The 115,343-nt window shown below is 36.0% G+C and carries 101 protein-coding genes, 11 pseudogenes, 1 riboswitch and 1 other annotated feature (2 of these 114 running past the window's edge); of the genes and pseudogenes, 27 read left to right on the top strand and 85 right to left on the bottom strand.

Annotated features, from left to right (window positions below):
- Together AC625_RS11240 and AC625_RS11235 are read right to left on the bottom strand one after the other, a co-directional pair.
- Nucleotides 1–742: the beginning of a 2-isopropylmalate synthase gene (locus AC625_RS11240; RefSeq protein ID WP_049681364.1), read on the bottom strand. 962 nt of this gene lie to the left of the window's left edge; only the first 742 of its 1,704 coding nucleotides appear in the window; the start codon lies at nucleotides 740–742; the stop codon falls past the left edge of the window.
- 70 nt (nucleotides 743–812) lie between these two features.
- Nucleotides 813–1,056: a binding site (T-box leader), on the bottom strand.
- 351 nt (nucleotides 1,057–1,407) lie between these two features.
- Nucleotides 1,408–1,911: a DinB family protein gene (locus AC625_RS11235; protein WP_049681363.1), complete on the bottom strand. Its 504-nt coding sequence runs from the start codon at nucleotides 1,909–1,911 to the stop codon at nucleotides 1,408–1,410.
- A gap of 451 nt (nucleotides 1,912–2,362) precedes the next feature.
- Between AC625_RS11235 and AC625_RS25795 the strand changes: the two genes are divergently transcribed.
- Nucleotides 2,363–2,497 carry a YjcZ family sporulation protein gene (locus AC625_RS25795; protein ID WP_082191051.1) on the top strand — a complete coding sequence of 45 codons (135 nt, stop codon included), beginning with the start codon at nucleotides 2,363–2,365 and terminating at the stop codon, nucleotides 2,495–2,497.
- An 88-nt stretch (nucleotides 2,498–2,585) separates the two neighbouring features.
- Nucleotides 2,586–2,828 carry a MepB family protein gene (locus tag AC625_RS11230; RefSeq protein WP_281177227.1) on the top strand — a complete coding sequence of 81 codons (243 nt, stop codon included), beginning with the start codon at nucleotides 2,586–2,588 and terminating at the stop codon, nucleotides 2,826–2,828.
- Nucleotides 2,829–3,139: 311 nt separating this feature from the next.
- Here the strand turns inward: AC625_RS11230 and AC625_RS11225 are convergent, their stop codons facing one another.
- Together AC625_RS11225 and AC625_RS11220 are read right to left on the bottom strand one after the other, a co-directional pair.
- Nucleotides 3,140–3,370, bottom strand: coding sequence for a hypothetical protein (locus AC625_RS11225; RefSeq protein WP_049681362.1), 231 nt, complete (start codon nucleotides 3,368–3,370; stop codon nucleotides 3,140–3,142).
- A 256-nt stretch (nucleotides 3,371–3,626) separates the two neighbouring features.
- The gene (locus AC625_RS11220; RefSeq protein ID WP_049681361.1) at nucleotides 3,627–4,007 is read right to left on the bottom strand and encodes a MerR family transcriptional regulator; all 381 of its coding nucleotides are present in this window, start codon (nucleotides 4,005–4,007) and stop codon (nucleotides 3,627–3,629) included.
- Between the two features lie 141 nt (nucleotides 4,008–4,148).
- Between AC625_RS11220 and AC625_RS11215 the strand changes: the two genes are divergently transcribed.
- The gene (locus AC625_RS11215) at nucleotides 4,149–4,916 is read left to right on the top strand and encodes an SDR family NAD(P)-dependent oxidoreductase (protein ID WP_049681360.1); all 768 of its coding nucleotides are present in this window, start codon (nucleotides 4,149–4,151) and stop codon (nucleotides 4,914–4,916) included.
- A 235-nt stretch (nucleotides 4,917–5,151) separates the two neighbouring features.
- The gene (locus tag AC625_RS28550; RefSeq protein WP_049681359.1) at nucleotides 5,152–5,439 is read left to right on the top strand and encodes a TIGR04104 family putative zinc finger protein; all 288 of its coding nucleotides are present in this window, start codon (nucleotides 5,152–5,154) and stop codon (nucleotides 5,437–5,439) included.
- 251 nt (nucleotides 5,440–5,690) lie between these two features.
- On the opposite strand, the gene AC625_RS11205 is transcribed toward AC625_RS28550, so the two are convergent.
- Nucleotides 5,691–6,248, bottom strand: a complete 558-nt coding sequence (locus AC625_RS11205) for a TetR/AcrR family transcriptional regulator (RefSeq protein ID WP_049681358.1) — start codon at nucleotides 6,246–6,248, stop codon at nucleotides 5,691–5,693.
- Nucleotides 6,249–6,447: 199 nt separating this feature from the next.
- Here AC625_RS11205 and AC625_RS11200 point away from each other — a divergent pair, with 199 nt between their 5' ends.
- The 6 genes and pseudogenes from AC625_RS11200 (at nucleotide 6,448) to AC625_RS11185 (ending at nucleotide 9,708) form a co-directional block, all read left to right on the top strand.
- Nucleotides 6,448–6,918, top strand: a complete 471-nt coding sequence (locus AC625_RS11200) for an anthrone oxygenase family protein (protein WP_049681357.1) — start codon at nucleotides 6,448–6,450, stop codon at nucleotides 6,916–6,918.
- 98 nt (nucleotides 6,919–7,016) lie between these two features.
- Nucleotides 7,017–7,178: a hypothetical protein gene (locus tag AC625_RS26730; protein WP_156187508.1), complete on the top strand. Its 162-nt coding sequence runs from the start codon at nucleotides 7,017–7,019 to the stop codon at nucleotides 7,176–7,178.
- Between the two features lie 350 nt (nucleotides 7,179–7,528).
- Nucleotides 7,529–7,846 (top strand): helix-turn-helix domain-containing protein, encoded by a 318-nt coding sequence (locus AC625_RS25790; protein WP_082191049.1) that lies wholly within the window; start codon nucleotides 7,529–7,531, stop codon nucleotides 7,844–7,846.
- A 65-nt stretch (nucleotides 7,847–7,911) separates the two neighbouring features.
- Nucleotides 7,912–8,259, top strand: coding sequence for an IS3 family transposase (locus AC625_RS25785; protein ID WP_180320091.1), 348 nt, complete (start codon nucleotides 7,912–7,914; stop codon nucleotides 8,257–8,259).
- A gap of 15 nt (nucleotides 8,260–8,274) precedes the next feature.
- A pseudogene (locus AC625_RS25780) lies at nucleotides 8,275–8,652 on the top strand (transposase); the annotation flags it as partial.
- A gap of 414 nt (nucleotides 8,653–9,066) precedes the next feature.
- Nucleotides 9,067–9,708: a hypothetical protein gene (locus AC625_RS11185; RefSeq protein ID WP_049681356.1), complete on the top strand. Its 642-nt coding sequence runs from the start codon at nucleotides 9,067–9,069 to the stop codon at nucleotides 9,706–9,708.
- 376 nt (nucleotides 9,709–10,084) lie between these two features.
- Here the strand turns inward: AC625_RS11185 and AC625_RS11180 are convergent, their stop codons facing one another.
- The 6 genes from AC625_RS11180 to AC625_RS11155 all read right to left on the bottom strand — a co-directional run bounded on the left by AC625_RS11180 (nucleotide 10,085) and on the right by AC625_RS11155 (nucleotide 14,395).
- Nucleotides 10,085–10,846, bottom strand: coding sequence for a sugar phosphate isomerase/epimerase family protein (locus tag AC625_RS11180; protein ID WP_049681355.1), 762 nt, complete (start codon nucleotides 10,844–10,846; stop codon nucleotides 10,085–10,087).
- A gap of 1,047 nt (nucleotides 10,847–11,893) precedes the next feature.
- Nucleotides 11,894–12,481 (bottom strand): hypothetical protein, encoded by a 588-nt coding sequence (locus tag AC625_RS11170; protein ID WP_049681354.1) that lies wholly within the window; start codon nucleotides 12,479–12,481, stop codon nucleotides 11,894–11,896.
- A 178-nt stretch (nucleotides 12,482–12,659) separates the two neighbouring features.
- Nucleotides 12,660–13,274, bottom strand: a complete 615-nt coding sequence (locus AC625_RS11165) for a hypothetical protein (RefSeq protein ID WP_049681353.1) — start codon at nucleotides 13,272–13,274, stop codon at nucleotides 12,660–12,662.
- 96 nt (nucleotides 13,275–13,370) lie between these two features.
- On the bottom strand, nucleotides 13,371–13,502 hold the full coding sequence (locus AC625_RS28190) for a hypothetical protein (protein WP_281177226.1): 132 nt from the start codon (nucleotides 13,500–13,502) through the stop codon (nucleotides 13,371–13,373).
- Nucleotides 13,503–13,507: 5 nt separating this feature from the next.
- Nucleotides 13,508–13,699: a hypothetical protein gene (locus AC625_RS11160; protein WP_049681352.1), complete on the bottom strand. Its 192-nt coding sequence runs from the start codon at nucleotides 13,697–13,699 to the stop codon at nucleotides 13,508–13,510.
- A gap of 366 nt (nucleotides 13,700–14,065) precedes the next feature.
- Nucleotides 14,066–14,395, bottom strand: a complete 330-nt coding sequence (locus AC625_RS11155; protein ID WP_049681351.1) for a hypothetical protein — start codon at nucleotides 14,393–14,395, stop codon at nucleotides 14,066–14,068.
- Between the two features lie 304 nt (nucleotides 14,396–14,699).
- Here AC625_RS11155 and AC625_RS26725 point away from each other — a divergent pair, with 304 nt between their 5' ends.
- Nucleotides 14,700–14,858 (top strand): hypothetical protein, encoded by a 159-nt coding sequence (locus AC625_RS26725; RefSeq protein WP_156187507.1) that lies wholly within the window; start codon nucleotides 14,700–14,702, stop codon nucleotides 14,856–14,858.
- A 627-nt stretch (nucleotides 14,859–15,485) separates the two neighbouring features.
- Here the strand turns inward: AC625_RS26725 and AC625_RS11150 are convergent.
- The 3 genes and pseudogenes from AC625_RS11150 to AC625_RS11140 all read right to left on the bottom strand — a co-directional run.
- Nucleotides 15,486–15,752 (bottom strand): annotated as a pseudogene (locus AC625_RS11150) (IS1634 family transposase); the annotation flags it as partial.
- A 41-nt stretch (nucleotides 15,753–15,793) separates the two neighbouring features.
- A complete protein-coding gene (locus tag AC625_RS11145; RefSeq protein WP_049681349.1) occupies nucleotides 15,794–16,171 on the bottom strand; it encodes a PilZ domain-containing protein in 378 nt (125 codons plus the stop codon).
- A 25-nt stretch (nucleotides 16,172–16,196) separates the two neighbouring features.
- Nucleotides 16,197–16,412: an aspartyl-phosphate phosphatase Spo0E family protein gene (locus AC625_RS11140; protein ID WP_049681348.1), complete on the bottom strand. Its 216-nt coding sequence runs from the start codon at nucleotides 16,410–16,412 to the stop codon at nucleotides 16,197–16,199.
- Between the two features lie 66 nt (nucleotides 16,413–16,478).
- Here AC625_RS11140 and AC625_RS27745 point away from each other — a divergent pair.
- Nucleotides 16,479–16,625, top strand: a pseudogene (locus tag AC625_RS27745) (tyrosine-type recombinase/integrase); the annotation flags it as partial.
- 340 nt (nucleotides 16,626–16,965) lie between these two features.
- Here AC625_RS27745 and AC625_RS11135 read toward each other — a convergent pair.
- From AC625_RS11135 to AC625_RS11095, 10 genes and pseudogenes are all read right to left on the bottom strand, one after another.
- Nucleotides 16,966–18,113, bottom strand: a protein-coding gene (locus AC625_RS11135; protein ID WP_425415443.1) for an IS3 family transposase whose coding sequence is annotated in 2 segments (ribosomal slippage) — nucleotides 16,966–17,867 and nucleotides 17,867–18,113 — 1,149 coding nt in all. Because the reading frame shifts where the segments join, the coding sequence is not laid out codon by codon here.
- 143 nt (nucleotides 18,114–18,256) lie between these two features.
- A pseudogene (locus AC625_RS25770) lies at nucleotides 18,257–18,441 on the bottom strand (malate:quinone oxidoreductase); the annotation flags it as partial.
- A 452-nt stretch (nucleotides 18,442–18,893) separates the two neighbouring features.
- Nucleotides 18,894–19,037 (bottom strand): annotated as a pseudogene (locus AC625_RS25765) (JAB domain-containing protein); the annotation flags it as partial.
- Between the two features lie 690 nt (nucleotides 19,038–19,727).
- On the bottom strand, nucleotides 19,728–20,537 hold the full coding sequence (locus AC625_RS11125) for a DUF4097 family beta strand repeat-containing protein (protein WP_049681346.1): 810 nt from the start codon (nucleotides 20,535–20,537) through the stop codon (nucleotides 19,728–19,730).
- Between the two features lie 3 nt (nucleotides 20,538–20,540).
- Entirely contained in the window at nucleotides 20,541–21,113 is a 573-nt protein-coding gene (locus AC625_RS25115; RefSeq protein ID WP_053178074.1) for a DUF1700 domain-containing protein, read from the bottom strand.
- Nucleotides 21,106–21,423 (bottom strand): PadR family transcriptional regulator, encoded by a 318-nt coding sequence (locus AC625_RS11115; protein WP_049681345.1) that lies wholly within the window; start codon nucleotides 21,421–21,423, stop codon nucleotides 21,106–21,108. Before AC625_RS11115 ends, AC625_RS25115 begins: the two co-directional genes overlap by 8 nt.
- A gap of 1,002 nt (nucleotides 21,424–22,425) precedes the next feature.
- Nucleotides 22,426–22,791, bottom strand: a complete 366-nt coding sequence (locus AC625_RS11110) for a DUF6262 family protein (RefSeq protein ID WP_049681344.1) — start codon at nucleotides 22,789–22,791, stop codon at nucleotides 22,426–22,428.
- A 1-nt stretch (nucleotide 22,792) separates the two neighbouring features.
- Entirely contained in the window at nucleotides 22,793–24,706 is a 1,914-nt protein-coding gene (locus AC625_RS11105) for a tyrosine-type recombinase/integrase (RefSeq protein ID WP_049681343.1), read from the bottom strand.
- A gap of 2 nt (nucleotides 24,707–24,708) precedes the next feature.
- A complete protein-coding gene (locus tag AC625_RS11100) occupies nucleotides 24,709–25,794 on the bottom strand; it encodes a tyrosine-type recombinase/integrase (RefSeq protein WP_049681342.1) in 1,086 nt (361 codons plus the stop codon).
- 113 nt (nucleotides 25,795–25,907) lie between these two features.
- Nucleotides 25,908–26,240: a JAB domain-containing protein gene (locus tag AC625_RS11095; RefSeq protein ID WP_049681341.1), complete on the bottom strand. Its 333-nt coding sequence runs from the start codon at nucleotides 26,238–26,240 to the stop codon at nucleotides 25,908–25,910.
- 1,067 nt (nucleotides 26,241–27,307) lie between these two features.
- Here AC625_RS11095 and AC625_RS11090 point away from each other — a divergent pair.
- Entirely contained in the window at nucleotides 27,308–27,520 is a 213-nt protein-coding gene (locus tag AC625_RS11090; protein WP_049681340.1) for a hypothetical protein, read from the top strand.
- Between the two features lie 453 nt (nucleotides 27,521–27,973).
- On the opposite strand, the gene AC625_RS11085 is transcribed toward AC625_RS11090, so the two are convergent.
- From AC625_RS11085 to AC625_RS11070, 4 genes and pseudogenes are all read right to left on the bottom strand, one after another.
- On the bottom strand, nucleotides 27,974–28,483 hold the full coding sequence (locus AC625_RS11085; RefSeq protein ID WP_245644986.1) for a HEAT repeat domain-containing protein: 510 nt from the start codon (nucleotides 28,481–28,483) through the stop codon (nucleotides 27,974–27,976).
- A gap of 551 nt (nucleotides 28,484–29,034) precedes the next feature.
- A pseudogene (locus tag AC625_RS11080) lies at nucleotides 29,035–29,384 on the bottom strand (cupin domain-containing protein).
- A gap of 264 nt (nucleotides 29,385–29,648) precedes the next feature.
- Nucleotides 29,649–30,530, bottom strand: a complete 882-nt coding sequence (locus AC625_RS11075) for a DMT family transporter (RefSeq protein WP_049681338.1) — start codon at nucleotides 30,528–30,530, stop codon at nucleotides 29,649–29,651.
- Nucleotides 30,517–31,443: a DMT family transporter gene (locus AC625_RS11070; protein ID WP_049681337.1), complete on the bottom strand. Its 927-nt coding sequence runs from the start codon at nucleotides 31,441–31,443 to the stop codon at nucleotides 30,517–30,519. The genes AC625_RS11075 and AC625_RS11070 overlap by 14 nt, the downstream gene beginning before the upstream one ends.
- Nucleotides 31,444–31,559: 116 nt before the next feature.
- On the opposite strand from AC625_RS11070, the gene AC625_RS11065 reads away from it, so the two are divergent.
- Nucleotides 31,560–32,900: an aminotransferase-like domain-containing protein gene (locus AC625_RS11065; RefSeq protein ID WP_049681336.1), complete on the top strand. Its 1,341-nt coding sequence runs from the start codon at nucleotides 31,560–31,562 to the stop codon at nucleotides 32,898–32,900.
- Between the two features lie 294 nt (nucleotides 32,901–33,194).
- Here the strand turns inward: AC625_RS11065 and AC625_RS11060 are convergent, their stop codons facing one another.
- The gene (locus AC625_RS11060; protein ID WP_049681335.1) at nucleotides 33,195–33,959 is read right to left on the bottom strand and encodes a hypothetical protein; all 765 of its coding nucleotides are present in this window, start codon (nucleotides 33,957–33,959) and stop codon (nucleotides 33,195–33,197) included.
- Nucleotides 33,952–34,464 (bottom strand): sigma-70 family RNA polymerase sigma factor, encoded by a 513-nt coding sequence (locus AC625_RS11055; protein ID WP_245644985.1) that lies wholly within the window; start codon nucleotides 34,462–34,464, stop codon nucleotides 33,952–33,954. The genes AC625_RS11060 and AC625_RS11055 overlap by 8 nt, the downstream gene beginning before the upstream one ends.
- Nucleotides 34,465–34,818: 354 nt before the next feature.
- Here AC625_RS11055 and AC625_RS11050 point away from each other — a divergent pair, with 354 nt between their 5' ends.
- A complete protein-coding gene (locus AC625_RS11050) occupies nucleotides 34,819–35,169 on the top strand; it encodes a TraX family protein (protein ID WP_053178072.1) in 351 nt (116 codons plus the stop codon).
- 23 nt (nucleotides 35,170–35,192) lie between these two features.
- On the opposite strand, the pseudogene AC625_RS25760 reads toward AC625_RS11050, so the two are convergent.
- The 19 genes and pseudogenes from AC625_RS25760 to AC625_RS10950 form a co-directional block, all read right to left on the bottom strand.
- Nucleotides 35,193–36,526 (bottom strand): annotated as a pseudogene (locus AC625_RS25760) (IS3 family transposase).
- A gap of 757 nt (nucleotides 36,527–37,283) precedes the next feature.
- Complete coding sequence (locus AC625_RS11035; RefSeq protein WP_049681333.1) at nucleotides 37,284–38,015, bottom strand: GntR family transcriptional regulator; 732 nt, start codon at nucleotides 38,013–38,015, stop codon at nucleotides 37,284–37,286.
- A 321-nt stretch (nucleotides 38,016–38,336) separates the two neighbouring features.
- Nucleotides 38,337–39,735 (bottom strand): annotated as a pseudogene (locus tag AC625_RS28185) (aldehyde dehydrogenase family protein).
- 355 nt (nucleotides 39,736–40,090) lie between these two features.
- Nucleotides 40,091–40,357 (bottom strand): phosphocarrier protein HPr, encoded by a 267-nt coding sequence (locus AC625_RS11025; RefSeq protein ID WP_049681332.1) that lies wholly within the window; start codon nucleotides 40,355–40,357, stop codon nucleotides 40,091–40,093.
- Nucleotides 40,358–40,496: 139 nt separating this feature from the next.
- Entirely contained in the window at nucleotides 40,497–42,380 is a 1,884-nt protein-coding gene (locus tag AC625_RS11020; protein ID WP_049681331.1) for a PTS fructose transporter subunit IIABC, read from the bottom strand.
- A 103-nt stretch (nucleotides 42,381–42,483) separates the two neighbouring features.
- A complete protein-coding gene (locus AC625_RS11015; protein WP_049681330.1) occupies nucleotides 42,484–43,575 on the bottom strand; it encodes a mannitol dehydrogenase family protein in 1,092 nt (363 codons plus the stop codon).
- Nucleotides 43,575–45,236, bottom strand: a complete 1,662-nt coding sequence (locus tag AC625_RS11010) for an alcohol dehydrogenase catalytic domain-containing protein (RefSeq protein WP_049681329.1) — start codon at nucleotides 45,234–45,236, stop codon at nucleotides 43,575–43,577. The genes AC625_RS11015 and AC625_RS11010 overlap by 1 nt, the downstream gene beginning before the upstream one ends.
- Before the next feature lie 23 nt (nucleotides 45,237–45,259).
- The gene (locus AC625_RS11005) at nucleotides 45,260–46,039 is read right to left on the bottom strand and encodes a glucose-6-phosphate isomerase family protein (RefSeq protein ID WP_049681328.1); all 780 of its coding nucleotides are present in this window, start codon (nucleotides 46,037–46,039) and stop codon (nucleotides 45,260–45,262) included.
- 10 nt (nucleotides 46,040–46,049) lie between these two features.
- A complete protein-coding gene (locus AC625_RS26720) occupies nucleotides 46,050–46,214 on the bottom strand; it encodes a hypothetical protein (RefSeq protein WP_156187505.1) in 165 nt (54 codons plus the stop codon).
- A gap of 583 nt (nucleotides 46,215–46,797) precedes the next feature.
- On the bottom strand, nucleotides 46,798–48,072 hold the full coding sequence (locus AC625_RS10995) for a PTS transporter subunit IIC (RefSeq protein WP_049681327.1): 1,275 nt from the start codon (nucleotides 48,070–48,072) through the stop codon (nucleotides 46,798–46,800).
- An 829-nt stretch (nucleotides 48,073–48,901) separates the two neighbouring features.
- Nucleotides 48,902–49,084, bottom strand: coding sequence for an aspartyl-phosphate phosphatase Spo0E family protein (locus tag AC625_RS10990; RefSeq protein WP_049681326.1), 183 nt, complete (start codon nucleotides 49,082–49,084; stop codon nucleotides 48,902–48,904).
- Between the two features lie 697 nt (nucleotides 49,085–49,781).
- Nucleotides 49,782–50,072 carry a PTS sugar transporter subunit IIB gene (locus AC625_RS10985; RefSeq protein WP_218971220.1) on the bottom strand — a complete coding sequence of 97 codons (291 nt, stop codon included), beginning with the start codon at nucleotides 50,070–50,072 and terminating at the stop codon, nucleotides 49,782–49,784.
- A gap of 12 nt (nucleotides 50,073–50,084) precedes the next feature.
- A complete protein-coding gene (locus AC625_RS10980; protein ID WP_049681325.1) occupies nucleotides 50,085–50,546 on the bottom strand; it encodes a PTS sugar transporter subunit IIA in 462 nt (153 codons plus the stop codon).
- A 288-nt stretch (nucleotides 50,547–50,834) separates the two neighbouring features.
- Nucleotides 50,835–52,580, bottom strand: coding sequence for a class I mannose-6-phosphate isomerase (locus AC625_RS10975; RefSeq protein ID WP_049681324.1), 1,746 nt, complete (start codon nucleotides 52,578–52,580; stop codon nucleotides 50,835–50,837).
- Between the two features lie 154 nt (nucleotides 52,581–52,734).
- Nucleotides 52,735–53,679, bottom strand: coding sequence for a mannose-6-phosphate isomerase, class I (manA, locus tag AC625_RS10970; RefSeq protein ID WP_049681323.1), 945 nt, complete (start codon nucleotides 53,677–53,679; stop codon nucleotides 52,735–52,737).
- Between the two features lie 395 nt (nucleotides 53,680–54,074).
- Entirely contained in the window at nucleotides 54,075–55,034 is a 960-nt protein-coding gene (pfkA, locus tag AC625_RS10965; RefSeq protein ID WP_049681322.1) for a 6-phosphofructokinase, read from the bottom strand.
- Nucleotides 55,035–55,193: 159 nt separating this feature from the next.
- On the bottom strand, nucleotides 55,194–56,924 hold the full coding sequence (gene ptsP / locus AC625_RS10960) for a phosphoenolpyruvate--protein phosphotransferase (RefSeq protein ID WP_049683690.1): 1,731 nt from the start codon (nucleotides 56,922–56,924) through the stop codon (nucleotides 55,194–55,196).
- Nucleotides 56,924–57,190: a phosphocarrier protein HPr gene (locus tag AC625_RS10955; protein ID WP_049681321.1), complete on the bottom strand. Its 267-nt coding sequence runs from the start codon at nucleotides 57,188–57,190 to the stop codon at nucleotides 56,924–56,926. The genes ptsP and AC625_RS10955 overlap by 1 nt, the downstream gene beginning before the upstream one ends.
- Before the next feature lie 76 nt (nucleotides 57,191–57,266).
- Nucleotides 57,267–59,330 (bottom strand): BglG family transcription antiterminator, encoded by a 2,064-nt coding sequence (locus AC625_RS10950; protein WP_049681320.1) that lies wholly within the window; start codon nucleotides 59,328–59,330, stop codon nucleotides 57,267–57,269.
- 485 nt (nucleotides 59,331–59,815) lie between these two features.
- Between AC625_RS10950 and AC625_RS10945 the strand changes: the two are divergent.
- The 3 genes and pseudogenes from AC625_RS10945 to AC625_RS10935 form a co-directional block, all read left to right on the top strand.
- Nucleotides 59,816–60,958, top strand: a pseudogene (locus AC625_RS10945) (IS110 family RNA-guided transposase); the annotation flags it as partial.
- A gap of 305 nt (nucleotides 60,959–61,263) precedes the next feature.
- Nucleotides 61,264–61,536: an IS3 family transposase gene (locus AC625_RS27730; RefSeq protein WP_049681319.1), complete on the top strand. Its 273-nt coding sequence runs from the start codon at nucleotides 61,264–61,266 to the stop codon at nucleotides 61,534–61,536.
- 20 nt (nucleotides 61,537–61,556) lie between these two features.
- On the top strand, nucleotides 61,557–62,411 hold the full coding sequence (locus AC625_RS10935) for an IS3 family transposase (RefSeq protein WP_245644983.1): 855 nt from the start codon (nucleotides 61,557–61,559) through the stop codon (nucleotides 62,409–62,411).
- Nucleotides 62,412–62,507: 96 nt separating this feature from the next.
- On the opposite strand, the gene AC625_RS10930 is transcribed toward AC625_RS10935, so the two are convergent.
- The 6 genes and pseudogenes from AC625_RS10930 to AC625_RS10900 form a co-directional block, all read right to left on the bottom strand.
- The gene (locus tag AC625_RS10930; protein ID WP_049681318.1) at nucleotides 62,508–63,017 is read right to left on the bottom strand and encodes a DUF3916 domain-containing protein; all 510 of its coding nucleotides are present in this window, start codon (nucleotides 63,015–63,017) and stop codon (nucleotides 62,508–62,510) included.
- Nucleotides 63,018–63,032: 15 nt separating this feature from the next.
- Nucleotides 63,033–64,070, bottom strand: a pseudogene (locus AC625_RS10925) (IS1595 family transposase).
- Nucleotides 64,071–64,692: 622 nt separating this feature from the next.
- Nucleotides 64,693–65,313, bottom strand: a complete 621-nt coding sequence (locus AC625_RS10915; RefSeq protein ID WP_049681316.1) for an acetate uptake transporter — start codon at nucleotides 65,311–65,313, stop codon at nucleotides 64,693–64,695.
- Between the two features lie 538 nt (nucleotides 65,314–65,851).
- Nucleotides 65,852–67,567: an urease subunit alpha gene (gene ureC, locus AC625_RS10910; protein WP_049681315.1), complete on the bottom strand. Its 1,716-nt coding sequence runs from the start codon at nucleotides 67,565–67,567 to the stop codon at nucleotides 65,852–65,854.
- The gene (gene ureB, locus AC625_RS10905; RefSeq protein WP_049681314.1) at nucleotides 67,567–67,887 is read right to left on the bottom strand and encodes an urease subunit beta; all 321 of its coding nucleotides are present in this window, start codon (nucleotides 67,885–67,887) and stop codon (nucleotides 67,567–67,569) included. The genes ureC and ureB overlap by 1 nt, the downstream gene beginning before the upstream one ends.
- Before the next feature lie 18 nt (nucleotides 67,888–67,905).
- Nucleotides 67,906–68,208, bottom strand: coding sequence for an urease subunit gamma (locus tag AC625_RS10900; RefSeq protein ID WP_049681313.1), 303 nt, complete (start codon nucleotides 68,206–68,208; stop codon nucleotides 67,906–67,908).
- Between the two features lie 627 nt (nucleotides 68,209–68,835).
- Here AC625_RS10900 and AC625_RS10895 point away from each other — a divergent pair.
- Nucleotides 68,836–69,144 carry a PepSY domain-containing protein gene (locus AC625_RS10895; RefSeq protein ID WP_049681312.1) on the top strand — a complete coding sequence of 103 codons (309 nt, stop codon included), beginning with the start codon at nucleotides 68,836–68,838 and terminating at the stop codon, nucleotides 69,142–69,144.
- 1,329 nt (nucleotides 69,145–70,473) lie between these two features.
- Entirely contained in the window at nucleotides 70,474–71,418 is a 945-nt protein-coding gene (locus AC625_RS10890) for an urea transporter (protein ID WP_049681311.1), read from the top strand.
- A 226-nt stretch (nucleotides 71,419–71,644) separates the two neighbouring features.
- On the opposite strand, the gene AC625_RS10885 is transcribed toward AC625_RS10890, so the two are convergent.
- The 6 genes from AC625_RS10885 to AC625_RS10860 all read right to left on the bottom strand — a co-directional run bounded on the left by AC625_RS10885 (nucleotide 71,645) and on the right by AC625_RS10860 (nucleotide 77,692).
- Entirely contained in the window at nucleotides 71,645–72,340 is a 696-nt protein-coding gene (locus tag AC625_RS10885; protein ID WP_049681310.1) for an ABC transporter ATP-binding protein, read from the bottom strand.
- Nucleotides 72,337–73,149 carry an ABC transporter permease gene (locus AC625_RS10880; RefSeq protein ID WP_049683689.1) on the bottom strand — a complete coding sequence of 271 codons (813 nt, stop codon included), beginning with the start codon at nucleotides 73,147–73,149 and terminating at the stop codon, nucleotides 72,337–72,339. The genes AC625_RS10885 and AC625_RS10880 overlap by 4 nt, the downstream gene beginning before the upstream one ends.
- A gap of 289 nt (nucleotides 73,150–73,438) precedes the next feature.
- The gene (locus tag AC625_RS10875) at nucleotides 73,439–73,957 is read right to left on the bottom strand and encodes a nitrous oxide reductase accessory protein NosL (RefSeq protein ID WP_049681309.1); all 519 of its coding nucleotides are present in this window, start codon (nucleotides 73,955–73,957) and stop codon (nucleotides 73,439–73,441) included.
- Complete coding sequence (locus tag AC625_RS10870; protein WP_053178189.1) at nucleotides 73,954–75,228, bottom strand: right-handed parallel beta-helix repeat-containing protein; 1,275 nt, start codon at nucleotides 75,226–75,228, stop codon at nucleotides 73,954–73,956. Before AC625_RS10870 ends, AC625_RS10875 begins: the two co-directional genes overlap by 4 nt.
- Nucleotides 75,229–75,657: 429 nt before the next feature.
- Nucleotides 75,658–76,122 (bottom strand): FixH family protein, encoded by a 465-nt coding sequence (locus AC625_RS10865; protein ID WP_049681308.1) that lies wholly within the window; start codon nucleotides 76,120–76,122, stop codon nucleotides 75,658–75,660.
- A gap of 169 nt (nucleotides 76,123–76,291) precedes the next feature.
- Nucleotides 76,292–77,692 carry a PepSY-associated TM helix domain-containing protein gene (locus tag AC625_RS10860; protein WP_082191044.1) on the bottom strand — a complete coding sequence of 467 codons (1,401 nt, stop codon included), beginning with the start codon at nucleotides 77,690–77,692 and terminating at the stop codon, nucleotides 76,292–76,294.
- A gap of 996 nt (nucleotides 77,693–78,688) precedes the next feature.
- Between AC625_RS10860 and AC625_RS10855 the strand changes: the two genes are divergently transcribed.
- Both AC625_RS10855 and AC625_RS28545 read left to right on the top strand, forming a co-directional pair.
- The gene (locus AC625_RS10855) at nucleotides 78,689–79,018 is read left to right on the top strand and encodes a helix-turn-helix domain-containing protein (RefSeq protein ID WP_049681307.1); all 330 of its coding nucleotides are present in this window, start codon (nucleotides 78,689–78,691) and stop codon (nucleotides 79,016–79,018) included.
- Nucleotides 79,019–79,161: 143 nt separating this feature from the next.
- Nucleotides 79,162–79,440: a TnsD family Tn7-like transposition protein gene (locus tag AC625_RS28545; protein ID WP_049681306.1), complete on the top strand. Its 279-nt coding sequence runs from the start codon at nucleotides 79,162–79,164 to the stop codon at nucleotides 79,438–79,440.
- 480 nt (nucleotides 79,441–79,920) lie between these two features.
- Here AC625_RS28545 and AC625_RS10845 read toward each other — a convergent pair whose 3' ends face one another.
- The 7 genes from AC625_RS10845 to tnpB form a co-directional block, all read right to left on the bottom strand.
- The gene (locus AC625_RS10845; RefSeq protein WP_245644982.1) at nucleotides 79,921–81,297 is read right to left on the bottom strand and encodes a glycosyltransferase family 2 protein; all 1,377 of its coding nucleotides are present in this window, start codon (nucleotides 81,295–81,297) and stop codon (nucleotides 79,921–79,923) included.
- Between the two features lie 75 nt (nucleotides 81,298–81,372).
- Nucleotides 81,373–82,434, bottom strand: a complete 1,062-nt coding sequence (locus tag AC625_RS10840) for a HEAT repeat domain-containing protein (RefSeq protein WP_049681305.1) — start codon at nucleotides 82,432–82,434, stop codon at nucleotides 81,373–81,375.
- Complete coding sequence (locus AC625_RS10835) at nucleotides 82,431–85,571, bottom strand: hypothetical protein (RefSeq protein WP_049681304.1); 3,141 nt, start codon at nucleotides 85,569–85,571, stop codon at nucleotides 82,431–82,433. Before AC625_RS10835 ends, AC625_RS10840 begins: the two co-directional genes overlap by 4 nt.
- A 16-nt stretch (nucleotides 85,572–85,587) precedes the next feature.
- On the bottom strand, nucleotides 85,588–87,795 hold the full coding sequence (locus tag AC625_RS10830; protein ID WP_049681303.1) for a hypothetical protein: 2,208 nt from the start codon (nucleotides 87,793–87,795) through the stop codon (nucleotides 85,588–85,590).
- A 127-nt stretch (nucleotides 87,796–87,922) separates the two neighbouring features.
- Nucleotides 87,923–88,816: a hypothetical protein gene (locus tag AC625_RS10825; RefSeq protein WP_049681302.1), complete on the bottom strand. Its 894-nt coding sequence runs from the start codon at nucleotides 88,814–88,816 to the stop codon at nucleotides 87,923–87,925.
- A 140-nt stretch (nucleotides 88,817–88,956) separates the two neighbouring features.
- Nucleotides 88,957–89,041, bottom strand: a riboswitch (cyclic di-GMP riboswitch).
- 277 nt (nucleotides 89,042–89,318) lie between these two features.
- Complete coding sequence (locus AC625_RS10820; protein ID WP_156187503.1) at nucleotides 89,319–89,549, bottom strand: hypothetical protein; 231 nt, start codon at nucleotides 89,547–89,549, stop codon at nucleotides 89,319–89,321.
- Between the two features lie 249 nt (nucleotides 89,550–89,798).
- The gene (gene tnpB / locus AC625_RS10815; protein ID WP_082191042.1) at nucleotides 89,799–90,245 is read right to left on the bottom strand and encodes an IS66 family insertion sequence element accessory protein TnpB; all 447 of its coding nucleotides are present in this window, start codon (nucleotides 90,243–90,245) and stop codon (nucleotides 89,799–89,801) included.
- Between the two features lie 324 nt (nucleotides 90,246–90,569).
- Here tnpB and AC625_RS28180 point away from each other — a divergent pair, with 324 nt between their 5' ends.
- The gene (locus tag AC625_RS28180; protein WP_281177225.1) at nucleotides 90,570–90,695 is read left to right on the top strand and encodes a hypothetical protein; all 126 of its coding nucleotides are present in this window, start codon (nucleotides 90,570–90,572) and stop codon (nucleotides 90,693–90,695) included.
- A gap of 593 nt (nucleotides 90,696–91,288) precedes the next feature.
- Here AC625_RS28180 and AC625_RS10810 read toward each other — a convergent pair.
- The 7 genes from AC625_RS10810 to AC625_RS10785 form a co-directional block, all read right to left on the bottom strand.
- Nucleotides 91,289–93,070 (bottom strand): ABC transporter ATP-binding protein, encoded by a 1,782-nt coding sequence (locus tag AC625_RS10810; RefSeq protein WP_049683684.1) that lies wholly within the window; start codon nucleotides 93,068–93,070, stop codon nucleotides 91,289–91,291.
- Nucleotides 93,071–93,098: 28 nt separating this feature from the next.
- Nucleotides 93,099–94,841, bottom strand: coding sequence for an ABC transporter ATP-binding protein (locus tag AC625_RS10805; protein WP_049681301.1), 1,743 nt, complete (start codon nucleotides 94,839–94,841; stop codon nucleotides 93,099–93,101).
- 16 nt (nucleotides 94,842–94,857) lie between these two features.
- Nucleotides 94,858–95,319 carry a PadR family transcriptional regulator gene (locus AC625_RS10800; RefSeq protein WP_049681300.1) on the bottom strand — a complete coding sequence of 154 codons (462 nt, stop codon included), beginning with the start codon at nucleotides 95,317–95,319 and terminating at the stop codon, nucleotides 94,858–94,860.
- Between the two features lie 816 nt (nucleotides 95,320–96,135).
- Complete coding sequence (locus AC625_RS27725) at nucleotides 96,136–96,264, bottom strand: tyrosine-type recombinase/integrase (RefSeq protein WP_245645094.1); 129 nt, start codon at nucleotides 96,262–96,264, stop codon at nucleotides 96,136–96,138.
- Nucleotides 96,265–96,978: 714 nt separating this feature from the next.
- Nucleotides 96,979–98,064, bottom strand: coding sequence for a GerAB/ArcD/ProY family transporter (locus tag AC625_RS10795; protein ID WP_082191040.1), 1,086 nt, complete (start codon nucleotides 98,062–98,064; stop codon nucleotides 96,979–96,981).
- 10 nt (nucleotides 98,065–98,074) lie between these two features.
- Nucleotides 98,075–99,244: a Ger(x)C family spore germination protein gene (locus tag AC625_RS10790; protein WP_049681298.1), complete on the bottom strand. Its 1,170-nt coding sequence runs from the start codon at nucleotides 99,242–99,244 to the stop codon at nucleotides 98,075–98,077.
- A 3-nt stretch (nucleotides 99,245–99,247) separates the two neighbouring features.
- A complete protein-coding gene (locus tag AC625_RS10785; RefSeq protein ID WP_049681297.1) occupies nucleotides 99,248–100,822 on the bottom strand; it encodes a spore germination protein in 1,575 nt (524 codons plus the stop codon).
- A gap of 491 nt (nucleotides 100,823–101,313) precedes the next feature.
- Here AC625_RS10785 and AC625_RS10780 point away from each other — a divergent pair, with 491 nt between their 5' ends.
- Together AC625_RS10780 and AC625_RS27720 are read left to right on the top strand one after the other, a co-directional pair.
- Nucleotides 101,314–102,165, top strand: a complete 852-nt coding sequence (locus tag AC625_RS10780) for a protein-glutamine gamma-glutamyltransferase (protein WP_049681296.1) — start codon at nucleotides 101,314–101,316, stop codon at nucleotides 102,163–102,165.
- 555 nt (nucleotides 102,166–102,720) lie between these two features.
- Nucleotides 102,721–103,458: pseudogene (locus AC625_RS27720) on the top strand (IS110 family transposase); the annotation flags it as partial.
- 226 nt (nucleotides 103,459–103,684) lie between these two features.
- On the opposite strand, the gene AC625_RS10770 reads toward AC625_RS27720, so the two are convergent.
- The 8 genes from AC625_RS10770 to AC625_RS10740 form a co-directional block, all read right to left on the bottom strand.
- Complete coding sequence (locus AC625_RS10770) at nucleotides 103,685–104,194, bottom strand: YfiT family bacillithiol transferase (RefSeq protein WP_049681295.1); 510 nt, start codon at nucleotides 104,192–104,194, stop codon at nucleotides 103,685–103,687.
- A 1,026-nt stretch (nucleotides 104,195–105,220) separates the two neighbouring features.
- Nucleotides 105,221–105,892, bottom strand: a complete 672-nt coding sequence (locus tag AC625_RS10765) for an ankyrin repeat domain-containing protein (RefSeq protein ID WP_049681294.1) — start codon at nucleotides 105,890–105,892, stop codon at nucleotides 105,221–105,223.
- Between the two features lie 28 nt (nucleotides 105,893–105,920).
- Complete coding sequence (locus AC625_RS10760; protein WP_049681293.1) at nucleotides 105,921–106,616, bottom strand: response regulator transcription factor; 696 nt, start codon at nucleotides 106,614–106,616, stop codon at nucleotides 105,921–105,923.
- 16 nt (nucleotides 106,617–106,632) lie between these two features.
- Nucleotides 106,633–108,084, bottom strand: a complete 1,452-nt coding sequence (locus tag AC625_RS10755) for a sensor histidine kinase (protein ID WP_049681292.1) — start codon at nucleotides 108,082–108,084, stop codon at nucleotides 106,633–106,635.
- Between the two features lie 70 nt (nucleotides 108,085–108,154).
- Nucleotides 108,155–109,120 carry a DUF4822 domain-containing protein gene (locus tag AC625_RS10750; protein ID WP_049681291.1) on the bottom strand — a complete coding sequence of 322 codons (966 nt, stop codon included), beginning with the start codon at nucleotides 109,118–109,120 and terminating at the stop codon, nucleotides 108,155–108,157.
- A 715-nt stretch (nucleotides 109,121–109,835) separates the two neighbouring features.
- Complete coding sequence (locus AC625_RS10745; RefSeq protein WP_049681290.1) at nucleotides 109,836–110,588, bottom strand: SDR family NAD(P)-dependent oxidoreductase; 753 nt, start codon at nucleotides 110,586–110,588, stop codon at nucleotides 109,836–109,838.
- Nucleotides 110,589–110,636: 48 nt separating this feature from the next.
- Complete coding sequence (locus AC625_RS26690) at nucleotides 110,637–110,795, bottom strand: hypothetical protein (protein ID WP_156187501.1); 159 nt, start codon at nucleotides 110,793–110,795, stop codon at nucleotides 110,637–110,639.
- A 5-nt stretch (nucleotides 110,796–110,800) separates the two neighbouring features.
- Nucleotides 110,801–111,913: an MFS transporter gene (locus AC625_RS10740; RefSeq protein WP_049681289.1), complete on the bottom strand. Its 1,113-nt coding sequence runs from the start codon at nucleotides 111,911–111,913 to the stop codon at nucleotides 110,801–110,803.
- Between the two features lie 480 nt (nucleotides 111,914–112,393).
- On the opposite strand from AC625_RS10740, the gene AC625_RS25100 reads away from it, so the two are divergent.
- A complete protein-coding gene (locus tag AC625_RS25100) occupies nucleotides 112,394–113,863 on the top strand; it encodes a LuxR C-terminal-related transcriptional regulator (RefSeq protein WP_053178064.1) in 1,470 nt (489 codons plus the stop codon).
- Between the two features lie 532 nt (nucleotides 113,864–114,395).
- Here AC625_RS25100 and AC625_RS28350 read toward each other — a convergent pair.
- Both AC625_RS28350 and AC625_RS10730 read right to left on the bottom strand, forming a co-directional pair.
- Nucleotides 114,396–114,584 (bottom strand): GyrI-like domain-containing protein, encoded by a 189-nt coding sequence (locus AC625_RS28350; RefSeq protein ID WP_342670989.1) that lies wholly within the window; start codon nucleotides 114,582–114,584, stop codon nucleotides 114,396–114,398.
- Nucleotides 114,560–115,207 carry a MerR family transcriptional regulator gene (locus tag AC625_RS10730; RefSeq protein WP_342670988.1) on the bottom strand — a complete coding sequence of 216 codons (648 nt, stop codon included), beginning with the start codon at nucleotides 115,205–115,207 and terminating at the stop codon, nucleotides 114,560–114,562. Before AC625_RS10730 ends, AC625_RS28350 begins: the two co-directional genes overlap by 25 nt.
- Nucleotides 115,208–115,285: 78 nt before the next feature.
- Between AC625_RS10730 and AC625_RS26685 the strand changes: the two genes are divergently transcribed.
- Nucleotides 115,286–115,343, top strand: partial view of a hypothetical protein gene (locus AC625_RS26685; RefSeq protein ID WP_049683682.1) — the 5' end (the start) only. The gene runs 104 nt beyond the window's last position; only the first 58 of its 162 coding nucleotides appear in the window; the start codon lies at nucleotides 115,286–115,288; the stop codon falls past the right edge of the window.

Here is a 115,343-nt window from a genome sequence, read left to right as displayed (position 1 = left end):
TGTCATTGTGTGGATGAAGAGATAGGATGACATGATCTCGGTAGCTCAGATGATCACTCATATACTCAATTTGACTTGCGTAAACGTGAGGCATAGACATTTGTACAGTATCTGGCAGGTTGATAATGACCTTGTTATCAGCTGTCGGCTGCCAAATATCAAGTACCTTGTTGCAAATTTCAAGTGCAAACTCCATTTCTGTACCCGTGAAACTTTCTGGAGAATATTGAAATTGGAAATTCCCTTCAGTTTCAGTAGCATATTTCTTAAGCATTTTTGCTCCAGTTACAGCAATATCAATAATTTCTTCCTTTGATTTTCTAAATACTTGCTCACGCTGTGCCAAAGATGTGGAATTGTACAAATGCACCACTGCTTTATTCGCACCCCGTAACGCCTCAAAAGTTTTTTGGATAATATGTTCTCTTGACTGTGTTAAAACTTGAATGGTTACATCATCCGGAATTAGATTTCCCTCAATTAATGTACGTAAAAAAGCAAATTCGGTTTCCGAAGCCGCAGGAAAACCTACTTCGATTTCCTTGAAACCTACTTGTAAAAGCAACTGAAAGTATTCTAGCTTTTCCTCTAGACTCATCGGAACGACCAACGCCTGATTTCCATCGCGAAGATCCACACTACACCAGTTAGGAGCTTCTGTAATATACTCCTTCTCTGCCCATTTCAAGCTTTGCACTGGGGGCATAAAGTAACCTCTAGCATATTTATCGACATTTTTCATCCTGATTCCCACCTTTTCATTTATAATTATTAGATTATTTTAAAATAAAAAAGCCCCGTCTCTATATTTTTATAGAGACGAGGCATTGCTCGCGGTACCACTCTAATTGATTAATCGTAATAAAATTAACCCACTCATTTTCGGTGGCAATCACCACCTATCTTCATAACGGTAGAAAACCGACATCCCCTACTGTTTATGTTCAGGGAGTAGCTCTTGGATGAGTTCAATGGCTATAATTACCGATTCTCACCAACCATCGGCTCTCTGACAAATTTATAAATCCTTTTACTAGTTCCAATCTTTGCTTGTTATTATTTAATTAAATATGATGATATATCGAGAAACTTAAGTTGTCAACGCTTAATTTACTGAAAATAAAGATTACTATGAATTAAATTGACTTCTTTAATGAATAAACCCCTATATTTTAAAACTCTTTTTTTAGTTTTCTGCACCATAGTTTAAGAATGTCTTTTCACATTCCTTATATACCCTAAAGTTGGAGGGTAATCCCAAAAGACATTTTCTTCACCTCGAATATATTTTTCCTGTTATTTTACATTGAAGCAAAATTATATGTTATCGGTACTGAAAAAGGATCTTTAATTTAAAGATCCTTTTAGCTGCTTTTTCAATTAACGCACGACGTTAGCACAATATTATTATAGTGGTGGATTTTCCACACCTAAATGAATCCAATCTTCTTTTGGTGGTCCATAAACCCCAAACGGTTTCAATCCTGCTTGACGCATCAGAACGGTAATTTGACCACGATGATGAACAATATGCTTGATTAGTCCCATTAATATTTGAGCATTTGATTCCTGTCTTCCAAATGCTTCTTGTGTTTGTTCTAAAGATTTGTCCGTCCATTGTTGTTCAATGATTTGGGCTGCGTGAGAACTTACCTCTTTAAAGGTTTCAGTAATTTCCTTTGCTAAATTTGGGACACTTTCTGTATTTTCTACTCCATCAATATTCAGCTCGAAATGAGCTAAATAATCTGGAATACTTGCTGTTAAATGCCACGCAATTCTTCCCAAAGTCCGACCTTCTGGATAAACTTGTTGTTTTAAAGATTCATCTGTCAAACCATTCAAAACGTTTTGAGTTAGCATAGCTTCCCTATTCCATTCTTTAATAAAGTCTGAAATCGTTACATACATATATAATTCCTCCAAAATCCATTCGATGGATTATTTATTGCTGGAGATACATTATAAAACATTTGTTCTTATATCTCAAATTTCCACCTTTACTGCACAGTACTTTCAACGGCTGCTTTGTGCGCATCCGAACCTAAAGCACCCATAGCATCATGCACAATGATAACTATAAAAGACAACCAAGGCCTCCAAATAGGAGATCTTGATTGTCTTTTAGAAGAGGCAATATTTCTTGCGTTTCATTCTATTGAGAAAAACGTATGCTCATTTCCATGTTACGCCCTAATTTAGTGAATGAGCTTATTTTCACTCAAAATAGGTGATTACCTATTAAATAAAAAGTCCTGCATCACATAGACATGCGTATATTTGTGACATTTCATTATTTTCAACATACTATTAAGTAGCCCATGCAAGTAGTAAGTGCCTCCTTTCATACAAAAGGAGATGTTTGTATAGGTCAGGTTGTGTAGATGGCGGTCGTGGATTTGGTGGCGGCTTTGCCTTGTTAATTGTATTGTTTATCCTCTTAATCATTATTGGATGTAGTTGTGGCGGTGGCTATGGTTACGGGGGCTTCTGCTAATAAATAAGTAACAAAAAGGACGGCCGTCATAGGCCGTCCTTCTTTAATTCAATAAGAGGTAGATATTTGACTATTTGTAAATGTATGCTTGGCTGTTACTATATTTCAGGTAAGGCGGGGGCAATTTATTTTTCCTAAAAAAGTGCTTCTTAAATATGGAATCTTGAAAAGTCCCAAGCAAAAAGGGAATATGGCACTTAGAGTTTATCCGAGTTGGGTAACTGAATTGAATACAAATGCTACTAGGACTCAATCATGGCAAGCAGATTATTTTATTGATTTATCAGATGATTTTGAAGTTGAAAAATTAAAGAAATTGTATTTTTTATAATAAACGATATTAAGAAGAACTATTTTTAAATTCGCAATTGAGGGCTTTCTTTAACGATTCGCCTACCGAAATTATCAATCTTTTTTATAAAATGTTCGTGCAGAGAAAAATAATCCCCTACATTCTGATCAATCTTTGTTCAAAATATAGGAGAATCTTTTATGATGAAATCAATGTTTTAAACTAAATTTTAATCGAACTTTATTTCAAACCAACACCTCTTATTTTATTTCAAGAAGGGATAGAGTCAGGAAAATGCAGCTTTACAACGTTAAACTAATTTCAACATTAAAAAGTCGATTCCTGTTGATCTAGAAACGACCCGTTTGAAAAAAATCTGGAAACGAAAGTATTAGCACTAATCCTATAATTCCAGTCGCAAAAAAACAAATCATGCCTGTTCTTTGTAATTTAATATCAACTTCTGCTTTCTTTTCTAATTTACTAATGTAGTTATTCACTAACGCTAAACTAATTAAAGGAATACCTCCTAAAAAAGGTTTATCTACCATAAATAAAACTACAACTAATACAATCACCACAAGTAATATTCTAGTTATTATTGTTTGAATAAAAATCCCTCCTAATATTCTTTCTTTAACTCTTCTGCCCTTTAGTTTAAGTGTATCACTTCACAGTATCAATAGAGTAAACCCTATTGATACAAGGTTTTTGGCCTTAACGTTGTATATCCGCATAATCCTGCTGCTACGACCAAACATATTAGACGTATCTAATATGGCGGTTCTTTTGATTTTATGAGTTTACGTTATTTAACACTTTCATTTTCAGATAATATTATGCTTTTGTAACTCCTTCATCTCTTTTCAGAATCATTTCTTTATATGATGTAATTTTATGTTCTAACATTTTATGTGTTTCTTCCAGTGTCTTTAACTGGTTTTCAATCGAACTTTTATGATCTTCTAACAGTTTTAATCGATTTATTGCTGTATGTTCTCCTTCAGTATACAAGTAGGCATATTCTTTTATTTTGGTGATCGGCATTTGCGTCTCTTTTAACTTTAAATCAAATTTTAGCCATTGAAGATGTGATTCAGAATATATTCTATCTCCATGCTCATTTCGATCCGGAAGAATGATTTTCTCTTTTTCATAGTAACGTAATGTATGTGTGCTGACTCCTAGAAGTTGTGCCACTTCGCCAATTGTATACATAAAAACCTCCATACTTAACCAATGCTAATCAAGTGTAAAAATAGATTTGACTTAGAGTTTACTCTAACCCATATAATAAATTCGTATCATCATAAAGAATCAATTTTTATTAGTATAAACATAATAGTAGGAGGAAATGAAATGAAGAAATATACAGTTATTACAGGTGCAAGTTCTGGGATTGGTTATGAAACAGCCCTTGCTTTTGCTGCTCGTGGAAAAAATTTAGTCATTGTGGCACGTAGAACTGAGGAGCTCGAAAAACTAAAATCAGAAATTGCGAAAGTAAATGCTGAATTAGATATCATTATAAAAACAATTGATTTATCTAATACGAAGAATGCGTATACATTATTTGAAGTTTTAAAGGAATACGAAATTGAAACTTGGATTAATAATGCAGGGTTTGGTAATTTCGCATCAGTTGGAGAACAAAATTTAACTAAAATTGAGACTATGCTAAATTTAAATATTGAAGCTTTAACTATTTTAACTTCTCTTTATGTGCGTGATTATTCAACTGTTGAAGGAACTCAATTAATTAACGTTTCATCAGGTGGAGGTTACACGATTATTGGAAATGCAATCACATATTGTGCTTCTAAATTCTATGTAAGTGCCTTTACTGAAGGCCTTGCACATGAATTAAAAGAACAAGGTGCAAGCATGCAAGCAAAAGTATTAGCTCCTGCTGCAACTGAAACTGAATTTGCAAAAGTATCGAATGACTTGGAGGAAAATGTGAAATTCGAAGGGCTTCTTCCGAAATACCATACAGCTAAAGAAATGGCTGGATTTATGCTTGATCTTTACGATAGCGAAAAAGTAGTTGGAATTGTCGATGGTCTTACGTATGAATTTCAATTAAAGGATCCAATTTATCCTTATGCAGTAAGAATGAGAAACTAAAAAGGTTGATTGATCATCGTTTTTCTATTAGGAGAACCTTTCATTTCCTTGTTCAACTGACGGATGTGAGAGTGAAAGATTAGGATCGCTGCGGCGGTCTTTTTTTCTTTTTCGACTAACGGGGCAAGTTAATTCAATAAAATTGGAAAATATTAAATGAAATATAAATGTTAAAATGGAATTGTGTATTAAGGTTTTAATCACTTAGCAAAATCAAATTTTAAGGTGGGTTAATTTGCAAAAATGTGAAAACTGCAACTCACCATTTAGCTGGAGTAAAATCTTTAAATCGTTTTGGTGGACATATAAACCAATTGAATGTGACAACTGTGGTACTAAACATAAGATCACCATTTTTGGTAGATTTACATTTGTAGCCATGTCTATTTTGCCAATATGGATATTTCCCTTTTTTCTTTCTCCTTTCGATAACATCTTTGGGATGCCTGATATAGGAGTTCTTATAGGACTTATTGGTTTTTTGTTCACTCCATATGTTGTTCAATACGAAGAGGTATTGTGAGGAATTATACTTAAACAAACGGGCGCGATTATGGGACACCCCCATCAATTTAAACGAATTTATTGTTACATCTATGAGTTGTTATTCAGCAATTACACCAAAAATTAAACAATTTTATTTTTACACCGTCCACATTTGCGGACGATGTAATGCTTATTTTCGACTTCAAAATTAAACAACTTTATTGTCATTACACACCTGTTTTTATAAAAAATTGACAAACATTAGTTTTTTTCAGCCCGATGATTGAATTAGCATTCTCGAAGGCGGTCAAGAAGAGCTAGTGCCATTTCTCTCGAGGCCGCAACGATTTCTTCGTCCGATTGTTGGGTTCCTTCAGCAGCCATTACGGCTGAGTTGATGCTTAGAAATACCATTCTGACCATCAGTTTCCTTGTGGGGTCCGAGCCTTTACCCGTAACAAGTTCAGCCACTGCACCAAGATTTTCACCGATGCCCGTGCTCATATTCCTCATTACGGCAGGATTCGCATTTACGAAACGAATGCCACGTAACTTTTCTACAGAGGTCGTTTCTATCCAGCGAAGAACCGTGCGTTCCAGAAGGTCGGAGGCTGGATCTTGATTGCGGACCCAGTTGAGGAGTTCCGTTACTTCTTTGCTGCGGGCGGAAACAATAGACTTGACAATATCCTCTTTGCTATTGAAATGGTAATACAGTGCGGCCTTACTAATGCCGATTTCCTCAGCAATCTCACGAAGTGATGTTGCCTCAAATCCCTTGGCAATAAAAAGTTCCAATGCAACACGTTGTGCTTCCTCTTTAGTCTCGTTTCCATTTCGTTTCACTTACTCTCGCTCCTTTTCCATTCTCATATTTAATTATAATTGACAACTTACCGGTCGGCAAGTATAGTGATTTGAGTAGTCATGCCTTTTCCTAACATCAGAGATTAACTAGTAAAAATAGAACAGTTACAATTTCTCATAGGACGGGTCAATCGTCAGTGATTGCGTCTCATTACAAAAACTATAGGGAGGAAACTCAATGTTCCAAATAACTATTGAAATCGTTTGTTTATTTCTTGCTGGCATCTTAGCAGGTGAAGAGTTTGTGGTTCGCTACGGGGTACATGTATCCATGTCTATACTGGACGAACAATCTCATATTAAAGCCCGTCAAGCATTGATTCTGAGACTACGTGTGCTAGTGCCTGCAATTATTTTACCGACAATCGTGTCAGGGGTTGCCTTACTAACTTTTGGTGGTAGCACTCGGTCCGTCTTCGTCTTCCAGTGCGCGGGAGTACTTGCATTACTCTTTCTCATGGCATTCACGTTGGTAGGAACTGTTCCTATTAACAAAGGTGCTCTCGACTGGCAACCCGATTCTCCACCAAGTAATTGGAAGGTGCTAGTTAAGCGATGGGGACGATTGGATATAATTCGTTCCTCAGCAGCAATCTTGGCATTTTTGTTCTTCTTGATAGCAGTGGCACTGCAGCTGGCTGGAAATTGACGTTTTATGGCGCTCTCTCCTATATGGTGGATTTACTCCTACAACGTTGAAATGCTAGCATCCTTTCACTGAAAATCACAGTGGGAGTTTGTCTCTTATTGGTTAAGAGAAACCACTTTGATTATTTAAATGAACAGTATCAAGGAAGAAGACTAATTCACGGCGGGAACTGGTCTTTTATTATTATTCGTATTTTTCTAGACTGTTGCCGGACTCCTGAACCAGGATCAGGGTGTGCTACTTCAGGAGTACAGCAATAAACAAAATTGATCATTTCAATTAACTTTATTATAATTGATCAATCTTTATTTCAAATATACACTCACATAAGTTTACACCAATGTTTTGAAGGATAAATAATAACTAGGTTTTCACTTTCGTTTAGATTTTCAATTTTCTTTCTAAAAGTTAGATGTGCAAATTAGCACTTAAAACAAGCGCAAAATATCTCCGAAAGTTACACCATATGTAGAGATGCAGCTCATAAATGATCAACCTTTTTTATAAAACTGATACTTAAATTTGCTGGATAAGAATCCATTTTGATATGCTCCCCATTAGGTAGACAGATTAAAAAATAAAATCTGTTTATCTAATGGGAGTATTTTTTATGGCTCGAATTAAATATTCTAAAGCTGAGAAATTAGCCATTCTACACCTTTATAAAGATGGTCATCATTCAATAGCCGATATTAGCGCTAAATTTTCTGTTGATCCCGGGACTATTAGAGAGCAGAAAAGAAAATATGAAGTGAATGGTGAAGAAGCACTTCAAGATAAACGTGGTCGAAAAAAAGAAGAGTATGAATTAACAGCTGAAGAAAAATTCAAGCTGGACATGAAACATTTAGAACGTGAAAATGAACGATTACGTGCAGAAAATGCCTTTTTAAAAAAGTTAGAGGAACTCGAAAGGAGGCGTCGTTAACAAGCGTTCGTCTACAAAATAAAGATAGAGCCATTCAAGAGTTACATACAAAGGAAAGTCTGCCAGTGATCCTTTTATGTAAAGTTGCGGGTATATCTCATGCTGCTTATTATAAGTGGCTACAACGTAAGCCAACAGCTAGGGAATTAGAAAATGAAGCGCTTCTTCGAGATGTCCGGGCCATTTATGTACGAGTAGAGGGTATTTATGGTTATCGAAGAATAACATTAATTATTAATCGCCAATGGAAAAAAACATTCAATCACAAACGTATTTATCGGTTCATGCAAATCGCCGGATTACAGTCCGTGATCCGTCAAAAAAGAAAACGATATGTTTCTTCTCCAGCACAACATGTCGCTGAAAACCTATTAAACCGTGAATTTACTGCAAGTAAGCCAAATGAAAAATGAGTAACAGATGTCACGGAGTTCAAATTAGAAAATGGAAAGAAAGCTTATTTAAGTGCAATCTTAGATCTTTACGACGGTTCCATTATTAGTTATGCATGTGGTCATTCCAATAATAATAAATGGGGATTTCGGACATTGGATCAAGCCATCGCCGCATTAAAACGCGATGAACCACCATTGGTTCATAGTGATCGTGGTTATCAATATACATCACATGGATTTAAAAGAAAGATAGAAAGAGCAAAGATGATTCATAGTATGTCACGTGTAGGAAAATGTATTGATAATGGACCAATGGAATCTTTTTGGGGAACGCTGAAGTGTGAAAAGTATGATCTACATAAGTATGAGACGTTTGAAGCGTTACAACAGGCAATAAATGATTATATATAACGAACATTGAACGGCTTAAGTCCATTGGAATACAGGGCTCAAGCCGCTTAAAGCATTTTTATTATTTCCGCTGTCTACTTGACAGGGAGCAGTTCAAGATTGATCAAAAGGGATTCTTTTTCAGCAGATTTAAGTTTGATTTCTATAAAAAAATTTGATCATTTTCTATCTCTGATCTACCATAATCGCGTCCTTTAATGGAAGAACTAGAATATGAACTCAGACTTAAATTACTTACTTGTCCTTCGACTAACGCACCCTTTAGTTGAATAGTCACTTCTTTTTTTCTCCTTCATTTAAAAGACACTTATTTACAGATCAACAAGGTAAGTAGAACCATTTTTAGGAATAAAAAAATCCCATATATTAATAATAAAAAGGGGATTTTTTTTAACTTTGGAAGGAGAAGGTTTTATGAAAAAATTATTGTTGATGGGATTTATTTTGTTATTTCCTTTAAACATGGTGGCTGGAACAAGTACCTACGCTAAACCACAGGTACAATACATTAGCCAATCTGAGGTAAAGTTCGAAAATAAATTCAGGAGACTTTGGATTGATCATGTATTGTGGACAAGTAATTATATTACAAGTGCAACAACAGCAAGAGCGGAGGATCAAAAACAGGTACTGACTAGGCTTCTGAAAAATCAGGAGGGTATTGGTAATGCTGTAAAGCCAGTATACGGAGAGAAAGCTGGGAACAAACTTACTGATTTGCTTAAGGAGCATATTGTTATTGCGGGAAAGATTGTAGATGCGGCTAAAAGCGGAAATGAAGCCTTGGTGAATCAGCTAAACAAAGAATGGTACAGAAATGCCGATGAAATAGCAGCTTTCCTTAGCGGTGCCAACCCCTATTTGAAAAATGAAGATCTAAAAAATTTGCTGTATATGCATCTGAAATTAGTGACAAATGATTTATCTGCAAGCTTAGCAAAAGATTGGAATACAAGAATCGTTTCAATTGACGAAGGGATCACACATATAATCCTAATGGCAGACACTATCTCTGCGGGAGTTGTAAAGCAATTTCCGGATAAATTTAAAAAATAATTTTAAGAATCTCCAGCATCCTGTTGGAGATTCTTTCATTATGGGGGCATTTGCATACTTTTATACAACTGGTTCAAGCAAATACCACGCCCTTGTTGCATAACTGCATTATTGCACTAAACTGCTACGTCAATTGAAGAAGTTTTTTCTGAATGTATGATTTTAGTTATTTTCGTACATTCAAAAAACCACCAAATTGGTGGTCGCATTGTTGAATTAAAACACCAGTTACTTTAAATAGGAAAGTTCACAAACTATTGCGGAGTCATTTGGGCTTCTATCGTTTGAACTTCTTCTTTTAGCTGTTCTTCTACTTCGTTTTACAAAAGAGGGCGATTTTTTTATTGAAACCAGTGGTCTCACATGTTCATATGTTTCACTCTATTCCATTCATCATAATATAATCGTAGCTTTCTTTTAAACATTGGAATGGATTTTTCTGCCATTTCTCCTGTTCCGCGAAAGCATATTTTACGCCAGTTTCGATCGTGGCATCGAAGATTTTCTTCCATTGGATTGCGCCTTGCCCAACAGGCATGAGCACTTCATTTCCATCCGAATCGATCAACCCATCCTTGAAGTGGATTAAATCATTTCGTCCTTTCACCTTATAAATCCATTCAATCGGATCTAGACCTGCATAGATGATTTGATAGATGTCTAATAAAAATTGAAAGTCCCTTCTGGTATTTTCGAATATGATGTCAAGTGAATTTTGCCCATCATATTGAAACACATCCATATATCTTGGATGGAAGTTCAGAATCTTTCCTTTTGTTTCAAGGAATTCTGAAAGTTTATTCAACTCCTTTGCAAACTCCAGACAGCCCTCATAAGAATGGTAGCGCTCTGGAATCCCGCTGACGGTAATGTAAGAACCTCCCCAAAGGTCGTTGATTTCTATGACTTCATCCAAATGAGAAATGACCACATCATAATGGTCCTGTGTTCCTATGCATTCCAACCTCGTTTCCTTTAAGACATCGTGAATGAAGTCCATTGGGATTTCAGGGTTGATCCATTGAATTTGAATCGTTTTATAACCGATCTCACTTACTTTGCTGAACGATGCCAAGACATCCTCAGGGGTTTGAAGATATTCCCGAACGCTTGAGATCTGTATGCCTAGTTTTGTCATAGTTGTCCCCCTTATTTCCTTATGTATTCGTTTTTAACTCCGTACCTGAAACCAATAATTTAAAGTATAAAGATAGCAAAAACATATAATATTACAATACTAATCAAAATTGTAATATTTGCGATCATGGCAATTAAATGAGTGGTCTTATATTTCAATTCAATTCCAAATACTAAAGCTGTCATTCCAACTGGTAGTAATAGTCCGATTAAGAGTGTATATCGAAACATTTGATCGAAAGGAAGGAAGAAGTATAATGCTAAACCAAAGAGTAGCCCTAAACCGTATCGGAAAGTTAAAAATTTCATAATAGGTCTAAAATATTTTTTGTCAAATGTAAAATTCAAATATAGTCCTAATAATAATAATAATGACAACGGCATATTTGCTTTAGATATAGTAGTAGCAACACCATTTACTATTGTAATGTAAACACTCCTCGCTTATATTATTTTTGGGTAACGCAAGAATCACGAACGCCTCTGGTTGGGCGCAATTCAATTTTATTGCGTGTTGACGCAAAAAGCATTCGCTAGAACGGTTTTAATCAACAGAAGAAATAAATCTCAAATTCGTGATATGAGTGAAATTGAAAAGGATAGAAATCCACTCTCTGCATACGATAAGATGCAATAATCCATTCATCAAAAGACAAATTATTTCGATCTTCCACAGCCCTCACGCCTTTCTTAAGCGTTGTAAAGCTTACATATATTTTACCCCTGCAGCATAAAAAAGACATTCTCTGGAGCTGCTTTCATTTTTAATGTTTTTGACTGATAATGCTTTCCGATTAATAATTCCAGAAAAAAAGAGACAAAACCAACCATTTTACTGGCAGTTTTGTCTTATATTAAGAAAACAAGGAGTCTTACTCCATCCAGTTTGTATGGAAAATACCTTCTTTATCAATACGTTGCCGTTTGTTGAACAAGGTTTCTAAGGAACACATGAATGCTCTATACAAATCTAGTTTACATAAAGTGAATTATCGGCAAAAAAAGGATTGGGTACCTCTTAGATATCCAATCCTTTTTTTTTCTTTGGTCACTTTTCATATTTTTCTAGAAAGTCGGCTAATGCTAAATGAAACACATCAGACTTATTGATCCTCTCAGCTTTACAAAGCTCATCTAAACGTTTACCAATGACACGATCAATAACAATAGTCTTTCTTGTTTTGTTACTTTGTGGCAACTGTTTGACGCGATCATAAAGACTTGGTTCATTGGTTTGTGTAGTTGGGGTAACCTCTTGCCATGATTTAAGCATTTCCTTAATCATATGGATTTCATCTTGGGAGAACTGCTCATGAACAATAGATGAATTATGTGTGAATTCCTTATTACTCTCTGCGAACTTCTGATTACTTCGTGTGAAAGCTGTATGAATTTTAGGTGAACTCGATTTCACATAATCAAAAATGCTTTTATCAAGGGGTTCTTCACCTTCTCCAATAAAAAACCAACCCTTTTGACCAGAGTTTCTAAATTCATATCCAGCCTCTTTTAATGCATGTCTAAATGGTTTTTCACTTATGCCAGGTATTTGTTTAGCCACATCGCCTGTCTTTATTCCCTCTTGTACCAGTACTTCTAAAATGCTTCGTATGGATGCTTTTTGATCTACACTCATAAATTGTTCACCCTCATTTCATTCAAACTCATATATGTATTATTCCATGTGAAATACGTATGACCTTCAAGTAAGTTAACATAATCACCCTTATAGGTACTTAAAAAGGATCTTCGGCTGGAAGATCCTTTTAGCTGCTTGTTCAAGCAAAGCGCCCGACTGTTTAACAAAACGGAAGTTATTTCTTTTCTTTATCAGTCCATAAAACTTTGTATAAAAGTGCAATCTCGGCTTCTTCAATACCTGTAGGTAATTCGCCATTTTCACTTTCAACAGAACGCAAACTGTTTTTAGTAGTGCCTAACCACGCTACTAAATATGCAGGTTTATTTTTTTCTAAAGTAATCTTTTCGCCTATTAACTTACTAAAGGAAGACATTGTCATATTATTTGAATACTCCATTATAGTAAGTCCAGATGGTACACCAGTTAACAGCTTTAAAGAATGACTTTCATATTCAATACCACTTATTCCAAAAGAAATGAGGCTGTCTTTAAATTTTACTTTCGGTCCATCTGAAGTATTTTGCAACTCCTTTTTAAACTTACCGTTTTCAAATTCCTCCACTGAAAATTGCAAATTATCATCTTCCTTAAGAGTGCCATTCAGCCTAAAAAATTCAATTTGCCCTACACCAGTCTTGCTAATGAGCAGTTTTTCCTTTTCACTCATGTTATATGACTCAATGGTTATTTTCGTATTTGATGACGGTTTTTCTTTCTCTACACCGGTACACCCTGTTAGCAACAAGGTGAAAATTATAAACAAACAATACCCTTTAATATTTCGCATCTTTTACTCCCCCAATTAACCAATGTTTCATTTAATTATTTCAAATCCCCCCATTTTCACAATAAGTATCCCGTTTACTTTAATAACTCTATTAGCTTATTTTGGTTTCACCTGTTTTAATAACTCTATAATTTCTTTATTTTGTTCCTTAGTTTTTCTCAAACTTCCTTCAATAGAAAGACAGGTAATTGCTATCACAATAACGCCAATCGTTATAACAAATTCCATAATATTTAACCTCTTTTCCCCTTATTAGTGATGCCTTTCTTTGCCAGCGCTAAACCGAATAAAATCCATAATATAATGGCGATTATAGTTTGATATATCTTTACAAAATCTACGGCAAAAAGAATCATTAGCACTGCAATCACACTGAATAAAATTGCAATAAATAAGGTTGTTTTTACCTTTCCTTTTCTCGCCAAGGAAAACTGCCTTATACAAAAAATAATCCCCACTAAGAACAATAGATAAGCTATGAGACCAACCCCCAATCTATCCTACACTATCAAACAATATGGCCCTTTAGTTGAATAAGGCTTTAATGTATCACATGAATACTCTATACGAAACTAGTTAACATAAAATGAATTTTCGGAACTTCCGAAACATAAAACCCCTTGATACTCAAGGGGTTACGAATGGTCCATTTTTATCGTTTATACATGATTTTATACATGGTTGATGAATCAACATTTTCGGCTTCTGAATAAGCTTAGTAGCTGCATAAAAAAGGGGTGTTTATGCAAATTCTTCTTTCACTAAAGCCTGGTTAGTTGAGTAAGCTAGCTTTAAAAAGGTGAAAACGAATCATCACATATTTCTCCATTTAGGTTAAAAAACATTTTATAGGTACCCAAATGATCTTCCTTATGGATAACTGGTAAATATGAAATAATATAATCATATCCATATTGTCTGTATGAGTCTTTACTCCAAGCATCAATGAAAAGTCCTATATTATTTAAAGTAAGATTTAATTGACTTTTATCAATGTTCCCGTCAAAAAACGGTTCTCCCTCTTCCTTTTCAAAAGAATTAATATAGTACCAAAACCCTTCAATCGTTTTCTTCTCAACGTCATATTTTTCTGCCCATTTTCTTAATTGTTTTGTGTCCATTCAGTCCTCCAATTACTTTAAAGTATAAAACATCACAAATTTAAATCATTTACAATTAATTATATCGTCTTGGCATCCATCTAACGGGTCATCAATCTTTTCCTTAAGAAAAGCATATTTCCTCATAACTTCACCTCTGACTATTATTCCAATGATTAATACTCCACCTTATTTTAGTTGAAGAAGGTGTTTTTACGAATGTATGATTTTAGATATTTTCGTACATTCAAATTGTTGATATTACTAGGTTGTTTTGATAAGCTACCATTATCATACGTTGAATGTACGATATCGGAGGAAAATCATGAAAGAAAAGAACGTACAGCCGTTGCGAACGGCCAAAAAAATCGAGGATATGAAATACAATTTGGAAGTGCTATATGATAAAACGACCAACACAATTTACCATTTTGAATATGCTAGAAAAGCGATGGGTCCGTTACCAGCAATACCCAAAAAATAATTAGAGGATGGAACATAAATGACAGCAAAGGATCACTATATTACCTTATTAATGAATTTATTAAAGGTAATTATGATACAAGAACTTTTTGTAATCAATTTACAATCATATTCAATACAGAAGTTGACTATGAAAATTTGAATCGTGAAAAATTATGGTAAAAGAGTCCGTTTCTTTTAAACGAAGTGTGATGTCCCTTTTTTTATTTTTTTCTTTTGACCTTCGTTTCTGGTTTAGCTCAGGTACTTAACAAACTGGCGATCCTTCTTAAAAAAAATCACTTGTTCCAAATTGTAGCTTTATTAAAACCGATCGATATCAGTTCTTTAATAAGATGAACGAAAAAAATGAAATAAAAAGGTAGTTCCGAACATCTTGAAAAGATCAAAAATAACAACGCAAAAGGAGTAACAAATCATATATGATTTGTTACTCCTTTTCCTGATTGAGATAGCAGCAGGAAAAGGTGGATTTAGTGTTGAGTGACAATAAACTCACATTTCGCACCCACCACAGCTAATTCTTTTAATTTTAGGGCAGTGGTTTTTTTAAGGTGATAAGATTCAAGAAAAACAGCTGTCGGTCGCCTATTTTTTTCGGAACCCACAGCTTTAACATGTATTCATTTCATAGGTAGATCGTTTCATCAAATCCTAAATATGTAAGTACCTTTCGTTGCTCATAGGTGAGTGGTTTACCAAATTGGCGTTGTTTTTCACCATTTGGAAGTTCTAATACAATGACTTGTATGTAGGCAAACATTTGGAAGATTGCTTGCCCCGTCGGATGGACTAACTTGCGTTTAGCTGCGCCGATAAGGGGTTTTTCTTCCGTCACGTGTTGGCGAATTCGACGTTGGAACACTTTATAAACCAGTAAAGCGAGCAGGAGTATGGTCAAAATAGCATTATGCGAAAACAGCCTTTTTAAAAAAATCAATGACCATGTTCAATGACATTTTTTGAATGAATTTTTAATTGGTCGATTAATTCCTTTTTATCGTCATCATCTTCCTCCATCTTGATGCCATAATCAATTGTTGCACCCCATACCTTTTTCCAGATAATGAAGCCATTATAGGTCAATTCTTTCTCATTCAGCTTAAAACGGATGGATAGCCCAATAGATTTATGATCTGTTTCTGGTATATTCAATTTTGATTGTATTTTTGCTCCACCCGGACTGATGTTGATGATTCTTGCATCACCTTCCGAAGTCTTTACTGATTCGCCATCAATTTTTATAATCTGAAAATATGCTTGGATGGGATTTTCAAAAGTATAGCGAAAATGTGCTTCTCTGTTGTATCTCATAGTAATTAGTTCTCCTTGTCATCACCTAATCATTCTCTATTCGAGCATCTAAAAGTAGTAGTTTTATTTCATTATCATACCCTATAATTTCTTTATCAAGAATATGCAAATTTAAAATATTGTCAAGTTCTTGACTGCATTTTATTGTTTTTGAACGATTTAATCCTGCTTTACTTGCAACTTGAAGCATTTCTTTCCTTTTATTTTCTATTTTATCTAGTAATCTGAGGTGAATAATCATTACTTATCACCTCCAGAATCAAAGATTGCTTAATTATGACAACATAGGATAAGTTATTTACACCCTTGTCAATGGTTGCTAAAAGCTTCAAACAACGACATTGAAAAAGTAAGAAGGTTGGCCGGCCATAGTAATATTGCGACGACGAGTAAATATTCGAAGGATTCATATAGTGATTTGGCGGATGCAGTGGATGCTTTGCCGAAATTTTAGAATAAAGTAAAAACGAAACGTTCAACACCACCTATTATTACAAAAGATGATTGTATGCGTGAGTTAAGAGCGATTTATAATAAGCATGGACGTTTATCTTTCAGTCGATTAAAAGATACATCAATTATATCAATATCAATAGTATTTAGAAAATTTCACACAACTAAAATGAATTAAATATGGGAAGAAGTATTGAAGAATGGAAAGGTAAAATGATTGTTTTTAAAACTTAACATAATAAATATAATTATTATTTAGCGAAAAATGAATTATGTTCAAACATATTTTGATTAGGCTTGTGGATCTAGGTCAATATCCTGGACACAAATAAGTTAACTTTTCATGCTGATTGATGGAACTGATTTTCAACTTCTTGCGGCGTATGAAAGTTTAATTGGCCGTGAATACGGCGACGATTATACCAGCCTTCAATAAACTGAAACAAGGCTGCGTTCGCCGATTCGAAATTTAAATAGGTTACGTGATGGACTTCTTCCTTCTTTAAAATGGAATGAAAAGATTCAATACATGCATGATCGTATGGGCAACCTTTGCGACTAAAAGATGGAATAATTTTCTGTTCTTTAAGCGCTTGGCTAAAACCTTCACTTGTGTATTGCGAGCCAAGATCTGTATGCAAAATGAGGCCAGGCGTTGGCTGTTGGATAGAAACGGCATTGTTTAAAGCATGCAAAACAAGTTCAGTCGTCATGGAACGAGAGAAAGAATACCCAATGATTTTTTTAGAATACAGATCTAAGACCGTCGCTAAATAACACCAGCCATCTCGCAAAGTGTGGATATAGGTGATATCGGCCACCCATTTTTCGTTCAATTTAGACGTGGAAAAATCCTGTTGTAGCACGTTCTCACGTGCCTCAATCGGTTTTCTATTTGTTTGTGGACGAAATTTTTTAATCGTAATCGAATAGATTCCCGCCTTTCTCATGATTCGTTGAACTCGTTTAAGACTAACCGAAAACCCTGCTTTTAATAGAAGGAAATGAATCTTAGGTGCTCCATATCGGCCTTTACTCTTGATGTGGATCAACTGAATCTGTTCAAGAAGCAGTCGGTTTTCCCGGTCACGTGCTGATTCTGTTTTAATCAAGGACTGATAGTAAGTGCTTCTTGGCATATCCAACACTTCACACATGAACTGGATGGGGAACACTTCTTTTTGATCGTGAATCAAGTTTGTTAGCTCGGTATCGGTTACTTTCTGGCGAATATGGCCATAGCCTTTTTTAAGATTTCAATTTCCTGTTTCATTCGAAGATTCTCTTTTTGGATTTCAGTTATATCCTGTGGTGTTAGACTATTTTCCTCTCCATTCACTGGAGTAAGAGCTTTAATCCATTTATAAATTGTGACTTCAGATACACCATATTCGCTGCTTAACGTACTCACCGAGCTACCAGTGTGATAAAGTTCCACCACCATTTTCTTAAAATCATCGTTATAATTACGCTTGTTTATTGATTCCATGCCGGACACTTCCCCTCTTATTTTTTATCATAGAGAGTTAACTAAACCGTGTCCAAGAAACTATACTAACTCCACTTGAGCCTAGCAAGATAAGACCCAAACTGTCTTGAAAGCTAAAACTGTTCATTAATTTTGATAGCTTAGCTAATATCTATAGATCCGTCTGGTTTTTCTACCGTATAGTTAAGCTCGCACAGTGCTGCATGCCCCGTTCCCGCATTATTCCATTCGTTAGAGTTTTCCTCTCCTGCGTTTGCTAGCTTATCAAACACTGTAATTTCCCATTCCGGTACTAATTTTTTCAAGAGGTCCCTAAAGTCGCACTCAAACTTTATTCAAAATCCACATAAGTAAGAACAGCGCATAAACAAAAGCAACTACAATTGAACGTTCAGATAATTTTCCAAATGGAACTGTTTAGATCTAACAGGATGAAAAGCAAGAGCACCATTGTCCATCTGTTTCATACTACCTTGCATAATCCTTCAAACGTTTTTAAAGGTTGCTTCAGCAGCCGCAAGGGCTCGATGCCGGCCTATAATAAAGAAAAAAATGGTAGTTTTTTCTTCATTGCGTAATCATCACCCTCTGACGATTGATTAGCCTGGACCAACTTTCATTCAGTCATTTCCCTCAACACTCGTTCTCCCCCTCATCTTGAGTAAAGGTCGTAAGTTTCTGTTCCGTTTATATTTATTTTTCACTAATTCTTTCATTCTCGCTAATTATAAATTTCTCCTTTCAAGCAAAGGGGAAAGGACCCTTTGCCTGTTATTTATTTTAAAGATAACCCTTTTCTTTCAAGCTGACATGCTTTCCAGTATTGGTAACTATCACATGGTCAAGGACTTCAATTCCAATAATTTTTCCCGCTTCTGCTAATCGCTTCGTTACTTCTATATCTTCACGGCTAGGGGAGGGGTCTTATCAAGAGTAAGTTATTAAAAATCCATTAACATCAATGCTTTTACTTTAAGGACATGTATTTAACGCATTTAAATCAAACGGAAAAATGCAATGTAATGGTTAGGTGTAATTGATTACGGTCATAAGTATGTACCACTTCTGTTGTAGCTTTAAAATAAAGTATGATCATAAGCACCTCCTAAACCCACATTTTACAATAAATAATTAAGAGCCCATTTTGACAAAAGATTGATCAAAATGGGTTCTTATCCAGCAGATTTAAGTTTGTTTTTTTAAAAAAAGATTGATTATTTCGGAGAGCGAATCTTTAACTAATCACCCGTTAGCTTAAGTGCATTATTTCACAAACTCTAGATTTCCTTTCAGATTACAGGAATGCTGCGTCGTTAGTTCAATAAGTCAAGAAAACAAGCATCAATTTTTCTTGAATCTCTAAGATAATCATTTTGAGTGGATTAATTGGAAAATGGGCATCAGAAACCATTTTTTTATTAAATGGTTTCTGATGCCCGTTAAACATTTTGTCGGTTTTAACCTCGACATTATTTCATCATCTACAATCTGTAAGAGATTGACCATTCAAACGAAATCAATGATGGATATGGTCAAACACTTATTCAAGTTTGGATAATGTTTGACCATTTTCATCCACATAATTGATGTGAGCATAGCATTCAGCGGAAGCGATTAATCAACAAATTCAAGGTTTATGTCACCATTATTAGTGCTGACGTTTAATGTCTTATCACCACTTTTTTTATTTTCAGGTAGATTATTATCACCTTTGGAAGCGCTGCTAGAAATACTAAATACATCATATGAACCTACAATAGTTCCTGTAATATGACCATTTTTCGTTGTCAATTTCAATGCTTCGTCAACCGCAATTTTTGCCACTTTTATATTGCCATTTGAGATTACAGCATCGATGGTACCTACTGCACTTACTTTAGATAAAACGATATCATCATTTTTCGTTACCAATTTCAAATTATTATTAACTGTTACATTAGTCATTTTTATAATGCCATCTGAAGTTGTCGCTTCAACTGAACCACCTATATTTACGTCTGATAAAACAATACTTCCCTTCGAAGTAAGGATGTTTACTCCGCTAGAAATACCACTTGGAACAGCTATTTGTACAGTACGATGAGCTTTGTCAGTGTCCAGACCTACATAATCTTTCCAATTTTTATCAGTTGCCAATTTCATCACTAATTCATTTTCGTCTGTAACATTTACTTCATAAAATTCCTTGTCGCTTTCAAAGTACTTAATATGAATCTTATTGTCGGTCGATTCTATCACTTCAACTGTACGGCCTTTGGCAGACAGAGATATTTGGGTAACTTCATCTGCATTTATAGCATAACTTTTTTCCTCGTATGAAATCGGTTTTTTTTGCGAATCAGAATCAGTTGTACAAGCAGAAATAATGATCGCTAAACCAAGCGTAACAATAACAGCTGCAATTTTCTTAAACGTTTTTTTCATAATTTATAACCTCTTTCTAAATAATCTCAACTTAATATTTCTCATGAACCATGTCGTCAGTCCCAATATTTTTTTGGAAATCACTTTAATTGGGGCGAATGTAAAGATCCCAATACCAATAGAAATCAAACTGCCAATAAACATAAGTATACTAATTGGCATATTGTCACTAAAATCGACAATCGAAGCAACGATCCCTGCTATACCAGCCAACATGAAGGAAAGATCGAGTAAAAATAGCCCGATGATCGCTAACCATACAGCTGCATAAAAAACGAAAATCAAAGCAAATAAAGCAATGATTAATGGCGAACACATAAGTAAGAGTAAAATATCTAATTTAGAAAGTGATCCACTAGGGATAATGAGATTCGGGAGAGGTGTAGCATCAAGTATTGCTTCCTGTGCTATCTCTTCGATGTCTCCAAGACCACGTACTGCATTTTCTTCACTCATTCCATCTTCCATACGATCGTCAATTATTTCTGAATAATATGCAAGAAATTTGTTAATTTCACTTCGAGGCAAGGTACTAAGTTTAGCATCGAGTTTTGATAAAAATTCTGATTTATTCATATTCTGCTCCTTCCTGAACAAATTTATATAGAGCTAATACAGACTCCCAGTCATTTAGAAAGTCCTGAATTTTATCTCTACCCTGTTGCTCTACTTTGTAATATTTTCGCAATCGGCTGTTGTGTTCAATCGTGTAAACTGTCACGCAATTTTGGGTCTCCAAACGCTTTAAGATTGGATACAATGTTGATTCAGCAATCTCAATATGCTCAGATAAATCCTTGACTATTTTGTATCCATACGAGTCTTCTTTTGAAAGAACTGTCAATACGCAAACTTCAAGTAAGCCACGTTTTAATTGTATATCCATAACATCACCTCCTACACAGCCCTTTGATCGAAGCTCCAATAATACACATTCGTTGAAAAAGTCTTGCCTTTAACGAGTACAATATTACTTGTGCACACATCATACTACGCAACGCATAGCATGTCAACAAAGTTTTTTAAAATCAACAAAAGGCTGATTTGTAGGGGTTTTGCTGCTTTCAACCAGTTATTTTAGTAATTATTTAATTTTAAACTAGGTTAATAAATCATCTATTTCCACTTTTTTTATTTGAATCCCTGGTCTACGTGAAAAACCCCACATTTCGTAAAGAATATTTAATCAAATTAAAGGCACGTTGAACTAGAGCTGCTTCTTTTTGTTTATCGACGCTATAAACAACAATTTCCCTAGATTATAAACAATTACGAAACAAAAATAGTTCCTATTTACTCTTACAAAGATTTCACAATATCCACCAATTGAAGTCATACAAAGTTGATGGAACATGAGAAAAGTGAAATAACCTAAATTTAGGCTCAACTTAGCGGACGGTTAAGGAAAGTCTTTTAACAAAAATACTATTAATTAAAAAGGGCAACGTCTCGAAAGACGTTGCCCTTTTTACAAGTTTAATTGTAGTTCTTCATTTCCTCCGAATGAATATTTATAATAAAAAAATTATCATTATTTGTAGCTTTAAAATAAAGTTTGATCATAAATACCTCCCAAACCTACATTTTACAATAAATAAAAAGAAAAATACCAACGGACAACTATGTAATTTCTCCTGAAAAATACTTAAAATTGGAATATCATTTACTACTCTTGTCTCCATTATTATTTTTGTCATAAGTAATCCCCAATATCGCCTTTATTATTTCATGAAACAGCTGTTTTTCACAAAGTTATTCCGTTAAATGGCCCTATTGTTGAAAAACGATCTCATAAATTATACTTTTCAAGTTTATTTTAACAAATACCTAAAGCAAAAGTTTACACTATAATCTGAATACCCTGTCAATTACAAGAAGCACGATACCGCTAAAACAGCTTGCCATGTAATTTTTGAACTTGATCCTTTAACTGTTCGTTCTCTTTTTCTAGTGCCTTTATACGGCTTTTTAAGGTCTTTATTAAGACATCCTCTGAACGGAGACTTTTACTAGGTTTACGAGGGGCTAACTCATTTATTTGCATCCCTCTTAATGTCTCTACTCTAGTTCTGATGTCTTTTTGTTTGTAAAGCCATGACTTTGAAACATTTGCCTTTTGTGCAACGGAATTAAAATTAATCCTCTCTTTTTTCAATGCCATCTCTGAAATTGTCTTTTCAACCTTAGTTCTTGTCTTCTCCGACTTTTCTTTAGATAGTTGAATTATGGCAGTTGTGTTACTCTTTCTAGTCATCTTAATTCGTCTCCTTTAACGAATGAATAATTTGCTCTAATCTATTTTTAACACGTTCGTTAGTTTCAACCTGACGCTGCCATTGGTTCTGTTTAGCCCTATTTAATATTTCTTTAGTTCGGTCTAAGTGCTCTTCATGTTCATTTAGAAATTGTTTACTTGTACAGAAGTTCGTACAATCTAAACAAGCATTTGCATGAGGACAAGGTCCGGCAATTACTGGTAAACGACAATAGCCATTAGGAAGTGCTTGTGCATTGATATTCTTTTTAAACCATTGAAGATCTGTGTTGTCAGCTTCAGTATTTTCTTCGGTTAAATCCAGAATGCTACCGTTATTCGTCACCAAAGTTTCCTTAAACTTTATGAACTCTTTCTTTAGAGTTTCATCAAAAATATGGGCATATCTTGCAGTCATTTCTGGTGATTCATGCCCTAAGAATTTTTGAACAATATGCTGTGGCACTCCGTTGTTTATCATTCTAGTGCCAACTGTATGCCGAAAGGCATGAGCATGAAATCGGAAAATCTCTCCTTTATTATCCGATATCTTTTCTTCATAAGCTAATTCATTTAATTTAACCCTGAAGGTATCTTGCTTCAACGGAGAGCCATCTTTTCGGGGAAATACATATTGACATCCATCATCGAGTTCATCAGCCACTCTTTGCTCTTGAACTAATATCAATGCAGCAATTTCTTTAGAAATAGGAATGATATGTTCTTTCTTCATTTTCCACTGATAATACTTTAAAAAGCAATCCCCTTCTTTATCAGTTATGACACACCCTTTTTTCAATGTACAAAGTTCACTGATACGCATGCCACATTCTTGTATTACCATAACCATTGCGGCTATATAAGGTTCCAATTTATCTAATTTCCCATTTAATTGTTCAAGTACATGTTCATCAATATATCGTGGTAGTGCCTTCGGCAATTTAGGATAATCTTCTTGAAAGATCAGGATTTTAGAAGGAGTATCCTCCCAGTCATACCTTTGAATTGTAGTGAAAAAAACGTCTAAAGTAGATATTCGTCCAGTTGTAGTACTAGGTTTTAATCCCTTTAAATTAATATAATTTAAATATTGCTCAATTTCATTTCTAGTTAATTGATGAATCCTTCGTATACCTTCACAATTTTTGTTCATAATATTAAAAAACTCTTTTAATTTTGAGGCTATATCTCTTACGTGAGAAAAGCTGGATGTGTTTAACATTAGTTTACAATACCGCTTGACGATTTCTTTAAAATAATCATTTTCAAAACCCTTAAAATTGATTATATACTCATAGGATGTTGGATTTACCTTATCTTCCGGTAACGAAAGTTTTCTTCGATTCCAAACATCTTTATCCCATTCTTCGCCATCAAAATAGAAATCCTCATAAAATTCCATAAATTGCTTAAGATTAGTAACGTAGTAGGAGTTCGCATGTACAGTGATTTTCTGTTGATTTACATCAAGCTTATAGTTCTTAGTCGTAGTTCTTACTCCTTGTTCCGCTAAGTAAGTTCGGTATTCCGTCAAAGCTTTTATTATGGGCACCTCAGTTATAGATGTAATGCCAGGATATTTCAAATTTAAAAACCCTAACATTCGGCTTATCACTGTTCCTTTTCTAATCCAAACAGATTTTGCATTCCAAGTTCCATTATTTAAGTGAACATAATAAAAGTACTTTAATTCTGTTCTCAACCAGATATTTTCGACTTTATTGAAATTTACCCAACGATTTTTTAATGATGGATTCTTACTTAACTCAATCGCACTAGGATGTGGGCAAATTCTTATATCCCATCTATCTGCTGCCAAAAACCCTTGTAAGACACTAGTCATATCCGCTATTTTTTTATTAATCTCTGTGCTAGTGACAAGCTTTCGATTAGTTGCAACGCTTGGAAATTTCATTTTTATGTTTCTCTCCCTTGAAGATACGCCTTATATTCATTTTTCATATCCTGATCAGAAAGATGAACGTACGTATCAAGTGTTGTTTGTACATGTGCATGACCTAGCCTTTTTTGTACGTAAGCAGCATCCCATCCACTTCTAATGAGTTCTGTGGCATGCGTATGGCGTAACATATGGGCAGTGAAGGTAATCCCTGTCCGTTTTACCAATCGCCTTATAAGGTCTAATACACTTTGATATTTTAGAGGTTGCCCAAAATAAGATTCTTTTAGATTTATAAATATATAATCATGCTCCAAATCTTCCCCATATTCATGAACTAAATAATCGGTATATAAAGCCATTAATTCCTTGCTAACATCGATTGTTCGTTCTTTTCTAAGCTTAATATAAGCCCCGTTTTCATTGTGATCTCTTGGCGTGATATTAATCTGGTTATCCCAAGTAGAAATATCTTCGATACGGAGTGATAATACCTCTCCTACCCGAAGCCCTCCTTCATACATAAGCATAATAAGTAACTTATCTCTTTTTGTATGACACGCATCGATTATTGCTTTAACTTGTTCGAGTTCTAATACTTGTACAAGTTTCTTTTTGACCCTAAGCCTTAAAATGTTTTTTTGATAAGATTTACCTTTAGAAATATGGTGAAGAAACCCCTTGAAATTTCTTCCCCTTGCTTCTTTAGTCATATCTATAGCTTTAAAATCTCCTGTACGATTTAAATACTCTAAGAAACTAGTTACAGCATTAAGTATGGCATTAACAGATGTTTCTTCTCTTTTAGCCTTCTTTGGTTGTAAATCTATTACCTTTACCTCTCCCGTTGGATTTCTTAACCACCCCAGAAAGTTTGACATTTCCTCGAATTCCAAATCTTCTAATCCAATTCCCCTTTGACTCATAAATTCATAAAACAGCTTGAGATGATAACAATATGTTTTAATCGTATTTGGCGCTTTCCCCGTATTATCCAAGTACTTTATATATCTCTTAACCGGTTCTATCACTTCAAAATTTTTGTCTAGAAGTATGTATAATGGATATGATTTTTCCTCAACAACTACTTTTTGAACTTTCATTTCGCCACCACCTTCAAATACTTTAACTACTATAAATAACACCTATATATATTCATTAGTTAAAGTATTGAATTTAAAAAATCCTAAACTTTGAGTACTTAGAGTACTCTAGTTTAGGATACTATGTTTATGGGGTCACCTGATGGGTGCTGATGGCTGACAATAATGGATGCGGCATTATTTAGAATAGCGCTTTTTATGACATCGCGCGGATGAACTATGCTTGCATTCAGACTCCCTACATGTGCTCTATGAAGCCCTATAACCTGATTTTTGGTGTTGAGCATCATCACAAGAAATACTTCTCTATCTTCATCTGCGATAAATGAAGCCGCCAATTCTTGCGCATCCTCTGGTGATGCAATTCGATATGATGAAAATGGCTCTGACGTTTCCCTTACTTCCTGTTTAATACGTACCACTTCAAAAATTGGGTTTAATTCCATTAAAAACACTCCTTTGTGGTTGTGATTTTGTACATTTCTGCTCCATTGATTTTCGGTCTGGCCTTTTGGGCACCTCCTAAAGGTTTTTTCTTTAATGAATTTGGGGTTTTAAGTTTTTCTTTTTGTTTTTCGAAGCGGAGTCTGTTCCCCAAAGGGGGATTATTTTTCCCCTTTTGCAAGTAGAACGAAAAACACGCATAGGCAATGGGTCAAGGGCGTTCTGAGCGCAAAAGTTTTTTATGTTGCGAAGCGTTTTTAATAAAAAAGTTTTGTGCCCCTTGACCGATTGACTAGGCTTCTTAGCTTCCTGCCGGAAAGGTTCGGGTGTCCTACCGGCTGGAAGGTTAGAAGGCTTGCGCTGTTTTACGATTCGGAAGGCAAAAGGGAAAAATAAAATAAAAAGCAGCCGTATGGCTGCATTCCTTTCGTCTTTATCTCTTTGATTTTCAGGTTTTCGGTTCGTTCGGTATGGCGGCGTAGCCGTAAATGGGACAGGAACCTATGGAATGTAGGCGCTAGCCGTACAGTCCGTGGTTATCGGGCCATTTAATGCCGAAGCGACACGTACAACATGTTAGAAAGGTCGCTCTTTACTTTCTTACATGCTGTAGTGCTAACGCCCGAAGTATGCTTGAAGCCTTTATCTAAAAAAACATCTAAAGAAAGACGCCTTAAGACTACTCGAAGCATCACAAATGAATATGACGGGAAATATATTGATATTGAGCAAGGGAGTTTAGTTAGTCATAGCTAAGATTTACTTTCACCAGGTGCCCTTGCTCTTAACCGTAAAGAACAACTGTTTCTTGACAGTGACAATATGGATAAATATCAATCTTGCACATCTGCTAGTAAAGGTATTTCGTAACTCAAGTAGCGATAATCGGTGCCATTTAAATTAACCTGCCTGAAAAATAATGAATTAAAATGGATATGTAACAGATTCTCATTGATAACAAGAATATATTCTCGTTTTTTACTTTTCGTATACGTTAATCGGATATAATAAATCCAGAGCAACATTTAGGTTTTTATTTGTTCTACGAGTAGATAAAGGGGATGCCTCAATGAATAAAGAGAAACTATTAAAAAAGATTCAGAGTGCCCATCAAGGTAATTTATTTTCACTAGAAATTCCTAAGAATACTAAAGAAGATGAAAATAAGATTGAAGAATTGGTTAAAGAATTAGAAAGAGAAGGAAAAATTAAATTAAGAGAGTATGTGCAGCGAGAATACTCCGTTTATTTACATGGAATCATTAAGTATGTATCCGATTAATCGAGTACTTTTTTTATTGGGGTTAAGAAAAAACTTTAACAGAGACTTTTGAAAAGAACAGAGTCCATATAACCCGTCTTATATGGACTGGTACGTCTTTTGTGGCAATAAAAAAACAGAAGCCTATTAGCTCCTGCTCCTACCTACCTTAACAACTTTGGACGTATACGTGATCTTGATGATCTGCTAAGGCACAATCACCAATATCTCCATACATCTCTTTAAGATAACCTGCCACCCGGTTATGAATCTCATATAGTGTAGGTTTGGAATAAAGTTCGATCAAATTGATACTAATTACTTTAATAAATGAACAAAAGGAAAGAGCGTGTTTTGAAAAAAGATTGATCAAAACACGCTCTTAATATATCCCGGTTAATCAATCTTTTATAAAAAAGATTGATCATTTCTGTGATCCATCTTCAATTAAAGCGCCTTTTAATGGAAGATCGCTCAAATCTTTTCTAACTTTGAAATAGCATTCTTTAACTCTTCGAAAACTTCTTCGTCTTGTTCTTTAGCTAATCTTTCATGTAACATTGGTAAAACCGACTTATGACCAATACAATTTAAAGCGAAAATAGCATAAGCTCTGATTTCTTCATTTGGGTCGTTAATACATGTTGATAAAGAACTAATTAACTTTTCATCGGGAAAAAATTTAGCTATCTCTGTTCCCCAGTATCTTCTTCTCTCATGTTTATTTTGTATCGCTTCAATTAAATGTGGGATTACCTGTTCATTAGTAAAATTTCTTAATACATCGACTGCATGATCATATACTCCATACAAATCATCTAAACTGAAAGTCATCATAATAGCTTCAATGTAACTTGGATCTGGGTTATCTCCAAAATACTCAATTGCACTAGCGAACTCATCTATCATTCCCTCAGTTAAATCTTCTTCATCAGGCATTGGAGAGTATTTTCTAAGTATAAAAAGGGCTTGATCTCTATTCATAAATTTCACCTCCACCTTAATGTATATCATATAAATTTAATTTCCGTTTATTTAAATTCTTCATTAGAAAAATAAAAAGGGCTGCTCATAAAAAGGGCAGCCAATATTGGTGAAGGTTAACTCATTATTGTAGCTTTAAAATAAAGTTTGATCAAAAATACCTCACAAACCCACATCTTACGTTGACTTAAAAGAACCCGTTTTGAAAAAAAGATTGATCAAAACGGATTCTTCCTTTGTGAAGTATTGTACAATTTTTATAAAAAAGTTTGATAATTTTCTAGCTGTAATCTTCAACAATTGCGCCCGTTTGCGGAAGATAGCTCAGCCATACCTCGATACAATAATCGGACTTATCAATCTGCTAAAGGTATTAATGATCATAACTGGGTTAGATAAGGGCGACTTTTTGGGAAGCGAATATTAGAATAAAGACCAATTGTCTATTACTTTAAGGACAATCGGTCTGATTGATTATTTAACTGTAGTCACCCAATGAAAGTGGCAGCAATCGGGTATGTTTATCCAGAGAAAGTAACTGACTTATTGGTTTATATCCATACATCGTTTGCAGCAGTTAATTCGGAACTAGTTTCACCAGTGTTGACTACACCTTTAGGCTCTACTAGCATTGCTTGGCATTCATTTTCAGCATAAGTCTTATGTTCTACACCTTTTGGTATCACAAACATTTCCCCTTCAGAGAGTTTAACTTCTCCATCTCGGAATATGATGGACATCTCGCCATCTATCACGAAGAATACCTCATCGGTATTACAAAATCCCCTTGAATCTTGACTAGCTTAAATTGATAGTCATTCATTTCACAAATGACTTTGGGTGACCAGTGTTCACTGAATTTGGATAGTTTTTCGCTTAGATTAATAGTGTGATAATCGATATAAATCCCTCCAGAATTGCTGTTCTTGTCCTAATTTTACGACTTCAATAAAATAATTACAACTTTGATTACCACCTCAAAAGTTTTTACCTATCTTCCACAAAATGGCACTTTACTGAAAAAAGGCACTTTCCTTATTCAAGAATAGCGCCCTTTGTTGAATATCCTAATTTAAAATATTTAAGATTATTTTCTGTTCCGATTAACTTTATTTTAGAGATTTTTTATAGAACAAAAGCTCATTATACACAAGGATATTCTCTATTAATTGTCCTTCCTAACCCATTTTCTAAAAATATCAGGATTCGAAAATAAAAGTGCTAAAAGAATGATTAATATGCCAATCTTATGCTGCAAAAATAATGGATCTTTTAAAATAATATAGCCTAAAGTTACACCAATAACCGGGTTAATATAGTTGCTAAAAGAGGCAAATAATGCTCCCTCTTCTTGAATTAAGAGATTATACAGCATATAGACAATTCCTGCATGGAATATACCTAAAATGATAATATATATTACTTGTGAATGATTGATACCGATTTGTAATGGCTTTTCAAAAAGGAATGCCATTGGTAATAAGACAATACTTGCAATCCATAAAACATTTCTCATATGGACCACCGGAGAACCATCTTCTAATTTTTCCATTAGAATTAAAGACAATGCAAAACTTATAGCAGCAAGTATTAGCAACACATTACCTAATATATTACCTGAAACGTTCATAATTCCTTGCGTAGGCCACGATAAGGTCACAATTCCTAAAAATCCTAATACTATGCTGACTATTTCAAATTTGCTTGCTTTCTTTTTGAAGAGCAATACGAAAAATACTAATGTGAAGATTGGGACCATTGCGATTAGCATAGATGCAATACTGCTCGGCACGTTCTTTTGGCCTTGTGCAATAAGAATAAACGGCAAGACTACTTCAAAAAGTGCAATCCAAAAATATCTTTTAGTATTGGTTGTGTAGTTTTTCTTTGATTGGAACAGACTAATCACTGATAAACAAAGTGCACCAATCAGTGCTTTAAAAGCAGACAACGAAATGGAACCTACATCATTCGTTACTAATTCCACGAAGAAAAATTGAGATCCCCAAATGAGGCTTATGATTAGCAAGAGACTATATTTTTTCATTTAATTTGCCCCTTGCACCAAAATAGTTTGTACCAACAACACCGATGATAATGATAATTGATCCTGCTATGTGGTATAAATGAAATTCCTCTTTTAAAAAAATGATCCCTGCTAAAATGGTAATGAGCGTAGCAAAATTACTGAAAACACTCATTTTCGATGCGTCTATTTTTGATAAAGCATAGTTGGAAAGATAGGACGTTCCTAAAGACGATAGGATACCTAAATATAAAATGGCAAGAACAAAATCCCAGTGACCAAAAGGCTGCATAAATTGATGGACTGTTCCATTCATTACATGGTTTGTTAGTGCCAGTCCATTAAAAGCTATAAACCCAAACAAGGCCATGATATATGTGATAGTGAATAACGAATAGCATTGTGTTAACTTTCTGGCAAATACGTTGTATAGTGAGGCGGTAAGTGCTGAAAGTAAAATTAAACCAGTCCCGATGAGACTTGTATTTGTGCCCCCTGCCCCGTTCATGTACATAATATACATCACACCGAGTACAGATAAACCAATCGCTATTTTTTGACTACGTGTAGATGTTTCCTTTAAGATGATACTTGCAAAAATTAACGTAAAAATTGGTATTGTTGCTTGAATAATACCAGCTTCCGATGAAGATGTATGCACTAACCCATATACTTGAAAAGCAAAAAAGAGTGTCGGATATAAGATGGCTAACAAAGCAATCCGCAGCACATCTTTTATTGTTACTTTGACTTTGATCGATTCTTTTTTTAACACGAACAACACTGTGGCAGCAATCCATGCAATGGTAAACCGATGAGCCAATGTATCTAACGGTGTTGCAACCATTAATGTCACTTTAACAAACATAAATGACAATCCGATAATGATTGCATAGATGGTTGCTGCGATATATGCATTTCTATTTTCAATCATTTCGATTACCCCCTTATATTGATCCGGCCGGTACCATTATCGTAAGAGATAATAATAACCTTTACGATATAAAAAATACACATCTGTACCGATACAGATGTGTAAGGAGGTTTATGATGCTTAAATATGAATCAATCTATCAATCACTTCTGATGCAAATTCAGTCTGGTAAATTTTCGACCGGTGCAAAATTACCATCCATTCGAAATTTAACACACCAATATTCTTGTAGTAAAAGCACGGTATTGACTGCTTTAAAGAAATTGGAGGAGCAACATATTATTTATGCTCTACCGAAAAGTGGTTATTATGTTGTGGATAATCACGTCTTCAAAACCCCATTGTCCACTGACATAATTGACTTTGCAAGCGCATCTCCTACTTGGCATGCATTTCCTTATAAAGAATTTCAACACTGCACAAATAAAGCAATTGATACCTATCAAGAAGAATTATTTCGCTACGGAACGCCAAAAGGTTGGCCTCCACTCATAGCAGAAGCTAAAAAACTGTTAGAATCTTACCAAGTATTCACGCATAACGAACAGATTTTCATCACTACAGGTGTTCAACAGGCTCTTTCTTTATTAAGTATTATGCCCTTTCCAAATAATCGTTCCACCATTCTAGTTGAACAACCTAGCTATCATTTATATATGGATCTGCTGAAAACCTTACAGCTTCCAGCAATAGGAATTCAACGTACCGCGAAAGGTATTGATTTAGGTCGACTAGAACAAATATTTCATGAAGAAGATATTAAATTTTTTTATACAATGCCACGCTTTCATAATCCTTTAGGATCTTCATACGGTAAAAAAGAAAAAGAGGCTATTTTACAATTAGCACACCAATATAATGTATACATTTTAGAAGATGATTATTTAGTAGATTTTGAATACAATCCAAAGCATGATCCTCTTTTTACTGATGATTACCATGATAAAGTCATCTATTTAAAAAGCTTTTCAAAAATTATGTTTCCTGGGTTAAGAGTTGGATTGGCGGTTCTTCCTCCTTCAATTATTGACATTTTTCAAAAATACAAAATGACAACGGATATCGACAGCTCTATGATTTCACAAGCCGCATTATATCTCTATTTGAAAAATGGTATGTTTGAACATAATAAAACGAAAGTCAGTAACATCTATCATGCACGTGCGAAAATTCTACATCAATCAGTACAAGATCATTTACCTACCTACGAATCAACATCAGAAATTGTAATGCATAGTCATATTGTGTTGCCCAAGCGTGTGAATTTGAAATCATTTGTTTATCATTTGCAAGAAGAAGGCATATATCTGGATTCAGTTGAAAGAAATTATTTAGATGACTTTTACCACGAACGGATTTTGAAGTTGAATGTTTCAAATGTTGACGCCTATCGAATTGAAGATGGAATTAAGAAAATTGCAAGTGCATTAAAAAATCCCCAAAACTACTTTTTATAATCTTTCAGTAAGGCAAAACTATCCTTATTTCGAAAGCATAAAGGGTGAGGGATATTATCATGACTAATATCCCTCACCCTTTTACTCTTGTCTAATACATTCATCTTTATTTTTTGTCTCATGGCTCCTATAGTATTATAAGATAGCTCAGCGCCATATCCTTATAAGGGGCAATTGCGTAATAGGGTAACTGAAGCTTTTAACTTTACTACTTTTTATAAAGCGGAATTTTTATACAAACCCTGTAACGAAACTCATAATTTTTGTTACGCAAACATACTGGGCTTAGTAGGATTACTTCACGTTGAACTTTGATTGAATATCTTTCTTCAGCCTTTCTTTGAACGCTTTCTCATTTGTGTTTGTTGGAATGTCCTGTGCATCGCCGCCATCAAGGTTGAACTTACCGTTGTTCATATTGATAACGCTATAGCCACCCATGCCATTGTTCTTCAGGAACACGATATAACGCCTGCCTTGCTTCATCTCGCGGTATTCCTCTACTGTAACTTTTGTTTGTTGTTTGTCAGCTTCTGTAATGATACTAACCGGTTCATTTACTTGCATTTGTGAGCCAATGTTCATTCCTTTAGGCTGCTTGATTATGTGCTCGACGTTTAGATTTGTTAGCGTATAGAAGTCTTGGATGGCGCCGTCTTCGAACTTCGTCGAGCGATGCTCGCGGTTAGCAAAGTCATCTATGGGGGATGCGACGAGAATAATATCAGCGCCTTGGCTGAGCTTGTCCACCGTTTCATACACAAAATAATTAGCTTCAATATCAACCGTACGAATGCTGTCCGTTGCTGATTCAGTGACAGCAACCGTATTTTGATCAGGATTAGGTGTTGTACTATTTTTAATAAAATTATTATTAACTAAAGAGAATATTCCAATAGATACAAGTAAACCAGCAGCTACAACGATGCCTTTTACATTATTTCTTTTTCTACTTCTTTGCCTTTCGTTCTTCGCTTTTAAAATGCCCATTTCACTTCTCTTATGAAGTTCTTTTGGGATATCAATTTTATCAACCTCTTGTTTTATTTTATTACTCATTAACACCATCTCCTTTCAAATATTTATTTCTAAGTTTCTTTAAAGCTCTATATAAAACTGATTTTGCGGTTCCCATTGGCATATCTAACAGCTCAGCAATTTCTTTAAAGGTATGATTTTGATAAAACCTTAAAAGTACAACACTTTTTTCTTCCACTTCCAAACCATCTATCAAGTCTTGTAGTGATAAAGTAAGAGGAATATCTTCTTCTTCTTCGGTTTCTATAAACTCCTCGTATTCTGATCTTATTAGAACCACCTTACTATTTTTTTTTATTAAATTGATTGCACAGTTCATCGTAATTTTCATCAGCCAGGTTTTAAAATATTCTGGTTTTTTCAATGTATCTATCTTTTTAAATGATTGATATGCTACTTCTTGAACTACGTCTAAAGCATCTTCTTTGTTTTTGACATATACATAAGCCATTCGATAAATATCTACTTCATATTGTTGGAAAAGCGTTAAAAAGGCTTCGCCGTTCCCTTTTTGAGCTTTTTTCACTAATCGTATAATAGTAGTTCCCCCCTCTCTTTTTTGTGCTACCTATATTAGACAATTGAAAGTTCAATTTGGCTTAAACTTTTTTGATTTTTTTATAAATAAATAATCGCCTAAAATAAAGGACAATTTAATGAGTATTAATTTATCATCTGAAGAAGAGGTTTTTTGAATGTATGATTTTAGTTATTTTCGTACATTCAATTTTCCCCTTTTCTAGTATTTTCAATGGCTGCTTTGGATGCATCCGAACCTGGATCACCCGGAGCATCATGTACAATGATAACTATAAAGAATGAACAAAAACTCCAAATAGGAGGTTTTGTTTGCCTTTTATAAGAGTGAGGGAATATTTAAATGACTACTACATTACTTAAATTAATCACATTAGTTTCTATGTTTATTGATCACACAGGGCAATTCATCCCTGGTACTCCAGAATTTTTAAGATGGATTGGCAGGTTGGCTGCCCCAATTTTCGTATATTGTGTTGTTTTAGGATACAAACATACATCTAACAGACGGAAATGCATGTTACGTTTGTATTTTTCAGGAGTTGCTATGGCCTTTATTAATTTAGGTGTTAATATTGCCTATAGTTCAACAGGGGAATTTATCACAAATAATTTCTTTGCAACTTTATTTGTAATTGTTCTAGTAATTTATATATTGGATAAAAGACAGGTAAAACTGAACTGTAACCCATAATATGGACAGTTTAATAAAAGGTCCTATGCTGCAATTAGATGATCTCGGTACTGAACCGGGGTCATCTTTTTCAATTCCCACTGGTAACGACGATTGTTATACTCCTCGACATAAGAATCCACTATATGTTTTAATTCATTTAAACTACTACATTCTTTATAATCGACTTCATCTTTAAAATGGCCAAAGAACGATTCCATTGGAGCATTATCCCAACAATTACCCTTACGAGACATGGATTGTGTCATTCTTAGTTTCTTTACTTTCTCTTGAAAGAGGGGATGAGTGTAATGGAAACCCTGGTCCGAATGCAGGTTAGCTCCTGGATGAAAATGTCTCTGTGTAGTTTCATTAAGCTTTTCCAAAGTTTTATAAACAATATCCATTTCTAAAGAAGTGGACAGATAATGGGCGAGTATTTCATTTGTGCTGCCATCTTTAATACAGGATAAATCGGCTTTTTGTCCATGCGCATAATACAGATAAGTGATATCCGTTAATAACACTTTCCCTGGCTCTTCTTGATTAAATTCACGATTTAAGAGGTTAGCGCGTGTCCCATGTTCTTGTGTTGCTTTTGCCATTTTCTTATAAGGCTTTGCCATTCTAACCTTTGTACTAAGTTGATATGTACGCATTAACCGTCTAATTTTCTTCTGATTCATTACAACATAATAATCATTTTCTAAAATCATTTTAATTTGTAGTGCCCCTACTTTTTGTTTTTTCTGATTGAAAATATATTGGATTCATTTAATGTCCTTTTGATCCTCTTCATCTTTACGTTGGCGAATCGAGACTGCCTTTAACCAAGCATAATACCCACTTTTACTTACGCCAGCTAGCCCACATAGAAAACTTACTGAGTTTTTTAATTGGTGTTGACGAATGCTTTGCTCGATAAGTTGATATTCCTCTGATCGTGTTAATAACGTTTTTCCCTCAACGCCTGCCTTTCTAGATCCTCTAGCTTTTTTAAGAAGTCATTTTCAGCTTCTAAGAATTTTATTCTGGCTTCAGCCTTTTTGAGCTTTTCTTCAGCAGATAGTTCCTTTGATGAAGGGCGTCCTGTACTGGATTTGCCTCTACGATCTGACTGAAGCCCAACTTCACCAAATTTCTCAAAGGTGTCGCGCCACCTTTGAAGACATCTTTTTGGTTGGTTTTTACCGATCAACTCAAGATTAAAACCATTTTCGATAAAGATTTGAGAAAGTAATTTTCCACTTCGTTATTCCATTGCAGCCTTTACTTTGAATTCAGGAACATAAGATATAGAACGTTCAGAAACACGTAAAACGTTAGGATTCTTCTCTAACTCTTTAATTTGAAATTCCGTAAATAGGTTCTTACTCATGTAAATCCTCCGTCCACAATAATTGCTTTTATTATAAACGGGTTTTCTGTCTTAGGACATAGAAAAACCCGAATATATGGCACTTTTTTATAAGTGTCCATTATTCGGGTTACAGTTCATATCGGCAAAGGCTCCTTTTTTGACGTGTTTCTTCTATTTATCTTTGCTACTAACTCGTATGTATCCAAATTTTCGAACGTCCATTTAAAACTCCTTCATTTTGGTTCTTTTTCTATTATTCTATCAAAAATCGTTCATAAAAGTATATATAATTAAATGAACGTTCATAAATTAATTTTAAAGTTTTACGAACGCCAATATTGACAGTTTTCAAACAAAAAACACCCGTTCATAAAAGTCTACTTTTTTGAACGGGTGTATTCTCTAAGAAGGGGTAATGCCAGCGTAGCCGACACCACTCCCGTTAGTAGCTTTACTAATATTTAATAAAGACTCCTGTCATCCAAATACTGTTTAAGTATTTGGATGACAGGAGTCTTTGCATTCATTCAACAAGGGGTGAAGTCTGTCCAAAGTGAGATTGAATTTATACATAAATTATTTGGAGTAGCTTCATAATTCATAGATGAAAAGGATATTGAGATTCTATGTTTCTAACAGGTCATATTTGCACCAGAACCACCTTTTCTCTATTTTCACTTGAAAACCTTAACCAAATCCCCCCTAAGTAGGATTATTAGTCCAACCTAAGGGGGTCACTTCAACTCCATAACTGCGGGGTAATGCGTTTTCGTTTTCAACTAAAATCAATATAATATCTGTATTGACTACCAATATAATAACACTCGCTATATTCTCTAAAATTACTCTCTTTCTGACTTGTCATCCTAACACGTTTTAATACTGGTTCGTTATTAATACCAAGTAACTTCTGAGCCTCACTTGGAGCCAACACCGCTTCAATATATTCTTTCTGTTGATCAATACTGATACCAAATTGGCTTAAATATTCATAAAAAGAGCCATAATAATCATTACTGTCAAGCGAATATTCATGCGTAAAAGGAATTGCACTAACAAAAAACGCAAAAGCAATATTTTCGGTGCCGCGCAGACGCTTAAGCTGCAACACTTCATCCCCAACATTAATCTCCAAATGTTTTGCTAGTGTTTTGTTTGCTTTAATAATACCTACCTCAGCAAAGAGCGTTTCTGCTTTTTTCCCGATTTCTTTCATTTCATTGGTAAAACTGCGTACAAATGTAATATGATTATTTTCCGATTCCTCCCCGTCCCCCACAAAAGTTCCTTTTGCACGTTCCCGGTAAAGTAAATTTTTACGGACCAACACGTCAATTGCTTTTCTAACAGTAATACGGCTAACCTTGTATAACTCGCACAGCTCAAGCTCAGGCGGGATTTGATCGCCTACCTTCCATTCTTCCGTTTGTATTTTAAAACGCAAATCATCTGCTATTTGCGCATATAACGGTTGGGCTTCATTCATTTTGTTTAGTTTCCGCACCATTTCTAGTCGTCCCTCACTTTAATGTATTATTGTCATTACATTAAATGATACCATAGAAATCCCGTATTTCCAATTCAAAACTAAGCAAAGACGATTTAATCAATAAAATTAATCAATTATAAGGAGGTTTAAACGATTGGACAAACATATTCACTGTTCTATGTAAGGTATAATGAGTACTACTTTGTTCTGTGTAAATTTCTCTTTAATCAATACCAGCAGCTATGTGGCTTATAATAAAAGGAGACTACTAAGTAAATATACTAGTATGATTGATAAGAGTTCAGGGTAGACAAAGTGGGTATTTCTTTCATCCATAAATTAAATAATAGTTTCGATTACTCTCGAATGTTTAACACTGTTTTTTTCACGTGTCATTGATTCAATGCTCTTACAGATTCCTTGTGCACCCATGCCTGTTCCCTTTTACACCGATAAACGGGAAATGGTCTGGTCCGCGTTCAGTTCGTCCATTTATTTGCACCGTTCCTGTTTCAATCTTATTGGCAATTGCAAATGCTTTATTAATGTCTTTTGTAAACACACTTGCTTGCAATCCAAACTCAGACTTGTTAGCAAGTTTAATCGCTTCTTTATCAGAAGATACACGTATAAAAGGAGAGGATAAATTAAGTTGTGTTCACGCTTGTTTCCTATTACAAGTGTTGCGCCTTTTTCGAGGGCATCATCGATTAAACCTTGGACAAAATCTGCTGGTTGCTCATCAATTCACGGAACAACCGTGCTACCTTCTTCTGGAGAACCTACTACTAATTTTTCATTCTCACCTTTTAAAATACCTACAAGCTCGTCCGCTACACTCTCATGCACAATACTCGTTTAATAGTAGTGCAACGTTGACCTGAATATGAAAACGCACCGCTGATAATTTGTTTTATAGTTTCTTCCAGATCTGCGTTTTTACGGACAATCCCAGGGTCTTTTCCACCAAGCTCAAGAACAAGTGGGATCATCGCGATTTTTTTCTCTAAATGTTTACCTGTGATTGTTCCCCCTGTGAATGAAATCATATTAATTCCTTTATGCTCGACAAGGTAATCCCCAATCACAGAATCCCGTCCTGTCACCAAGTTTACAATCCCTTTTGGGAGTTGTGCTCTGTAAGAGCCTCAATCATTTTAATCCCACTAATTGCCCCTTGTGTACAAGCTTAAAGATAACTGCATTACCTGAAATCAATGCCGATGCCAATTTTGCTGCTGCTAGGTTTACCGGGTAATTAAACGGAGAGATCGCTAATACAACTCCTAAAGGTACACGGTCAATAATGGCGATCTTCGTTTTTACCCCTCCAGGGAAACTGTCTCCCTTCATACTTTCACCGTGCATATGTAGTGCTTCTTCTACAGTGTAACTAAATCAGCAGTCCGTACAACTTCGTTTTTTGCATCCTTAAGACTTATGCCGACCTCTTTCATAATTATTGCAGCGATTTCATCTTGCATATTTACTAATTCAACTGCCATTTATACATAAACTTTGCTCGTTCTTGAAGTGAGGTTTCTGCCCATATTTTCTATTCCTGTTGAGCAAAATGAACTGCCTGATCAACCTCTTCAGTCGTAATCGCCTGTACTTTTCCAATCATTTCATCAATATAAGGTGAAGTGATTTTAATTGTTTCACTAGACTTACTTTCTCTTCACTCCCCATTAATATAAAAATAATAAGCTGGTAAAGATAATACGTTTGTTGACATAATAATTCCTCCTTTTAATAATGTGTATATTCTTAAAAGGAGGAATTATCAGTCTCTTTGTTTTAAAAAAATACCTTATAATACTATATAAAAGGCAGTTTTCATATTAAATTTCGCCAAACTCACATAAAATGCAGAAAAACTCTCTCACTCGTTAGAGTCATTAATCAATTTAATTTATTCTCTTATTCAGCCACCTTTAACGACACCTAATGATATGTGGACTACTACACTCATCACCATTTTAACCAAACTTAAAATGGATGGGCTATATGGCCTTGATATATTAGGAAACACGTTGGTTCATACTGTCTGCAGCCATCGTATACAGCAATTCCTAAAATATCTTTTGTGATTATTCTGCTAATCCCGCTTTCTTTAAAGAATCTTCTAATGATATAATGGCTTCTTTTTCAGCTGATCCTTCAGCCGTAATTTTGATTACCGCATCTTTTGGAATACCTAAAGACATTACGCCCATAATTGATTTTAAATTTACTGATTTACCTTTGTATTCTAAGGTGATATTGGCATCAAATTTGCCTGCAGTTTGTACTAAAATTGTCGCTGGACGAGCGTGAATTCCTGACTCATCAATAATTTTGAATGTTTTGTTTACCATGTTAGATCATGCTCCTAGTTTTAAATTTTAAATTATGAAAGAGAAATAAGTCTTAAATATTATCTCTTGTATTCTTATAAAAATAATATTAATGTCATTGTCTTTATCAATTTTACGTCGTTGATGGTTCTAAACCTATTTAAAGATTCACATTCTCTTCTGGGCGGTCTCGTTTAAGTATCAAGATTAAGAAAGTTGATATAGCAACACCAACTATTAGTGCAACAAGAAAGAGAATTGGGTGTCCGATCACTGGAATTACGAAAATTCCTCCGTGTGGCGCTGGACTGGTAACATTGAACACCATTGCTAGTGCACCAGCGACACCCGAACCAATCATCAAGGAAGGGAGGATAATAAACGGGTTACTGGCGGCAAATGGAATCGCTCCTTCTGCGATAAAGGACAAACCTAGAACGTAATTAGCTTTTGCAGCCTCGCACTGGGATTTAGTGAATTTTTTCTTAGAGATTGTAGCAGCAACAGCCACAGCTAGTGATGGTACCATACCACTAGCCATTGCGGCGGCCATGATGTAGTAATTTCCGCTAGTAAGTGCGCCGACACTAAATAGGTAAGCGGCTTTATTGATTGGCCCACCCAAATCTGCAGCGAGCATTACACCAATGACAACTCCAAGAATGACTTTATTGGTTGTTCCAATATTATCGAGGAATGTGGCAATCCACTGATTGATTTCCCCCATGAAAGGATTCAACAGTGCAACGGTCATAACGCCGACAATGAAAATACTTAGAAGCGGGAATAGTAAAACAGGTTTAATTCCTTCCAATGATTTAGGTAAGCCTTTCAATGCATATCGTAAGAATTTAATCGCATAACCAGCTAAGAAACCAGTAACAATCGCTCCAAGGAACCCACTTCCACCAGTATTTGCAAGATATCCACCCACAAGTCCCGGTGCAAGTCCAGGGCGGTCAGCAATCGCGTAGGCAATGAATCCGGCCAGGACAGGAACAAATAACGTAAAGGCAGCACCACCAATTTTGCTGAACATGGCTGCTATTGCATTATAGGAGGGATCATCCGGATTGGCTGCGTTGATACCCCAGAAGAACGATATCGCAATCAAAATACCACCGGCGACAACAAGTGGTAACATGTTGGAAACACCGTTCATTAGACTGGCATAGATGCCAGGTCCTCTTTCTTTTCCATTTGATATGCTTGCCGATACTTTTTCATTGCTGTTGGAAGCATTGAATGGTGGAGCGATTAATGCTGCATTAATAGTTTTTTCTGGTTCTTTAATTCCTTTAGAGACGCTAGTTATATAGACCCGTTTTCCAGCAAAACGATCAGTACTAACTTTTATATCTGCAGTAATAACGACAGCACACGCGTTCTCGATATCTTCTGCTGTCAGCTGATTTCCGACACCAACTGACCCATTTGTTTCGATTTTTACATCATAGCCCATTTCTTTGGCTGCTTTTTCGAGCTTTTCAGCAGACATATAGGTGTGAGCAATCCCTGTCGGACAAGCAGTAACACCGATAATGAGCCCTTTACTGGCGAGCTTTTCTGCTGTTTTTTCAGAGGCTCCTTCTTTGCTTGTTAATGTGGCAATGACCTCTTCTTTTGTTCGCGCTTTCATAAGTGAATTTCGAAAATCGTCATCCATCAGACAACGAGAAAGTTCAGCAAGGATCTTCAAATGTTCATCAGAAGAGTCTTTTGGAACAGCAATCATAAAGACAAGTTGTACTGGTTCACCGTCCAAAGAGTCATAAGCGATGGGAGTATCAGAGCGTAAAAATAGCAGTGTCGGATTTTTCACGATATCACTTTTTGCGTGTGGGATAGCTATACCATTACCGACTCCTGTTGTCGAAAGTGCTTCTCTTTCTTCTAAGGCAGCCCGAAAAGAATCACTATCTTTCTTATCGATTGCTTTAATTTCAACCATTTTGTTTACTAGATTATCAAATAATGACATTTTATTAGTAGGATTTTGAGATAAAATAATGTTAGATGTATCAATGAATTTTGAGATTTTCATGTTTATTACCTCCACGTTTTAATTGTAAACCAGAAAAACTGTGCTTGGTGCTTGGGTGTTACTAACTTCCTTCCTATGCCCTATGCAGTAACACCCAAGCATTTTAAAGGTACTTACTTGCCAAACGATAAATTTCTGTACCATATTCCCCTTTTTTCCAAAGCTTTTCTAATTTTGGTTGGAGTGTTTCGCCAGTTTCATGTGTACTAGCTTTGATTAAGTCAACTAAAACGGAAATGCTATCTTCGACATCTTCGCCAAGCTTCATAAGTTCAACAATCGGCCATAAAAAGCGCTCTTCCAAAGTCATTTTCGCCCATAAATTCCGTGCCACAGTCAGAAGCTCACGCTCAATCCCATTATTTGATAGTCGTTTTCTATAGACTTCTTGCCATTTTATCAGCTCATTTACCCTGTAATCGTATTTTTGAACTAGTAAGGATTGAAAACTATTAAAATACGGATATAATGTCTGCTGGATTTCAGGATCGATAATTGCCTCATGTAGATAAGTTTTTCCTTTTGCGAGTGCCAAGAAGGCAGATGCGTCTGCGAAAGTATTGACCATCAGCCGTTTTCTAGCAAAAGCGCCTTCTAAATCGACAATTGCTGGAATAAGTTCAATATTCGTTTTCGAGAGTTGTCGCTGATCAACAGAAAATTCATAAAAATTTTCTGTCATTGCAGTCAAGTTATCCGGCCAAGAAGTAGCGCAAATCCGGTCAACTACAGTATCTGGAATCGTTAAATAAGGTATAATTTCACGGTTGTTTTCTTTTTCCAACCCTTTCAATATCTCTTTAAAAAATTGTCCTGCATGCTCAATGTTTTCCGCACAGAGTATGACTTTTTCTTCGCCAGGCTGAAGTAATTCTAGTAGTGTTCGACCAATATGAATCAAGTTTTCTCGGCGGACAGAAGTGGTAATCACATTTGCTTCACTTAAATAACATTGCAAGGACTCTTTGTCAGCAATTGGTGAAACTGCGGCTTTTACTTTAACAAATCGATGTTGTTTGTCGTTTTCAACATCCGTATTAAAAAGTGGGTAGCCTCCTTCGCGATTGATTTCTGCAATCAGCTTCTCATCGACATCGACAAGGACAACATCATAATTGCTTTCTTCGAGTAAAGGAACGACCAAGCCGCGTCCCAATGCTCCTGCGCCAAAGTGAACTATTGTTTTTGTCGTCATTACGCATTCCCCCGATTTTTATATAGTTCAAATAACATTTCTTCACATTTTTTTGACCAGCCGCTTTTACTTGCTTCTTCAGCTAGCATGCCATCGATTTTTTCAAGTTCGCGTAAATCTGTTAGTGGCAGATCTGATAATGTTGGATAGATAACCACTTTTCCTGCATATACACGGTCCTGAACTGCCTGAATTCCATCTTTTGTAGCATATAAACCACCAATTGCTGCAATATTAATGTCTGGATTAATTTCTCCAGTTTCCATTTTTTCAATTACGGACAATTGATCTTGCACGCTTGAGCCACTGCTTGCTGTAATCGAAGCGTTGTGAGATGCAACCAAACCAAATGGCAAATTTCCAAAATTACCATAACTCGTACCGGCAAAAAGAACAAGCATACCGTCATCTGCTAAAAATTCTACCACTTGATTTACGGGTCCTACGCCAGGTGCGCAAACAACAATATCGGAAGCGCCGTTTTCTCCTAGATGTTTTCGAATTTCCGCTTTATAATCTTGACACTCATCGAGTGCGATAACAATTAGTTCTATACCTTTTTCCCGAGCTTTTTCTCCAAAGATTTCTTCGAGCGATGTCAGTCGATTTTTAGTTCTGTTAATTACGATAACACGTTTCGGTCCATTTTCATGTAGTAACGCACGCATCGTATGAATTCGGCCCATCGCACCGCCACCCCCAGAAATCAGCAAATCTCCGCCAGGTTTGTAATCATAACGATATTTCGCTGGGTTTAGCGCATCAGAAAGTTTTTGGGTAGGAGCGCCGATTAAATTGACTTTATTGTAGTGCACTTTAGCAATATCCGCCTTAACATAACGAGTCGCTTCATCTTCCGGTAACCAGCAAAGAATCGCTTTCTCGGCCATATGCTCCGTCAATTTAATCATTTCCTCATTACCCGCATTTCCCACAATAATAATGTCATTGAACAACATTTCTGGAATTCCCTTAATTATGGTAACATCAGCCCCATCCACCTTCACCTTACTTCCGGCATTATTACCAGGGTCAAAAAGCTGTACTTGCTGAGTTTCAAAGTAATAATCTAGCGTAAAATCTTTCTGAATCCCTGCGTCAATATATATTAGTAAGGTGCCATTTTCTTGAAACGATTGTCGGGAATGTTGGATAAAAGCTGCTTCCACACATGCAAATGGTTCAGTTTGTGCAACCGACGCATATGTGAATTTTTCATTGACAGGAAAAGCACAACTACCGTTATCCGAAGTGAAAACTTCCGAACTTAGCAAAATATATTCCGCCATACCTCCAGTGACATTAACACCAATACAAAACCGTTCGCCTCGCATATATACATCTGGCTGTATGCCAAACCTTTTTCCAACAGGCCAATCTTGTACCATTTTTCCCCCTGGTTGCACAACTGTTAAAGACAATTCATGGCCTAATCGGGCAGGATTCTTATTAAAATCGCGATCTTTAAATAGCGGATAATCATTCCCCATATTAATCATCTTCACATCTGAAGCACAAATGGTTACAGCATCTACTCTTGCTAAAACTTCTTTTGGACCAGGTTCCGGCATTTTTTCTTTTATTGGTGCGTCATTTACCCCAAACGAGTTTAAACCTTTTCCATAATAGGGCCAATAGATATTTTTTTCCGGTAAGCTCATAGAATAAACCCTCCTTCAGCTAATTAAGGCTCAAAATTGATCCAAATATCTTTTACACTTTCAGGGTCTGTAACGAACGCAAACAAATTCGGATTATTTTCATATTGAGTATAGATTGGTATGTCTCTTTCAATCCCGAATTCTGGATAGGTACGTGCTGCTTTAACAATCAACTCTGGTGCCTGATAGGATGGATTAGTACTCCACGCCAAATGACCATTATCCTGCACGGTCGGGAAGTAAGCGACACCGCCATGTTCGCGCACTCCTTTATAATCAAATCCGTAATCACGTACGCACCACGCGCCAAACGCCATATTTTTATTTGTATTTGCATTTACTGTGCAATGCGCCCAAGATGGCGGAACAATCACCACATCGCCAGTTTTTGCATGTACTGCAAAACAACGTCCAGGATTATCTTCTGCTGTTTCTTGCATATAAATTACTGCTTCTCCTTCCCAAATTTCATAGACTTCTGGAGTTGAACTATTGCATGAATTAGAAATCGCGTGAATATGGCCTTGACTCCTAACAGGCTCATTACCTATCCGGCCTTTCGAGTAAATTACAGCACCATAAAGTAAATTACGTTTTTTTAAATCAGCTAGATGTTTTTTTTTCCCAACATCCATCGCAATCGCATATAAAACTGAAGGGCCATCTGCTGAAGGATTTTTTAAACTTTGACGAATATCATCTAGCCGGCGCTGTTCCACTTCAGGCCCAAAACATTCTGGACCATAATGAAATATTAGTTTCTCTGTATCCGTTTCTATATCAAAACCTGCGTTGAATTTCATGTGAAACCTCCTAATAGATTACAAACAAATGCTTGAATAACAGTGACTTTACTCTTGGAATTTGTGCTAGTATTGCGAATCGTATATTTTTTAACTCATTCAAGAACAATAAATGTTCCCATACACCTTTAAATTGTTCCACTTTTATTTCTGGAGCAAGATCATCATTTGACACATTACTCCGCCTTGTCATTTTAGAAATAATGGTATAATGTTATTACATTATTTATATCATAAAGATAGAAATGGATAGTTCCGCTCGCGATAAGAAAAAATTTCCAGGATTTATTTTTTCAACACAATAATTCATTCCATTACCCTTGTTATATTTGTGCTACAAGCTCTTCTTTGTCTTCCCATTGTGGCCAAAGATAATATCGGTATCTTTTTTACAATTGACAATATACCAGCACTCTATTTTTTCTAATTCACCATTTACATGCGTTTTTGCATAAGTGTCTTCAGGATAAACTTGTACAGATAGATCCATGTTTGCATCTAAAATCTTTGTTAACAACGGGACAACTCAATCTACTGGGTTTCCAAACAGCTCAGGTTCCTCATTCCAAAACACATAAATTGACTTTCCTGTTAATGGACCATTCTGATATGCAGAAATCGCACAGTTTTCACCCGTTTTGTTCGACGGAATTTCAGCATTCAGCAGTTAACCGTTATTCTTGTATTATATTTTTCTATTATTTTTTCTTTACTGTTTTTAAGTAGAGCAAGTTTCATCATAAGCTACTTCTCCATTTTTATCCTTTAAAGCCAAAAAGATTACCTATTTTTACAAAGAACCAAAGCAAAATATTTCCGCTTTCTTCCCAGTTAGTATATCTTGCACCTTGAGAAATTTGTTCTGTAAAAAGTCCTGTCAATCGTGAAGCTTCTGTCGTTAGTGATGCGAGTTCTGATGAGATTAACGTTGTTGGGATGATCCAAAGTATCGCAACAATTACTGTATGAATAACATTTCCCCTTGTATAAGGAACCATGCCCCCAACCCAATAAGGTAACACAGCTAAACTAGCCACAGGTATAAAATTACCACCAGGCAGGATCGCAGCTATAAATATCGATATTGGATACATCAAGATAACTGTTGACATTACTGAGGGGTGGCCTAATAAAACGGCTGGGTCAACGGCAATGTGTAAGTCTCTCCCTGGGAACCTTGCTCTCATGAATTTTGATACACCAGTAGAAATTGGAATAATTCCTTCAGCAATAATTGATAACATTTTTGGAAGAATAACTAATACAGTTGCCAAAGTAATCGATAGATTGAGAATTGTAGGTACACTGGATCCTGCTAATACACCCATAATAATACCCATAATTGCTCCAACTACAGATATTTCTCCGAAAATTCCGAATCTGTTTTTAATTGCATCTGGCGATGCCTCAAGGTCCCTTAGTCCAGGTATTCTATCAATGATCTTCATAACAAACATGGCGAAAGTTGCTGTATAGGTTCCTGAAGTCGCTACAATAGTAACACCCGGTATTTCATTAAACTCTTGGAATTTTTTAGCATGATAATCAGCTAAGAACATATTAACAATCAAAAAAATAAGTCCAGTGGCAATACCAACTGTAATGCTCCCTGTTAAAGCCCACATTAATGCAGCGACCGCTTGACCATGCCAAATATTCCACATATCTACCCAAAGTGTTTTGGTGAGTTTTAAGAAAACAAAAATTAGGTTTATTACAAGAATACCAATAATAACCCCTATGACCCCTGGCCAGGTCCAGGCAATACTAACATTCCCATAACCAATATCAATAACAGAATAATCAGCATGCAATCTTTTAGATAAACCTTCTGTTACTGGTGCCATTGCAGTAACTGACAAATCAATAACAAGATTTAAAGCTGTCAGCCCTATACCCATATATATTGCACTTCTTAAACTTGTCGAAAATTTAATTCTGAAACTCAATGCAAGAACAAAGATAATAATAGGAACAAATACTGTTCCTCCAAGTCCAAAAAACCAATTAAGAGCTGACTCCATTATGTGCATTTTTATTTCCTCCATCATCAATTTGCTAGGAATAGGAATCTTGATCAGAAAATTAGAAACATTTTCAAGTATGAATTCATGGATTGAATACCTGAACTTTAAGTACTATTTCAGCCTTTAATAAAATTAAATAGACCAGCATGAACAATAGATTTCATCTAATTCTTCCTCGTCCATATGAAATGATCAGAGATAATTCTTATTTCATTTCTTTCTGGATCAATGGTTTAAAATGATCTCAAGACATTTTCCATTCTTTTTTATGTGGTCCTATGACAACCATCAAATCTAAGAGAATAGCATCGTTTTCTAGCACTTTATATTATTTATATCTTAGGTCTACGACGATTTACTTTAACTCTGAGGCGGAAAAGATCACATCATCAGAATACTGGCCAAAATTTTCATAATCGATATAGCCACTATAATTTTTATCTCCAGTATTTCCGTCTGATTGCGATCATTTTCCCTGCTGATGTCACCACAAAATTCTCTGGAAGAACGGTAACAGCTTCTATGATTTCCGATCGAAACTGAATTTCAAATCCCGATTTGTTTTTTGAATTTTTCCAATTTACACTTTATTATCTTGGTCTATGAATCCTCCACTTTCAAATAAGAAAGCTTTAATTCTTTGACCCTTATTTAGTTATACAGTAACAATAATGTCATTTAATTTTGAAGCGTCAAACTTGCATAAAACCGTTCTAAATTCAGATCAGACAAAAAATAAGTCGTTTAATTTCTATCGTAACATGAAGCTTAAATTTCAAAACTAATGATAATAAAGTTGTTTAAATTGTTAGTATTCACACGACTTTATTGCCATTCAACAACATATTTCTATTTTTTTATAAGCAGATTTTTGATAGATCGTGATGAGTTGGTCTAATTTCTGACTGCAATAAATGGTCTCACTGCTATTTAATCCAGTTATTTCGGCAATCTGAATCAATTCTTTTTTCAGTTGATTGATTCTGTATTCTATTTCATCTAACCCAATAAATATCATACAAATTCCCCTAATCATTCACCCATTATCTTAATCTGATTATTAATAAAAACACCTTTCTTAGATCGGCAAAGCGGTGAAGGCTTATATTTATTCTTTTCGCTTGCACATGTAATATTAAACAACTATATTATCACTCAACATTAGTTTGGTTTGATAAACCAAATCTGTGTATATTTCTGAAAGAAGTTCTGTTTTGCTCTGTTTGTGTTAATCCCTACTATAGTGTTCTGTTATAAATGCAAAATCCAAAAAACAACAATACTCATTTCTATAGGAATCGGTAATGAAGAGAAAAGGATCATTTACAGGATTTGAATACAACTCTAAATCTTTAATTCCATATGTTTAGCTGATTTATTAATGTAAACTTTCACGTTATTCCAGATTGTGAATTTCAAATTAAATCAGCATCCAGATTTGTATAAACTTAGAAGCACGGCTTTACATGGAGAGGTGGGCATGTTAGCCTTATTGAGCAGAAACAGCCATTGATACTGCTGGATTCTTGGTTCGGCAGGCATGCCCATAGAGGCTCCGTGTCAAGCCTTTTCGGCATAAGTAATTATAAATGCCTGAGAATATGAAATAAAAGTTTGTGAAAAACCCTGTTCTAATTTAATAAAAAACGAGTGTTTTATGCCATAACAGCGTGATCGCTTACATTATTTGTCATATTTTTTTAAATTGAAAATATTTATTTTAAAATATTAACCACTTCAGAAATAATTTGTTCTTGACCATCCTCATCTCCCGTTATGAAAGCAACTGCATTGAAAACCGGAAAACTATATTCTTGTTTAATTTTCATTGTTGAAACAAGCACCGCAAGGTCATCTTTATGACGTTCAATATCATCAATTCTCCCAGCTTTTACTTTTACATTAGTTATCTTTCTTTTCTTCAACCCTTCTTCTATGCCTTGTGCTGCCATAACAGAAGTTAATGTACCCGCCCCACAGACAACTAAGACTAATCGTTTTTCCACAATAAATTCCTCCTATAAATTCGATTTAATAATTTCAATAATTTCTTTACTATTATTAGCTTTTTTTAGTGATTCTAGCACTTGACTACTCTGAAACATTTGTATAATTTTTCCAAGAACTTTTAAATGATCATTTTTCTCTTTAAGCGCTAACATAATTACGATGTCAACAGGAACTTCTTCCTCCGGTTTATCCATTCTTCGAAAATTAACTGGCTTTTCGAGTGTTGTGACTGCTAAAGCTGATTTATTTACAAATTGTGGTTCAGTATGTGGTATAGCAATATTATATTTACCTAACTTTAACCCCGTCGGAAAATTCTCTTCCCTTTTCAAAATATTTTCTAAAAATGAATCCCTAACACATCCCTCTTTGTGAAGTTTACTAAATAAAGATTTAAGAACATCTTGCTGTTCAGTAGCTCTTAAATTCGTAATTATCAGTTTTTCATCTAATAATATATCTTTTTCCAAAATTTCAATTCCTTCCTCATCCTATTTTTAATAAAAATGCCAGGAAAAGTACTTTCTTTCGAGCCCATCTTAATTTCTAATGGTTGATCAAGTACTTTTTCACGGGCAATGGGTCGAGCTCTATACACATATTTCATGTTCTCAGTATAACTATAATACTAAATTCTAGGTCATTTAGCCCACGCTTTTCCACTTCAGGGCCAAAAACTTTCAGGTCCATAATGAAACATTAGTTTCTCCGTGTCAGTTTTCTATATCAAAACCTGCGTTGAATTTCATCTGCCCCCCTTATAGATTACGAACAAATGCCTGAATAACAGCGACTTTTTGATTGGAATCTGTGCTAGTATTGCGAATTGTATATTTTTTGACACACTCAGGAACAATAAAAGTTTCGCCGTAATGCACTTCAAAAGGCTCAAAGGAATCATCTACACTTTCGACAACCACTTCCGTACCTTCTACTAAATTTAACATATTAACACTATCATGCGTTTCGAGTGTTACTTTATCTTCAAACCAGTGGCGCTGTGTTTCAATAAATTCAAGCTCATGTAAGCCCGTTCGTTCTGTTTTTACACCATTTTCATCTTTCAATATTTCAAATTGATTGATTAAATTTTCTTTTACCCATTTTGTATCACGATTCATTTGCAAATTTTCCCGTCCGTGTTCCAAATGCACTGGGCGAGGTAGTCCATCAAGACCAACACGATCCCAATCCCACAGTTTAAATGTAAAAATATATTGAGAAGCGCTGATTTCAAGAACGACCGTGTTTGGTCCACTACAATGGATTGTGCCAGCTGGAATCAGGATGTGATCGTGTTTTTTCACTGGAAAAACATTAATATATTTCTCATCTTGGAAGCGATAATTACCTTTCGCTGCTTTTTCAAGGTCGGCCATTAATTCCTCTTTTGTTGTACCTTCTTTTACACCAAGATAAACGGTAGAGTCTTCTTGCGCGTCTAATATATAGTAACTTTCGTCTTGAGTATACTGCCTGCCAAACTTATCTTGTATATATTCAACAGATGGGTGAACTTGCAAGCTTAAATTACCGCCTCCAACTGTATCCAAGTAGTCAAAACGAATTGGAAACTCGGTGCCGAAACGACTATGCACTTTGGGACCAAGCAGTTCATTTGGGTGCTGGAACACCACATTTATTGAAGGAACTTCAATCTTCACATCACCAAATCGCAAATAAAGACTATTTTCTTCCGGCACCCCGTCAAAAGCCCATCCATAATTCTCTGCTTCCGGATCCAAATTAAATCGTTCTTTCATCCACTGACCGCCCCAAACACTCGCATCGAAGTAAGGTACGACGCGGAAAGGAGCGCTCGCCACTTGCCTCAAAGCTTGACGAAAATCCGTTCCACTAACCATTTTTGGCTCGTTTCCAACATTCGTATCCAACAAGAAATCGATTTTATCAAAGTACTTTTTCTTATGTCGGTCCGCCGTGCGCCATTCAAAGAAGAATCCGCGTTTATACTTACGAAGCGCATCTTCTTCGTAATTTTCCATTTTCCAGTTACCAATTTCACCACTGCGGTAACGACACTGAATTTCCCAACGCGCTAAATCCGCATAGACGAGAATATCAGGTTCAGCAATAACGGTTGCTCCTGTACCGTAGATAACAATTAAACCTTCTGTAGTTGCGATTTCTTCTTGAACAGCTTTAACTTTTTCTTTCGGGAAAAATTCATCCAGTTCGTAGTGGGACATTACGCCGAAAACACGGTCATCGGTTAGCGTCCTTTTAACCATTTCAGTAATTTCGGTGCCGTCCATGGCAATATCATCTGCAAAAATGATTTTTTTAGGTGCCAAAAGAGGAATTAAGTGCTTTTCAAATTCTTCATTTCGGACCCCTGGATAGCACTCAATTGCTAAGATTGTGCGGGATTTCGTTTCATCTTTTACGACTTTTATTAATTTGTTAGCGATCGTCCGGTAATCTGACCAAACACCTTCAAATTGTTTTATTTTTATTTCTGGTGCAAGTTCGTAATGTGACAAAAGATCATCTCCTGTTATGATATTATATTGTTATTACAATAGAACTATAACACAAGAAGATCTATTTGTCATGAAGATCTATTGTTTATTTTTTTTATAACAATAGAAAAGATCAAACAGGTCACTTTTTTCATAAGTATGCTTCACATCCTTTTTACGAATGGGAAACTATTAGTTGATAATTGCCCTCGAGGGAAAATTCACCAAATCCGACTGGAATAATAAAATGAGTTCCTTTTTTTAATGGATATTTTTCATGCTGATAAACAAGCATCCCTTCTCCATTAATCACACTCAAAAGCAGATATTTATCATTAAAGGCAAAAGAAGCTTGTCCTTTGACGTCCCATTTATAAACAGTGAAAAACTCAGATTCAACAAACGTTGTAATAATTACATTTTCTTTGGTTTCTACTCTTGGGGCATCTTTTACACCTTGATGTGGAACGGTTGTCACAACAATTGCTTTGTCCAAATGAAGCTCACGTAAGCTTTCGTTATCATCTTTGCGGTCATAATCATAGACTCGATAGGTTGTATCCGAGCTTTGCTGTGTTTCCAATACGAGCGTTCCCTCGCATAATGCATGTATGGTACCGCTTGGAACAAAGAAAAAGTCTCCCGGCTTGATTTTTACTCTCCGTAATAAATCATTCCACTGACCATTTTCAAATTGCTCAACAAGCTCCTGTTTTGTCTTAGCATTATGTCCGAAAATCATATCGGCATCGTCCTTACAATCAATAATATACCAGCACTCTGTTTTGCCTAACTCTCCATTTTCATTCGTTTTTGCATAGCTATCGTCAGGGTGTACTTGAACAGAAAGATCCATGTTGGCATCTAAAATTTTCGTTAATAGCGGAAAAACTTCCTCTTTTGGATTTCCAAACAATTCAGGATGCTCTTTCCATAGCACATTAAGGGACTTCCCTGCATATGGTCCATTTTCTACCAGAGAGGGTCCATTTGGATGGGCAGAAATAGCCCAGCACTCACCCGTTTTGCTCGATGGAATTTCATAGCCAAACTCTATTTGTAAACTAGTTCCTCCCCAAATTCGTTCTTTATATATAGGTTTTAAAAATAATGGCTGCATGGTTTTCCTCCTAATTATTAAAAATTCTTTAGTTACCATTTTTTCAGTTTCTTCTTCATTAGAATTTTATTAATTTAGAAAAGTTTAGTGTAAAATTGAATGATGATATAATGGTATATTGTTATTACATTATAGTCTATACCCCAAAAATAATGGCTGCATGGTTTTCCTCCTAATTATTAAAAATTCTTTAGATACCATTTTTTCAGTTTCTTCTTCATTAGAATTTTATTAATTTAGAAAAGTTTAGTGTAAAATCAAATGATGATATAATGGTATATTGTTATTACATTATAGTCTATACCCCAAAAAAAATCTCGATTTTTCATGAAAAACGGGTACAGCCGACATAATGTGTTTGTTTTACTCTTAAAAAACTGGTGGATTTACACATCCTAAATAGAAAGCTCTTTTGACAATCTTAAAAGATTCATATTAAGCGTATGTGCTTCTCCTAAAATAGCTGCAATATCGTGATCGATTATTTGATTGTTTTCAATCCCTACAGCTCTTCCACCTTTTCCTTCTATTAAAAGTTCAACTGCGCGTGCACCGAGCCGGCTTGCTAATACACGGTCAAAAGCTGTAGGAGACCCGCCTCGCTGCATATGTCCTAATACAGAGACCCTGGTATCAAAATTCATTAGCTCTTTGATTTGCTTACCTAATTCAATGCCGCTTGCCACTCCTTCAGCAACAATGATGATGCTATGTTTTCTGCCCCGTTCATGACCCTTTCTTAATCGGCTGCAAATTTCGTTCATATCGTAATTTTCCTCAGGAACGATAATCGTTTCCGCTCCTCCGGCAAGTCCGGACCAAAGCGCAATATCACCGGCATCTCTTCCCATTACTTCAATAACAAAAGTCCGTTCATGTGATGTTGCGGTATCTCTAATTTTATCTATGGCTTCAATGACAGTCTTTAAGGCTGTATCAAATCCAATGGTAAATTGTGTCCCGCAAATATCGTTATCGATTGTCCCTGGTACACCCACACATGGAAAACCATGTTCAGTTAGAGCATTAGCCCCCCGATATGATCCATCTCCGCCAATCACAACCATGCCCTCAATACCAGCCTTCATTAATTGCTCAACACCCTTTAGTTGACCTTCTTTTGTCTTAAATTCCTCACATCTTGCTGAAAAAAGAGTCGTTCCTCCGCGATGTATAATGTCACCAACTGAGCCTAAGCTAAGTTCCTCGATATTTCCGTTTATTAAACCTGCATACCCTCCATATATTCCAAATACTTCAATATTGTGGTAGATTGCTTTTCGAACAACTGCTCTAACAGCAGCATTCATTCCAGGTGCATCTCCCCCACTCGTTAAAACACCTATCTTTTTCATTTCACCCTCCATTGTTCATGTGCCATCAATGTGTATCATCGTTCATTGTCTCGGTTCTTACGAGAAATAGTTCATAATGATTAATGAGGACGGCTCTTACAAGTATTTTTCAAAATACTAAAACCGTCCCCGTTAAAAATCATTTTTTTATAGCCGTTCCTATTTCATAATTTCCTTTACGGCTTCGATTACTTCATTTGTTGTTTTCATTTGCAAGGCTTCTTCTGCTAAGTTCTTCATTTCTTTTTTAGAAAGACGTAGAATTTGGGAACGTGCTTTTAGGATGGATGTTGCACTCATTGAGAACTCATCCAGCCCCAGGCCTAATAGAAGCGGAATCGCTGTTTCGTCTCCTGCCATTTCACCGCACATACCTGCCCATTTGCCTTCAGCATGTGCAGCATCAATTACCATTTTAACCAATCTTAAAATCGACGGGCTGTATGGCTGATATAGATAGGAAACACGCTGGTTCATACGATCTGCAGCCATTGTATATTGGATTAAATCATTTGTACCAATGCTGAAAAAATCCACTTCTTTAGCAAATTGATCAGCTAAAATAGCCGTAGAAGGAATTTCCACCATAATCCCCAGCTCGATTTTTTCTGCTACCTGTTTGCCTTCAGACAAAAGCTTTTGCTTTTCTTCTTCAAGAAGTGCTTTTGCCGACCAGAACTCATCAAGTGTTGCAATCATAGGAAACATGATTTTTAAATTTCCATAAACGCTTGCTCGAAGCAAGGCACGTAGCTGGGTCCGGAACATATCCTGCATTTCTAAGCATAAGCGAATCGCCCGAAATCCTAGGAACGGATTCATTTCCTTAGGAAGTTCTAAATACGGCAGTTCTTTATCTCCGCCGATATCAAGGGTTCGAATCACTACAGGCTTTCCTTCCATATCTTCTAATACCGTTTTAAATGCAGCAAATTGCTCCTCTTCTGTTGGAAGCTGAGTGCGCCCCATATACAAAAACTCCGTGCGGTATAAGCCAACGCCTTCGCCTCCGTTTTCGAGCACCCCATTGAGATCCTCCGGTTTACCGATATTGGCAGCAAGTTCAACATGCTCCCCATCTTTTGTTACGGTCTGCTCATTGATCAGCTTTGCCCACTCGGTCTTTTGAACTTCATAAGCAGCCTTTTTCATGTTATATTCTTTGGTTACCTCTTCAGTTGGATTGACAATTACCTTCCCACTTAACCCATCAAGAATAACAACATCACCATTTTCAATGTCAGCCATGACTGTTTTTGTTCCAACAACTGCGGGAATTTCCATGGAACGAGCCATAATAGCCGAATGGGAGGTACGGCCACCGATATTTGTTGTAAAACCTTTAACAAACTGACGATTTAATTGAGCAGTATCAGAGGGCGACAAATCCTCTGCAATAATAATAACCTCTTCAGAAATCAAACTTGGGTTAGGGATTGTCACCCCCAAAAGATGCGACAATATCCGCTTGGCCACATCGCGAATGTCGGCAGCCCGTTCTTTCATATATTCGTTATCTAATGCTTCAAACATAGATACGAACATGTTTACAACTTCTTGTAATGCAAACTCTGCATTGAAGTGTTCAATTTGTATTTTATCTTTGATTTGATTAATAAGTTCAGGATCATTTAGAACAAGCAAGTGGGCTTCAAAAATTTCGGCATTATCGCCGCCAAGATTCTGAGAGGTATGCTCTTTGATTTTCTCAACCTCTCCCTTAGTCGATTCAAGCGCCTGTTCAAAGCGTTTTACTTCGAGATCAACATTTGTTACCGTGTTTTTTTCTACTATTAACTCTGGATTTTCTAAGCGGAAGGCTTTTGCGATCTCAATCCCGCTTGATGCAGCAATTCCTGAAATATCTTTTGTTAAAACTACTTCTGTCATCATTCTGCGAGGCCTCCTCTTTTTAAAGTATCTTCTAATAAACTTAGTGCTTCTTTTTCATCAGAGCCTTCAGCCGATACTTTGATTACTGCATCTTTGGGAATACCTAAAGACATAACTCCCATAATGGATTTTAAGTTTACTGATTTTCCGTTGTATTCTAACATGATATCAGCATTAAATTTGCTCGCTGCTGATACTAGAATTGTCGCTGGGCGTGCATGAATCCCTGTTTCATCTATAATTGTGAACGTTTTGTTTACCATATTAAAACCAAGCTCCTCTAGTTTAGATTATGAATTATTTTTGCCATCTTACAGTCTCTTTCTCAGGAAGGACAGTTCAGTCAATTGTGGAGTTTTGTCTAAAGAATGATCTGATTTCATCAATCGACTCTAATTCTTTTATAATTTCAATGTTGTTTTTTTCATTTAATAGTTCTGTCAACTGCGAAAGCGCCTTAAGATGGGTTGTATTATCAGTCGCCGCAATACAAAACATTAATCGTACTGGATAATCATAGTTGTTTAAAAAGTAAACTGGTTTTTTAAGCTTTAAAAAGCTCATCCCGATCCTATTAACCCCTTTTTCAGGACCAGCATGCGGGATCGCTACTTCCGGACCAATGATGACATATGGACCTAATGTATCAATATTTTCAATCATCGCCTCAATATAGGATGTTTCAATTGTCCCGTTTATCAGAAGGGGATTTGCCGCTGCTTTTACAGCCTCTTTCCAATCAAAAACCTCTTCCATGACCTGAATGGTTTCTGCTTGTAATAAATCTTCTAATAATGGCTGTTTCCCCTTATAAGCATTTTCTTTTTTATAAAATGTTAAGTTACCTAATTCCTGTTTTAACCCTTCTTCATCGTAAATAGTAGTGAACTTTCCAATGATTTGAATCAGTTCTTTCAGCGAAATATCGTGATATTGAATACCAAAAAGCAGGTGATAAACTTCGTTGACTAAATTATGCTTTTCATTTGGCGTCATAATTGGCTTCACGTAAAAGCAAGGAAGTTTCGTCTCTATCCTTACTGTTGAAAATACTAAATCATACTGGTCAAATTTACCCTCCTGAAATTCCCGTAATGATAAGGTTTTTTCAACCATAATCTCTGAGAAAAGCGATTCCAGCTGGTGTTTCACCATTAATGACGAACTAATGCCGCTTGGACAAACCACGATTGCTTTCTTCTTTTCCGGCATCTCTTGCTTTGGTCTTTCTAACAAAGCTCCAAAGTGGATCGTGATAAAACCTATCTCCTCTTCAGGGATGTTGATTTTCAACAATGTACCAATCGGATGCAGTATTTCCTTCACAATCATGTATAGCTCTTTATGCTCACTTTTAATTTGATTAAGAAGTGGATTTTCAACGGGAATCCGATACTTCATACGAAAATAAGCTGGCTTAAAATGCTGGTACAACGTATGGACAACGTCATCCCTTTTTTCAAACACGATGCAGGCCTTGGTCTCAAAATCAAAGACAAGCTGTTCACTAAGTTTAAATAGTAAATCCTGCTCACTGTTGGGTGCAGAACTTTTTCCAAAAGACAAACCAAGAAATTGAATCGTTAAGTAACATAACTCCGATTCTTCATCCTTCAATTGGAGAAGTTGACTTAACATTATAGCCACTTTATGCATCGGATCTTTTTTTAATAAAGCCACTTCATCTGAGTGAAATTGGACAAACTTTTTTTCCCGCTGCCGGTAATAATAAAAAATCAAAAAAGAGGCTAATTGAGTTAAACGTTCTTCTACAAAATTAAGTGAAAACTGCTTTTCAATTTGTTTAAGAATGTTTAGGATTTCTCGATAATCAATTTTTGTAGTTTCTTCCTTTAATAGATAATCCAACAGTTTTCCAAAGTAAGGGACTTGGATCAGGTGGGATATGTAGTGCATGACAAGAGCTCTTTTATCAAACTCTGTTCCGACCAGATGATAGCCATGCTTTCGTGAATACTGGATTTCCACCAAAAAGGGGCAATTAATCTGATTTGCCTTTTTTAAATCAGTAATAACCGTGTTCTTACTAACTTGTAAGAGCTGCGTTAGATGAAAGGATGATATTGTATCATTTCGCATAAATAAATAAAGGTAGATAACCGCCAAGCGTTCTTCTTCGGAAAAAACAAAATCCCATTCATGGTGATTTATCTCCATATTTCGAAAATATTCCACAACAGCATCAGGTACTACAATATAATGGATACCTTTGAATTGGATTGTAGGAAGTTCTCTCTCCTTTAGCCATTGATTCACTTTATCCAAGTCATAGGATATTTGACGTTTGGTTAATTGAGTTGCATCTATAATCTGATTCATGTTGATACTCTTCACTTTTAAAAGATAATCCAATAAAAGCGAAGGACGTTTATCAATCATCATTGGCTGTCCTCCTATTAACATCATAATATCAACCGCTTTCATTTGGTTTACCAATTGGGAACAAATGATGTACGTATAAACTTACAAAATTGTGCTGAACTTCAAATAAGACAAATCTTGATTTTAATATAGACAATTCAAAAAAATAGTATGAACTACTGCAAGCTATTTTTCATTACCTAAAAACCACGTTTCTGAATGTAATGATTTTTTCAAAGTATTTATTAGAGCGAACCTTGAGAGTCCTTTAACTCCTTTATTTTTTGATTTAGTAACTCTTTATACATATCTGCTATTTGAAGATTAGGTTCTACATTATTGTTTTTTACAAATATTTTATATAATGCATCTTTTTCACCTTGTGTAATTTTATCCTCTAGTTTGCGGAATAGATCGGGTCCTTATATGCCAATGTTAACTAAAAAGGAAGAACCACTTTACCCACTAAGATGAAAGTAGTTCTTTTTCTGTTAATGACTAGAGTTGTAGCACATACACTTGAAGGGTTAGCTAGTCTTCTAGATGTTATTAGAGAAGTAGAAAATGTATCAGTGGGACGGCCTCCCATTGTGTTAGAGTCCACTGGACATTATCACACACCAATTGTCCAGTATTTTGAGGACAGAAGGGTATTCATTAATTATCGTGAACCCTCTCATATCGTATCGGGCTAAAAGTTCTAGTTTGCGCAAGGTAAAGACGGATATCATTGACGCTTATCACCTCTGCGAGCTGTACTATAAAGAGGACTTAGAGCCTTATAAACAAAGAGGAATCCAACTCTTAAACTTCGTAATCTTACAGGACAACACGAAAATATTACAGGCATGTTTGTACAAACCAAACTGCAATTTCAGGCAGTTCTGGATCAAATATTTCCTGAATACTGTGGAGTTTTTGGAGCTTTATATTCGGATGTTTCTTTACTGACTTTACAAGCATTTCCTACTTCAGAAGAAACCTTTGAAGCAGGAGAAGAAACCATCGCTAACAAAATAAAAGAGTTCTGTAAAAGTCGTTCACAACAATCGGCAAACAATCAGGCAGAAAAACTAATGGCTGCCGCAGCTCAAAACCCATTTCAGAAAGCCTTATATCCTAGCCTTTCTTTAAGTTTGAACATGTATATTAATATGCTTCTTGAATACAAAAAACATATATCCACGCTTGAAGACGAGATAGATGCTTTAGCAAAACATATTGAAGAGTGTAAGATTATCCACTCCATCCCCGGCATCGGTGAAAAAATCGCTGCCACGATTATTTCTGAGATTGGGGGAATTGATCGGTTTAATCATCCTAAGAAACTAGTAGCATTTGCCGGAATTGATCCAAGTGTCTTCGAATCCGGTACATTCAAAGGCACTTTAAATCGAATTACCAAAAGAGGATCTAGTAGACTACGACATGCCTTGTATATGGCTGTAACATGTGCCATTCGTGATTGTCGCAAGAAGAAAACGACCGATGAAATCATTCCTCGTAACAAGCGATTACGAGAGTTTTATCATAAGAAACGTGGAGAAGGAAACCCCTTTAAAGTAGCTGTGATAGCATGTGCCAATAAACTCTTACATTGGATTTATGCACTTTTAAAAAGCAAATCAGCTTTCCAAGATCTAGCCTAGTTTAAAAATATAACCAAACAACCCAAAGCTTTCCATACACTGAACATCGGAAGGTTATTTGGTATGCACAAATTTAGTATATCATGAGATATTTTAAGTTTTTATTGAAAAATATTGACAAACTATTTGCTGGTTTAATGGAATAACTAAAATATGGCCTCTGTCTTAAAATCATTTAATTCCTTTTTCACTAACGCACCCAGTAGTTTAAGTACAATAGTTCATAATATTATGGAGTTAGTATAGTTTCATGGACACGGTTTAGTTAACTCTCTATGATAAAAATAAGAGAGGTTGTGTCCGGCATGGAACCAAAAAACAAGCATAACTATAACGACGATTTTAAGAAAATGGTGGTCGAACTTTATTACATGGGTAGCTCGGTGAGTACGTTAAGTAGCGAATATGGTGTATCTGAAGTCACGATTTATAAATGGATTAAAGCACTAACTCCGGTAAATGGCCAGGAGAATAGTCTAACGCCACAGGACATAGCTGAAATCCAAAAAGAGAACCTTCGAATGAAACAGGAAATTGAAATCTTAAAAAAGGCTATGGCCATATTCGCCAGAAAGTAACCGATACCGAGCTAACAAACTTGATTCACGATCAAAAAGAGGTGTTTCCTATTCAGGTCATGTGTGAAGTACTAGGCATGCCAAGAAGCACGTATTATCAGTCCTTGATTAAAACAGAATCAGTACGTGACCGGAAAAACCGACTGCTTCTTGAACAGATTCAGTTCATCTACAAGGAGAGTAAAGGCAGATACGGAGCACCTAAGATTCATTTCCTTCTATTAAAAGCAGGGTTTTCAGTTAGCCTTAAACGAGTTCAACGGATTATGAAAAAGGCGGGAATCTATTCGATTACGATGAAAAAATTCCGTCCACATTCAAACAGAAAACCAATTGAGGCCCGTGAAAACGTACTACAACAGGATTTTTCTACGTCCAAACTGAACGAAAAATGGGTGGCTGGTATCACTTATATCCACACTTTGCGAGATGGCTGGTGTTATTTAGCCACGGTTTTAGACCTGTATTCTAAAAAAATCGTTGGATATTCTTTCTCTCGTTCTATGACGACAGAGCTTGTTTTACATGCTTTAGACAATGCCGTTTCTGTTCAAAAGCTGAGCCAGGCCTTATTTTGCATACAGATCTTGGCTCTCAATACACAAGCGAAGAGTTTGGGACAAGCCCTTAAAGCACATGAAATCATTCCGTCTTTTAGCCGTAAAGGCTGCCCATATGATAACGCATGTATTGAATCGTTTCATGCCATTTTAAAGAAAGAAGCGGTCCATCACATGACCTACTTACATTTCGAATCAGCGAACGCAGCCCTATTTCAGTTTATTGAAGGCTGGTACAACCGTCGACGTATGCACAGTCAACTAAACTATCAAACACCTCAAGAAGTGGAAGATCAATATCATCAATCCGCATGAAAAGTTAACTTATTTGTGTCCAAGATATTGACTCAAGTCCAATATTGTTGTTTTTTGACTAAGAAAGGAACATATAATTTAGATGTCCCTTTAAGTTTATTTTAATTCCCCAATAAACCAAATTTCACCTTCATAGTGGTATCCGTCCTCATCATTAATTACTTCTTTAAAACCTGATATTTGCAGTTCATTAGGAACAGATAATCCCCATTCAGTTTGAATATTTCTATTATCAGATAGATGAAGCCACTTTTGATATTCGTCATTCCTGTTAAAGAAATCTTTAAAATAGGAGTCACCTTTAAATACAATAATTTGAGAACCCCACATATCAGGTAAATCAACAGCGACCACAACTCTATATTTTTCTTCGTTACTTGGCTTCAATCTAATTAAATGTTCAGCTTTATCCAATAGTGTTTGAATGCAGAGTCGCTTGACTTTTTTTGGTGTTTTATCGGAACTAATAAAGTCTTGAGCAACTGGTAGGTGCAGATGCCAATAACCATTGTAAAATTCTGTTGGAAACTCCAATGTGTGTTCTTCAATTCGTTTAATCAAATTATTAGATTTTCTCTTAATTCCTCGAACTTTTTTCTCTCGCATACTATTACTCCTCTTTTATTTATAACTTAACGTTCTAAGTTCTTCATATGTTGTTTTAGTAGAGAATAAACAACTATCAACAATCATCTTACTAACATTGGTATCGTCATTACGGTGCTTGATAATGTCTAAAAATTGAAATCAACTCAAATAATGGTCGAGGTATTTAGTTGCCACGCCATTAAATCGGTCAATCCAGCCTTTGAGACGGCTGTGATAGTTATTTACATTTTGGATATGGTATAGACCTCTCACTCTGTCTTTACCATCAGATTTGAACCGATAATGTTCTAATCCTTTCTCGGTTGCATATGTTTTAAATGCTCTCCACGCATCTATGCAAAGTACATTTAAAGTAGTAAGTTTTGACCCTATTTCCCTATCTAATCGTGCTTTTACAATCCATCCTTGACCAATCACCTTTGAAAATGTTGATTTTTGACGGTCTTTCGCAATCAGAACACAGACCTGCTCTTTACTAATTCCTCTATATTTGGATGAACCTCCACGCTTACGAGATTTACACCCATCTATATTACGCTTTCCTTTTTCTGAGTATAGGAAATAAGTTTCGTCCATTTCTACGATACCTGAGAATTCTTCAAAATCCATTTGTTTGAGTGCTGAAAGCAATTTATGTCTCCAATAGAATAAGGTTACAAAGTGGACATCAATCATTTCTGATGCCTTGCGAAGGGAATATCCCTCAATTATACACTGAACAAAATCTAACCATTTGTGTGGAAGATGAGTACGATATAAAGGTGTATTTGTTAAGTCAGTAAAAGTCTTACCACAATCTTTACAACGGTAACGTTGGCGTTCCATCGTTTTCATACCGATTTTTACTGAATATTTTCCAAAACAAACTGCATTATGCGAATGGCAATGAGTACAAGTGTATCCGTCTTTATGTTTCTGTTCAGAAACCTCTTTAAAGACGGGTTCACTTGCAGAAAAAGAGTTAAGGGATTTAACGAAAAACTCTTTTAAACGATATTGGTCGGCTGTGCTTAGTTTTTCAATCTCTTTAATAATCTCCCTCAAAGCCATTCGTATCCCTCACATTCATACTTTTTCTACATTACAGAACAATCGTTCGATTTATTCAAATATCAACAGAGTTATTTAACAGAGCCTAATTTTAAAAGCTCAGACAAGCATAACCCCGTTCTAAATTTAGGAAGGGGTTAAAAATATAGTTGTTTAATTTTGATGTAAGATATCCAAAATTCATTTTTTTAGGTAATTTAGTTATCAAGAGGAAATGTGTATCATTAAAGTGCACTCTATTAGAGAATATTGAAGTAATTATAACTCCGAAATATCAATCCGAATCCAACAAAACTATATTAAGTTGGCTAAAAGAACCATCTGTCCATCCTTTACCTAAAACATTTTTAAAAGTGATAGAAAGACTTGAATATATTCAAGGAATAGATTTAGAAACGATTAGTTTAGTCTGTAGCAAATTACCAAAATCATGATATTAGATAAAATCTTCCATTCAAGTCCTTCATAATTCTAAAAATAGGATTATGCTTTTTGAGGAAACTAACGTAAAAGCAAACGATAAATCCCAATATGCATGATATAGTGTAAATAAAAAAGGTGAGTCGCTACTAATAGCACTCACCTTTTTTATTTAATTATAGGTTTTTGCAATCACCTCTAGTCAATGTTTAACAAAAATCCCAAATGGTTTGCCTAGAGGTAATACAGTTTTTCCGAAACATGTGTTTATCAGGATTGCCCCTGAACCATAAAATGCTAGTAGGGCACAGAACAATTCTGATACAGCAGCCATCTCATAAGTTGCATCATACAGAATATTAAAAGAACTTAAAGATAATCCAAGAAATTCGATATCAAGTAAAAGCAAAATGAAGAACAAAACTTTATTTGTTTCCATAGCCGCAATTGTCACAAAGATACTAAAAATTAAATAGCCAACAAATGCAACGCCTAATTGCTTGAAGTCTTCATTTGAAACTAAGTTTTGGCCGAATGCTCCTATCTGAATCAACCATGTTACTCCAAGACTGATCCAAAAAAGTCCAAATGCCCCCCATACAGTTGTCCCAAATATACTATCGTTCTTCGCATCTAGATACGCGGCAAATAATTGTGCTAGTCCGCCTAAGAAAAATACCCATGGCACCATAAAAGAAAGTCCATGTGTTAAGCCTAATTCTTCTGTTGATTCTACAAGCGCTATTATCGCAAGACCGAACAGGCCTAAAGCAGATGGATCTGCTGTTGTTAATTTTATTTGTTTGTAACCTTGCATCTCCATGATGTCCTCCTAAATATACTTTATAAAAAAGTTGTCAATACATATAATTTCGTACCTTTACGGTATAGTACGGTTAGTTACTTCCAGGTTTTTGTTATAAGAAATGAGCAGCCACGCTTAGTAACCCAGCTCTTTTAAATTTTTGAACCCATATATGTTCTTTTCAATTTAAATTCATGTACTACTCATTTCACAACCTGTAACATTATGATTTTCTACAATCTAACCTCTATAAGATTCTTCTCTAGAATTTTCATGCTTTAAGAACTCGGCAACCTTACCTTGATTGCCGGGTTCTAATAATTAGTTCTTTCTTAGAAAACATAGTTTGTTGTTAAACCATTCTTCACTAATCATCTGATGACATTCTATAGGATAGCCTTCATATCTTGATCAGCTAGATTCAAAGTAATATCAACTACTCATCATCCGTATAGATTTCATTTATTAATTGAAGCCGATCATAACTAAATTGTTCACCTGCAGGTTTTATCAATTTAATATTCATAAAAATTCGTTCTAATACCATGCTTTCACCTCAGAATAGGAAATATCGTTGCCCCATTGGAACACTGTCAACAGGTTCACATGTAATGCGTTCCCCGTTTACTGTTACTTCGTACGTTTGCGGGTCAACCGTAATAGTAGGTGTTTCAGAATTATGTTTCATATCTTTTTTCGTTAAATTTCGGATACCGTGAACAGGAAGAACCATTTTTTCCAATCCAAGCTTTTCATGAACTTTATCATCAAATGCCGCTTGAGAAATAAACGTTATTGAACTTTTCGACAAAGCTTTTCCAACCTGTGCATACATCGGACGATAAATCACTGGCTCTGGTGTTGGAATGGATGCATTCGCATCTCCCATTAAGCTCTCTACAGCAAAGCCATTTTTCAAGATCATTTCAGGTTTCACTCCGAAAAATGCTGGTGACCAAAGAACTAGATCGGCAATTTTTCCAACTTCAATAGAACCAACATATTCAGAAATACCATGCGTGATCGCAGGATTGATTGTATATTTGGCTACATAACGTTTCGCACGATTATTATCAGAAAGCTCGTTATCCCCTTCCAAGATCCCGCGTTGTTTTTTCATTTTGTCTGCTACTTGCCATGTACGTAAAACAACCTCGCCAATTCGTCCCATCGCTTGTGCATCTGAGCTGACCATGCTAATGATCCCCATGTCATGAAGAATATCCTCTGCAGCAATCGTTTCGCGTCGAATTCGTGAATCAGCAAACGCAATATCTTCTGGAATCGATGGATTTAAATGATGGCAGACCATCAACATATCTAAATGCTCGTCGATCGTATTGACTGTAAATGGTAAAGTCGGATTTGTAGAAGATGGAAGAACATTTTCATAGCCTGCTGATTTGATTAAATCAGGCGCATGTCCGCCACCCGCACCTTCCGTATGGTACATGTGAATCACTCGATCTTTAATCGCAGCCATCGTCGTTTCCATGAAGCCACCTTCATTCAACGTATCTGCATGAACCGCTACTTGAACATCATATTTATCAGCGACGCGTAATGCATAGTCAAGGGCTGAAGCTGTTGCTCCCCAATCTTCGTGCACTTTTAAACCGATTGCGCCCGCTTTTACTTGCTCAATAAGAGGCTCTTCCGATGCCGCTTGTCCTTTACCAGTGAATCCAACGTTGATTGGCATTCCTTCTGCTGCAAGAAGCATGCGGTGCATATTCCATTCCCCAGGCGTAACGGTTGTCGCTTTTGACCCTGCCGCTGGACCTGTTCCTCCGCCAATTAATGTCGTCGTACCAGAAGCTAACGCCGTTTCAATTTGCGTTGGGTTAATAAAGTGAACATGGGTATCAATCGCACCAGCCGTAACAATCAAACCTTCTCCAGCAATGATTTCTGTGGACGCACCAATGACGATATCCACGTTATCCTGTACTAAAGGATTTCCCGCTTTCCCGATTCCAGCGATTTTCCCGTCACGGATGGCAATGTCTGCTTTAACGATCCCTATATAGTCCAAAATGACAGCATTTGTAATTACGATATCTGGAACGTTATCATCTTTGCGAGTCGCAAGAGGATGTTGTCCCATCCCATCACGGATCACTTTTCCGCCGCCAAACACGACTTCTTCCCCATATGTTGTGTAATCTTTCTCAATTTGGATCAATAAATCTGTATCCGCTAAACGAATAGAGTCCCCAGTAGTCGGACCGTACATTTGTGAATATTGTTGTCTTGACATTTTGTAACTCATTACTTGCATCCTCCCTTAACAGATCCATCCACTTTATTGTTAAATCCATAAACGCGTTGTTCTCCGGCAAAAGAAAGTAATTCTACTTCTTTTTCATCGCCAGGTTCAAAACGAACCGCTGCACCTGCCGGAATGTTCAAGCGTTTCCCGAATGCTTCTTCTCGATTAAATTGGAGGGCATCGTTCACTTCAAAGAAATGAAAATGGGATCCAATTTGAACTGGACGATCGCCCGTGTTGATGACTGAAATCGTGTTTAAAGTTTTACCCTCATTGATCGTAATATCTTCTTCTTTTAAAACGTATTGTCCCGGTATCATGTAATGATGCCTCCTTTTTTAGCGAATCGGATTATGAACTGTCACTAGCTTTGTTCCATCTGGAAAAGTCGCTTCTACTTGAATATCAGGAATCATCTCTGGGATGCCTTCCATCACATCTTCCCGTGATAAAATCGTTGCGCCATATTCCATCAATTCAGCCACTGTTTTTCCATCTCTGGCTCCTTCTAACACTTCATATGTAAGAAGTGCTACAGATTCTGGATGATTTAATTTTAATCCTCTATCTTTACGTTTCTTGGCGAGATCTCCTGCCACCACAATCATGAGCTTGTCTATCTCACGTGGTAATAATTTCATAATAAAGCCTCCTTGATAATCGTTTGATGTTCTTAAAACATAAAGCTTAAACAATCCCTCCTTATTAAATATTTACAAGAAACAAAAGGTAATAACGAATAAAAAGGTGTTAGATTCCAATTAATATTCGTTTTTTCACTTATTTTCCTTTTTATTTTTGTCGTAATTTGTCGTTTGCTTCTTAATTACAATTGTATATCATAATTTATATATATCAATTTTTATATACTATAAAAATCTTTTTTGAGGAAATGGGGGTTGGTTTATGAAATAAAATGGGATCAAAACACTTCTTATAAAATCGCTTGTTTTGATAAGACACTAAATAGAAGTTACTCGGTTAAGAATGAAGTACACACATAGCATCTGATAGAAAAAGACGGCTCGAATTTCAAATATGAATTCGAGCCGTCTTTTTTTACTTTAGCTGCTTAAATCAATTAAAAAACAGAAGTTTTTCAGTGACCTTAATGAATGGAGTGGGGAGTTTATCAGTTCCTCATACTAATTAAAATCAAAAAAATGAAAACTTTATATTCTTTCACTTTTCTAAGAATATTTTAAGGTTCTTCTTCTTTTTCTTTAAACACGAGTGGTTATAATAACAATACAAGGAGGTTATCAAAAATGAAATGGATGATCATGGTATTAACAAGTGCTTTAATTACAGGTGGTATAGAGGCACACACACTACTTGATGATCAAACGGTAACTATACAAACAAATGCACCCTCACAAACGATAAATCAATTACAAGCCAAGACGATCGCATTAGACATATCAAAAGGTGGTCTAGTAACGAGCACTCATCCTTTTGAAGATCATGGTATTAAAAAGTACGAAGTTTCTATTATAAATCGAGAAATAGAATATCATGTGGATATTGATGCAGTAACCGGAAACATTTTAGATTTCGACCAAAGCATGAAGAATTAAAATGGTCACGATAATAGACGACCCAAAAAGATATAGGAAAAGTTCAATGAATAAATATTTCCAAAGGTTTTTTATAACGTTTTAAAATAAAACCATTGTTTGAAGTTCAATTTCATGAGCGTCATCATAAGACTAAACGTTGAAGAGAGTCCCAAATAAACTATAGAAATGGCTAAAATAAAAAACAAACTTACGGAAACAAAGAGGCAGTTGCAAAATCTCTCCAACATCAATCTGTTACATACTTTGTTACGACTATTTTTCCACAGGTGTAAAGGCAAGACATTCTCTAATCAAGATATAGGCATTTCTTCTGAAACATCTTCTAGTGAAGAGCAAAAAGCCTGACCCGAAAATTCCCCATTGAAATTGGCATTCCATCATTTGCAATAATATTGAACTTTCTATACAGGATTTAATATTCCTCATAAGATGCGCTGTTTTGAACATCCTCTAAGAGTAAGAAGACTAATCGAAATTAATAAGACAATATAAAACAGATAACATTTGCTTTATCTCTCCTTCTCTTTTTCTTATAAAATATTTTGACTTTTAATAAGACTTAATAATGGCCTGCTTTAGTACTGGTGGAAAATGAAGTTTGAATATTCTTAATAATACTAACCGATAATTCTATGTTTTCAGTGTTAAAACCGTTAGATTCTTGATCTTTTCACTACATTTTCAACGTGTTATATAACACCAAACACTATACATTTTTAGTTATTAAAGTAAATAACCGGAATTGTTTTTGATTAATTTATCACTTTTTGGCGGTATTTAGTATTTTTTCAAAAAAACAATATTTGATTCACTAGACACAATCATCTATCCTAATTTATATATACATCAAGTTTCATATTTTTTATGTTTTCTTAATGTTTAGAGCAAATAGCTACCTCTTAGGATATGAGAAGGAACAGTGTTACTTCTTGGGTAAGGAGAATTGATTGTTCTTCTTAACCCAAAGTCTCTCGCTCTTTTCTTGATCATTCGTATGATAAAATAATGGACTTTGTAAGGAGGTCTTTAAGAATATTGAAAGTTTTCTTTCAATCGAAAATCTTTCTATATAGAAGACTCATAGGTTCTTTTTCAAAAAAATAACCTCGGAACAAATAATCCTTTTGGGAAGTAACAAAAGAGATTGCTTTTACATTTTCATTTGAGTTAGATACTATTCTTTTATATTAATTCTCTCTTGAATTTATATTCTTGATACATGATAGAAACAAGTGATGTATCATAAGGATAACGTTTTTTCACAAACTTTATGAAATAGAGAAAATCGGATTTAATACTAACAAAAATTCACTAGAGGTGAGTGTTATGGAAAAAAACAATCGCTCTATATTATCCGAGGGGAAGCTCCCCTCTTTATTATCGGCATCATTAAAAGGAATCTCCCAAGTTATCTTGATTGAGAATGTAATGACTGGATTACTTATTCTACTCTCCATCACGATTTATTCATATTCTTTGGGAATCATTGCCCTACTATCCGCAATCATTGGTACCATGGTTGGAAAATGGGGAGGCGCCGATGAAAATAGCGTGAAACAAGGATTATTTGGTTATAATTCCGTGTTAACAGGGATTGCATTGACATTGTTTCTAACAGGTCCCTATCATTGGTTAATCGCTTTAGTTGGAGCTTTTGTAACAGCAATTTTAACGGCTACCTTCATGCATGCCATGAAAAACACGGGGATTCCAGTCCTTACAATACCATTTATTATCGTGACTTGGTTTACGTTACTTACTTCTTATCGATTAGAAGCTTTCCAATTAAGCACTGCACTAGTACCTCAAGATTTAGCACACTGGAAACTAAATATATCAGGAAATGTCAATTGGTTGGAAGGGACCTTTACTGGCATTGGGCAAGTTTTTTTCCTTAATAATCCATATTGTGGTTTTCTACTATTTATCGCCATATTTTGGGCTGGTTGGAAATTTGGTATATTTGCCGTTTTAGGAAATGCAGTTGCATTACTTATATCATATGGATTAGGTGGAGAGCATTCACTAATTTTCATGGGTCTATATGGCTATAATGCAATCTTAGCTAGTTTAGCCGTAGCCGTAGTATTTCATGAAGGTCATAAATCTTTTGCGTCTATATCAGGTATTTGCGCAGCTTGTTTAACAGTACCGATCACAGCAGCCGTAACCTCCTGGCTATTACCTTATGGACTACCATCTCTGACGCTGCCTTTCGTTCTCAGTACTTGGATGTTCTTAGGGGCGAAGAAAGTTCTACCTAAATTATAATAAAAAGCATTTCTACCAATAAAATCTTCATGCACTTCTTTAAAAAAGGCTATGTTAAACAATATTGTTGTTAAACAGATTGTTGTATAACACAGCCTAAAAAAAAGAAGCACACCAATAGAACGTTTCTTCAGATTGAAGAGAAAGTATATCTTTCTCTTCAATCTTTTATTATGTTCAGCTTAATATCCTATTTTGACTCCTTCCTATTTAGTAAAAAAGATTCTCATTGGCGATGAAGCTTCATCAATTTCATCGTCGTCTCTTCTATTTTGTTTTCATTCTTGATTGTCTCAATGACTTCCCCTTGTTTCATAAATAGAATGACATCACCTATTTCAGCTGCAACGTCCATCATATGAGTAGAAAAAACGATGATTGTCCCCTCTTTTTTAATCTGATTAAGAATCTCAACAAATCGATTTACCCAGTAGGGATCCAAACCGTTTGTCGGCTCATCCAGTAACAAAACATTTGGTTTGGCTAAAATGGATTGACCGAATAATAGACGCTGTCTCATTCCCTTAGATAAACTTTTTACTAACTCATGTTTTTTGTCAACTAGACCGATCAAATCGATTACTTCGTTTACTCGATCTTTTCTCACTTTTCGGAATGATCCATAAAAACTAAGGAACTCTTCAATCGTCATCATTTCCTGGGCATGGAAATCATCCGGCATGAAACCAATTTCAGTTAAATAATTCTCGCGATTTAAGCTAATCCCTTTCCCGTTAATAGAGATTGTACCACTTGTTGGAGAATGAATACCGGCAATGATTTGTAGTAATGTACTTTTTCCGGCGCCATTTCCACCGCATAAAACAAGGCAAATCCCCTCTGTTGCTTCAAAGGAACATGGATATAACGCTGTTTTTTTCTTATAAACTTTCGAGACATCTTTCACTTTTAAACCTGTCATCGCCTTTTCCTCCATTCCAGCATGAGCATCGAAAACAATAACGTAATGGCCAAAAATCCAATAAAATATAAAATATAATTAAGGATGCCATAAGGAGGGTCTAAGAAAGGCACAAGAGAATCATATGCTTGCCCAAAAACGGCTCCCCCATCAAGATTTATGACTAGGGACACCCGAATAAACTCAGCTGGATTGACGATTAGGGCCAGTTTCATTAATGGGGCAATCCACGGATAAGGAACCAAACCTAAAACCCCAATTAACGCAGTCGGCCAAATCATGATGAGGAAAAACCAGATAATGACTGATATAGATAACGCCTGCCATCTTGTCGATACGAAACATCCAAGTGTTATACCAAGAACGAGAAAGAAAAAAATTAGACTAATAGAAAAAAAGTAAATGGACCAAAGCCATTCACTGGAAAAACCATTTCCACTGACTAGTCCTATTGCCAAGCTAATTCCATAACTAAACGTGAACACGATCGTTTGGGCAGTGAATTGACCGCCTATTTTCCCTGATATGTACGACATAGAAAATAGAGGATAGGTATTCAACAACCGCCATTGTCCATTTTCCATTTCATTGGCGATTGAAAAAGAACCAATGATCAACATGAAAAGCGGAATAATATATAAGGCAACATTCACCACAGTTCCAGTCATATTTGTATATCCAGATAAGGATGGAGCGCTTTTTTGCACTAAAAATAAGAGGGATAGTACAGCAACCCATAAGACTAAAAAAGAATAATAAGATCGCTGTCGTATCGTCATTCGTAGTTCAGAGCGCCAAATATTCCACATTTTCATTCCTCTTTTCAAAATTTCTTCTCCATAAATATCTTGCCCATGTCCTTCATACAAAACGAATATGGCGTTATTACGCCACCATTTACCATGAAGGATTAATCAAGTAGTACGCTACACTCACCTGATCATAATGGTGGCGGTGCGAAGCCGGAATTTTAGCTGCTTTCTAAGGTAAAATTAGTATACTTAATAAAAAGATTGGCTATATTAATAAGTCGCGCAGCCCCGCCCCATATCCTCATACAAAAGGGACCGCCCGAAAACGGAGCCGGCCCTCTATTATTTAATGAGAATGGCTATGACCATCATTTTCATCATGGGTATGTGAATGGTCCTCTTTGTCATGATTTGACTTCCAATCATGATCCGCTAAATTTTTAGCAGTCATGATCTCACTGCCTTCATTTTTCGCAGCAAAATCTTCTGCTGTAGCTTTATCTTTAAATGATATGACATGATAAGCCATTGGCGTTTTTAACGATTGATTATATACATACGTTGCATCGTCTACTAAAATCCACTCTTTATCATGATAATCACGGACAAATTCAGCATCAATTTTTTCATTTTCATGTTTAGTTATCCATTCGTACATACAACCTAAATCATCAAAAACCATAGATTTTCCGTTTTCCAAAATAATCTGGGTAGCATGTTGGTTGTCAATAACAGCCATATTACATGTTTCACAAGTGTCTGTTGCTTCATTAATAGCAACGGGTTGTGCTTTATCATTGCCACACGCTGCAAGAATCATGATTAATCCTGCCCATACAATAAAACTAAATCGTTTTTTCTTCATCTTCTTTTCCTCCCAAATATAAATAGACTAGTACTTGCTAAGATCATACCTACACTCATGAACCATAAACTAAAACTCGTTGATTTTTCTTTTTCGACTTCCATCGTCATGTTCATCAGAGGAGCTGAATCAGTAAGTAACTGATCAGCCGGGCTTTTCAGTATATTTTGTAATAGAATCAGTCCTGGTGCTTGGAAAAATAGCTGATATTCTGGAACTGCGTTCGTCAAAGTAAGAAAATACGGATCAGCTCTATAGACAATTTCACTCTCGCCATCTCCATTAGCATCAACTTTGCTTGCTGCATCCCAATAGTTCCCATTCACTTGATTATTTGCACTTTCTATTGCCTGTGCATCATTGACATTTCCAACGAATGTATTGCGTATCACATGATTTTCATTCGATTTTTTAAACTGTACTCCGATAAAATTGTCCATGATTTTATTGGAATCTATTCGGTTATTTTCAGCCTCTTCAATAAAAATGCCTACACGATTGGAGATAAACTCATTTCTAGTCACTTCAGTGTCAGTAGACATATAAATGAGCAATCCTTGTGCATTCACACTTTTGTTATTAGACAAAAATTTATTATGACGAACGACTGTCCGCTTTGATTCCATCAGCATTGTCCCTGTTATATTTGCTTTAGATACATTTTCATCAAGCACATTTTCATTTGAAAACATGAGATGCAGACCGTAACGGGATCTTTGGATATCATTTCTATGTATAGTATTTCCATTGCTTTTCTCTAAATAAATTCCGTCCGTAACATTGGTAATTTTAAGATTTCCAAACGTATTCTGATTGGATTCCCATAAATCAATCCCATTGCCCTGCTTCATTCCAACAATCTCTGTATCTTGGATCGTCACGCCATTTGCATGATCAAGTCTAATACCGAAACGCTTCGTCCGAATAGCAAGACCCTCCAGTTTATGATTAGTACCAGTAACATAAATGGCGGTATCTTCTTTTTCATCTCCACAGTGTTCCACTTTAATATTTTGTAAAGTAACTGACTCACCGCTAACGGTAACTACCGGCTCCGCTTGACAAGAGCGCAGAAGGACTTCACCCTTTCCTTTCAAGATTATTGGCTTTGAGATTACCAATGTCTCCTCATACTCCCCCTCTTCAATTTCAATCGTGACACCCTTTTTGGCCTCGTCGATTTTAGATTGTAAAGTGCCTTCTGCTTCAGATACAGCTGGCATGAATAATGATAAAACGAGGAGAAACATTATGTAATTCATTATTTTCATTGTTTTAGTGTCCTCGCTCTCCATCTAGATTCCCTTTTAGAGGTTGTTCAAAAAGTCCGATTCTCACGCAAAAGGTTTAAGACGATCGCTCTCAGTACTTCTCGGCTCCTTTTTGAACATGTATTTTAAGAATATTTAAGTTTAGAAGATAAAACAAGTAGATACATAATAAAACATGTGAAAAATTGGTGAACTTGGTAAGTATTTAACAAAATGAACGCGCATAAATACACAAATAGTCGAGATTTGTTCACATAGGGCATTTCTAAAAAGTATTTGAAAGACTTCTTTTCTATTGATATCAAGGATGAATCTTATCTCCCGCAAGAAAAAGGCAGAAATTTCCTCTGCCAATGTAACTGGATAACCGACAATTTGAGGGGAAAATAAACCGGTGTTGTCATACATCTCTCTATCTAAGTCCATCGTTCAATGATGATGCCCCTGATGATTGCTTTTCTTAATAGGCTCTTCTCTTAGAGCATTTATTTCCTCTTCTGAGACGTCCCCAACCATCAATTGTTTTTTAGGCATGACATGAAGTCCTCGAGCAGTGACATGAGTTTGAACATAATAGACTCCATCTTTACTAAACCGTTTAGAAACAGTATATGTTCCATTACCTGTAAACTCCGCTTGAAGCATTTCACTATCTTGAGTGTTCGTAGCATTCCAAATTTCAAATTGAACATCTTTTGCATCATCTACATTGCTTGATCCCTGCGTTACATGAACTTTGAATATATATTCTTGATTCAGCAAAACAACATCAGGTAATAGGATGTCAGCTTCAATCACTTGCATTTTTTCTTGAGACGTACTGCTAGTTGTCTTACATCCACTCATGATACAAACAAGTATAAATGCTAATAATATGAAAAAACATTTTCTCATGGTACTTGATCCCCTCTCTTCTTGTATGAAGGTCATGGGGACGGGCTTCGCGACTTACTCATATAGCCAATCTACATAGTAGATATACAAACGGCTCCGCACCGCCACCATTGTGATGAGGCGAGTGTAGCCTGCTTCATGATCGATCCTTCATAGTTTTGGTTTTGTATTAATTCACCCATCCTCTTAACGGCTTAAATCTAGGTATAACAAAACGATCTAATAAAAACACCAAAATGATAGAAATCCCAACTAACGGCATGACTATTCCTAATGCAAGCATGATAAAAAATACAGTTCTAGTTAGTTTCTTATCATGAGCTTTAGAAGGAGCACCTAATTTACCAGAAGGTTTACGTTTTTTCCACATGATATATGAACTAATGACCACCCCGATCAATCCCATACAGACAATGAGACCGATGATTTGATTGGCTAGTCCAAATAATCTTCCTTCATGTAATGCAATGCCGACTGTTATTGCCTTTGCGGTAATTCCATAATCATTAAAGCGAACATCTGTTAATACAGCTCCACTGTATTGATCAATGTTTAATGTAGCATTATCTCCTGGCTTTGTATGGGAAGTTGTAATCGTATAGACGCCTTTTTCAGACTGTGGCATAGATATGGTATAAGGCTTTGCCACCTTGTTATTTCCAGCTACATAAGAAACATCTTCTAGCGAGATAGTCGAATAACTACTTGTTTTAGATGAAGGCACTACTAAATTTTCAGTTGCCCATGGTCCATCTTGTGCAACATCTCTCGTTCTAATGATAGACTCTGGTTTTGCATCCCAACTATAAGCAAAAGGAGGAGTTCCCGTATTAGTAGCGGTAGCGAAACGGTTTATTTGTTCACCCATTACTCCTGACCATGGAAGCCCTGTCGCTATTAAAACCAAAACAAATATCGATAACCAAAAGGCAGGAACAGCGTGCATATCTCTCCAGAATATCCGGCCTTTCTTGTTGAATCTAGGTAGAATAGTCCCCCAAATAGATGCCTTATTACGAGGCCACCATATATATAAACCCGTTATCAGCAAGATCACACACCAACATGCAGCAAGTTCCACCAAGCGGTTGGCGAATGTCCCGCCGATTATTAATTCGCTATGCAGCTTTTTAAATATCTCGGTAAATTTCTTTTCTGAATTTAGTGATCCATTTATTGAACCTGTATATGGATTTACAAACACCGAAAGTGATTGTCCATCATTAGAAATACTTATTTCTGATGTCCGTAATGGGTCATCATACGTTTTATACGAATTCACTATCCCTTCAGGATACTTTTCTGTTACTCGACTTATCTGTTCTGAAGGAGATATCGTAGAAGAATGACTCTCCTTCACATAGTAGAGGTCCTGATATAGAAAGGATTCTATTTGTGGCTTGAATAAATATACAGCACCACTAAAAGCCAAAATGATTAAAAATGGGGAAAATATAAGTCCTGCATAAAAGTGCCATCTCCAAACGATTCGATAAATAGAAGTCTTGGTACTTTTACTTTCCTTTTCTTTATGTTTTTCAGGTACTTCATTCAGTTTTAATGCTTCCATATCTCTTCTCCTTTTATATTAGTCCAACAAATTCTATTTAATGGTTTTATGTTACGATAGATGGTCCATATAGACGCATATTGCTTTTTATTGTATTCTGAAATTCACAAATCTTCATGTTCGAACCTTGTTAAAATTTGTTATTATTGTTCTCTCGATAACATTAGACACCTCCAAACTTTTTCGATTTATATCCTAAATTACTCTCGTCTAATGCACCCGTGAATTTAATAAAGTACCATTATCAGTGTATTATTTTGGATGCCATCGATTTAAATCTCATATTAACCGATTTTAATTTTTGATAATTGTAAATAACGGTACTTTTTGTTAATCTATAACATTCATCAACAATCGATTAATAAATTCATTATATAGCAATACTTTTTTCGCATTAAATTCAGGTTGTGAGTGTAAATGTTATACAAATGCTAGTCCCTTTTGTAAAGGAACAATAAAATTATTTAATTCTAAAACCACAAACACGCATAACCCCGTTCTGATTTTAGGACGGGGTTAAAATAAAGTTGGTTATTTTCAAATGTAAAATATTCACTGCATTTAATCACATAACAATAAAGTCTTTTAAATCTAAGTGTTATTACACAATCGCGCCCGATTGCTGAAGATCGCTTTAAATACCTCATTGCAGAAAGGAACCCCATTAACTCAATAAGGATTGAATTAATTTAAACAGATTCTAATGTTTTTCTTCTGACCATAATTCCAATTGCTTTATGGAGGCTGTTTTAAATACCATCCCTTTTCTATCAAAGACCATAATGGGAGCTTTTCTATGCCGAGTTCTTCTTTATATTCAACCACTAATCCTTATATTTTCTATCAACTGATATTCTGGAATAAGAAAAGTATATTTCTGATTTCACATATTATCAATTATGGGCAATGAAAAAGGATCTTCAGTTTGTTATTATTCCCTTATAGTGGACAGTAAAAAGAAAGGATTATATTGTCTTCTATGGAGGGGATTTTTTCATGGGGGAAATTAGAACAACCTATACAAAAGAGATTAAGCTAAAAGCGATTCATTTATACGAAAACGAAGATATGGGGATTAGATCCATTTCCAAAGAGTTAGGGATTGGATTTACAACTGTCCAAAGATGGATAGCTCACTATAAAAGAGAAGGAATTCAAGGGGTAGAGGAAAAGAGAGGAACATCTCGTAACCCACTTAAAGGTAGAGCTAACAAAGACGATGAAAGTGATACAGAAAAAATGACTCGATTAGAAGCAGAGAATGCCTTTTTAAAAAAGCTCTTAGCTGCGAAAAGGGGGATGATACAGGAAAAGAAAAATCGTTAAAATACAAAATAATTCATGAGCTTACGGATCAATTTACTATCATCACGTTATGTAAGATAGCCGGTGTTTCAAAAAGTGGTTATTACAAATGGCTAAAACGCCAAGATACCCCAACAGATAAGGAGTTGGATGATCAATCAATCGTGACTAAGATTATTAAATGCCAACAAGATCCTGATATTAGTGAAGAAGACCGTTTTAAGATTGGAAGGATAAATGAATTTGGTGATATTTGGAGACATAAGTTATTACTATTAATACATAATGGAGGTACCTTGAGAGGAATTGCTAGACAATTACAATGTGACCCAAATACAGTAAAAAGGCAAGCTAATCTGATGGGAGTCTCTTTTTCGTGGAGAGGTGAACAATTGCAGAAGTCGATAAAGCAAATTATAATCAAAAAAACATTCCCCTTATGATTTGACAATCTATCAAGATAGACTAAAACAATGGTTAGAACTACAAGATAATTATCCAAGCTTTCCAATAACAAAATTAAGAAGGATAAGACCTGATTTAAAGCAATAAGATATACAGAGGAATGTGATTATCGTATCAACTAGAGCTTGTTTATTATAATGAAGTACGTATCTTTATTTTTGAATTTCGATTTTCTTGGTACACAACTTTATTTTTTTGTTAACACCACCTACTCTACCTAATAATCACTCGTTTTAGCCGGACAACAAAAAGACCCTCTGCATGGATCGTAGAAGGGTCAATGTTTAAAAATGATGTGCCATATTCAAGTATATGTTTATTTTGTTTAGATTAATTGTTCGCAATCTTTAATCTTGATTTATATGATGATTAAGCCATGTTTTTAGTACACTGCCCCAAGCGAGCAATTGGTCAGGTATGCCATTCAGATTTGTAAAATACAGATCCACTAGTTGACGTTAGTTAGTATGATTTTCACTTGCTGCAAATTCTTTTCTTTTAATCGTTCCCCAGGAATGCCTCCCACTCCTGATCTTGAAAATACCTTCAACTCGGAAAAGAACAGTAAGCTGCCGATAGCCTAAATTCTCAATAAAAGCAAATAATACTAATCGCATCGTTTTCCGGAATGTTGTGTATTTACGGAAAGAGATTTGCTCCAGTAAAATACTGCCCATCGATAACGTAGTACCCAGCAAAAATGCAATTATAAAATAAATAAGAAAACTATTAAATTCTAGTAATCCGAACAAATAGGCTAGCGGTATGAACACATAACCCAAAAATTCAACGACCGGACCGACCAACTCAAACAACCAGTAATAAGGCAGAACTATCATTCCAACGGTACCATATTTCGGGTTAAAAATCATCGATTTATAATTTAACAGGCTGTCAAACAATCCGATTTGCCACCTTCTGCGCTGTACTCTCAGATCCTTGAGGGATTCAGGAACCTGGGTCCAACAGATGGGATCTGCTAGGAACTTAATCTTATACTTTCTCTTCTCATCCCTCATTTTTTTGTGAAGTTTCATAATAATATCCATATCTTCACCGATCGTATTTACCTTATATCCGCCGCACTCAATCACTACACTTTTATTAAAAGCCCCAAAAGCCCCTGAAATAATAAGAATAGAGTTCAGTTTACTTAAGCTTGTACGCCCAGTTAGAAACGCTCTCAAGTATTCCACAATTTGAAACAAAGCAACCTTACTTTTGGGAATATTCATCTCGACTAATTTGCCATCTTGAATGACTGAATCATTCGATACTCTTACAATCCCACCAACTGCAATTGTTTCAGGATGTTCAACAAACATCATCGTTAACTTAATCAGTGCATCATTCTCTAGTGCGGAGTCAGCATCTATGCTTGCAAATATAGGATACGTTGATAGGTTAATACCGGCATTTAGTGCATCTGCTTTGCCCCCATTTAATTTATCGATAAATATTAATCGTTCATATTTAGGATTACGATAAACACCTAAAACTTCATTCGTCTGTATGCTGACCTTGATTGGCTGATTTACTTTGATTAATTCGAACTCTTCGATAATTTTGTCTCTCGTTGAATCTTTAGAGCCGTCGTTCACAATAATAATTTCATATTCATAGTAATTTAGCGCAAGCAAAGACTTGATATTGTCCACGATGGTTTTTTCTTCGTTATAGGCAGGTACAATGATGGAGATTGGAATCATATTCTTAGAATCTACATATCTCTGGTAATCAGAGGATTTCATTCTCTTAAAATATCCGAATAGATCAGAGACAGCAAGCAGCATCTGACCATTGTAAAACAGATTAATCGCAATCGTGTAAATCATGCAAAACCCGCTAAAATAAAGGATAAAGTTCATAAAAAAATACATGATGCCAACCAACTTTCCTGGAAGTTCCTATTAATCTGGCATTCCTATTACAGCCATAATAGCTTCACGAGCATATTGATCTTCGCCATTAAGAATATGCTGTGCATACCCATTGCCTCCTGGAATAGAGATAAGCGCATTGGCAGCATTATGTCTTACCCACCATTCCTTATCACTTGTCATCTTTCCGAGTGGTTCGAAGCTATGACTCGTTCCAACTGCCCCAAGGCCTTTAGCGGCCGCCGCTCTAACTTCCCACTCTTCAGATTCGAGCATGTCAATCACAAATTGTTCATAGTCGGAATTATTCAGTTCACTTAACGCTCGAATGCATGCGATTTTTAAGTTTATATTATTACTGCTTAAATATTTTACATAGTAATCGCTCAACCCTTCATATTGACCATCAGCTGCGGCTTTAATTATAACCCCTTTCATATAATCATCACTAGATTCAATGGTTTTTTTTAATAAAGCTTCTTTAGACTCTTTTGGCCCCTTAAACTCTGCTATAACTTCAATAACTGCTCTAAAGGAAAAATGAATATTGTTAGAGTTAGAAGTTAGAAGCTGAGCTAGATTATTTAAATCCCCCAGTTTTGCTAGAGCAAGTAAAACATTATAGGTAACATTATTATTTTTGCTGCTGATCAGATTGCAAATATAGGATTCCGTAGAATATAGCCTTAAATCCCCCAGCTGTCGACAAGCTAAAGCTCTGATGTAATCTCTTTTTGACGAAAGCCGCTTGATTAAGAATGTCTTAATTCCCGTGGCTTCGTACAGATTCATTAATTGCTTATGATGATCTTCAATAAAGGCTTCACCCTTTTGAATGATGCAATTAATCAAAAGATCCTTTCTTAAACTACTGTGCTTCATATATTGATTTAGCTTTCGAATGACTTGTTGCTTCTCCTCCTCTATTTCTGCATGGAAGAAGGAGGAGAGCATACCTTCCAACTTCCTGTTTATTTTTCGGAAAATTAACATGCTGAAATGGCCATATGACCAAGTAACCAAAATGGCTATAAAGAAGATCAAAATTAGACCGCCGGAAATCCAAAGTAAGGTATACGCTTGATTGGTCATTGTGCTCCCTCGTTATTATCCATATTGTCATGCTCAAAAGCTTCTTTAATCTTGTCATAACTCGTCTTGTTGCGTGATACGACTTGAGGCACATCCCAGGTGTTCCACGTAAACGTTCTGTAGCCCGATGAAGTGACGCTTTCTGGGAACTGATAATCAACCCGATTGGTTACTTTATTCATAACAACAAAGGATGTAACGATACCATCGGTCATTCTCACTGAAAGGGTATCTTTCTTATTCACGAGTAAATCTTTATTCTTCTCATCATTCAATACAAGCAAGCGTGATGGATCGGTAAAGTTCAGCCTTGCCCAAGGGATTCTTACATTCAACGTGTTACCATCGAAGTAAAAATGACTATCGCTATTCTTGAAACGGCCTGGGATTAATGTCGATCCATCCTCAATTGTGGCAGCAATCTTTACACCAGACTTCGTTACGTATTCAGGTGTCAACTGCCTCGTCATTCTTTCGAATACCCCCGTGGCGGAAATGGAAGTATAATACGATCCCCGACTTGCATTGTAATTAGGTATAACCAATAAATCAGCCTTGTCCTGACTTTTAATGTTAATATTGAACTCAACGCCAGACCAGTTTTCATTCACATCTGGTGCTAACATGTATTCGCCATTTTTTCTGTCTATCGTATCCAGATAGATCATGATTTTTTGCTTATTAAAATCTGGTAAGTCATTCATTACAGCTTTGATATAGAAGTACGATTCATCTGTAGTAAAAGATAACATACTCAGTAAGTCTGAACCGCGAAGATTCATTGTATAGTCTGTAGGAATTGGAGAATCCAAAGCCACGATGCCATAATTTTGTGCAGGGTCAACGGTATTATGCCACAAGATCCCATGCTTATAGGGAATCATTAAAGAAGATGTGAATTCACTGCTTTGTCCCCATTCATCAGCCCATTCATATACAAGCCCTCCCATCGCTCCGCTATCTCTAATTATCTTAATTAAAGATACAAGTCCTTCGCCTTGCTGATTTTCCGTCGTACTCCCGCTTGTCGAAAGACCAAACTCGCTGATCAGAACCGGATATTTCCTCTGGGATGTCACCAAATTGTTCAGATATTCCTTATATCCAGTGAAAGAAGGATGGGCTTCATTCGTTTCGCCATTCATTAAGCCTGGTTGATCTGGAAAGATGTCATACGCTCCGAAGAACCCACTTGTAACCTTGTTCGTGATAACCATGTGATTAGTAATATCAAGCGATATGTTGTTTAGTTGTCCAATAGGATTGTACTTCTCCTTATATAAGGTTTCCAGTTCGGGAATGCTGACAATCGATGATGGGTGTTGCATGCTGTAGTTTGTTTGTTCGTATTGATAGGTTTTATTAATAATCGATGCTAGCCATGCTTCAGTTGGTGTTGCCTCAACTGTAGCAGATACATATTCACCATTGAATTGATACGTTGAATTGCCTGCATCAGTTAGAGCCACATTGTCCATACTTAATTCTGGGTCAACCAAATATCCAAGTAAGTAACTCGATACGTCATTAGCATAAAGGTCGGAACCCTTTCCATCTGCTTTTTTTATATCCGCGTTTCCATGAATGGCATTAACCGTATTTTCTACTTCTTGTTCGAAGGCTGATTGATACGCTTCATCCAGATAATTCCCCGACACCGGCTCATGATCCACCGATATATTCTGTAATAAATAAAGCAATTGATCGGGATGATTATAATTGTAAGTATCCAGCGCACGATAAAAAACGGAAGGCATTCTTGTGTAGACTCTAATCGTATTTGCATTCATGTTAGCAATTTGTTCAAACCAGTCCGTATAAAAGGCTGGGTCATTAGGTAAAGTGCCATCAGCATCCCCAGGAACTGTTGATCCTATATTGACACCATTAATATACAAGGGCTTCCAAACACCGTTCTGATATACAGCAAACTGTTTATCGACAATCTTAGACACAAGCCGAGAACCGTCATCAGCTACCTCATTAACAGCCTTGAAGATATCCTGGTCTAATGGCTCTATCTCCTTTAACAGCTTGGACATAAAAGGTACGTAGAAATGCCAGTAGAAATAGGATAAATCGCCCTCGCTATTCACACTAAAATACTTATATAATGTTGCAGCCCCAAAAAATTGTTTAATCTTATCAGGCCCTCTATAATCCGTGAAATCTCCAGCCAGGTAATAAGAATGTTGATATGTTGATTGATTCGCAATAATGGCAGGAAATTGATCATCAAGACCAAACGGCATTAACTGATTTTTCCCCTCTTCTGTAAGATTCAAGTTAAACCAGGCAAGAACAGTTGCTTCTTCGGATGGCTTAACAATTTCAAACCAATTGTAATAATCAACTGTTTCTGTACCATAATGGTTGACGTTATCCTCTGTCATAGCTATCTGAATTGATTTTCCTGTAAAACCAATATCTCGTTGCAGCACAACAATTCTATTATTTCCTGCGATTACAATTCCGCCGCCTTTTAATTTCCATTTTTTTCCATATTGTTGTTCATAGATGTCTCGAATCCAATTGGGAACATCAGCGCTAGAAGACAAGTCCGAGAAGAACTTGCCCGCTACCCCCGTAAAATTCACACCGAAAATCTCTTCTAATTCCTTCGATACGGTTTTCTTTGTCGGATCTCCAGCGATGTTATATTCGCCAATAACAGCCGTTCCTTTCGCATAATACGTTGAAATAAGACCAATTTCATCTTTCGTTAAGCCGGATACACCCTCGGGTTCTTCGCCATTGATTTTCGATTTACCGGTTCCATACATATCTGACAAGAAGATTACATCTGGCACATTGGTTAGCTTTTGAAGCGGTTTGTTAACAAATTCCCCTCCAACAAGAAAATTACCATAATAATCTTTACTAACATTATAGGATTTGTTCGTCTCCGGATTTTTGATCCCAAGGTAACCCATTAACCAGTACAAACCACGCTGTTTACTGTAATCCAGCTTAATCATTTCTCCAGATGCATTCTTCTCGACAGGAAACGTCTTATTGAGCACAACGATATCGAGATCCTTGCTTGGTGTAAGGTACCACCAACCAAAGGGTATCACTAGAACAATGAATAGAAATAACAAAACCCAATAACGAAAATTAACTCTTTTTTTTATCATTTGTCTAATCCTCTGTTCATTCCTTATTTGCATCTAATAGTTCTTTAAAACCTTGTTGTACAATATAGTAGGACTTCTTCAGTCTCTCATGGTATGTAGGTTGATCCCATTGCTTCCAATTGTATTCCTTCATAGTTAGATCCTGAGCGCCCTTGGCAGAATCATCTTTGATCCATTCAATTCCAATATTAAAGCCGTTCACTTGTAGAGGAGATATTTTACCGCGAGCGTGCATATCATCAATAACAACCTTCTTCGATGGGTCCATCACATTTAATAATTGCCATGGAATTCTGATTTCTAGATGCCCGTCTTCGTAATAAAAATCGCTTAATGAATTGTACTCCGTACGATCGGGATTGGATATCCCATATAAAAGCAATCCTGTCTCATATCCGGTAAATGGAATAACTGTTTTTTCTGGAGGAACGATCATTTTCTTATTAAGCGCTAGCCTAATAGGATTGAATATACCTGAATTTTTCGAATGGAATGCTTCATTCTTCTCAATAAGATCGGATAAAACCGCATAGCGGAAATAATAATTATCATAATAAGCATCAACTAGTAAATGGGAGTTATCTTGTCCGTGGATTTTAAGCACAAAATCCGCACTCTTGCTAAACGTTGTGTCATACTCAGGGAATTTTTGGTTACCTTGTTCATCTATGGTGTCAATCGGTATTAACAAGGTGTCATTCTTGAAATTATAACTGGAAGAGTCCACTCTTAAATAAAGGTACGCCTCATCGCTATTCACATACAGCTTCTTGTCATCATCTTCATAGAACGGTGAGTCGTTCGCCCAATCATTTACCTGACCATCAACATTAGTAATGCTTTCAGAGCTGCCAGGATCAAAGGCTAATAGACCAAAATGCTGCTCGTTCGTCTGTGTATTCGACCAATACGGCCTAGAGTCTATCACATCAAGGTCACTATTATTCCACGTCCTCTTGAACCATTCATCCTGCCAAGAAAAAGAAATTCCTCCAGCTAGATTCGCAATATGAATGTCGTTAATCATGTGCACCAACATCTCACCTTGTGTCTCTTCATCGATAAAGCCTTGATTAAATCCTGTTACCCTGTTCTCATGCGCCTTTCCTCTTGAAGCTGGGATTCCGAACTCTGATATGACGATGGGCATCGAATGTACGGTCTTTAGATCTTCTAGATAAGCTAAATATGGATCTAGTTTTCCATCTGGGCCCTTGTATGTGATATAGTCAGTTTGAAAGCTAAAGGAATCAGGATAGTATGGATAGACATGGTACGAGACAAACATACCCGGTTTATAATTGTTATTCCATTTCACATGTTCTACATTCACTTCCACAAGATCTTCGTTTACATACGGTTCGTTAGGATGCTCAAGTGGGTCGGTCGTTACCCAATTCGAAAGGGCAACCGGTCTTTGCATATTATATTTAGTCATTTCATAATCGATGATCTTATCTCCGACTTCCGCTAGGAAAGCTTCAAATGGGGAGGCATCTACCGTATATAGAAACTTCCCGTTGTATTTATTGCGATCGGCATTATTATCATTCGTTCCTGCAACAAAGGACGGATCCCACTCTATACCTAATATCCATCCAATCACATACTGTGATATATCTGTTGTATAAGTACCGTCCGCATACCCTTTATTAACAGGCAGATAGCTATCCCCATGCATGATGTCAACAATATCTTGACCGCTCTTGATGACATCCTTCATAATTTTACTGTCTTCGCCAAATGCATCTTCAATGCTCAAAATGTCATTCTCATTGACCCAAACTCCATGAATGACATAAATCGGCTCTTTACCTTCTTTTTCTGCAGCTTGGTTAAAATCAAATAATGCATTGTAAAATTGTGGACGCAACGTAGTGTAGACCCTAATTGTATTGGCATTCATATCGGATATATAAGTGAACCATCTGTAGTATTCATCATACGTAATCGCAAGTTCTCCAGGAAAAGCACCTGGCTTGCCAGCTCCGATGTTTACACCTTGGATAAACATCTTTTCCCACTTTGCACCTTTTTTAACATAGAGCGAGTCTTGATCAGTCTTACTTATATAGCGGACACCCACTTCCTGAGGGAGAGCGGCCCTATCACTATTATTTGTATCGGTATTCGAAAAGAAAACTTGATAGCCAATTATTATACATACTACGATAAATATTATCCCAATTCCGAGTGAAACCTTCATTTTAGTCTTCACGTTCATAGCCTCCAGTTCGAGTGTTATTATATAGGCATTTTTACATATGCGTCAATATTAAATAATAGTATGATAGACCCGTTAAAATAATAGTAACCCCTGGCTTTCATTCCGGGGGTTACTGCAAAAAGGCTTATGACATAGCCATCCAACTGTCGTAATGATGAATTGCTATTCCGTACAATGCTGGTTCAGCATTGTAATGCTTATATACAAGATTCAATTGCTCATAGAGATAATCTTTTCCCTCTTCATAGAAGGTTACAAATTTATAATCTTCTGCGAGGCGTCCGGTTTCTACGGCAATGGTACCCTTAACATTATATTTATGAAATAATTTCATTTCCGCAGCTGAAATGCCGATGATTCCGTCAGTTCCAGCCCCTGTATCTCGGTAGGCCATAATGGTTATAAATTCCACGTGTTTACAGAGCCACTCAGCCATATTTCCTTTTCCATATTTGTTGTTATACATCACACCGTAAAACCAAAAAGGAATATCTATTCCAAACTCTAAATTCAGTGTATTGGCTTGATTCCTCATTGTGATCATCATCGATTGATATCGCACCAAAAGATCATGAGGCTTCACTTCATACTGTTCATGCTCGTAGGGTTCGACATCTAAGTGTATTCCCTTAAATTTCTCATCCGCTAATGCAGCCTTCTGATAGCTGTTCAACCATTTCAGAAATGCATTCTGCATCTTTTGATCGGTTAACCATTCAGGTGCACCGTCCAGTGCATGTATACGAATTCCATTAACAGTCGCCTTGCTGATAAACTCCCGATATACCTGTTGTTCGATTGTCGTATCAATCTGCAGAAATAGATCGTTAACATGATGAAGCACTAAATTATTAATAACTGTGTCTGGTTCAGAAACAATTCTGGAAGTATCCCATAACCATGTCGATAAATTCGTAGAATTTTGATAGGTGTATTTCGAGTCAGCCGCCACCGCCATTCCCGGAAATACGTGGAGCATCAAAAAAATTCCACATAATAGATGGATTAGTTTTTTCATTACTATCCTCGCCCTTCTTGGTTTCATCTACATAGGGCCAAATCTGCAAATAAAAAACACAGATCGGTTTGTACACCGAACTGTGTCCAAAAACGGAATAAGAATAAAATTTGCTACTTTTGTTCTTATTCCGTTTTTCATTCGGTAACTGGCTACCGTGAGCTTTCGCCCTCAGGCTCTATAGTTTTGCGTCGCTGCCTTACGACAGGTTTGCCATTATCGTGAATATGTATGTTGTTATATGTTCATCATAAATTTTATTGGCTGGAATGTCTAATGGATTTCTCAAAACTGTGAGTCAAGAATTGCAACACATACTTGCCCTTTAGTTAATAACGCTTTTCATCACGTTCTTCAGCCAATCGCCCATTGATTGCGTCAAGTTTTCCCTCATCACCTGTGCAAAGGTTTCCCCTGGTCCCCTCTAAACCGAGAGGTCTTCAGTTCTTTGGACGTATCCAATTTCGCTTTTTAAATTCCATGTAAATCGTGATAAGCTACTTCATAAAGTATTCTCCGTCTTTGTTAGGAGTATTTTAACTACGCTTGATGGTGGATATCGGCAGACCCCAATACTAAATTCCTCTGCTATATCAACTACACTGTCTCCTACTTGAAATAGCGTAACGACATTGCGTTTTGTTTTTTCATCGATGGCTGGACGATCTTCAAGACGTCCTTGTTTGCGGGCAGCATCAAGACCGGCTTTTTTTCCATTGTTGGATGATGTCATGTTCATATTCAGTGAAAACAGCGAGCATACCAAACATCGCACGCCCTGTAGGTGTTGTCGAATCAAATCTTCCACTTGAGGTGATAATTTTATCAGCTAGTAATAGAGTCGATGAACCGGTAGGTTCTGTTTTTAGCACCAAGCAGCTTTTGATAATCCACTTTCTTAAAGTCTTGGATATAAGCTTTCTTTCTTTATTAACTGTTTTTTCATAAAAAACCTCCACATGTAGTATGTAAGGAGATTATCTCATGGGCTAAGGGGAGTTTGCTTCGTCATCTTTTTCATGTTGGAATATATTCTCCAAGATTCGTCATATCCCTTCTTTCCCAACCAATAATATACAATTATGCGAGCTTTGACCTCCCGATGCGTTTGTTTTTGATGAAGAGGAAGGCCATCCAATAACCACCTGAGTTGTCTCCTTGTGACGGATAAAGGAATCCTATCTTTTTCTGATGGCCAATTGAATGTCCCCTTCTCCAAACGGTGGTAATAAAGCCAAAATCCATTGTGATCCCAGACAAGAATCTTTACTTTATCGCGTGAGCGATTATAGAAGACAAACAAACTAGATGAAAAAGGGTTCAGGTCGAACTCTTCCTTTACAATCGCTGCAAGTCCATCAATAGACTTGCGTAAATCGGTTGCCCTTTGCGCCAAATAAACCTGTTCAATCGTCGTGTCATGGATCATTGTTCAATTAGCACCTTTATAACCTGTCGAAAGGATGATGGATTTCCAACATTACGTCGCAAATATGGAGAAGAGAAGATAGCTCTTCCTTCTCATCGGAAAAGATAACCGGCAGCCATTGGCAAAATGATTGCTTTACTACACCATTGAACCTTTTCTACCAATAATAAAATTAGGAGTATTTCACTTGATGAACCTAACAACACTAACGGATGCTTAAACCACTGGAACTACAAGCGTCCACCCGATTCTTCAACTTTCTTGATTGATCCATAATAATCATAAAAAATCTCCATTCCGTCTTGTACGTAAGGAGATTATGAAATGGAACTGATTCTATATGTAGGTGGGGACAGTTTGACGCTTACCCAAATATGGAAGTTAGTCCAGTTATTATTATTTCAAATAAAAAATAAACGTACAATGACTTCTTCCATAATCTATCCATAACTTTGAACACTTTTTACGAAATAGTAGTGAACAAATTACTGGAAATTAGTTTAGAATGTTTGTCACTTTAATCGGAGCCTCTGCGGGCAGGATTACTAGCCAAAAAGCCAGATATATCAACAAATCTGGCTCATCCGACAAAAGCTATCATGTCCGCCTCTCCAAATAAAGCGCACGTCTCTACTGGAAAAAGAGTGTTCAATCTTATTTAGCATCTTTAGGTAAGAAAGTGTTCATTTCTACTTGGCGGTTACACTAGAAAACACTAGATAGCTATGAATTAGTTTAATGCCGAGTTTGAACGAAAATCGGTTTCTGACTCTATCAAAAGCGGAGTTTGTAGAGAAAAAGAAAAATATCATTTTTTTAGGCAACTGTCGCTTTAAAATAAAGTTTGATCAAAAATACCTCGCAAACCCACATTTTATGATAAATAAAAAGAATCCATTCTGAGAAAAGATTGATCAAAATGGATTCTTATCTAGCAGATTTAAGTTTGGTTTTTATAAATGGTTTGATCATTTGTAAACTTCTTCAACAATCCAAAAGAAAGATGGATCGATACAGCCTTAATTGCCAGTCTGCTCATATCCTCAAATATTAAACTGACTATCATACATATCGAAATAAAAGCCTTTCTTCTGCAACAGTTCCTGATGGGTACCCAATTCAATGATCTCTCCATGATGGATAACCAAAATCCGATCGGCATTCTCAATTGTTTTTAAGCGGTGGGCAATTACAAAGCTTGTTCGTCCCTCAGTTAGGCGATTTAGCCCTTCTTGGATTTCAATTTCGGTTCTGGTATCAATGCTAGATGTTGCTTCATCAAGAATCAATATATCTGAATCCGCTAAAATGGCCCTGGCAATCGCAAGCAATTGGCGTTGTCCCTGACTTATATTGGAGCCACCAGATGTGATTGACGTTTGATATTTTCCGGGTAAATGCTTGATGTATCCATGAGCAGAAGCCATTTTTGCCGCAGCAATGACTTCATCATCGGTTGCTTCCAAACGTCCATAACGGATATTTTCCATGATGGTCCCGGAAAATAGAAAGGTATCCTGAAGCACAATGCCAATTTTTTTGCGCAACTTACTAATTTTATAATCTCTAATGTCCTGACCATCGATTTTTATTTCACCAGAATTAATGTCATAGAACCTCATTAACAGATTGATGATGGTCGTTTTACCCGAACCAGTTGGACCCACCAATGCAATTTTCTCGCCTGCCCTCACTTTAAAATTAATATTTTTCAAGATTGGCTTTTCATCCTCATAGCAAAAGTGAACATTGGAAAATTCGACATCGCCATGAAAGGAATCGATTGCAATCGGATTCTCTTTATCCTTCAAATCTGGAGTTTCATCCATGATTTCAAACACCCTCTCAGCGCCAGCTATCGCGGACTGAAACGTATTCAATAGACTGGATAGTTGGTTAATAGGCCGGAAGAATTGGCGGGAATACGTGACGAAGGCCGCAATGATCCCGACAGATGTCATCCCTTGGACCGTCATAATCGCACCAAACCCAATCACTAATCCTAGTCCTACATTGTTAATGAAGTTATTAATCGGTCCAAGAAAGCCTGATACCGTATCTGCCGCCATTGCCGAATGGCGCAGTCTTTCATTAACCACCGAGAATTTCGCAATAGTCTTTTCCTCTTTCCCAAAGAGTGTAATCACTTCGTTTCCTGAAATGGACTCCTCGATAAATCCGTTCAACTCTCCCAAGTCTCGCTGTCTTTTGATGAAATTACTGCTGCTGTATGTGATGATTTTTTTAGTCGTAAAGATCATCACTGGAATGATCAACAGCGTCACAATGGCGAGCACCCAATTAAGTGAAAACATCGCAATCGTAACACCTGATACCATTAAGATAGAAGAAAAAATTTGAATAACGCTTTGACTGAGCGCATTATTCAAGCTCTCAATATCATTCGTCACTCGGCTCATCAAATCTCCATGTGTACGTTTATCGAAAAACCTCAAGGATAATATCTGAAATTTATCAAATAAATCCTGACGTAATATCCGAATCGTCTGTAATGATACGCGGACCATCAAAAACGTTTGCAACCAAGTGAATATCGAGATAGCCGTATAGACAGAAGCTAATAATACCAAAAGCCGAAGTGTCCCACCAATATCCTTTGGAATGATGTAGTCATCAATGATGACTCCAATCAAATAGGGACCTAATAAGCCTAATAGTGTAGAAAAGATAACAAAAATAATCGCTGTAATCAGCGCCATTTTTCGAATTTTCATATATCGCCAAATTCGTTTGACCGTTCCTTTTTTATCCTTCGCTTTAACAACCGGTCCGGAAAACCCTCTTGGTCCACGGGCGCGACCCATTACATTCGGGACAGGCTGTGAGGAAGTTTTACTCATAGGAATGGACCTCCTTCCCGCTTTGCGTAATATAGATATCGTAATAGACACGGCTTTTCGCAAGTAATTCTTCATGTGTTCCACTTGCTTCGATCCTTCCATCATCCACGACGAGAATCTGGTCGGCATCCATAATCGATGAAATTTTTGCAGAGATGATGAACACAGTTGTATCTGAATAATCTTGTTTTAATGCCTGTTGCACCGCTGTTTCCGATAAAGCGTCAATGGCCGAAGTAGAGTCATCTAGGATTAAAAATTTCGGTTTCCGGATGAATGCACGCGCCATCGATAGACGTTGTTTTTGGCCACCGGACAAATTCGTCGCTCCTTGCATGAGCTCATGGGCAAATTTTCCGTCAAATCTATTTATAAACTCACTTGCAGCTGCAGACTGAGCCACGCTTTCCATCTCAAGCGTTGTTGCTTCCTCTTTGCCGAAGCGTAAATTCTCCTCAATCGTACCGGAAAACAGCGTGGCTTTTTGCGGAACAAAGCCAATCGCGGTTCGTAGTTTTTCCAGAGGATATTCTTTTATGTTGACCCCATCGATCAGGATGGCTCCCGAATCTGGATCGTATAGGCGTGGAATCAATTTTACGAGCGTCGATTTCCCACTACCAGTCGAACCGATAATTCCAATCGTCTCACCTGCTTTAGCCTGAAAAGAAATATTTTTTAACACATATTCCCCATTTTTACTATAACTAAAATTCACCTGTCTAAATTCCACTTCACCGCGTATTGCTGGAAGGAAAGCTAGACTTTCAGGTTCAGTAATATCAATTTCCGTATCAAGTACCTGGTGAATCCGATCTGCTGAAGTAAAGGAACGAGTAATCTGCATCAACACATGGCTGCTCGTCATTAATCCATTCATAATAATGTTCAAATAATTAATGAAAGCTAAGATGACGCCGACTTGAAGTGTGCCTTCATTCACTTTTATCGCCCCCATCCATAGACCCGCAACAACACCAATATTCACTACGAACAACATAATAGGCATGAGCGTAAGAATGACTTGCTCGGCCGACATATTCCGCTTCATTAACGAATCATTTACCGTTTTGAAATTTCCCTTCTCATAATCTTGACGATCGAACGCTTTGATAACGCGGATACCTGCCAAAGTTTCCTGAAGTTTTGTATTAACCTGATCCATCGTTTTTTGCACTCTTGCAAACAATTTGCCTGATTTAGCAGAAAAATAATAGATAAAAGCAATTAAAATCGGGATGGCTACTACTAACACAGGAAACAATTCACGTGCTGTAAACCAGACAATGACCACTGATCCAATAAACAGCAACGGTCCACGTACAAAAACACGCAATGTCATCATGAGTGCCTGCTGAACTGCCGCAATATCATTCGTCACAACGGTTATTAATTTTCCAGTACCAAATGAATCGGTATTTTGATTGGAAAATTGCTCCGTCTTCCTGAACACATCACGACGAATATCTGTTGCAAAATGGACAGCCGCTTTCGTACTGTAAATGGAACTGCCAGCTCCTCCTATTAACCCTACAAAAGCTGTCAATAACATAAGTAGCCCAAGCTTTATGACATAAGCATTGTCTTGATTAGCGATTCCCACATCAATGATATGCTGCATGATAGTCGGCTGTAGCAAATCCATCGCTACTTCAATGCACATCAAGAACGGCCCCAAAACAGCGAAAAGTGTATAGGGTTTTACATATTGAAGTAATTTCTTCAGGGACTTCATTATAGTTCCCCCTCCCCTACCTGTTTTCTTTCTTTAAACGCTCGGTTATCTCTTTTAAAAAGGCGATTAATTCTCTAGATTTTTCAGCATTCATTCTTGCCCCCTTCATTGCTTTTCGCATCTCGACTTCCCACAAATCAATAGCCTCCTTTAGCTGAACGGACTCTTCTGAATTCCGCCACACGGACCACTCTTTCCACTCCATCCAGAAATCTCCTTTTCCTCTCTTCGCAAACTCTTCCAAACGATCTTTCCCATTTTTATTGATAAAATAGACCTTTTTATCTGATTCAGACTCAAGTTCGATCATTTCCTGATTCTGTAATTCTTGAAGTGCAGGATAAACTGTACCCGCACTAGCCAAATAATGGCCATCCGAACGATCCTCCAATTCCTTCATGATTTGATAACCATGCATCGAATCATCTCTGAGTAAATGTAAGATGGCTAATTGTACAAACCCTCTTCGCTTTTTCATCATATCCCTCCATCTCTAATTATATCGGTAATTATAATCGATATATCGATAAAAAACAATCGATTGCTCTATAACACTTTAAAAAGCCTACCTTATGTTGCTTTAAAATACTGTTTGATCAAAAACACCCTCGCAAGCCAGCATTTTACGATAAATAAAAAGAATCCATTTTGAAAAAAGATTGATCAAAATGGATTCTTTTTCAGCAGATTTAAGTTTGGTTTTTATAAAAAAGTTTGATCATTTCTTATTCCACAAGTCGAGTAGAAGGGAGCCTTTCCACCTTACGGTAAATTGTACTCTATCCCCTCACAGAACCCCGCTTGCACTATTAATGCACACGGCTCCTCCAAGTCAACATTCACAGAATGTAACTAATCTCTTTTCTTACATCATATATATTCACTTTAATTCTTGGTGAAGGTAGTGGATATTTATCAAGAAATAGTCTGAATTTATCCCATGTAAAGGATTTCCTTTGACTTCTTCTATTGAACCATTTAAATAGTAAGTTCTCGATTTCATCTTTGAAGTTGCTAACATTTTTGGTATTATCAGTAATGCAATAATAGTTGTAATAACCTATAAGGGATCGTCTAAATCTGTCCATGTTCATATGAATATCTTTATTTCTTTTTATGAAGGATTTTATTCATCGTTGAAACAAATTCGTTTATGACGCACCCAAGCGCGGTTAATGGCTAAGTGATAAAGGGAGGTTTATCAACCACTTCTTATGGAAAATGGCCCAATACAAACAGACGCGCATTTATATATGGGCGCCTCGATTTCGATTTAGTTTAATTTAAGTAGCTTTCAAAAATATTTACTATAAAAATCGTGTCTCAACTTACCGATTAGCTGCGCATATATTTTTGTGGTCTCACTGTTCTCATGACCAAGTAGGCTCTGGATTACTTCAATAGTTGCACCGTTTTTGATCATGTGAGTCGCATCTGTACGTCGTAATTGAGCAAATGAATACTCTTTTTTATTCCTGCACAACTTGATATACGCTTAATGATATAACTCAAAAGGGGTCGAAGCTCATACTTATTTTGGATCTTCTTTCAGTGATATACAGGCAAGGATCCTCATTGTCTCATTCGTCTTAGTATCATTCAACCACAGGGAGCAGCTAGAATACTTCAAAAGTGAAACATTAATTGTTTAATTGGAACATCGAATTTCCGTAATCCACTTGTATCTTTTAAATTCGATAGAGAATGTCGTATACAGGTAATCCTTTTTTCGGATAGTTTAGTTAAATAGTGCCTTCGTATTCTCCATCGGCTGGGTCCATATAAACGATTTCTCTGCTATCAGACACGTCTTTCCTTCTATCAAAAATTTTATAAAATCCTTGGACCCTAACATATTTTCATCCACCTTAATAATCCACTGTACCCCGAACGTAACTCCAATGATCACACCTTATTAATAGGAACTTGTAATTACTATGTCAATCCCTTAGTAGTTACAGTCCATTATTGGAGAATGGTCAATGTCATTTAAGCTTTCATTTCAAAAAGAAAATTCTTATTTAAAAATGATCCTAAAAAGCCTCGCTTCCACATCATGGCCCGCATAAGTGAGAGGTGCTTTCTTCGACTTTTTAAAAAGACTTTAATCTGATCTATAAGAATGTATTAGGGGAATCTACTGTTTCTTTTTTCGTATACTTCCCACAATCCATAATAAAAGAGGAATTCCGATAATATTGACCGGCAACACAAATGGAATCCAATACTTATTTATATATTCTACTTCAGTTATTGTGACATTTGGAAAGATCAAGGCATATACGAATGAAAAAGCAGCCACAAACCAAATAGTTTTTCGCCATTCTTTGATTTTAAGCCATTGAGCTGTTCCGTAGCTGGCCATAAAGAAATACAATGAATTTATAATAAAACTACTTAGCATCCATATTAATAGGACTAAAAGATCTACGTTTTGGATAAACCCCATTACGGAGATAAATCCAATCGCATCTATAACAGGATATTTTAGTTTATCTGCTACCTCAGGGCTTAAAGTCATAAGTACAACCATTGAACTTGCACATAGCGCCAATCCAGAAAGAGCAACTCCCCATATTGCTCTTGAAGGTCCTTGCTTTGGTTGAGCCATGAATGAAACAAACATCATCATCATAACAGACTCCCCAAAATAAGAATCAAGGTACAAAGTTCCCTTAAGTATCGGACGCAATCCGGAATCTGAATATAAAGGTAGGATTTTGCTAAAATCGAGATTTGGAACAGCTAGGATGAATGTTATTACTCCTGAAAAAACCAATATTATCCCGAAAACTTCGCTACATCGGCCAATTCCTTCTATTCCTCCGCCTGCAGTGACATAGATAACTAACAAAAGCATTGTCAAGATCAACGCCCATAAAGGTGTTGTTGGGAGCAACATTGTGATTGTGAAATCAGCAAATTGCCTTAAATTATAGCCAATCACCGAGTACCATTGGAAAAGATATGTAATCACAACAATGTTTCCTATCCACTTACCTAAAATGGTTTTACTGTATTCAATTAAGGTTTGATTGGGATACAAAAGGCTCACTTTGGTTGCGACAAAGACAATCAGTACCCCGAAAATAATGGCGATTAGATAGGAAATCCAAGCGTCTTGTTTCGCGTCTCTAATTGCTGGACCTATGGTCGTTATAAGCATATTTCCTGAAACAAAAGTGAACATTATCCAAAATATTTGGACTCCTGAGATTTTCATTATTTTGATCTCACTTTCTTAAGGTTGGACCTGACAATCCTACACGTCGAATGGTCAAGTTTACTTTCACAGTGACATCAGCATCTGAAAATTTTTTGTCCCAATCATTCATTAAATCTCTCCACTGGTGCGGTATCTGTTTATGAATTACCTCACCAAACCCAAAAATATCTGTTCCGTATTCCGTTTGAACTTTTGTAATGGTATGAACAACTTGCTTTTTATATTGTTTATTAAATTCGTTTTGTATGAACTCAAGGTTTTTGGGTTGCGTTAAGTCTAAATTTGTATTATTTTCGATCACAGCTCCTTCTCCAGTCAATGCAATGGTAAATTTTATTTTTTTATTTCTGCTGATTTCTGGTATGACTTTGCTTCCCATTTTGTCTAAATCCAAACTGACATTGCCATCCTCTATTAGAATAGTAAGCGAACGTTTCTTCAGGATCTCCATGATCCAAAGCTGGTCTCTATATTCATCCATGTTTAAATACCCACACAATTTAAGATCTTGATCAAAAACGGCAGTTCCTGTCAACTGGTAGGACTTTTCACCTTTTTTACCTACGCCTTCACCATCTTGAAAATTCCCAATTTCAATCGCAGGTAGGTTTGGACGTATACCCTTACTGTTCGCTGCTTTGAGGAAATGTAAATATGAAGTATCATTCGTCCCCCCAGCTTGAAAGTGTTCCTTTAATGGCGCATCAGCAGGAATATTTTCTAATGGGTAGGATAGGTTGAGCATGTCTATTGCTGTACCTTTTTTCACAACAAATGCATCGGTCCGCAAGCTGGCATTCGGGTCCTTGATAGTAAAGTCAAGCTGATTTTTGAGGCCTAGTTTCGCAAATTTTTCCCCAATTAAAAGAACCCTACGTTGTCCATAAAATGCTTTCCTTGAAAGTTTCATCTGTATATTCTGTGTTGCATCGGTTACATTTTCCCCTATGGCTGAAATTAAAAAAAAATTTTTTTCTCCATTACCTCCTCCCCCATTTTGGGGATTCATACTGGAGGGAATTATTATTTGTCCGCTCAATTGAATGCCCTCTTTTTCTATAGCGTCCAATCCTGTTGCTATCCAAATGGCACGATTATTTATCTCAACCCGATCCCAACAACCTGATGTGAACAAAAGGGAAGAGTAGATTACAAAACAAATCAGTCGTCTATTCATTTACTATTCCTCCCCCTGTTTTGGACTAGGTTTTTGTCCTTTTGGAATGCGCTTTTTATTTCGACCAGAAAAAAATTCACGACGATAATTGAATGCCCATCTAGGTGCCCTTATCACGATATCCTTTAAATCTCTTGGAATGAGTGGAGCAACCGGACTGAAATAAGGAACACCATACGACCGAAGATTGACAAGGTGAATAGTAAGAGCAATAAAACCTATGACAATTCCGTAAAAGCCAAGACACCCTGCTAGAATCAGCATGACGTATCGAATCATTTGAAAAGCATTTCCGAAACTATAGCGTGGTATGCCAAACGAAGCTATACCAGTTGTGGCTACAACAATCACCATCGGGGCAGAAACAATTCCGGCTTGTACAGCGGCCTGACCGATAACGAGCGCTCCCACAATACTGACAGCTGAACCAACGGGTTTGGGTAACCTAATGCCTGCTTCGCGAAGACCGTCAAACATAAATTCCATGAGAAGTACTTCAATTACGGCTGGAAACGGAACAGATTCACGGGAAGCAGCAATGCTGATAAGTAGACTGGTAGGAATGAGTTTTGGATGATATGTGGTTAGGGCAACATAGATTGATGGAAAAAATATGGATACACTTAATAATATAAAACGAATAATCCTTATGAAAGTCGCATACATAAACCGTTCATAATAATCCCCCGCAGCTTGGAACCCACTCCAAAATGTCATCGGTAGCACCAAGGCAAATGGGGTATTATCCACGAGTATGGCAACTTTCCCTTCCAACAAGCTCGCTGCTACAATATCTGGTCTTTCGGTATTTTGGATTTGTGGGAATGGAGAATAAGGATTATCTTCAATAAATTCCTCAATATACTCCGACTCCAGCACCCCATCTATTTGTATTCTCTTTAATCTCGTACGAACTTCATCCAAAATGGAATCCTGAACAATACCATCAATATAAGCAATTATTACATCAGTCTGTGAGAATTCACCGATCGTGATTGGTTCCGTTTTTAGGCTTGTACTCCTTATCCTTCTACGTAAAAGACTTGTATTAGTTCTTAAATTTTCAATAAATCCATCTCTCGGCCCACGAATAACGACTTCGGTCGATGGTTCTTCAATACCTCGTTTTTCGTATCCTTTCAAGTCTGCCAGTAAAGCATCTGTTTCTCCATCAACTATTATCCCGACATTTGCCTTCAACACACCATCAACAAGTTCACTCATTTTCGAAACAGTGGTAACTTGAGAGATCGCGACAAGGTGTTGCTTCAAAATTTGTCCAATTTGACGAACTTCACCCATTCCTTCCGGAAGTCCTTCAAACATCATTGGTTTTAAAAATACTTCGTCAAGCGTCTTTGCATCACTTAATCCATCCACATATATCACAAAGATTTTAGTTTCTCCGGATATATAAATTGGTCGTATGACAAAATCAGAACAGTTTTGAAAACTTTCTTTTAACACTTTCTCGTTTGTTGAAATTTCTGAGCTCAACATATCTTTGTTAATATGAGAAGGTAGAGAATCTATCTTTTTATTTTTTTGTATTTTTTTCCACTTCTCCATTTTCTTCATTCTCTAACCTCCCTTGCTTCACAATGTATTTTTCCCAATTAGTGACAACGTATACACATTAAGACCCAGTAACTGTAATTTCGTTACCATTCTTATAAATTATCTTTCAGTTGGAAAACACGGCGAACCGTTTAAGATGTTGCTTTAAAATAAAGTTTGATCAAAATGAATTCTTATCTATCAAATTTAAGTTTCGGTTTTATAAAAAAGTTTGATCATTTTCTGCCAGTGTTGCTCCACAATCGCGCCCGAGTGTGAAATTACATAATGAGAATTTTTAAATGACTTTATTTGTATCTAAACGACTTTAATGTCAATTAACATTTGTAGAACAAGAAAAATTTCATTCTTTTTTCTGCATTCTTAACATATGTAATGATCAGGGTTCTCAACCACGGCGATACCCAAAATTAAAAATAGACAGATTGTTTTTTTGTTTAAATACACCAGGTAATAATACAATGATACTTAAGCTTGAGATGAGGGATAGGATGATCCAAATATCGGGGATGCATTTTCAACAAAGCAGCATGTTGCCGTCTGATAGTATTGAAAGTGTAATTATTCAACGAATGCAGGAAGATAAGATCGTTTATCCGTATCAATCCATCGAGGAATTATCGTTTGAACTCAAGTTACGAAAAAGCATCATTGCAAGTGCAAAAGCTATGAACCAGGGTGATGCGCAGTTTGAAATCTTAGCAAACTCTCGTTGTAATCCTCAATACTGGCATTTGACAAATACCGGTGGATTCCAGCTTAGGCATGATGTAATACCATCTGATGCGATACAAGACATTTACAAGAACAGTTCACTATATATGTTTGAATGTGCCACTGCAACAGTGATTATCTATTACCACGCCGTTCTAAATAGTATGGATGAACATTTATTTAATGAATTATTCCAAAACCTCTATTTATACAGTTGGCATGTAGATCCTGATCTCGGTATACAATCCATTCATACGGATCATTACTTACCTGGAGATGTTGTTTATTTTAATAATCCAGACTTTGATCCAGAAACCTTCTGGTGGCGAGGAGAAAATGCCGTTGATCTTGGAGATGGTACATATTTTGGACATGGATTAGGAATCAGGACAGCTGAACAAATGTTTCAAGCTTTGAATAAACGGAGAAAACCAGGGAGTACTCGATTAGCCTATCTGATGAATTTAGTCATAAGGCCATCTTTTAAACATTTGGCGAAATTAGCGATGCTGCCACGTGGTTATACGGCTAATAAAATTCAACATGTCGTAATAAACCATAACAAAAGTTCGATTTCATATGATCGATATCTATTCTATTTAAATAAAGTGTACAATCAAATTCGATAGAAGTTGGGTTTCCGTTACACGACTAACTGGTCTGATTGCTGAACAAGAAAAAATTCTGCAACACAGGATTTTGATCAAATTTTTTTACAAATTATCAAACTTTGTTTTAAAGCCACACCTTATAGGGTACTTTTATATATAAATAGAAAAATGGGGATCGAGGAAAGATCAAAATAAGTAAAAAGCTATTTAGGGATAGAGTCAGGATAATGCGATTTAGAATGTTAAGGAAATCCAAATAAAAAAGCCTGATTTCTCGGTGTTGCAAGTGAGAAATTAGACTTTAGCTACTTCATTAAAGCGCCCTTCGTATTATAAGGTCAGCCAGAAATTGTTTCTGGTTGACCATTTTTTATATCGATATATGATTACGATAGCCGGGGTAGATCGTAAGCACCCTTGGGACTCGATCCCGTCCATTAAACAGTTCGCCCCTACTTGTAGAAACATGATTGAGGCTGGTTGGGACAATGATCTTGTATAACAAGCGAAGCAATGATACTACACGGAGGAATAGGGGTTACCGGTTAATAGAATTTCAAGAGGAGATAAATGATGAATCCAGTCATAGGTCTGGATGTGGCAAAAGGCGAAAGTCAGGTTCAAGCATTCTTGGATAAAAAGCAGCCGTACAAAAAGAGTTTTAAAGTAGCACATACTCTTGAAGGGTTAGCTAGTCTTTTAGATTTTATTAGAGAAGTAGAAGATGTATCAGGCGAACAGCCTCCCACTGTATTAGAGTCCACTGGACATTATCACACACCAATTGTTCAGTATTTTGAGGCCAGCGGGTATTTATTGATTATCGTGAATCCTCTCCTATCGTATCGAGCGAAGAGTTCTAGTTTACGCAAGGTAAAGACAGATGTCATTGACGCGAACTGTATTATAAAGAGGACTTAGAGCCTTATAAACAGCGAGGTATACAACTCTTAAACCTACGTAACCTTACGAGACAACATGAAAATATTACAGGCATGTTTGTACAAATCAAGCTGCAATTTCAGGCAGTTCTGGATCAAGTGTTTCCTGAATATTGTTTTTGGAGCCTTATATTCGGATGTTTCTTTACTGACTTTACAAGCATTTCCTACTTCAGAAAAGGTCTTGGAAGCTGGCTAAAAAACAATCGCTAATAAAATAAAAGAGTTATGTAAAAGTCGTTCGCAACAATGGGCAAACAGTCCGGCAGAAAAATTGATGGCTGCCGCAGCTCAAATCCATTTTCAGAAAACCTTATATCATAGCCTTTCTTTAAGTTTGGATATGTATATTAATATGCTTCTTGAGTTCAATTATTTGTGGCTCTCTCCATTTTTTTTAACGAATGAGAAGGGTCTTCTTCGGTATTGTCTTTTTCGAAGTTACAGGAGTTTATTTTCATGGTAGTTGAAGAAGAAAAGTGAAGCTTATTCAACAATCGCGCCCTTTAGTTGAATAAGACTTCTGTAATTATTCCTTATTTTAATTTTAAAAGTGGCTTATCGAGGTCCGATAAGCCACTTCTATACATATTGTATTATTTTGATAATGCGATTTTTATATGGGCTAAGTGATGCTCTTCGTGCCAAGCTAATTTTGCAACTTTTGTTGCAACTGTTATTTTACCGTTTATCTGGTGAGTAAAAGCTCGATCTAATTGCTCTTCAGTTAAACTATGTCCTAAAGATGCGATGCGCTCATTTATACCTTCTAACATTTTAATAGAACTTTCTACAGGAAGCTTTGTATCCGGTTGAATAGCCCACTTTTCTTCATCAAAAGCTGGTACTGTTGGATTCTCATCTGTTAAAGCCAGCTTCAAACGTTGATACATGTTCAACTGAGAATCTGCAATGTGATGAACAAGTTGACGAACTGTCCAGCTACCTTCACGATAAGTTCTGCTTAATTCCTCATCACTTAATGAGTCAACAGTTTCTCTTAATCGAATCGTGTAAGTTTCGATTTCCTTTAGCCATTCTTGAATATTTTCTAATGTTACTTTTTCAGGAACTTGTAGTTTCCCAATTGGGTATCTCACATCCATTTTCAATCCCCTTTTCCCTATTCGTTATTTCTTTTACTTATTTATTATTACATAAATGATTGTGTACGAATCACTCCATTAATCTGTTCAAAATGATGTAAATCATGATTCACATTTTTTCAAATATTCATAAAAATAGAAGTGTACTGCTGCCAATCCTTAGCTCTTTATCCCACAATTCATCCTCTATATTATGAACAGCAATTATTACCTTTCTCCCTATGTTCATAAAATTTGTAATCGTTTCTTTTTTACTCCTCTTCGTTTGGTGCTTTTGGCAATGGCGCATCCTTAAATAAGTATGATAGTCGGTCATTCAATAGGAATTTATCCTATGGTGTTAAATGACCAATTATTTCTGCAACTGTCCATTTATCTTTTGCAATAGGTGTTCTCCAATGTTCTTCTGATGTATCTACTAATTTTTTCACAAAATCGATGGAATGTTCAAAGTGAATTTATAATTCTTCTTTATTTTCATCCAAAATTTTCAGCTCCTAAAGATATTGTTCCATACTATATATGTATTTCGGTATTAACGTTTAAAATCCTTCTATAAATCCCTACATAAAAAGCGCAAGCGCCTGCTTAGCCCCGACAAGAAGGCGTTTTTTTTCCTTCGTAAGAGGAGGAGTAGTGACTCGAGTGGCTGGGCGCTGGAGCTAGACATTGTTCAAAAACGTATACTTTCCGCTTATTCATAAAAAAAGACAGGGTAACCTGTCTTTTTCTATATCTTTTCTAGCCACTCTTTATTAACAACTTTTTCCATTCTCTGTTTTACCACTACTTATGATATGGTTCTCCGAAAATCTAAGTGCGATTTTATTGAAAACTCGTCTAACAAATATCTTTTAATTATTTTGATTGAGATTTCCACTCTTTGAAGTGAGTGATAAGTTCATAATGATAAACCTCATTTACACTCATCATTTCACAGCCGCAATCATCATATAAATGAAAAAAGCCCAATCGTTAATTTACATAAAAAAACGGATATACCTAATCGTTATATCCGTTTTACTACTATTCTTCTAACATTTTAATCATTTTTGTATAGCCCTTCTCCTTGGCATAATCAAGTGCTGTCTTACCCGATTCATCACGAAGTTCTTTTTCCGCATTATATGCTAATAATTCCTGTACAATTTGCTGATACACCTCTGAACCGTCACGTAATGCTACTGCTTCAATTAATGCCGTATAGCCAAATTTATTTTGATGATCAATATTTACTTTACCATCTACTAAAAGTAGCTTTACGTTGTCTAAATGTCCTTTTTCAGCAGCTGGAATTAAAGCATTGCCACCATAGCGATTAACAATATTTTGATTTGGCTCCGCATGCTCAATCATATACTTTAAAATCTCTGTTTTTCCTTGCGCACCTGCATACAGATAGGCGCTATCCTGAATACTATCTTGTTGATTAATGTCTGCTCCCGCTTCAATTAATAGTTTCGCCACCTCGATATAATTTTCATGTGTAGCAATTAATAGAGGCGTTTCCTCTTTATCATTCGTTTCATTAATTGGATAAGACGTATCCTGTAAAATTCCTTGCACTTTTTCTAAATCATTGTTTTCAACTGCTTGAATAAGATCACCTGACTGTTGCTTCATATACTTTCCCCCATCCTCATTACATCCTGTTAGTATTAATAATACGCTTACGACAATACCTATAAAATGTTTCATGTAAAACCTTCCTTTCTCAGGAAGATTTTCAACTATTAAAGCGATATCCACTGCCCCAAATTGTCTCAATTGGCAGCTCTGATAATTTACCCTTTTTTAATTTATCTCGAATGCGTCCTACATGAACAACAACCGTAAAGACATCCCCATTTAAATCATCCATATACCATAATTGACGGAAAAGCTGCTCCTTTGTCCAAACGCGATTCGGACGCTCCATAAAGAACACGAGTAGATCAAATTCCTTCGTCGTAAAAATAACTTCCTGACCTAAAACGAATACTCTCCGTGCAGCTTTATCAACTATAATGTTTTTCATCTCTAAACTATCCTGTGTTTGTCCAGTACCTGTTAACTGCTTATAACGTTTAATATGAGCTTGTACACGCGCGACGAACTCACTCGGACTAAATGGTTTCGTCATATAATCATCTGCACCTAAGCCAAGCCCTCTTATCTTATCGATATCTTCTTTTTTTGCAGATACAATTATCAATGGAATATTTTTCTTTTCACGGATGTGTCGACAAATTTCAAAACCGTTCATTGAAGGGAGCATTAAATCAATGACAATTAAATCAAAAGGCTCATTTAATGCTCGATTCATCCCCTCAAAACCGTCCGTTACAATTTCTGCCTCTATTTGATGGATTTCTAAATAATCTCTCTGTAATTCTGCAATGCTAATATCATCTTCAATGATTAATATACGCGATGGCACCATTTCATTGACACTTCCTTTAAGCCTTTTCCATTATTATTGTCACCGTCGTACCATAATGTAGCTTACTTTGAATTTTCACGTGACCATTATGCTTTTCGACGATTTGCTTCACAATTGCAAGTCCTAAGCCGCTACCACCCGTCGTCGATGTACGCGCTTCTTCACCACGATAAAAATGGTCGAATACGTATGGGAGTTGCAGCTCCGAAATTCCTTGTCCGTTATCCTTCACAACAATTTCAACTATATGATCAACAACTACTACTTCTACTATCATACACAATGGTTCAATTGTCTTTTTAAACTTCATACTATTTTCTATTAAATTAGTAATAGCTCGATTCATCTGCATACGATCAATATAAACGTACACATCCTCAGCTACATTCAACACAAACTGAATTTCTCGATTGTATAACTGAAATTCCTCCACCATATGTGAAAGGAACTTTGCAAGCTTTAAACGTTCAAAATAGAAAGGAACAGCCTCTGCATCAAGCTTAGAATAAAGGAAGAGTTCTTCAATTAATTTATTCAATGCGAGCGATTTAGAATGAATAGTCTTCAAATATTTTTCCTGCTTTTCAGGTGTTTCGGCAACTCCATCCTGTAATCCTTCAACATACCCAATAATAGATGTGATAGGTGTTTTTAAATCATGAGAAATACTTGCTATTAATTCCTTACGGTTATTTTCAAGATTTTGCTGCTCCTGAATAGAAACTAAAAGTGCTGCTCGCATACTCTGAAAATTAGCTGTCAGCTCATGTACTTCCCTTGCTGTATTAGTAGGTATAGCAGGTGACTCGATCATTAAATCTCCATCTCGCATTTCAGACATAACCTGCCCTAAATTTTCTAAAGGCTTAATAATTGTCTTACGTAAAAGTTGATTTAAAAAGAGCATTGCTGCGATGGATGCAAGAAGTATAATGATAATAATTATTATTCCCCATTTTGTAAGGAAATCTAAAAAACTATTTTCCTTTTTCAGCACGAGGACGCTTCCCTTCGACTTGTCGCTATAATAAAAATCAAACTTAATGTAACGATACAGTCTACCCGCATTATCAATCGTACCTTTAGTTTCAATATTATTCGTATTAAAACTTGGAAAATGCACGATAAGTGACTCTTCTACTAATTCCTTCGAATGATACAAAATTTCATTATCTTGGCGAATAACAACTCCCAGTGACCTCTGATCTATTTGTTGCAAATTCTTTTGCATATCTTCTGCTAGAAGCTTCTCTGGATTTGTCTTCGCAATATTACGTAACTCTACGTAAGCAAGCTCCTCTTCTGGACTCAAGGAGCGTTGCTTCGTAAAAGATTGATACAATGTTTTAGGTGTCGGGACGGACCCTGTCGTCACATAAAAAGCAATGCATAAAATTGTGAGAATGGAAACACTCGCAATGACGATACCACCAATATATGAAGTTAAAAATCTATTTTTGATTGTCATATTAATCTCCTTTCCACAATTTATAAAGGAAATTTCTTACTTTAGCAAGTAATAGACTTTTTATAAATACTTAAAAGCTGAATGATGGATTTAAATCTCCCTTATATGGTTCATGCTCTACAAAGATTGTAATATCCTTGCCATCAGATGCCTTCCCGACACGTTTATAAGTAAACTTGTCATCGTTTAATTCAGTAAGTTCCAACGTTGCACCGTATTTATTATCGCCTATTGATACATGTGCCCGAATTTTATTGTCATGAATTACATCAAAGTAACCATAATCCCCACGACTCTCTCCCGTTCCTATTGTAAAAAATTCGTATTGATTCGTGCCTTCTTCAAACTTTGCAACACTCAAAAAATTCTCGTTATACTTTGTGACATCATTGCCTTTTTCATCAATTGCCTTTGTACCTTGCCATAATGTTTTACTAAGAATTTTATCCCCTTTTACATTAGTATTAATATTTCCTGTAGAAGTAGTAAACTTTTGAGGCGGATTTGTGAAGGCTAAATCATGTTCATCATATGGTATATGCTCTACAAACACTTCTACATCTTTTCCATCCGCATCTTCACCCGTACGTTTGTAAGTGAAAATATCCTCATCTAATTCAGTTATTTCGACAACGGCTTGATATTTCATCGTATCTGAAATTAAAATACGCTTCGTACCATCATTCGACATAAAGAATGTCCCCTCATCGCCACGTGTCTTGCCTGTTTTCGCGTCAAAAAATTCATATCGACCTGTCTCTGAATCATATTTTGCTAAACCGATAAATCCAGCATTTTCCTTAGTTAAATCATTTTTATCTTTATCGTAAACACGAGTACCGTGCCAATTTGTACTGCTTAATACATTCGCCATTTCTTGGCCCTTTGTAAGCTGTTGCTCATCTTTTTTAACTTCCGCCTGTTGATTTTGCAAGGTTGAATTGTTCGCCTCATTTTTTGTTGTTTCACCGCATGCGGCTAATAATGTCATTGAGCTGAAAATAGCTAGTGCTGCGAATTTCAAATTTTTCTTCATAATATTTTCTCTCCTTTATTATTTGCTTATCCTTTATTATGAAGCTCAGTTCTAAACTCTATATATCGCAAATATAAACAAAATATAAATTCGAGAAAATACGCATAATGTACTAAACATTATGCGTCGGTATAGTGAAATTTAACGGTAAATATAATAAAAAAGGCATATGAAATATTCCATATAAATTTCAACACTATTATAAATTAATTGATGACAATAAACCGCACTTACTTATGATACGGTTCACCGTAACAGTTATAACAGCGAAATTTCATTCTAAAAATTCATTACAATCTCTAGTTGCTTATTAGTAAAATACATAAAATAATTATATAACTAATCACAATTATGGGTAGTTAAATAGAGAGCACCTATGTACAAACAATTTTTATTTGCTACTTTATCCAGATATTATCCCTTTTTTAAGTTATTAAGATGATCAATTACTTACCTAGTATGTTTTTAAATCCTTCATCCCCAAGTCGATTTTGTCGTCCATCATTAGTTCACGGATTCTTAATATAAATAGTTGCTTTAGGAAAATAACAAAATAGCAAATTCACCTTTTAGAATTTTGATTACTAACATTGCATCAACTTCTAATGGCTTATCGTAATATTCTCTAACATCCCAAAATAAAAAAACAAGCACTAACAGGAGTGCTTGTTTCTTTGGCTATAAAAGGATATGTTATTCAGGAAAAAACCCTGAATTATCTTGCAGTAGCTCCACCATCAATAACGAACTCTGTCCCCGTTGTGAAAGAAGATTCATCAGATGCAAGGAATACAACTGTATGTGCAACTTCTTCGGTATTACCCATTCTTCCAAGTGGATATGCGTTATTTAATTCTTCTGTTGTACGTCCAGTTGCTTCTGAAGCATAGTCTGTCATTGCAGTTTCAATAAATCCTGGATGAATAGAGTTTACACGCACACCTTGGCGAGCAAATTCAATAGCAGCATCTTTTGTCATGATGCGTACAGCACCTTTACTTGCTCCGTAAAGAGCATGTCCAGGAGCTCCAAATAAACCAGCAATTGATGAAGCATTAATTATAGAGCCTTTATTTTGTTCTGCCATAACAGGTATCACGTGTTTCATACCAAGGAATACTCCTGTTACATTTATAGACATTAAGAGATTCCATTCATCTAATTCTATTTCAGTAAGAGGTTTGATGATATAGATTCCTGCATTATTAAATAATACATCGATTTTATCGAAATGGCTTCTTGTTTCACTAACAACCTTTTTCCAATCGTCTTCACTGCTTACGTTATGTTGTACGAAAATGGCTTCAGCACCCATTGCTTGAATCTCTTGAGCAGTGTTCATAGCCGCCTCTTTATTAATATCAGTAACGACTACCTTTGCACCTTCTTTTGCAAATTTTAATGCTGTCTCCTTACCAATTCCAGTTCCTCCACCAGTAATAATTGCAACTTTGTTTTGTAATCTCATAATAAACTCTTCCTCTCTTTAATTAAATGTCTTTATCAAAAAATATAATTAAGCAAGCTTTTTTACATCCGGTTTAACAAACAACAAGAATAATATTGAACATAATAGGATTGTACCTGACACTACTAAAATGGAATTATTATATCCTTGAATAACATTATCTTTTGATAAACCAATAAGAAATCCAGTAGCTACAGGAGCTATCATTCCACCTACATTTGAAATGACATTAAAATACTTGCCATAAGCCCACTTCGCTCCGGTACTAGCCTCATCATGATTTGTGGACCAATTGCAAAGTTTGCACCCGTTAAACCATAAGCTGTACCAAATGCAATGACATTCCAAACAGGGTTTTGTATAAACACTGCAGAAGCAAGCATCAGACTGCCAATAACAGCTGATACACCCGTCACTAATACACGGGATGTACGCCAATTTTGTGTTTTTGCTAGCACTTTGTCAGAAACCATCGACACTAGAAAAATTATTGCAGCGGAACTTATTCCAATTATTGAAACAGAAACTCCCATCTGACTAGAAGTCAGACCCGCTACTTTAGTTAAATAGTTCGGCATCCAGATTGCCGTCCATACGACAAATATAAAAGAAGAGAAGGCCAGAAATAATGTAAAAATTGAAGTTGGTGAAAAAATTGCCTTCACTACTTCTTTACCACTTTTCTTTTGAATACTACTTTCAACCGCATGTTTTGTTGCTGCTTTTTGTTCTATACTAGAAGGGCTTTCTTTTGTAGTAAATATAAATAGGAGAACCCAAATTACACTTATTCCTCCAAATATGGCAAAAGCAACTTTCCAGCCAAATGTTGTAAGCCCAATGATTACAGGCGCTAAAACTAACCCTCCTGCTGTGGCTCCTAAAGTAAATAAAGAGCTTGCGACTCCGCGTTTTTCAGCAGGGAACCACTTATTGATATGACTCATTGCAACTGGACCAAACGGACCTTGAAAGATTCCTAATAGGACTCTATATAGGATCAGCGCACTAAATCCATTAATTGCTAGAGCCCCAAATTGTATGATGCCCCACGATAGTATAAGAATGGAAAGTATTTTTTTCGTTCCAAACCGATCAGAAAGTGCAGCACCAACAATCCCAGCAATTGGAAACAACCAATAATAAGCACTTCCTACTAAGCCCCATTGGTTAGCATTCAAACCAAGATCATTCATAATTAAATCCGCTGAAAGGCCGATTATATTTTTTCCAGAGAAATTAATTAAATTTCCAAAAAACAAAAAAGCAATAATCCCCCAAAGAACCCAGCTATTTTTTTTGCTCAAAGCTAATGACTTGCCCATCTAGATGTTCATCTCCCTAAAAGCTTTATTCATGAAGTTAACCTCATATTGGAAAAAATAGTAACAAATCTTTCTATTAGAATACGAATTCACTCCAATTTCCTTCATTACGGTCGTTTGATAAAAGTTTTTTCAATATTTCGATTGGGTTCCATTGCATATTTTTCACATGTCAAAGCGTGTTGCGGTATAATGAAATAGCGCATCTCTCCTACATGCTAATGAAGATGTGATATTTCTTATACAGAAATAGAGGGGTCTTCATATTTTTAATATACAAAACCACTAGACCCAACGTCTTTAATTAATAAAATTTTACCCAAGAGTGATTCCGTGAATCGAAAGTAGTCACATATTGTTCACATTTATTATTTTACAATGTCACAGCCAGCTAGAACTATCCTATAAATTAAGGGTTATTCCTTATTTCCCCCCCTCAATATATAGGTAATTTATTCATAAAAGGAGAGACTATAATAAGTGCGACCTGATTCATTTCCCTATAGCGATATATCATTTGAGGAATTTATAATCTTTCTAAAAAAAAATAAAACCACCCTTCAAATGAATATTAATGTGCAAATAAGATTAGAAACTAGTCTATCCAAAGAAGAGCAATCTATAGTTGAGTTTCTCGCAAGTTCATTTTTGCAAATATTAACTGAACCAAATGAAAATAAGGCTCAAAGCGACTTAGATACCCTTTTAACTAATTGGATACAAACGTATTCAATGATTTTGGATTATCATTACTTACACCTATTCCACCTTATTTTGGAGAAGGGTTTTGCCAATTTATTAAAAAATTTAGCGGACGTAAAGGCATATTCGTATATGTTTTACTTACCTATTATTGCTTCGAAAGTTTCTAACCTATTTTCTAATTGGAAAAATGCTATTACAACTTTAGATGATTTTCATTCCCATTCTTCACAGAGCTTGTTACTTTCATATTTAGAATTATTTCCGATTCAACAACTTGTTCTTGTTCAGCATCATAATAAAACTAGCCCTGTCATATTTGGTTGGGGAAGAACAGAACAAGAAACGATCCGAAGAATTTCTTTATATCCGCTTGTAGAAATAAACAATGCTCAATTAAACGAGATATCTGAGCATTCACTATTATTAAAAGTTGGTGAAACTAGCATCTATCTTTACCCAAAAACAACATTAGAAAAGGAACAAGAAGAAACAATCAGAAATTATCTGTTTCGTTTTAATGTTTTCGCTAGTAATAATGCACAATATGAAAAAACTTTACTAAATAAATTTAAAGTTCTAGATGAACTCAATAAAGTTCTCATAAGCTACTCTGGGAGAAATGACTTCATAAAAATTATAAAGGGATGCGAAGAGCTCCTTAACTTCAAAAGATGCGTGTTCTATGCATATATTCCTTGGTCAAGTGAGTTTAAAGGTGTTATTGGTGAAGAATTATCGAAGGTTCAAAAAACACAAGGATACGTATATCCGAATCAGTTGTTTCATACCATGCTAATTACAAGAAAGCCAATATTTATAAAAAACCCTGTACATTCGGTAAAAAGTGAGACAATTGAGTTATTCAGTCTATCTTCACTAATTGTTGCTCCAATATGTCATTACGAAGAAGTTCTCGGTTGGGTGACTTTAGACCAGGTGGGAAGTGAGTTTGATTGTACGCAAGAGGATTTACAACTTATAGAGGAAGTTTGCAATAGAATAGGATTATTTCTAAAGAATTTCGATCATAATGTTTTACCAAGTAATAATATCGAATTAACTGACCGCGAGATAAGTGTATTAACTCTCCTAGCAGATGGATACGATAATAAAAAAATGGGGGAGTTCCTCCATCTAAGCGAGCATACGATTAGAGACTACATAAGTAGCCTTATGTTAAAGTTAAAAGCTAGAAATCGTACCCAAGTTGTTTCAGCTGGATTCCGTCTAGGATTATTAACCTAATTTCTAAGCAACACACTTTCTCGTGACTAATTTTAAATAAAGTGCCCGGATCTCCTTCGAAGAGTGATGAAAGTGTACTAAAATTTTGTAACATTGATTCGCTCCCCCAACTCGTAAAACCATTGATACCATATACAAGCAAAAGGGCAGTCACTCATTAGAGAATTGCCCTTTTAATAGAAGATGTGCGACACACTCGACATGCACAAGTGAATGTGAAAACTCATGGGGTGCTGAAGGGGTATACATTTCATTTAATCAAAGCTAATAATTGCTGTATTTTTTTATAGAATCCTTTATAAAATTAACTTTTTAAGGTAGTATCGAAAAACACAACAGCTTGCTCTTTCCAAGGTGCGATCCATTTTCACGTTTATAGACACTTTCATTATCTCCAACCAGCGAATGATAGTTGTACCGATTGGCGAAATCCAGTATATAAGGGCGCATGTTTCAAACGTATCCGAATGGTGGATTGCGATAATAAATTGTTATGATAACGACATCTTTATAGAAGCATCTCTCTTATATTTTATTTCAAATGAACCCTAATCTTCGTAATGTAGTGCTCCTCGTTATTTTTTACGACCCCATCATAAATATATTCTTCCATTACATAGTCCCCTATTTCATAATTCTTGCGTTGAATTTCTGAAAATAGGCGTTCATAAGTTAGATGAATATTTTCTTCTTTTCCTAAATGATAGCCAATTGCATACATTCCCGGTGCTGTTTCAAAGTACGTCTGGTTTTTTTTCGCTTTAGCTGCTCCATATAAAGATAGCTGTAGTTTGTATACTCACCTTCTAATACTTGTTCACGCAAGGTCATGCCCCCGATTTGAAATCCTGTATCTAGACCCATCGCATTTAGTTCATTGATGAATTGGGTGACTACCTTTGCAAATTCTTCATCTGTTATATCTTTTATATTTAGACTTAAATACAAAATATTTTCCGGAAAATATAGGAAGCTAATTTGATGGAAATCTGTCTCTTCAGCCTCCTCTAGCAAACTGATTTTCACATCCATCATCTTTTCTAAATTGTCTAATGCCCTCTTTTTCATGCGCACTTTTTCCTTTTGTTTTATCATTAAAGAATAAAATAATTCAGGTGACTTTTTTTCCATATAGCTTTGAATTTCCTCTAAAGACATCCCAAGTTCTTTTAATAGATGAATGACATTGAATAATTCTAACTGCCGGAATGAATAAAAACGATAGCCTTTTTTATTGCGATAAGTAGGCGTTAGCAAGCCAATTTGATCGTAATAGATTACTGTTTGCTTATTAACCTTACATAGTTTTGCAAACTTTCCTGTTGTCAAATATTTTTCAGACATGCGAAGTCTCCTCTCTTGACTATATAGTAACTATATACCTTAAGTTATATATACAAATGAAAGAAAAGTTTTGACATTATGTTTACTGAGGTTCGAGCTATTACAGACTCGAACAAAAAAGAGGTTTTAGATTTAA

Origin of the sequence: Peribacillus loiseleuriae (assembly GCF_001183985.1) — a bacterium.
In the GTDB taxonomy this organism is placed as follows: Bacteria; Bacillota; Bacilli; order Bacillales; family DSM-1321; genus Peribacillus; species Peribacillus loiseleuriae.
Note: the sequence above shows the minus strand (reverse complement) of the source record. Positions and strands in the feature narration are given on the sequence as shown.

Bases quoted from the DNA above. Each gene is read 5' to 3' on its own strand.
- AC625_RS11220 (WP_049681361.1), bottom strand. From the start codon at position 4,007: ATGTATACAATTGGCGAAGTGGCACAACTTCTAGGAGTCAGCACACAT.
- AC625_RS10805 (WP_049681301.1), bottom strand. From the start codon at position 94,841: ATGAAGTCCCTGAAGAAATTACTTCAATATGTAAAACCCTATACACTT.
- AC625_RS10950 (WP_049681320.1), bottom strand. From the start codon at position 59,330: ATGATGATTGATAAACGTCCTTCGCTTTTATTGGATTATCTTTTAAAA.
- AC625_RS10730 (WP_342670988.1), bottom strand. From the start codon at position 115,207: ATGTCTGAAAAATATTTGACAACAGGAAAGTTTGCAAAACTATGTAAG.
- AC625_RS26690 (WP_156187501.1), bottom strand. From the start codon at position 110,795: ATGATAGCTCCTGTAGCTACTGGATTTCTTATTGGTTTATCAAAAGAT.
- AC625_RS11140 (WP_049681348.1), bottom strand. From the start codon at position 16,412: ATGATTATTCACCTCAGATTACTAGATAAAATAGAAAATAAAAGGAAA.
- AC625_RS10835 (WP_049681304.1), bottom strand. From the start codon at position 85,571: ATGATAAAAAAAAGAGTTAATTTTCGTTATTGGGTTTTGTTATTTCTA.
- AC625_RS11065 (WP_049681336.1), top strand. From the start codon at position 31,560: ATGCTTAAATATGAATCAATCTATCAATCACTTCTGATGCAAATTCAG.
- AC625_RS10845 (WP_245644982.1), bottom strand. From the start codon at position 81,297: ATGATTTACACGATTGCGATTAATCTGTTTTACAATGGTCAGATGCTG.
- ureB (WP_049681314.1), bottom strand. From the start codon at position 67,887: ATGATACCGGGACAATACGTTTTAAAAGAAGAAGATATTACGATCAAT.
- AC625_RS11145 (WP_049681349.1), bottom strand. From the start codon at position 16,171: ATGAGATACAACAGAGAAGCACATTTTCGCTATACTTTTGAAAATCCC.
- AC625_RS11100 (WP_049681342.1), bottom strand. From the start codon at position 25,794: ATGAAAGTTCAAAAAGTAGTTGTTGAGGAAAAATCATATCCATTATAC.
- AC625_RS10770 (WP_049681295.1), bottom strand. From the start codon at position 104,194: ATGGATGTGAGATACCCAATTGGGAAACTACAAGTTCCTGAAAAAGTA.
- AC625_RS10875 (WP_049681309.1), bottom strand. From the start codon at position 73,957: ATGAAGAAAAAACGATTTAGTTTTATTGTATGGGCAGGATTAATCATG.
- AC625_RS10885 (WP_049681310.1), bottom strand. From the start codon at position 72,340: ATGACAGGTTTAAAAGTGAAAGATGTCTCGAAAGTTTATAAGAAAAAA.
- AC625_RS10990 (WP_049681326.1), bottom strand. From the start codon at position 49,084: ATGATATTTATTGGGTTAGATGAAATAGAATACAGAATCAATCAACTG.
- AC625_RS10750 (WP_049681291.1), bottom strand. From the start codon at position 109,120: ATGAAGAAAAATTTGAAATTCGCAGCACTAGCTATTTTCAGCTCAATG.
- AC625_RS28350 (WP_342670989.1), bottom strand. From the start codon at position 114,584: ATGTATGCAATTGGCTATCATTTAGGAAAAGAAGAAAATATTCATCTA.
- AC625_RS11180 (WP_049681355.1), bottom strand. From the start codon at position 10,846: ATGACAAAACTAGGCATACAGATCTCAAGCGTTCGGGAATATCTTCAA.
- AC625_RS10930 (WP_049681318.1), bottom strand. From the start codon at position 63,017: ATGCGAGAGAAAAAAGTTCGAGGAATTAAGAGAAAATCTAATAATTTG.
- AC625_RS27725 (WP_245645094.1), bottom strand. From the start codon at position 96,264: ATGATCAAAAACGGTGCAACTATTGAAGTAATCCAGAGCCTACTTGGT.
- AC625_RS11235 (WP_049681363.1), bottom strand. From the start codon at position 1,911: ATGTATGTAACGATTTCAGACTTTATTAAAGAATGGAATAGGGAAGCT.
- AC625_RS10745 (WP_049681290.1), bottom strand. From the start codon at position 110,588: ATGAGATTACAAAACAAAGTTGCAATTATTACTGGTGGAGGAACTGGA.
- AC625_RS25790 (WP_082191049.1), top strand. From the start codon at position 7,529: ATGGCTCGAATTAAATATTCTAAAGCTGAGAAATTAGCCATTCTACAC.
- pfkA (WP_049681322.1), bottom strand. From the start codon at position 55,034: ATGAAAAAGATAGGTGTTTTAACGAGTGGGGGAGATGCACCTGGAATG.
- AC625_RS10915 (WP_049681316.1), bottom strand. From the start codon at position 65,313: ATGGAGATGCAAGGTTACAAACAAATAAAATTAACAACAGCAGATCCA.
- AC625_RS10830 (WP_049681303.1), bottom strand. From the start codon at position 87,795: ATGAACGTGAAGACTAAAATGAAGGTTTCACTCGGAATTGGGATAATA.
- AC625_RS10900 (WP_049681313.1), bottom strand. From the start codon at position 68,208: ATGAAATTATTACCACGTGAGATAGACAAGCTCATGATTGTGGTGGCA.
- AC625_RS11015 (WP_049681330.1), bottom strand. From the start codon at position 43,575: ATGACGACAAAAACAATAGTTCACTTTGGCGCAGGAGCATTGGGACGC.
- AC625_RS11060 (WP_049681335.1), bottom strand. From the start codon at position 33,959: ATGAGTAATAAAATAAAACAAGAGGTTGATAAAATTGATATCCCAAAA.
- AC625_RS11200 (WP_049681357.1), top strand. From the start codon at position 6,448: ATGTTCCAAATAACTATTGAAATCGTTTGTTTATTTCTTGCTGGCATC.
- AC625_RS10790 (WP_049681298.1), bottom strand. From the start codon at position 99,244: ATGAATAGACGACTGATTTGTTTTGTAATCTACTCTTCCCTTTTGTTC.
- AC625_RS10825 (WP_049681302.1), bottom strand. From the start codon at position 88,816: ATGAAAAAACTAATCCATCTATTATGTGGAATTTTTTTGATGCTCCAC.
- AC625_RS11105 (WP_049681343.1), bottom strand. From the start codon at position 24,706: ATGAAATTTCCAAGCGTTGCAACTAATCGAAAGCTTGTCACTAGCACA.
- AC625_RS11050 (WP_053178072.1), top strand. From the start codon at position 34,819: ATGACTACTACATTACTTAAATTAATCACATTAGTTTCTATGTTTATT.
- AC625_RS10890 (WP_049681311.1), top strand. From the start codon at position 70,474: ATGGAAAAAAACAATCGCTCTATATTATCCGAGGGGAAGCTCCCCTCT.
- AC625_RS11155 (WP_049681351.1), bottom strand. From the start codon at position 14,395: ATGGACACAAAACAATTAAGAAAATGGGCAGAAAAATATGACGTTGAG.
- AC625_RS11115 (WP_049681345.1), bottom strand. From the start codon at position 21,423: ATGGATATACAATTAAAACGTGGCTTACTTGAAGTTTGCGTATTGACA.
- AC625_RS11165 (WP_049681353.1), bottom strand. From the start codon at position 13,274: ATGCGAAATATTAAAGGGTATTGTTTGTTTATAATTTTCACCTTGTTG.
- AC625_RS11075 (WP_049681338.1), bottom strand. From the start codon at position 30,530: ATGAAAAAATATAGTCTCTTGCTAATCATAAGCCTCATTTGGGGATCT.
- AC625_RS28180 (WP_281177225.1), top strand. From the start codon at position 90,570: ATGGAACTGATTCTATATGTAGGTGGGGACAGTTTGACGCTTACCCAA.
- AC625_RS11170 (WP_049681354.1), bottom strand. From the start codon at position 12,481: ATGAGTGTAGATCAAAAAGCATCCATACGAAGCATTTTAGAAGTACTG.
- AC625_RS11125 (WP_049681346.1), bottom strand. From the start codon at position 20,537: ATGAAAAAAACGTTTAAGAAAATTGCAGCTGTTATTGTTACGCTTGGT.
- AC625_RS11110 (WP_049681344.1), bottom strand. From the start codon at position 22,791: ATGACTAGAAAGAGTAACACAACTGCCATAATTCAACTATCTAAAGAA.
- AC625_RS10870 (WP_053178189.1), bottom strand. From the start codon at position 75,228: ATGAAAATAATGAATTACATAATGTTTCTCCTCGTTTTATCATTATTC.
- AC625_RS11085 (WP_245644986.1), bottom strand. From the start codon at position 28,483: ATGAATAGAGATCAAGCCCTTTTTATACTTAGAAAATACTCTCCAATG.
- AC625_RS10820 (WP_156187503.1), bottom strand. From the start codon at position 89,549: ATGACATCATCCAACAATGGAAAAAAAGCCGGTCTTGATGCTGCCCGC.
- AC625_RS10880 (WP_049683689.1), bottom strand. From the start codon at position 73,149: ATGTGGAATATTTGGCGCTCTGAACTACGAATGACGATACGACAGCGA.
- AC625_RS11090 (WP_049681340.1), top strand. From the start codon at position 27,308: ATGAATAAAGAGAAACTATTAAAAAAGATTCAGAGTGCCCATCAAGGT.
- AC625_RS10855 (WP_049681307.1), top strand. From the start codon at position 78,689: ATGGGGGAAATTAGAACAACCTATACAAAAGAGATTAAGCTAAAAGCG.
- AC625_RS10755 (WP_049681292.1), bottom strand. From the start codon at position 108,084: ATGACAATCAAAAATAGATTTTTAACTTCATATATTGGTGGTATCGTC.
- AC625_RS10760 (WP_049681293.1), bottom strand. From the start codon at position 106,616: ATGGTGCCATCGCGTATATTAATCATTGAAGATGATATTAGCATTGCA.
- AC625_RS25115 (WP_053178074.1), bottom strand. From the start codon at position 21,113: ATGAATAAATCAGAATTTTTATCAAAACTCGATGCTAAACTTAGTACC.
- AC625_RS10795 (WP_082191040.1), bottom strand. From the start codon at position 98,064: ATGAAAATCTCAGGAGTCCAAATATTTTGGATAATGTTCACTTTTGTT.
- AC625_RS10810 (WP_049683684.1), bottom strand. From the start codon at position 93,070: ATGGGTCGCGCCCGTGGACCAAGAGGGTTTTCCGGACCGGTTGTTAAA.
- AC625_RS10800 (WP_049681300.1), bottom strand. From the start codon at position 95,319: ATGAAAAAGCGAAGAGGGTTTGTACAATTAGCCATCTTACATTTACTC.
- AC625_RS11035 (WP_049681333.1), bottom strand. From the start codon at position 38,015: ATGGTGCGGAAACTAAACAAAATGAATGAAGCCCAACCGTTATATGCG.
- AC625_RS11185 (WP_049681356.1), top strand. From the start codon at position 9,067: ATGAAAAAATTATTGTTGATGGGATTTATTTTGTTATTTCCTTTAAAC.
- AC625_RS10860 (WP_082191044.1), bottom strand. From the start codon at position 77,692: ATGGAAGCATTAAAACTGAATGAAGTACCTGAAAAACATAAAGAAAAG.
- tnpB (WP_082191042.1), bottom strand. From the start codon at position 90,245: ATGATCCATGACACGACGATTGAACAGGTTTATTTGGCGCAAAGGGCA.
- AC625_RS10955 (WP_049681321.1), bottom strand. From the start codon at position 57,190: ATGGTAAACAAAACGTTCACAATTATAGATGAAACAGGGATTCATGCA.
- AC625_RS11020 (WP_049681331.1), bottom strand. From the start codon at position 42,380: ATGAAAATCTCAAAATTCATTGATACATCTAACATTATTTTATCTCAA.
- AC625_RS11005 (WP_049681328.1), bottom strand. From the start codon at position 46,039: ATGAAATTCAACGCAGGTTTTGATATAGAAACGGATACAGAGAAACTA.
- AC625_RS10865 (WP_049681308.1), bottom strand. From the start codon at position 76,122: ATGAGAAAATGTTTTTTCATATTATTAGCATTTATACTTGTTTGTATC.
- AC625_RS11215 (WP_049681360.1), top strand. From the start codon at position 4,149: ATGAAGAAATATACAGTTATTACAGGTGCAAGTTCTGGGATTGGTTAT.
- AC625_RS11070 (WP_049681337.1), bottom strand. From the start codon at position 31,443: ATGATTGAAAATAGAAATGCATATATCGCAGCAACCATCTATGCAATC.
- AC625_RS10765 (WP_049681294.1), bottom strand. From the start codon at position 105,892: ATGAAACATTTTATAGGTATTGTCGTAAGCGTATTATTAATACTAACA.
- AC625_RS10895 (WP_049681312.1), top strand. From the start codon at position 68,836: ATGAAATGGATGATCATGGTATTAACAAGTGCTTTAATTACAGGTGGT.
- AC625_RS10780 (WP_049681296.1), top strand. From the start codon at position 101,314: ATGATCCAAATATCGGGGATGCATTTTCAACAAAGCAGCATGTTGCCG.
- ureC (WP_049681315.1), bottom strand. From the start codon at position 67,567: ATGAGTTACAAAATGTCAAGACAACAATATTCACAAATGTACGGTCCG.
- AC625_RS11010 (WP_049681329.1), bottom strand. From the start codon at position 45,236: ATGAGCTTACCGGAAAAAAATATCTATTGGCCCTATTATGGAAAAGGT.
- ptsP (WP_049683690.1), bottom strand. From the start codon at position 56,924: ATGACAGAAGTAGTTTTAACAAAAGATATTTCAGGAATTGCTGCATCA.
- manA (WP_049681323.1), bottom strand. From the start codon at position 53,679: ATGCAGCCATTATTTTTAAAACCTATATATAAAGAACGAATTTGGGGA.
- AC625_RS26725 (WP_156187507.1), top strand. From the start codon at position 14,700: ATGAAAGAAAAGAACGTACAGCCGTTGCGAACGGCCAAAAAAATCGAG.
- AC625_RS10785 (WP_049681297.1), bottom strand. From the start codon at position 100,822: ATGAAGAAAATGGAGAAGTGGAAAAAAATACAAAAAAATAAAAAGATA.
- AC625_RS10840 (WP_049681305.1), bottom strand. From the start codon at position 82,434: ATGACCAATCAAGCGTATACCTTACTTTGGATTTCCGGCGGTCTAATT.
- AC625_RS10740 (WP_049681289.1), bottom strand. From the start codon at position 111,913: ATGGGCAAGTCATTAGCTTTGAGCAAAAAAAATAGCTGGGTTCTTTGG.
- AC625_RS28190 (WP_281177226.1), bottom strand. From the start codon at position 13,502: ATGGAATTTGTTATAACGATTGGCGTTATTGTGATAGCAATTACCTGT.
- AC625_RS10995 (WP_049681327.1), bottom strand. From the start codon at position 48,072: ATGCACATAATGGAGTCAGCTCTTAATTGGTTTTTTGGACTTGGAGGA.
- AC625_RS11025 (WP_049681332.1), bottom strand. From the start codon at position 40,357: ATGGTAAACAAAACATTCAAAATTATTGATGAGTCAGGAATTCACGCT.
- AC625_RS11095 (WP_049681341.1), bottom strand. From the start codon at position 26,240: ATGGAATTAAACCCAATTTTTGAAGTGGTACGTATTAAACAGGAAGTA.
- AC625_RS27730 (WP_049681319.1), top strand. From the start codon at position 61,264: ATGGAACCAAAAAACAAGCATAACTATAACGACGATTTTAAGAAAATG.